At 69.4% G+C, this 115343-nt stretch carries 88 protein-coding genes and 3 pseudogenes (2 of these 91 running past the window's edge); 35 read left to right on the top strand and 56 right to left on the bottom strand.

Going from position 1 to position 115343, the window contains the following annotated elements; translation table 11 throughout:
* Nucleotides 1-2587, top strand: partial view of an isoleucine--tRNA ligase gene (gene ileS, locus CDN99_RS15050; protein ID WP_088385679.1) — the 3' portion only. It extends 275 nt beyond the left edge of the window; the window shows 2587 of its 2862 coding nt (coding positions 276-2862); its start codon lies beyond the left edge, outside the window; the stop codon is at nt 2585-2587.
* On the opposite strand, the gene CDN99_RS15045 is transcribed toward ileS, so the two are convergent.
* Both CDN99_RS15045 and CDN99_RS15040 read right to left on the bottom strand, forming a co-directional pair.
* Complete coding sequence (locus tag CDN99_RS15045) at nt 2488-3840, bottom strand: trypsin-like serine peptidase (protein ID WP_141100795.1); 1353 nt, start codon at nt 3838-3840, stop codon at nt 2488-2490. The genes ileS and CDN99_RS15045 overlap by 100 nt on opposite strands.
* 283 nt (nt 3841-4123) lie before the next feature.
* Nucleotides 4124-4930: a hydroxypyruvate isomerase family protein gene (locus CDN99_RS15040; RefSeq protein ID WP_088385677.1), complete on the bottom strand. Its 807-nt coding sequence runs from the start codon at nt 4928-4930 to the stop codon at nt 4124-4126.
* A gap of 138 nt (nt 4931-5068) precedes the next feature.
* Between CDN99_RS15040 and CDN99_RS15035 the strand changes: the two are divergent.
* Nucleotides 5069-5350 (top strand): annotated as a pseudogene (locus tag CDN99_RS15035) (zinc finger domain-containing protein); the annotation flags it as partial.
* Between the two features lie 21 nt (nt 5351-5371).
* On the opposite strand, the gene CDN99_RS15030 reads toward CDN99_RS15035, so the two are convergent.
* From CDN99_RS15030 to CDN99_RS15005, 6 genes and pseudogenes are all read right to left on the bottom strand, one after another.
* A complete protein-coding gene (locus CDN99_RS15030) occupies nt 5372-6145 on the bottom strand; it encodes a hypothetical protein (protein WP_141100794.1) in 774 nt (257 codons plus the stop codon).
* A gap of 59 nt (nt 6146-6204) precedes the next feature.
* A pseudogene (locus CDN99_RS15025) lies at nt 6205-6687 on the bottom strand (TIM barrel protein); the annotation flags it as partial.
* 145 nt (nt 6688-6832) lie between these two features.
* Nucleotides 6833-7069: a YbdD/YjiX family protein gene (locus tag CDN99_RS15020; protein WP_088385673.1), complete on the bottom strand. Its 237-nt coding sequence runs from the start codon at nt 7067-7069 to the stop codon at nt 6833-6835.
* Nucleotides 7062-9140, bottom strand: a complete 2079-nt coding sequence (locus tag CDN99_RS15015) for a carbon starvation CstA family protein (protein ID WP_088385672.1) — start codon at nt 9138-9140, stop codon at nt 7062-7064. Before CDN99_RS15015 ends, CDN99_RS15020 begins: the two co-directional genes overlap by 8 nt.
* Before the next feature lie 155 nt (nt 9141-9295).
* Nucleotides 9296-9955: a response regulator gene (locus tag CDN99_RS15010; RefSeq protein WP_088385671.1), complete on the bottom strand. Its 660-nt coding sequence runs from the start codon at nt 9953-9955 to the stop codon at nt 9296-9298.
* Nucleotides 9952-11370, bottom strand: coding sequence for a cache domain-containing protein (locus CDN99_RS15005; RefSeq protein WP_088385670.1), 1419 nt, complete (start codon nt 11368-11370; stop codon nt 9952-9954). Before CDN99_RS15005 ends, CDN99_RS15010 begins: the two co-directional genes overlap by 4 nt.
* A gap of 115 nt (nt 11371-11485) precedes the next feature.
* Here CDN99_RS15005 and lspA point away from each other — a divergent pair, with 115 nt between their 5' ends.
* Nucleotides 11486-11983: a signal peptidase II gene (gene lspA / locus CDN99_RS15000; protein WP_088385669.1), complete on the top strand. Its 498-nt coding sequence runs from the start codon at nt 11486-11488 to the stop codon at nt 11981-11983.
* Nucleotides 11984-12189: 206 nt separating this feature from the next.
* Nucleotides 12190-13929, top strand: a complete 1740-nt coding sequence (locus tag CDN99_RS14995; RefSeq protein WP_088385668.1) for a hybrid sensor histidine kinase/response regulator — start codon at nt 12190-12192, stop codon at nt 13927-13929.
* Here the strand turns inward: CDN99_RS14995 and CDN99_RS14990 are convergent.
* Nucleotides 13909-14892 carry a quinone oxidoreductase family protein gene (locus CDN99_RS14990; protein WP_088385667.1) on the bottom strand — a complete coding sequence of 328 codons (984 nt, stop codon included), beginning with the start codon at nt 14890-14892 and terminating at the stop codon, nt 13909-13911. The two genes, CDN99_RS14995 and CDN99_RS14990, sit on opposite strands and share 21 nt — an antisense overlap.
* 109 nt (nt 14893-15001) lie before the next feature.
* Between CDN99_RS14990 and CDN99_RS14985 the strand changes: the two genes are divergently transcribed.
* Nucleotides 15002-15910, top strand: a complete 909-nt coding sequence (locus tag CDN99_RS14985) for a DMT family transporter (protein ID WP_088385666.1) — start codon at nt 15002-15004, stop codon at nt 15908-15910.
* A gap of 78 nt (nt 15911-15988) precedes the next feature.
* On the opposite strand, the gene CDN99_RS14980 is transcribed toward CDN99_RS14985, so the two are convergent.
* The 3 genes from CDN99_RS14980 to CDN99_RS14970 form a co-directional block, all read right to left on the bottom strand.
* A complete protein-coding gene (locus CDN99_RS14980; RefSeq protein ID WP_088385665.1) occupies nt 15989-16237 on the bottom strand; it encodes a hypothetical protein in 249 nt (82 codons plus the stop codon).
* 187 nt (nt 16238-16424) lie between these two features.
* Nucleotides 16425-17213: an SDR family NAD(P)-dependent oxidoreductase gene (locus CDN99_RS14975; protein ID WP_088385664.1), complete on the bottom strand. Its 789-nt coding sequence runs from the start codon at nt 17211-17213 to the stop codon at nt 16425-16427.
* A gap of 46 nt (nt 17214-17259) precedes the next feature.
* Nucleotides 17260-18192, bottom strand: coding sequence for a DMT family transporter (locus CDN99_RS14970; RefSeq protein WP_193531722.1), 933 nt, complete (start codon nt 18190-18192; stop codon nt 17260-17262).
* A gap of 397 nt (nt 18193-18589) precedes the next feature.
* Between CDN99_RS14970 and CDN99_RS14965 the strand changes: the two genes are divergently transcribed.
* Both CDN99_RS14965 and CDN99_RS14960 read left to right on the top strand, forming a co-directional pair.
* Nucleotides 18590-19615, top strand: a complete 1026-nt coding sequence (locus tag CDN99_RS14965) for a GGDEF domain-containing protein (RefSeq protein ID WP_088385662.1) — start codon at nt 18590-18592, stop codon at nt 19613-19615.
* A gap of 81 nt (nt 19616-19696) precedes the next feature.
* Nucleotides 19697-21250 carry a sensor histidine kinase gene (locus tag CDN99_RS14960; protein WP_141100793.1) on the top strand — a complete coding sequence of 518 codons (1554 nt, stop codon included), beginning with the start codon at nt 19697-19699 and terminating at the stop codon, nt 21248-21250.
* Between the two features lie 73 nt (nt 21251-21323).
* On the opposite strand, the gene CDN99_RS14955 is transcribed toward CDN99_RS14960, so the two are convergent.
* From CDN99_RS14955 to CDN99_RS14935, 5 genes are all read right to left on the bottom strand, one after another.
* Nucleotides 21324-21551 (bottom strand): hypothetical protein, encoded by a 228-nt coding sequence (locus CDN99_RS14955; RefSeq protein ID WP_088385660.1) that lies wholly within the window; start codon nt 21549-21551, stop codon nt 21324-21326.
* Between the two features lie 458 nt (nt 21552-22009).
* A complete protein-coding gene (locus tag CDN99_RS14950) occupies nt 22010-23692 on the bottom strand; it encodes an MFS transporter (protein ID WP_202820278.1) in 1683 nt (560 codons plus the stop codon).
* A gap of 185 nt (nt 23693-23877) precedes the next feature.
* The gene (locus tag CDN99_RS14945) at nt 23878-24525 is read right to left on the bottom strand and encodes a 2-hydroxychromene-2-carboxylate isomerase (RefSeq protein ID WP_088385658.1); all 648 of its coding nucleotides are present in this window, start codon (nt 24523-24525) and stop codon (nt 23878-23880) included.
* The gene (locus tag CDN99_RS14940; RefSeq protein ID WP_088385657.1) at nt 24522-24803 is read right to left on the bottom strand and encodes a DUF1289 domain-containing protein; all 282 of its coding nucleotides are present in this window, start codon (nt 24801-24803) and stop codon (nt 24522-24524) included. The genes CDN99_RS14945 and CDN99_RS14940 overlap by 4 nt, the downstream gene beginning before the upstream one ends.
* Before the next feature lie 107 nt (nt 24804-24910).
* Nucleotides 24911-25471, bottom strand: coding sequence for a YbaK/EbsC family protein (locus CDN99_RS14935; RefSeq protein ID WP_088385656.1), 561 nt, complete (start codon nt 25469-25471; stop codon nt 24911-24913).
* 110 nt (nt 25472-25581) lie between these two features.
* On the opposite strand from CDN99_RS14935, the gene CDN99_RS14930 reads away from it, so the two are divergent.
* On the top strand, nt 25582-26055 hold the full coding sequence (locus CDN99_RS14930) for a thioesterase family protein (RefSeq protein WP_202820277.1): 474 nt from the start codon (nt 25582-25584) through the stop codon (nt 26053-26055).
* Between the two features lie 4 nt (nt 26056-26059).
* Here the strand turns inward: CDN99_RS14930 and CDN99_RS14925 are convergent, their stop codons facing one another.
* The 4 genes and pseudogenes from CDN99_RS14925 to CDN99_RS29300 form a co-directional block, all read right to left on the bottom strand.
* The gene (locus CDN99_RS14925; protein WP_088385654.1) at nt 26060-26791 is read right to left on the bottom strand and encodes a helix-turn-helix transcriptional regulator; all 732 of its coding nucleotides are present in this window, start codon (nt 26789-26791) and stop codon (nt 26060-26062) included.
* Nucleotides 26788-28044, bottom strand: a complete 1257-nt coding sequence (locus CDN99_RS14920; protein ID WP_088385653.1) for an MFS transporter — start codon at nt 28042-28044, stop codon at nt 26788-26790. Before CDN99_RS14920 ends, CDN99_RS14925 begins: the two co-directional genes overlap by 4 nt.
* Entirely contained in the window at nt 28041-28490 is a 450-nt protein-coding gene (locus tag CDN99_RS29305; RefSeq protein WP_238139551.1) for a questin oxidase family protein, read from the bottom strand. Before CDN99_RS29305 ends, CDN99_RS14920 begins: the two co-directional genes overlap by 4 nt.
* A gap of 474 nt (nt 28491-28964) precedes the next feature.
* Nucleotides 28965-29363 (bottom strand): annotated as a pseudogene (locus CDN99_RS29300) (VOC family protein); the annotation flags it as partial.
* Nucleotides 29364-29524: 161 nt separating this feature from the next.
* Between CDN99_RS29300 and CDN99_RS14910 the strand changes: the two are divergent.
* Nucleotides 29525-30001: a protein-tyrosine phosphatase family protein gene (locus tag CDN99_RS14910; RefSeq protein WP_088385651.1), complete on the top strand. Its 477-nt coding sequence runs from the start codon at nt 29525-29527 to the stop codon at nt 29999-30001.
* A gap of 26 nt (nt 30002-30027) precedes the next feature.
* Here CDN99_RS14910 and CDN99_RS14905 read toward each other — a convergent pair whose 3' ends face one another.
* Entirely contained in the window at nt 30028-31188 is a 1161-nt protein-coding gene (locus CDN99_RS14905) for an AAA family ATPase (RefSeq protein WP_088385858.1), read from the bottom strand.
* A 37-nt stretch (nt 31189-31225) separates the two neighbouring features.
* On the opposite strand from CDN99_RS14905, the gene CDN99_RS14900 reads away from it, so the two are divergent.
* Nucleotides 31226-32002: an RluA family pseudouridine synthase gene (locus CDN99_RS14900; RefSeq protein WP_193531721.1), complete on the top strand. Its 777-nt coding sequence runs from the start codon at nt 31226-31228 to the stop codon at nt 32000-32002.
* A gap of 34 nt (nt 32003-32036) precedes the next feature.
* Nucleotides 32037-32834 (top strand): SDR family NAD(P)-dependent oxidoreductase, encoded by a 798-nt coding sequence (locus CDN99_RS14895; RefSeq protein ID WP_088385650.1) that lies wholly within the window; start codon nt 32037-32039, stop codon nt 32832-32834.
* A gap of 44 nt (nt 32835-32878) precedes the next feature.
* Here CDN99_RS14895 and CDN99_RS14890 read toward each other — a convergent pair whose 3' ends face one another.
* The 6 genes from CDN99_RS14890 to rpsP all read right to left on the bottom strand — a co-directional run bounded on the left by CDN99_RS14890 (nt 32879) and on the right by rpsP (nt 37097).
* Nucleotides 32879-33868 carry a CobD/CbiB family protein gene (locus CDN99_RS14890; RefSeq protein ID WP_088385649.1) on the bottom strand — a complete coding sequence of 330 codons (990 nt, stop codon included), beginning with the start codon at nt 33866-33868 and terminating at the stop codon, nt 32879-32881.
* A 57-nt stretch (nt 33869-33925) separates the two neighbouring features.
* A complete protein-coding gene (locus tag CDN99_RS14885; RefSeq protein WP_088385648.1) occupies nt 33926-34684 on the bottom strand; it encodes an NUDIX hydrolase in 759 nt (252 codons plus the stop codon).
* Nucleotides 34685-34827: 143 nt separating this feature from the next.
* Nucleotides 34828-35196, bottom strand: a complete 369-nt coding sequence (rplS, locus tag CDN99_RS14880; RefSeq protein ID WP_088385647.1) for a 50S ribosomal protein L19 — start codon at nt 35194-35196, stop codon at nt 34828-34830.
* Between the two features lie 224 nt (nt 35197-35420).
* Nucleotides 35421-36200: a tRNA (guanosine(37)-N1)-methyltransferase TrmD gene (gene trmD / locus CDN99_RS14875; RefSeq protein WP_088385646.1), complete on the bottom strand. Its 780-nt coding sequence runs from the start codon at nt 36198-36200 to the stop codon at nt 35421-35423.
* Between the two features lie 21 nt (nt 36201-36221).
* Nucleotides 36222-36815 carry a ribosome maturation factor RimM gene (gene rimM, locus CDN99_RS14870; protein WP_088385645.1) on the bottom strand — a complete coding sequence of 198 codons (594 nt, stop codon included), beginning with the start codon at nt 36813-36815 and terminating at the stop codon, nt 36222-36224.
* A gap of 12 nt (nt 36816-36827) precedes the next feature.
* Nucleotides 36828-37097: a 30S ribosomal protein S16 gene (gene rpsP / locus CDN99_RS14865; RefSeq protein WP_088385644.1), complete on the bottom strand. Its 270-nt coding sequence runs from the start codon at nt 37095-37097 to the stop codon at nt 36828-36830.
* A gap of 272 nt (nt 37098-37369) precedes the next feature.
* Between rpsP and CDN99_RS14860 the strand changes: the two genes are divergently transcribed.
* On the top strand, nt 37370-37999 hold the full coding sequence (locus tag CDN99_RS14860; RefSeq protein ID WP_088385643.1) for a GNAT family N-acetyltransferase: 630 nt from the start codon (nt 37370-37372) through the stop codon (nt 37997-37999).
* Nucleotides 37996-38478: a TM2 domain-containing protein gene (locus CDN99_RS14855; protein ID WP_088385642.1), complete on the top strand. Its 483-nt coding sequence runs from the start codon at nt 37996-37998 to the stop codon at nt 38476-38478. The genes CDN99_RS14860 and CDN99_RS14855 overlap by 4 nt, the downstream gene beginning before the upstream one ends.
* Before the next feature lie 108 nt (nt 38479-38586).
* Here the strand turns inward: CDN99_RS14855 and CDN99_RS14850 are convergent, their stop codons facing one another.
* The 8 genes from CDN99_RS14850 to murJ form a co-directional block, all read right to left on the bottom strand.
* Nucleotides 38587-39597, bottom strand: coding sequence for an inorganic phosphate transporter (locus CDN99_RS14850; protein ID WP_088385641.1), 1011 nt, complete (start codon nt 39595-39597; stop codon nt 38587-38589).
* Nucleotides 39598-39618: 21 nt separating this feature from the next.
* Nucleotides 39619-40266 carry a DUF47 domain-containing protein gene (locus tag CDN99_RS14845; protein WP_088385640.1) on the bottom strand — a complete coding sequence of 216 codons (648 nt, stop codon included), beginning with the start codon at nt 40264-40266 and terminating at the stop codon, nt 39619-39621.
* A gap of 254 nt (nt 40267-40520) precedes the next feature.
* Entirely contained in the window at nt 40521-41033 is a 513-nt protein-coding gene (gene folK, locus CDN99_RS14840; RefSeq protein WP_088385639.1) for a 2-amino-4-hydroxy-6-hydroxymethyldihydropteridine diphosphokinase, read from the bottom strand.
* Complete coding sequence (gene pcnB, locus CDN99_RS14835; protein WP_088385638.1) at nt 41030-42661, bottom strand: polynucleotide adenylyltransferase PcnB; 1632 nt, start codon at nt 42659-42661, stop codon at nt 41030-41032. Before pcnB ends, folK begins: the two co-directional genes overlap by 4 nt.
* Nucleotides 42654-43331 carry a histidinol-phosphatase gene (locus CDN99_RS14830; RefSeq protein WP_088385637.1) on the bottom strand — a complete coding sequence of 226 codons (678 nt, stop codon included), beginning with the start codon at nt 43329-43331 and terminating at the stop codon, nt 42654-42656. Before CDN99_RS14830 ends, pcnB begins: the two co-directional genes overlap by 8 nt.
* 34 nt (nt 43332-43365) lie before the next feature.
* Entirely contained in the window at nt 43366-44037 is a 672-nt protein-coding gene (locus CDN99_RS14825) for an HdaA/DnaA family protein (protein ID WP_088385636.1), read from the bottom strand.
* 176 nt (nt 44038-44213) lie between these two features.
* Nucleotides 44214-44999 (bottom strand): SirB1 family protein, encoded by a 786-nt coding sequence (locus CDN99_RS14820; protein ID WP_088385635.1) that lies wholly within the window; start codon nt 44997-44999, stop codon nt 44214-44216.
* 48 nt (nt 45000-45047) lie between these two features.
* Entirely contained in the window at nt 45048-46613 is a 1566-nt protein-coding gene (gene murJ / locus CDN99_RS14815; protein ID WP_088385634.1) for a murein biosynthesis integral membrane protein MurJ, read from the bottom strand.
* A 115-nt stretch (nt 46614-46728) separates the two neighbouring features.
* Between murJ and rpsT the strand changes: the two genes are divergently transcribed.
* Nucleotides 46729-47025 (top strand): 30S ribosomal protein S20, encoded by a 297-nt coding sequence (gene rpsT / locus CDN99_RS14810; RefSeq protein ID WP_088385633.1) that lies wholly within the window; start codon nt 46729-46731, stop codon nt 47023-47025.
* 218 nt (nt 47026-47243) lie between these two features.
* Here rpsT and CDN99_RS14805 read toward each other — a convergent pair whose 3' ends face one another.
* The 3 genes from CDN99_RS14805 to CDN99_RS14795 form a co-directional block, all read right to left on the bottom strand.
* On the bottom strand, nt 47244-48047 hold the full coding sequence (locus CDN99_RS14805) for an alpha/beta fold hydrolase (RefSeq protein WP_088385632.1): 804 nt from the start codon (nt 48045-48047) through the stop codon (nt 47244-47246).
* Nucleotides 48044-49096: a M14 family zinc carboxypeptidase gene (locus CDN99_RS14800; protein WP_088385631.1), complete on the bottom strand. Its 1053-nt coding sequence runs from the start codon at nt 49094-49096 to the stop codon at nt 48044-48046. The genes CDN99_RS14805 and CDN99_RS14800 overlap by 4 nt, the downstream gene beginning before the upstream one ends.
* Nucleotides 49097-49290: 194 nt before the next feature.
* Complete coding sequence (locus CDN99_RS14795; protein ID WP_088385630.1) at nt 49291-49626, bottom strand: DUF3579 domain-containing protein; 336 nt, start codon at nt 49624-49626, stop codon at nt 49291-49293.
* Nucleotides 49627-49956: 330 nt separating this feature from the next.
* Here CDN99_RS14795 and CDN99_RS14790 point away from each other — a divergent pair, with 330 nt between their 5' ends.
* Together CDN99_RS14790 and argF are read left to right on the top strand one after the other, a co-directional pair.
* Nucleotides 49957-51174, top strand: a complete 1218-nt coding sequence (locus tag CDN99_RS14790) for an aspartate aminotransferase family protein (RefSeq protein ID WP_088385629.1) — start codon at nt 49957-49959, stop codon at nt 51172-51174.
* Entirely contained in the window at nt 51171-52133 is a 963-nt protein-coding gene (gene argF, locus CDN99_RS14785) for an ornithine carbamoyltransferase (RefSeq protein ID WP_088385628.1), read from the top strand. Before CDN99_RS14790 ends, argF begins: the two co-directional genes overlap by 4 nt.
* A 65-nt stretch (nt 52134-52198) precedes the next feature.
* Here the strand turns inward: argF and CDN99_RS14780 are convergent, their stop codons facing one another.
* On the bottom strand, nt 52199-53116 hold the full coding sequence (locus CDN99_RS14780) for a substrate-binding periplasmic protein (protein WP_088385856.1): 918 nt from the start codon (nt 53114-53116) through the stop codon (nt 52199-52201).
* A 195-nt stretch (nt 53117-53311) separates the two neighbouring features.
* Between CDN99_RS14780 and CDN99_RS14775 the strand changes: the two genes are divergently transcribed.
* Nucleotides 53312-54070 (top strand): metallophosphoesterase family protein, encoded by a 759-nt coding sequence (locus CDN99_RS14775; protein WP_088385627.1) that lies wholly within the window; start codon nt 53312-53314, stop codon nt 54068-54070.
* A complete protein-coding gene (locus tag CDN99_RS14770) occupies nt 54067-55569 on the top strand; it encodes a serine/threonine protein kinase (RefSeq protein ID WP_088385626.1) in 1503 nt (500 codons plus the stop codon). Before CDN99_RS14775 ends, CDN99_RS14770 begins: the two co-directional genes overlap by 4 nt.
* 57 nt (nt 55570-55626) lie before the next feature.
* Here CDN99_RS14770 and CDN99_RS14765 read toward each other — a convergent pair whose 3' ends face one another.
* Together CDN99_RS14765 and pulA are read right to left on the bottom strand one after the other, a co-directional pair.
* Nucleotides 55627-56796: a tetratricopeptide repeat protein gene (locus CDN99_RS14765; protein ID WP_088385625.1), complete on the bottom strand. Its 1170-nt coding sequence runs from the start codon at nt 56794-56796 to the stop codon at nt 55627-55629.
* Between the two features lie 387 nt (nt 56797-57183).
* The gene (pulA, locus tag CDN99_RS14760) at nt 57184-60012 is read right to left on the bottom strand and encodes a pullulanase-type alpha-1,6-glucosidase (protein ID WP_088385624.1); all 2829 of its coding nucleotides are present in this window, start codon (nt 60010-60012) and stop codon (nt 57184-57186) included.
* Nucleotides 60013-60258: 246 nt separating this feature from the next.
* Here pulA and CDN99_RS14755 point away from each other — a divergent pair, with 246 nt between their 5' ends.
* The 4 genes from CDN99_RS14755 to CDN99_RS14745 all read left to right on the top strand — a co-directional run bounded on the left by CDN99_RS14755 (nt 60259) and on the right by CDN99_RS14745 (nt 65335).
* On the top strand, nt 60259-61953 hold the full coding sequence (locus CDN99_RS14755; RefSeq protein ID WP_141100792.1) for an alpha-amylase family glycosyl hydrolase: 1695 nt from the start codon (nt 60259-60261) through the stop codon (nt 61951-61953).
* Between the two features lie 140 nt (nt 61954-62093).
* On the top strand, nt 62094-63959 hold the full coding sequence (locus CDN99_RS14750) for a glycoside hydrolase family 13 protein (protein WP_088385622.1): 1866 nt from the start codon (nt 62094-62096) through the stop codon (nt 63957-63959).
* Nucleotides 63960-64337: 378 nt separating this feature from the next.
* Nucleotides 64338-64622 (top strand): hypothetical protein, encoded by a 285-nt coding sequence (locus CDN99_RS28245; protein ID WP_141100791.1) that lies wholly within the window; start codon nt 64338-64340, stop codon nt 64620-64622.
* A 77-nt stretch (nt 64623-64699) separates the two neighbouring features.
* A complete protein-coding gene (locus CDN99_RS14745) occupies nt 64700-65335 on the top strand; it encodes a hypothetical protein (RefSeq protein ID WP_141100790.1) in 636 nt (211 codons plus the stop codon).
* Nucleotides 65336-65341: 6 nt separating this feature from the next.
* Here the strand turns inward: CDN99_RS14745 and CDN99_RS14740 are convergent, their stop codons facing one another.
* The 3 genes from CDN99_RS14740 to CDN99_RS14730 all read right to left on the bottom strand — a co-directional run bounded on the left by CDN99_RS14740 (nt 65342) and on the right by CDN99_RS14730 (nt 69303).
* On the bottom strand, nt 65342-66658 hold the full coding sequence (locus CDN99_RS14740) for a hypothetical protein (protein ID WP_375134447.1): 1317 nt from the start codon (nt 66656-66658) through the stop codon (nt 65342-65344).
* Between the two features lie 94 nt (nt 66659-66752).
* Nucleotides 66753-68033, bottom strand: coding sequence for a PEP-CTERM sorting domain-containing protein (locus CDN99_RS14735; RefSeq protein WP_141100789.1), 1281 nt, complete (start codon nt 68031-68033; stop codon nt 66753-66755).
* A 145-nt stretch (nt 68034-68178) separates the two neighbouring features.
* The gene (locus CDN99_RS14730) at nt 68179-69303 is read right to left on the bottom strand and encodes a porin (RefSeq protein WP_158218848.1); all 1125 of its coding nucleotides are present in this window, start codon (nt 69301-69303) and stop codon (nt 68179-68181) included.
* A gap of 227 nt (nt 69304-69530) precedes the next feature.
* Here CDN99_RS14730 and CDN99_RS14725 point away from each other — a divergent pair, with 227 nt between their 5' ends.
* Together CDN99_RS14725 and CDN99_RS14720 are read left to right on the top strand one after the other, a co-directional pair.
* Entirely contained in the window at nt 69531-70451 is a 921-nt protein-coding gene (locus tag CDN99_RS14725) for a LysR family transcriptional regulator (RefSeq protein ID WP_088385617.1), read from the top strand.
* Nucleotides 70444-71466: a Bug family tripartite tricarboxylate transporter substrate binding protein gene (locus CDN99_RS14720; protein ID WP_193531720.1), complete on the top strand. Its 1023-nt coding sequence runs from the start codon at nt 70444-70446 to the stop codon at nt 71464-71466. The genes CDN99_RS14725 and CDN99_RS14720 overlap by 8 nt, the downstream gene beginning before the upstream one ends.
* A 56-nt stretch (nt 71467-71522) precedes the next feature.
* Here CDN99_RS14720 and CDN99_RS14715 read toward each other — a convergent pair whose 3' ends face one another.
* Nucleotides 71523-72743 (bottom strand): FAD-dependent oxidoreductase, encoded by a 1221-nt coding sequence (locus tag CDN99_RS14715; RefSeq protein WP_088385854.1) that lies wholly within the window; start codon nt 72741-72743, stop codon nt 71523-71525.
* Between the two features lie 74 nt (nt 72744-72817).
* Between CDN99_RS14715 and CDN99_RS14710 the strand changes: the two genes are divergently transcribed.
* Both CDN99_RS14710 and CDN99_RS14705 read left to right on the top strand, forming a co-directional pair.
* On the top strand, nt 72818-73294 hold the full coding sequence (locus tag CDN99_RS14710) for a MarR family winged helix-turn-helix transcriptional regulator (RefSeq protein ID WP_238139532.1): 477 nt from the start codon (nt 72818-72820) through the stop codon (nt 73292-73294).
* A 264-nt stretch (nt 73295-73558) separates the two neighbouring features.
* Complete coding sequence (locus CDN99_RS14705) at nt 73559-74056, top strand: hypothetical protein (RefSeq protein ID WP_088385616.1); 498 nt, start codon at nt 73559-73561, stop codon at nt 74054-74056.
* An 83-nt stretch (nt 74057-74139) separates the two neighbouring features.
* Here CDN99_RS14705 and CDN99_RS14700 read toward each other — a convergent pair whose 3' ends face one another.
* From CDN99_RS14700 to CDN99_RS14675, 6 genes are all read right to left on the bottom strand, one after another.
* Nucleotides 74140-74535 carry a VOC family protein gene (locus CDN99_RS14700; RefSeq protein ID WP_088385852.1) on the bottom strand — a complete coding sequence of 132 codons (396 nt, stop codon included), beginning with the start codon at nt 74533-74535 and terminating at the stop codon, nt 74140-74142.
* 61 nt (nt 74536-74596) lie between these two features.
* Nucleotides 74597-75799: a cation:proton antiporter gene (locus CDN99_RS14695; protein WP_088385851.1), complete on the bottom strand. Its 1203-nt coding sequence runs from the start codon at nt 75797-75799 to the stop codon at nt 74597-74599.
* Nucleotides 75800-75943: 144 nt separating this feature from the next.
* A complete protein-coding gene (gene malQ / locus CDN99_RS14690; RefSeq protein WP_088385615.1) occupies nt 75944-77467 on the bottom strand; it encodes a 4-alpha-glucanotransferase in 1524 nt (507 codons plus the stop codon).
* Between the two features lie 213 nt (nt 77468-77680).
* Nucleotides 77681-79798, bottom strand: coding sequence for a glycogen debranching protein GlgX (glgX, locus tag CDN99_RS14685; protein WP_088385614.1), 2118 nt, complete (start codon nt 79796-79798; stop codon nt 77681-77683).
* Nucleotides 79799-79857: 59 nt separating this feature from the next.
* Nucleotides 79858-81765, bottom strand: a complete 1908-nt coding sequence (glgB, locus tag CDN99_RS14680) for a 1,4-alpha-glucan branching protein GlgB (protein ID WP_088385613.1) — start codon at nt 81763-81765, stop codon at nt 79858-79860.
* Between the two features lie 57 nt (nt 81766-81822).
* Complete coding sequence (locus CDN99_RS14675) at nt 81823-84285, bottom strand: glycogen/starch/alpha-glucan phosphorylase (RefSeq protein ID WP_088385850.1); 2463 nt, start codon at nt 84283-84285, stop codon at nt 81823-81825.
* Between the two features lie 374 nt (nt 84286-84659).
* Between CDN99_RS14675 and CDN99_RS14670 the strand changes: the two genes are divergently transcribed.
* From CDN99_RS14670 to CDN99_RS14650, 5 genes are all read left to right on the top strand, one after another.
* Nucleotides 84660-85784: an ABC transporter ATP-binding protein gene (locus CDN99_RS14670; RefSeq protein WP_088385612.1), complete on the top strand. Its 1125-nt coding sequence runs from the start codon at nt 84660-84662 to the stop codon at nt 85782-85784.
* 8 nt (nt 85785-85792) lie between these two features.
* Nucleotides 85793-87073, top strand: a complete 1281-nt coding sequence (gene malE, locus CDN99_RS14665) for a maltose/maltodextrin ABC transporter substrate-binding protein MalE (protein WP_088385849.1) — start codon at nt 85793-85795, stop codon at nt 87071-87073.
* The gene (gene malF / locus CDN99_RS14660; protein ID WP_088385611.1) at nt 87070-88731 is read left to right on the top strand and encodes a maltose ABC transporter permease MalF; all 1662 of its coding nucleotides are present in this window, start codon (nt 87070-87072) and stop codon (nt 88729-88731) included. The genes malE and malF overlap by 4 nt, the downstream gene beginning before the upstream one ends.
* 13 nt (nt 88732-88744) lie before the next feature.
* Nucleotides 88745-89635, top strand: a complete 891-nt coding sequence (gene malG, locus CDN99_RS14655; protein WP_088385610.1) for a maltose ABC transporter permease MalG — start codon at nt 88745-88747, stop codon at nt 89633-89635.
* Nucleotides 89636-89810: 175 nt separating this feature from the next.
* Nucleotides 89811-91469, top strand: coding sequence for a hypothetical protein (locus CDN99_RS14650; RefSeq protein ID WP_141100788.1), 1659 nt, complete (start codon nt 89811-89813; stop codon nt 91467-91469).
* 146 nt (nt 91470-91615) lie between these two features.
* Here CDN99_RS14650 and CDN99_RS14645 read toward each other — a convergent pair whose 3' ends face one another.
* Both CDN99_RS14645 and glk read right to left on the bottom strand, forming a co-directional pair.
* On the bottom strand, nt 91616-94384 hold the full coding sequence (locus tag CDN99_RS14645; RefSeq protein WP_088385608.1) for a TonB-dependent receptor: 2769 nt from the start codon (nt 94382-94384) through the stop codon (nt 91616-91618).
* Nucleotides 94385-94726: 342 nt separating this feature from the next.
* On the bottom strand, nt 94727-95764 hold the full coding sequence (glk, locus tag CDN99_RS14640) for a glucokinase (protein WP_238139531.1): 1038 nt from the start codon (nt 95762-95764) through the stop codon (nt 94727-94729).
* A gap of 374 nt (nt 95765-96138) precedes the next feature.
* Between glk and CDN99_RS14635 the strand changes: the two genes are divergently transcribed.
* From CDN99_RS14635 to CDN99_RS14620, 4 genes are all read left to right on the top strand, one after another.
* The gene (locus CDN99_RS14635; RefSeq protein WP_088385607.1) at nt 96139-98037 is read left to right on the top strand and encodes a glucokinase; all 1899 of its coding nucleotides are present in this window, start codon (nt 96139-96141) and stop codon (nt 98035-98037) included.
* A gap of 218 nt (nt 98038-98255) precedes the next feature.
* A complete protein-coding gene (locus tag CDN99_RS14630) occupies nt 98256-100424 on the top strand; it encodes a type I secretion system permease/ATPase (RefSeq protein WP_088385606.1) in 2169 nt (722 codons plus the stop codon).
* A complete protein-coding gene (locus CDN99_RS14625; protein ID WP_202820276.1) occupies nt 100421-102007 on the top strand; it encodes an HlyD family type I secretion periplasmic adaptor subunit in 1587 nt (528 codons plus the stop codon). Before CDN99_RS14630 ends, CDN99_RS14625 begins: the two co-directional genes overlap by 4 nt.
* A 62-nt stretch (nt 102008-102069) precedes the next feature.
* On the top strand, nt 102070-113061 hold the full coding sequence (locus CDN99_RS14620) for a C80 family cysteine peptidase (RefSeq protein ID WP_088385605.1): 10992 nt from the start codon (nt 102070-102072) through the stop codon (nt 113059-113061).
* Between the two features lie 46 nt (nt 113062-113107).
* Here CDN99_RS14620 and CDN99_RS14615 read toward each other — a convergent pair whose 3' ends face one another.
* Nucleotides 113108-114220 (bottom strand): TIGR03364 family FAD-dependent oxidoreductase, encoded by a 1113-nt coding sequence (locus tag CDN99_RS14615; protein WP_088385604.1) that lies wholly within the window; start codon nt 114218-114220, stop codon nt 113108-113110.
* 37 nt (nt 114221-114257) lie between these two features.
* Nucleotides 114258-115343, bottom strand: the 3' portion of a protein-coding gene (locus CDN99_RS14610) for a putative 2-aminoethylphosphonate ABC transporter permease subunit (RefSeq protein ID WP_088385846.1). It continues 597 nt past the right edge of the window; the window shows 1086 of its 1683 coding nt (coding positions 598-1683); its start codon lies beyond the right edge, outside the window; it ends in the stop codon at nt 114258-114260.

Here is a 115343-nt window from a genome sequence, read left to right as displayed (position 1 = left end):
GGCGCGCCAGCTGGAAGGCTTCGACGCGGCCTACATCCCCGGCTGGGACTGCCACGGCCTGCCGATCGAGAACCAGATCGAGAAGACCTACGGCCGCGGCCTGCCGCGCGACGAAGTGCAGGCCAAGAGCCGCGCCTACGCCGCCGAGCAGATCGACCAGCAGCGCACCGACTTCAAGCGCCTGGGCGTGCTGGGCGACTGGGACCACCCGTACCGCACGATGGACTTCGAGAACGAGGCCGGCGAGATCCGCGTCCTCAAGCGTCTGTTCGAGCGCGGCTTCGTCTATCGCGGCCTGAAGCCCGTCTACTGGTGCTTCGACTGCGGCTCGTCGCTGGCCGAGTTCGAGATCGAGTACGCCGACAAGCACTCGCCCGCCGTCGACGTGGCCTTCCTGAGCGCCGAGCCGGCGAAGCTGGCCGCCGCCTTCGGCCTGGAGAAGCTCGACAAGGAAGCGTTCACCGTCATCTGGACGACCACCCCCTGGACCATCCCGGCCAACCAGGCGCTGAACCTGAACCCCGAACTGCCCTACGCGCTGGTCGATACCGAGCGCGGCTACTTCGTCGTCGCCCAGGCGCTGGTGGAGAAGTGCCTGGCGCGCTGGAACCTGTCGGGCACGACCGTGGCGGTCACGCCGGGCAAGTCGCTGGAGCTGCTGAAGTTCAAGCACCCGCTGGCGCACGTGCACCCGGGTTACGACCGCGAGAGCCCCGTCTACCTGGCCGACTACGCCACCGCCGACGACGGCACCGGCGTGGTCCACTCGGCGCCGGCCTACGGCGTGGACGACTTCAACTCGTGCATGGCGCACGGCCTGGCGTTCAAGGACATCCTCAACCCGGTGCAGGGCAACGGCGTCTACGAGGCCGAGCTGCCGCTGTTCGGCGGCCAGCACATCTGGAAGGCCAACCCGGTCATCGCCCAGGCGCTGCAGGACGCAGGCCGCCTGCTGGCCCACAGCAAGATCACCCACAGCTATCCGCACTGCTGGCGCCACAAGTCGCCGGTGATCTACCGCGCCGCGGCGCAGTGGTTCGTGCGCATGGACGAGGGCGACGGCGTCTTCACCGTCGACAAGGCTGACCGCACGCTGCGCCAGACGGCGCTGGCGGCGATCGAGCAGACCAGCTTCTACCCGGAGAACGGCCGCGCGCGCCTGCACGACATGATCGCCGGCCGGCCCGACTGGTGCATCTCGCGCCAGCGCAGCTGGGGCGTGCCGCTGCCGATCTTCCTGCACAAGGACAGCGGCCAGCCGCACCCGCGCACGCTCGAATTCATCGAGCGCGCCGCGCAGTTGGTGGAGGCCGGCGGCGTCGAGGCCTGGTCCAAGCTGGACCCGGTCGAGTGGCTGGGCGCCGAGGCCGAGCAGTACACCAAGGGCCAGGACATCCTGGATGTGTGGTTCGACTCCGGCTCCACCTTCGAGCATGTGCTCAAGGGCAGCCACGCCGGCGCCGCGCACGAGACCGGCCCCGAGGCCGACCTCTACCTCGAAGGCCACGACCAGCATCGCGGCTGGTTCCACAGCTCGCTGCTGATCTGCTGCGCGCTGCATGGCCGCGCGCCCTACCGCGGCCTGCTGACCCACGGCTTCACCGTGGACAGCAAGGGCCGCAAGATGAGCAAGTCGCTGGGCAACGGCGTCGATCCGCAGGAGACCAGCAAGAAGCTGGGCGCCGAGATCATCCGGCTGTGGGTGGCCGCGTCCGACTATTCCGGCGACATCGCCGGCGACGAGAAGATCCTCGCCCGCGTGGTGGACGGCTACCGCCGCATCCGCAACACGCTGCGCTTCCTGCTCGCCAACGTGTCCGACTTCGACGTCGCGGCCGACGCGGTGCCGCTGGACCAGTTGCTCGAAGCCGACCGCTACGCGCTGGCCCGCGCGGCGCAGTTCCAGGAGGAGATCCTGGCGCACTACCAGCGCTACGAGTTCCACCCGGTGGTCGCCAAGCTGCAGGTCTACTGCTCGGAGGACCTGGGCGCGTTCTATCTCGACGTGCTGAAGGACCGTCTGTACACGACGGCGCCGAAGTCACCGGCACGCCGCTCGGCGCAGACGGCGCTGTGGCACATCACGAACGCGATGCTGCGCTGGATGGCGCCGTTCCTGAGCTTCACCGCCGAGGAAGCCTGGAAGATCTTCGCGGGCAAGTCCGCGGGCGATTCGATCTTCACCGAGACCTACTGGACCTTCGGCGCGACGGAGTCCGCGCTGATCGACAAGTGGAATCGCATCCACGAGATCCGCGACGCCGTGAACAAGGCCATCGAGGAGGTGCGCACCACCGGCGCCATCGGCTCGTCGCTGCAGGCCGAGGTCACGCTGGGCGTGAATGCCGAGGACCTGGCGCTGCTGAGCAGCCTGGGCGACGATCTGAAGTTCGTGCTGATCACGTCCGCGGCGAACGCGGTGCTGGCCGATGCGCTGAGCATCACGGTGACGCCGTCGTCGCACCAGAAGTGCGAGCGCTGCTGGCACTACCGCGCGGACGTCGGCGCCAATCCGGCGCATCCGACGATCTGCGGCCGCTGCGTGAGCAACCTTTGCGGCGAGGGCGAGACGCGCTCGGTGGCCTGAGACGGCTCGCTCGAGGCCGACTTGTCGCTGAGGTGCAGCCGAATGTGGACCGGGAAACGGACCTGGTAAGGCGAGTCGAACTGGCCCTTGGCTTCAAGTTCGAATTCCCCCACCCAACGGCCGCGCGGGAGTTCGGGGTTGTCTTCTGAGCGAAACGAGACAACCAATGGGCCCAAGGTCATCCCGGTGCATGAGGAGGGGTAGCGCAGCTTTCGTTTGAGCGCGCACCCCATGTCCCGCTCGGCGAGCAACACCACCTCCGCGCGGGCACCGGTGTCACTGTCCTGGACACCAGCTCGCAGCAGGCTGACGCCACGCCGCCCCGACCATAGACCCGTTGGCGCCGAGCCGCCGCTGCCGGCCACCATCGAGAAGAACACGCGGCCCTCTCCGGCGTCGACTTCCACGTCCCGCGACACGAAGGGCGCCAGCGTCGACACCGTCAGCCGCTCCGACCAGGTCCGGACGACGGGCGCGCGCGCCCGGAGCCAGTCGACACGAGGCGACAGGCGAGCGCCCACGGAATCACCCTTGCTGTCCGTCTCGCGGCTGCCGCAACAGGTCGTGGCGACGATGACGGGATACCCACCGTGGGTTTGCCACCAGGCGGAGCCGCTGTCACCGGGCGACGTTTCCGCCCAGTTCTCCGCCGTGTCGTCCCGCAGAGCCCTCAGCGACCGCGGAGAAACCTCTGGAGGACCGGACCGTCCCCATTGGCGCCTGAAGCCGTTCGGCGCGTGGGCTCCGCCCGGCTCGGCCCCCGCGAGCACCCCGCCCGCCTTGCCGGTCCGGCCGTAACCAACGAAATCCACGGTCTGAGAGCCTTCGTTGTCGCCGTCATAGATCAGCGGTGGATCCAGCGCGACGCCGTCGCGTCCCACCGCAGGCACCAGCGTGGCGAGTTCGAGGACAGCGATGTCGGTGTCCTCGTCCAGGTCGCGGATCGTGTGGCCCCTGCGCGGTGGCAGGTAGTGGACGACACCCTGCCCACCTGCCCATTTCACCCCGTTCCAGCCGAAGAACTCGGCTTGGGTCGGCAACTCTACCGTCCCTTCGCTTCGCGGCACGCAATGTGCCGCCGTCAGCAGATAGGTTCGGTTATCCCGCTCGCCCAGCCAGGTGGCCGTGCACCTCTTGCCCGCGGCGCCGATGTGCGCATGGCCGACGGCGAGGAATCGGGTCGCTCGACTGACCTGCTTCAGCCGATCCTCCAGGGTCCGCGCTGGTCCCTGGTCGACAATCTCGCGCGACAACGGGTCTCGCGGGTCTGGCAGTCTTCCCTGGGCCCACAGTTCCTCCGCCTGCGCCGTCGTCGCCACGCGCTTCACGCGACGGGACGGAGGATCCGGGTCCTCCGGCGAGTGGGCCAGCGCTGGAGAGCCGGCACACGCGAAACCCAGCGCGAGACAGGTGGCGCCGGGAACAGCGCAACGTTCGAAAATGAGTCTGAGCATGGCAGTACGGCGCCGCGGTTGTGAGCGCACGGTGGGTGCGCGCAGACGCACCAACCATTCACTCGTTCCGCGAGCCGAGCGCTCAACCGGTCTCCATCCAGCCGAGGCCTCGGCTTGTGCCACCCGGTACCGCGCCGCGCAGCGGCCGATATTCGCAACCCACCCAACCGTCCCAGCCGGTCGCCGCGGCGATCTGGTCGATCGCCGCGAGCGAACCGCGCCAGTCCAGCGTGCCGATGTCCGGCTCATGTCGGTCCGGCGCGCCCGCGATCTGGAAATGGCCCACCTGGCCCGTCGGCAACCAGCGTCGCACCTGCTCGACCACGTCGCCCTCCACGCGCGCGCAGTGGTACAGGTCCATCTGGACCTTCAGGCTCGCGGACGCGACTCGCTCGACGATCGCATGCGCCTCGTCCTGCCGCTGCAGCAGGTAGCCGGGCATGTCATGCGGATTGATCGGCTCGATCATCAGCGTGATACCGGCCTGGGCGGCCTGCTCCGCCGCCCACCGCAGGCGGACTTCAAAACGTTCGACCGCGGCCGCCCTGTCCGCCCTCGCGTCCAGCAAGCCCGCGAGCACATGCACCCTCGGCGCACCGACCTCATGGGCATAGGCCAGCGCACGGGTGATGGACCCGCGGAACTCCGGCTCTCGGTCGGACAGCGAGGCCAGGCCGCGCTCCCCAGCGGCCCAGTCGCCGGGCGGCGCGTTGATCAGCACCACGTCCAGCCCGTTCGCCCCGGCCCGCGCGCGCAACTGGGCGGCGGGTACGTCGTAGGGGAACAGGCACTCGATGCCCCGGAAGCCGTCGCATGCGGCGGCCTCGAGACGGTCGAGGAACGGAAGCTCCGGGTAGAGGAAACCAAGATTGGCGGAAAAGCGCGGCATGTCGCAAGTGTCACCGCGCCGGCGGCTGGCCGGAAGCCTCCGACGCCCCGTGGGGCCCTTGAAGTTCCTCACAGATCAAACGGTTGACGAGCCTGTCGACCACTCCAGCGAGTACGTCCCGAGGTGCCCGCAGCGCGAGGCTCGTCGCTGCAGGCCGAGGTCACGCTGGGCGTGAATGCCCAGGACCTGGCGCTGCTGAGCAGCCTGGGCGACGACCTGAAGTTCGTGCTGATCACGTCGGCCGCTTCGGTCGTGGCGGCCGACGAGTTGAGCGTCACCGTGACGCCGTCGCGGCACCAGAAGTGCGAGCGCTGCTGGCACTACCGCGACGACGTGGGCGCCAATCCGGCGCATCCGGGCCTCTGCGGACGCTGCGACAGCAACCTGTTCGGCGACGGCGAGACCCGACGCGTGGCCTGACGCCCGCGCGTCCCGGCGGTTTCAGGGAGGCGGTCCCATGGACCGCGCTCCGCCTCTGGGTGCGTCGTTCCATGCGTCCAGGCCATCGGCCGGCGTCTCGCGAAGCAGCCGGTCGATGAGTTTGTCCGGATCGATGTAGCCCAACGCGACGGGCGCGGGCAGCCACGTGGCCGAGCGCGGCGCATCGCGCGCGAGTTCATCGACGTGACTCGGCCGCCATTGCGCCATCTGGCGAAACGCCAGCGTCCGCAGGCGCTCAAGTCGAGACCCGGGGTCGCCCGGCAGGGTGTCCAGCAACGGCTGCAGATGCCGGCCCATCACGGCGATCAACGCCCGGAAAAATCCGTCCGACCCCTCCGGGAAACCTGGCGGCCGTCGTTCATCGAAAACCCCCGGTCGAGTGCCGACGCGATAGCCGGCCCGCTGGTCGAGGCGAGCGGTCGTCACGAGCAGCACATATCGATCGTCAGGGCCTTTCGAGCACGCGAAGCACTTGTCCGATGCACCCGTGAAATCGGCGACGCACAGGCCCGCATCGCTCGGAAAGCCCGGCAGCTCGACGACCGCCTGGGCCAACGCCGCCATGAGCAGCCCTTGCGCCGGACGCGCGGGCCAGTTGCCGTTTCGCATCTCCTCCAACCAGGCCCTGGCTCGCGGACTCAGCGCCGGATCGTCAAGGCCGCGAAGAAAGACCCGGTTCGCGCGCGGATCGTGCACCGCCGTCGAGGATGCCGCATCCTCGTTCGAGAGAGGCCCCGTCGAAGCGAGACCGGCCGATGAATGACTGGGGAACATCGGACGCTCCTGGATTGCTTGAGAAGCGGCTGGGGGCGACGCGCTCAAGCGCCGATTCCTCAGATCCACGCGCCATCGGGTACCGCTCGCATCCATGCCAGGCCCCCGGAGGTACCACCCGGTTCGAGGCCTCGACGCGGCCGGTACTCGCAGCCCACCCACCCCTCCCATCCCGTCGCCGCCGCGATCTCGTCGATCGCGGAGAGCGCGCCTCGCCAGTCGAGCGCGCCTTCGTCCGGCTCGTGCCGGTGCGGCACGCCGGCGATCTGGAAGTGTCCGACGCGGCCCGTCGGCAGCCAGTGCCTGATCAGTGCGGCGGCATCGCCCTCGACGCGCTCGCAGTGGTACAGGTCCATCTGGACCTTCAGGTTCGTCGCGCCGATGCGCTCGACGATCGCATGCGCCTCGTCCTGCCGTTGCAGCAGGTAGCCCGGCATGTCATGCGGATTGATCGGCTCGATCAGCACGTCCACGCGTGCCGGAGCGGCACGCTCCGCGGCCCATCGCAGACGCTCCTCATAACGCGCGATCGCCGCGTCCCTGCCGCGAGACACCGCTTTCATCGCCAGTCGACGGATCTGGCGGTGGGCGGAGTGGCGACGTGACACCGCCGCGTGATGGCGCGAGGCGCGGAAACGACGGAGGCCCCGAAGGGCCTCGTCGCGCGGAGCGATGGCGGGTCGCGCGTCAGCAGCAGCGGCCGGTGCGCGAGTTGAAGCGCGCCTCCTGGCGCTCGCGGAAGAACGCCTCGTACGTCATCGGGTCCTGGTCCGGATGCGTGCGGGCCATGTGCGCTAGGTAGGCGCCGTAGTCGGCACCGACCAGTTGCTGCCGCACGCCGCGCGCCATGTAGCGGCCCGCCTGCAGCAGATCCGAGGCCGTCGAGAGCGCGGCCTCGGCCGCCGCGGCGGCCTGCTTAAGCATGGCCGCCCGCCGTGGCGCCTTCGGGCATGCGCTCGAACGGGGTCTCGTGCACGGTGGGCTTGCGCTCGGCGCGCGCCTTGAGCACGGCCTTGACGCTGTAGACCAGCACGCTGACGACGACGAACATGAACAGCGCGCACAACGCCGCGTCCAGGCGGTCGTTGAAGATCACGCGCTCCATCGCCTCCAGGCTCTTGGCCGGCGCCAGCACCTGGCCCGCCGCCAGCGAGTCGGCGTACTTCGAGGCATGCGCCAGGAAGCCCACCTTCGGGTCCGCGCTGAAGATCTTCTGCCAGCCGGCCGTCATCGTGCAGATCAGCAGCCAGGCCGCCGGCAGGATGGTCGTCCAGGCGTAGCGGTCCTTCTTCATCTTGAACAGCACCACCGTGCCCAGCAGCAGCGCCACCGCGGCCAGCATCTGGTTGGCGATGCCGAACAGCGGCCACAGCGTGTTGATGCCGCCCAGCGGATCGACCACGCCCTGGTACAGGAAGTAGCCCCACGCCGCCACGCACAGGCCGGTGGCGATCAGGTTGGCCGGCAGCGACTCGGTGCGCTTGAGCGCCGGCACGAAGGTGCCCAGCAGGTCCTGCAGCATGAAGCGGCCGGCGCGCGTGCCCGCGTCGACGGCGGTCAGGATGAAGAGCGCCTCGAACAGGATCGCGAAGTGATACCAGAAGGCCATCATCGCCTTGCCGCCGATCACCTGGTGCAGGATGTGGGCCATGCCCACCGCCAGCGTCGGCGCGCCGCCGGCGCGCGCGAGGATGGTGTTCTCGCCGACGTCCTTGGCGGTCTGCACCAGCATGTCCGGCGTGATCACGAAGCCCCAGGTCGACAGCGTCGCCGCGACCGCCTCGGGCGTCGAGCCCACCAGCGCGGCCGGGCTGTTCATCGCGAAGTAGACGCCCGGGTCGATGCACGACGCCGCCACCAGCGCCATCACCGCCACGAAGGACTCGGCCAGCATGCCGCCGTAGCCGATGAAGCGCGCGTTGACCTCGTTGTCCAGCATCTTGGGCGTGGTGCCCGAGCTGATCAGCGCGTGGAATCCCGACACCGCGCCGCAGGCGATCGTGATGAACAGGAACGGGAACAGGTTGCCCGACCAGACCGGGCCGTTGCCGGCGGCGAACTGGGTGAACGAGGGCATCTGCAGCGGCGGCGCGACGATCACGATGCCGATGGCCAGCGCGATGATGGTGCCGATCTTCAGGAAGGTCGACAGGTAATCGCGCGGCGCCAGCAGCAGCCACACCGGAATCGAGGCGGCGACGAAGCCGTAGCCGATCAGCATCCACGTCAGCGCCTTGCCGTCGTAGGTGAACAGCGGCGCCCAGGCCGGGCTCTCGTGCACCCACTGGCCGCCGACGATGGCCAGCATCAGCAGCACGAAGCCGATGATGGAGACCTCGCCGATGCGGCCCGGACGGATGAAGCGCAGGTAGACGCCCATGAACAGCGCGACCGGGATCGTCGCCGCCACGGTGAACGTGCCCCACGGCGATCCGGCCAGCGCCTTCACCACGATCAGCGCCAGCACCGCCAGGATGATGATCATGATCATGAAGGCGCCGAACAGCGCGATCACGCCGGGCACCGTGCCCATCTCCTGCTTGACGAGGTCGCCCAGCGAGCGGCCGTCGCGGCGCGTGGAAATGAACAGCACGATGAAGTCCTGCACCGCGCCGGCGAAGATCACGCCGGCCAGGATCCACAGCAGCCCCGGCAGATAGCCCATCTGCGCGGCCAGCACCGGGCCGACCAGCGGGCCGGCGCCGGCGATCGCGGCGAAGTGGTGCCCGTACAGCACGTACTTGTGCGTGGGCACGAAGTCCAGGCCGTCGTTGTGCTTCCAGGCGGGGGTCTGGCGGGTGGGGTCCAGGCCCAGCACCCGGGTCGCCAGGAACAGGCTGTAGTAGCGGTAGCCGATCAGGTAGACGCAGATCGCGGCCACCACGACCCACAACGCGCTCACCGCTTCGCCGCGCGCGAGCGCGACGGTGGCCAGGGCGAACGCCCCGAGGATGGCCACGCCCGCCCAGGCGAGGTGGCGACTCAAGTTCGACATCGATGTCTCCTTTTATGGGCGCACCGTCTCGTCGAGTCCTGGCGCGCGGCTTGTCTTGCGACCGGCAGTTTCCGTTTCCGCGCGCGATCGCACATCCGTCGGACCGACTAGGGGGCCGACGTGGGATCGCTTAAGTGGAAACCCGCGGTCAGCGGTCAGGCATCGTCACGATGCAGCCCGCGCGCATGCTCGACCGCATAGCGGATCAGCTCCGCCTGGCCTTCGAGCTCCAGCTTGCGCTTGATGTTCTGGCGGTGTGTCTCCACCGTCCTCACGGACAGGTCCAGCGCGCGGGCGATCTGCTTGCTCGACTCACCGCGGCCCAGGGCGGAGAGGATCTCGCTCTCGCGCGGCGAGAGGATCGGACGCGGCTGCTGGCTGCGGAACATGCGCTTGGACACACCCGGGCTCAGGAACGTGCCCCCCGCCGCGACCGCGTCGATGGCCGCGACGATCTCGCCCGCCGGCGCGTCCTTCAGCACGTAGCCGCGCGCGCCGGCCTGCAGCGCGCGCTGCACGTACTCCGGGTTGTCGTACATGCTGTACATCAGCACTCGCAGCTCGGGCACGCGCTCCAGCATGGCCTGCGCCAGCTGGATGCCGTTCTGGCCCTTCAGGCCGACGTCCAGCAGCACCACCTGCGGCTGCGTGGAGACCAGCATCACCATCGCCTCCTCGACGCCGCCGGCCTCGCCGACGACCAGGTAGCGCGCCTCGCCCTGCAGCCGCGAGCGCAGGCCCTCGCGCACCAGCGGGTGGTCGTCGACCAACAGGATGCGGATCGGCGCGGCGGCGGACGGGCTCTCGGGACTCATGGGGCGGGATTGTCTCGCGCCAGGCGACGGATCGCCGCCGCCGATACCGTCGCCTCGACTTGCGTGCCGTGGCCGGGGCTCGATTGCAGGTCCAGCGCGCCGCCGACCGAGGCCATGCGCTCGCGCATGTTGCGCAGGCCGATGCCGTGATGCGGGTCGCGTCGTTCGGCATCGTCGGCGTCGAAGCCGGCGCCGTCGTCGAGCACCCGCAGCAGCACGTCGCCGCCCTCCCCGCGCGCCTCGCCGCCGGACGGGTGGGGCAGGAACTCCAGCGACAGCTCGACGCGTGCCGCGCCGGCGTGTTTCACCACGTTCGTCAGCGCCTCCTGCGCGACGCGGAAGAGCACCGTGTTCAGCAGCTCGGGCAGCTCGCGCGGCGTGCCGACGACGCGCATCGCCACCGAGGCCGCGCCGGCCTCGTCGAACTCGCGCGCCAGGTGCTCCAGCGCCGCCGGCAGGCCCAGCGTGTCGAGCAGCGCCGGCCGCAGCCGGTGCGACAGCCCGCGCACCTCGGTCAGGCTGTCGTTGAGCCGGGCCAGCGCGCGCGGCAGCAACGCGGTGGAGCCGGCCTGCTGCGCCGATTCGATCAGCAGCTTGGTCGAGACCAGCGTCTGGCTCACGCCGTCGTGCAGCTCGCGCGACAGGTGGGCGCGCTCGTCCTCCTGGGAGCGCACGACCTGGTGCGCCAGCGCGCGCAACTTGGCCTCGGCCTGGCGGTGCTCGCTGAGGTTGAGCGCCAGCGCGCTGGCGCTGATCAGCGCGACGCCGAAGACCGCGATCGCCGCGATCCACCACATCGTCTGGGCGATGTTGGCCTGCGCCTCGCGGTCGAGCTGCTCCAGCGTGGCGCGGATGCCGTCCAGGTACAGCCCGGTGCCCAGCATCCAGTTCCAGCGCTCCATCGCGACGACGTAGCCGAGCTTGGGCGCCATGTCCCCGGTCGACGGCTTGCGCCACTGGTAGTCGACATAACCGCCGCCGGCCTTGGCCTGCCCGACCAGTTGCTGGATCGTGGGCCGCCCGAGCGGGTCGCGCAGGCCCCACAGGTCGCGCCCCACCAGCTCCGGCTGGCGCGAGTGCATCAGCACCCGGCCCTGCAGGTCGTAGACGAAGAAGTAGCCGTCCTCGCCGTAGTCCAGCGAGGACAGCAGCCGCAGCGCCTCGCGCTTGTCGCGGTCGACCTCGGCCGGGCTGCCTTGCGGCGCCCGGTCGTAGAGCGGCTGCAGCGTGCTGACGGCCAGCTCGACGTAATGGCGCAGCTCGTCGCGGCGCGCGTCCATGTAGGCGCGCTGCACGGCGGCGTGCTCGCGGGCGAGCAGCTCCCGCTCCTGCTGCCGCACCGCCACCGCGATCAGCAGCAGCGACGCGACCAGCGGCAGGATGGCCAGCAGGAGAATCTTCAGGCGCAGTCTCATCAGCGCCGCACTGTAGCCGCACGGCGGGGGACGCCGTCGGCGCTACAGTCCAGGGTTCCGCGCTCCCAGGGCGCGCCTTCCGGGTCCGCGCACCGCCGCGCCGTCTGCTGCATCCATGGCCACCAAGTCCTCCGCCCCGTCCCACAACCGCCTGATCCAATGGCTGGCGATCGCCTTGCTGGTGATCCTGGCCGACCAGTTCACCAAGGTCCTGATCCTGCATTCGTTCCAGTACGGGGACAGCCATTACGTCTTCCCGTTCTTCAACCTGGTGCGGGTCCACAACACGGGCGCGGCCTTCAGCTTCCTGGCCGGCGCGTCGGGCTGGCAGCGCTGGTTCTTCGTCGCGCTGGGCGCCGCGGCGACGGTCTTCATCGTGTGGCTGCTGCGCCGCCACGGCCACCAGAAGCAATTCGCGTGGGCGCTCAGCCTGATCCTGGGCGGAGCCGTCGGCAACGTCGTCGACCGGCTGCTGCACGGCTACGTGGTCGACTTCATCCAGCTGCACTGGGCCGGCTGGTATTACCCCTCCTTCAACATCGCCGACAGCGCCATCACCGTCGGCGCCGTCCTGCTGATCTGGGACGAGCTGCGCCGCGTCAAGCGCGGCTGAGCGTGCCCGGCGCGGCGCGTCCCGCGACACGCCGCGCCATGTCCAGGGCGCCCGACCACCCGGCGGCCCGGTGGCCGACGCGCCTCGCTTCGCCCGCCACGCCTGCGGGGCGGACGTGACGGAATAGGCATAGCCCACGATGGACAGGTCACGCCCGGCGGCGACAATCCGCTGCGACAGAACGTAACCACGCGGCGCGGCCCTCCATGCTCGACTTCTCCTGCCTGACCCACTACGACTGGCTCGATGTGCCCATGTGGGTCTACGACCAGGAGCGTCAGCGCAACCTCTGGGCCAACGCCGCCGCGCTGAGCTTCTGGCGCGCGGACAGCGCCGAGGAATTCCTCTCCCGCGACCTCAGCGACATGAGCCCCTCGGTGGCCGAGCGCCTGGCCGTCGCGGCCGCCGACCACACCCACGGCAAGCTGGTCCGCGAGCAGTGGACCGTCTACCCCAAGGGCCAGCCGACGACGGTGATGCTGGTCTCGCGCGGCATCCGTACCCCCGACAAGCGGCAGGTGATGCTGTTCGCGGCCGACTCGCTGGTCAGCGGCGTCGACAAGAGCCTGCTGCGCGGCGTCGAGGCGCTGCAGCACACCTCCGTGCGCATCGCCGTGTTCTCGCTGCGCGACGGCAGCACGCTGATGCGCAACCCGGCCGCGGCGATGTGCTTCAGCGGCCTGCGCAAGACCATCGGCGCGACAGACTTCAGCGCGATCTTCCCCGAGCCCGAACTGGCGCGCCGCATCATCGCGCAGGTGCGCGGCGGCCAGACCTTCGGCGCCGAGCTGGAGCTCAACACCGCCAACGGCCGCCGCTGGCACGCCATCGACGCGCGCCCGATGCGGGACCCCGTCAGCGGCGAGGTGGTCCTGCAGCTCAACGCCCGCGACATCGGCGACTTCAAGGCCACGCAGGCGCAGCTCGAAGCCGCGCGCGAGGCCGCCGAGGCCGCCAGCCAGGCCAAGAGCTCCTTCCTGGCCAACATGAGCCACGAGATCCGCACCCCGATGAACGGCGTGCTGGGCCTGACCGAGCTGGTGCTGCAGACCGAGCTCAACGAGCGCCAGCGCAAGTTCATCGAGCTGGCCCACAGCTCGGCCAAGGGCCTGATGGTGATCATCAACGACCTGCTGGACATCGCCAAGATCGAGGCCGGCCGCGTCATCATCGACCAGGCCCCCTTCAGCCTGCACGACTGCCTGCGCGAGGCCCTGCACCCGCTGCTGCTGCAGGCGCACGAGAAAGGCCTGCTGCTGCACGCGCGCGTGCAGCCCGGCGTGCCGCAGCACCTGCTGGGCGACGCGCTGCGCCTGCGCCAGATCCTGGTGAACCTGGTGGGCAACGCGCTGAAGTTCACCGAGAAGGGCGAGGTCCGCGTCGACCTGGAACGCGTCGACGAGGGCGGCGACGATGACGACGCTCCGCAAGGCGGCCCACTGCGCCTGCGCATCGCGGTGCACGACACCGGTATCGGCATGACGCGCGACCAGATCGCGCAGATCTTCAGCCCCTTCACGCAGGCCGACGGCAGCATCACGCGCCGCTACGGCGGCACCGGCCTGGGCCTGACCATCGTCAAGCGCCTGGTCGAGCTGATGGGCGGCGAGGTACGCGTGGAGAGCCAGCCCGGCTCGGGCTCCTGCTTCAGCTTCGAGGTCCGGCTGTCGCAGCCGGTCGTGCTGGACGAGGTGGTGCGGACCGAGACGGTCGACGTGGAGGTCGAGGAAACCACCGTGGGCGCCTTGGACGGCGGCGAGGACACCGTCCCCGCCGGCCTGGACGAGTTGCCGGAAGTGCCGCGCCGCGTGAGCCCGGCGCCCCATGCGATCAACGAGGCGGACCCGGCCAGCAACGATCCCCTGCTGGATGCCGAGACCGTGGCCGCCGACCTGGACGCCGCGCCGATCGCCTCATCCGGCGGCTCAAACCAGCAGCACGCCTGAGCCGGTGGTCGTGCGGGCCTCCATCTCGCGATGGGCCCGCTGGACCTCGTCGAACGGATAACGCTGCTCGACCTCGATCTTCACCGCCCCGCTCTCGACGATCTTGAACAGGTCCCCGGCGATCTCGCGCGTGGCCTCCTGCGACGTCAGGTGCACGAACAGCGACGGCCGCGTCAGGTAAAGCCCCTTGGCCGACAGCGCGCTCAGCGGCACCGGTGCCACCACGCCGGACGCGTTGCCGAAGCTGACCATCAGCCCGAACGGCCGCAGGCTCGCCAGCGAGCCCTCCCAGGTCGAGGCGCCGACCGAGTCGTACACCACCTTCACGCCCTGCCCGCCGGTGATCTCCTTGACGCGATCGGCGACGTTCTCGGTCGCGTAGTTGATCGCCACGTCCGCGCCGTGGTCGAGCGCCAGGCGGCACTTCGCGTCGCTGCCCGCCGTGCCGATCAGCCGCAGGCCGAGCGCCTTCGCCCACTGGCAGGCGATCAGGCCGACGCCGCCCGCCGCGGCGTGGAACAGCACGTGATCGCCGGGCTGCAGGCCGGCCTGCGGCAGCGTGCGGCGCAACAGGTACTGCACCGTCATGCCCTTGAGCATCATCGCGGCGCCCTGCTCGAAGCTGAGGAAGTCCGGCAGCGGCACGACGCAGCGCGCCGGCATCACGCGGGCGCTGGCATAGGCGCCGATCGGCTGGCTGGCATAGGCGGCGCGGTCGCCGACCTTCAGGTGCGCGACGCCGTCGCCCACCGCCTCGACGATGCCCGCGCCCTCCATGCCCAGGCCCGCCGGCATCGGCAGCGGATAGACGCCGCTGCGGTGATAGATGTCGATGTAGTTCAGGCCCACGGCGACGTGGCGGATGCGGATCTCGCCAGGGCCGGGATCGCCGACGTCCACCGCCTCGATCCGCATCGCCTCCGGGCCGCCGGGTTGCGAGATGCGCACAGCTCTGTCGCTCATCAGGGTTCTCCTCACGTGGGGGTGTCACCCGCGACATCCCCTGACGCCGCGAATCCCGCTATCGTGCCAGCCTCCCGTCCGACGCGCATCGCCGCGCGCGCATCGCCCCATGACGCTGTCCCCACGCCTGGCCCTGATGCTGACGCTGCCCCCGCTGCTGTGGGCCGGCAACGCGGTGGTGGGTCGCTCGGTGAGCGCGCTGGTGCCGCCGCTGTTGCTCAACGCGATGCGCTGGACGCTGGCCTTCGCGTTGCTGGTGCCACTGGCGCGCGCGTTGCTGCAAGACCTGACCCCGCTGCGGAGCCGTTGGGGCTACTTCGCGCTGACCGGGCTGCTGGGCATGGGCTGCTACAACGCGCTGCAGTACCAGGCGCTGCACAGCTCCACCGCGCTCAACGTGACGCTGATCGCCGCCAGCCTGCCGGTGTGGATGCTGGCCATCGGCGCCCTGCTCTATCGCGTCTGGCCGACGCGCCGGCAACTGCTGGGCGCGCTGCTGTCGCTGGGCGGCGTGGCGCTGGTGATCTCGCGCGGCCACCTGGAGCGGCTGGCGCAGGTGCAGTTCGTCCAGGGCGACCTGCTGATGCTGCTCGCGGTGCTGAGCTGGGCCTTCTATAGCTGGCTGCTGGCGCGCCCGCCGGCCCACATGCAGGGCGGCCAGCGCCCGGACTGGGACTGGGCCGCGCTGCTGATGGCGCAGATGCTGTTCGGGCTGACGTTCGGATGGGCTTCGGCGGGGCTGGAGCAGCTCGCCGGCGTGCCGCCGGTGCGGTGGGGTTGGCCGCTGGGTCTGGCACTGGTCTACGTGGCGGTGGGACCGTCGCTGATCGCCTACCGCTGCTGGGGATTGGGCGTCGCGCGGGCGGGCCCGACGCTGGCCGCCTTCTTCGGCAACCTCACGCCGGTCTTCGCGGCGCTGATGTCCGCGGCGCTGCTCGGCGAATGGCCGACGTGGTTCCACGGCGCCGCCTTCCTGCTGATCGCGGCGGGCATCCTGGTGTCGTCGGGAAGACGCTGAACGTCGCCCCGGTATCGCCACCGCCATCGCGGTACCACGGCGATGTCACCACCGTCGCGCCGCCGCGGCCATCGCCGGTCAGACCAGCGGCAGCCATACCCCGTTGAGGACGATGCCACGCGGCGCCGCGGTCGTGACGGCCTGGTCGGGGATCTCGCGGGACGGCACGTCGATCACCGGCTCGTCGTCGATCGACCGATCGGGACGGGCAGGACGGACCGGGCGCGCGACACGCTGAACGCGCTCGACGCGTTCAATGCGCTCGAAGCGTTCGATGCGTTCGATGCAATCGACCTGCTCGACGATCTCGATCCGGGCCGGGCCCATGGCGGCAATCCTTCGCGGGTGGCGTTGTGGGGACAGCAACCATTCTTCGCCTCGTCGACGATGAGTTCGATAGTGATTCAGACCATCCGAATGGCATCGACCCACCTATGAGAGTGGGTCGATGACAAGACTTTGCTATCCGCCCCTGCCCGCGAGCCTCCCGGCCCGGGCACCCGCGCGCGTGAGCTCAGAAGGTCCCGGGATAGGACCCGCCGTCCAGCAGGATGTTTTGCCCGGTCAGGTAGCCGGCGTGGGCACTGCACATCATGGCGCAGATGGCGCCGAACTCGGCCGCGCTGCCGAAGCGCTGCGCCGGGATGGCGGTCATGCGCTTGGCGCGCACCTGATCGACCGCCTGGCCGGACTTCTGCGCGCCGGCCGCCATGGTTTTCTGCAGGCGTTCGGTGTCGAAGGCGCCGGGCAGCAGGTTGTTGATCGTCACGTTGCGACCGGCGATCTGCGCCTGGCGGGCGATGCCCGCGACGAAGCCGGTCAGGCCCGAGCGCGCGCCGTTGGACAGTCCCAGCACGTCGATGGGCGCCTTCACCGCGCCCGAGGTGATGTTGACGATGCGGCCGAAGCCGCGCCGCGCCATCGCGTCGACGGTGGCCTTGATCAACGCGATGGGCGTGAGCATGTTGGCGTCGATGGCGGCGAGCCACTGCTCGCGCTCCCAGTCGCGGAAGTCGCCGGGCGGCGGACCGCCGGCGTTGTTGACGAGGATGTCCACCTGCGGCGCGGCGGCCAGCGCCGCGGCGCGGCCGGCCTCGGTCGTGATGTCGCCGGCCACGGCGACCACCTGCGCGCGCGGGTTCAGCGCCCGCAACCGCGCGGCCTGCGCCTGCAGCGCCTCCTCGCCGCGCGCGGTGATGACCACGTTGACGCCCTCGCCCACCAGCGCCTCGGCGCAGCCGGCGCCCAGGCCCTTGGAGGCCGCGCATACCAGGGCCCAGCGGCCCTCCAGTCCCAGATCCATGTCGATCTCCTTCGATGTCTTGTCGCCTGCCCGCCGAGCGCCGCGCTCAGCGCCGCTGCCGGGCCAGCAGCCACACGCCGCCCAGCACCAGCACCGTCCCGCCGATCACCCACGGCGAGAGCGGCTCGTCCAGGATCAGCACACCCATCAGTATCGTGGACATGGGGCCGACCATGCCGGTCTGCGCCGCCACGCCGGCGCCCATGCGCTCGATCGCCATCATGACCATCAGCACCGGCGCGAAGGTGCACGCCGTCGCGTTCAGCACCGACAGCCACCATACCGCCGGCGCCAGGTCCATCAGCCCGGAGACCGGCCGCGTCAGCAGGAACTGCGCGATGCACAGGCCGCAAGCCACCGTGGTCGCCAGCCCCGTCAGGCGCATCGCGCCAAGGCGCTTCACCCATTCGCCGCTGTAGACCAGGTACAGCGCATAAGCCACCGCGCTGCCGAAGACGAGCGCGCCGCCCAGCCAGACGTTGGCGCCCTGCACGCTGAGCTCGTGGCCGAAGACCAGCAGCACCCCGGCGTAGCTGACGCCCAGCGCGAGCGCCTGGCGCCCCGTGACGCGGCGGCCGAACATCGCCCACGACAGCAGCAGCACGATGGTCGGGTTGAGGTACAGGATCAGCCGCTCGAAGCTCGCGCTGACGTAGGCCAGGCCGGCGAAGTCGAGAAAGCTGGCCAGGTAGTAGCCGCTGAAGCCCAGCCCCAGCACGGCCAGCCGCTCGCGGCCCGACAGCGGCGGCTTGCCGCGCCCGGCCCACCACGCCAGCGCCAGGAACAGCGGCAGCGCCAGCAGCATGCGCAGCATCAGCAGCGTGATCGCGTCGACGCCGTGTCGGTAGGCCAGCTTGACGATGATCGCCTTGCCGGAGAACCCGATCGCGCCGCCCACCGCCAGCAGCAGCCCGCTCAGCGGCACGCGGCCGGCCACGTCGGGGGAGGGCGCCCGGGACGCCGGGGAGGAACTGCTCATGGCAGCCGATTCTAGGAATCCAGGCCGGCCACGCATTCGCGAAGGGGCAATGCTGGATTGCCTGCCGCACGCCGCGCTTCGCACCGTGCGGCCGCTGATCCGCTCGCCGATCCACCCACCCATCCGCTCGCCGACCGGTTGGCCGGATGAGGCCCCGCACCGCCGTTGACGCTGTCCCCGCCCTGTCCCTTGCCCTGTCCCTTCCCGCGTGAATAGTCGACGCGGGCGGCCTCGACATGCGCGCCACCACGCGAAAGCACGCGGTCGGCCCTCAAGACCCGACCCCGGCCGCCGATGACAGGTCGCCCGGCCGCGAAGGCGGGCAAGGGATAGGAAACGACAAGGAGCCGGGCGCCGACGGGCGCGACAGGTTCCGGACCTGTGAGGGACCCTGCCGATGAGGTACACCGAAAGCATCGCCGCCAGCGCCCAAGCGCTGCGCACCGCCCTGCCCCTGATGTCCAGACAGCGCGCCGCGCTGCATCCGGTCACGTATGCCGTCTGGTACGAGCACGTGACGGCGATGAACGGCGCGCTCAGCCGCGAGTTGATGACCTTGACCCAGGACGGCCGCACGCTGGACGAGCCGCAGACCTGGGCGCTCTACCGCAAGCACATCGCCGAGCTCGACGAGCAGATGGCCGTCACGCTGGCGCAGGACGTCGGCGACGTGCTGCGCGGCGTGTCCGACTGCACCGACCAGGCCGGCAACCAGGTGCAGCAGTACGCGCGCGCGCTGCAGGGCTGGGAGCGCTCGCTGCGCGAGGCCGCGCCGGGCCAGCACGTGCAGGTGCTGGCCGCCGCGCTGCAGGGCACGGTGGACATGCGCAATGCCGTCGGCAGCCTGATGACGCGGCTGGAGCTGAGCCGCCAGGAAGTCGCCTCCCTGCGCCAGGAGGTGCACCGCGCCCGCAGCGAGGCGCTGCTGGACCCGCTCACCGGCCTGAGCAACCGACGCGGCTTCGACCAGGCGCTGGCCGCCTGCCTGCAGAGCCCCGACGCCGGCACGCCGCTGGCGCCCTGCCTGCTGATCGGCGACATCGACGACTTCACCGGGCTGCAGCGGCAGCTCACCGAAACCCGGCTCAACGACGCGCTGCAGCAGGTCGCCAACACGGTGCGCAGCATCGCGCAAAGCCACCATGTCGCCGCCCGCATCGAGGAGAACGAATTCGCGCTGCTGATCCCCGGCGCCGGGCTTCACGAGGCCTACACGCTGGCCGAGCAGCTCCGGCACGGCGTGGCGCAACTGCAGGCCGACGCCGAGCGGCGCATGAGCCTGTCCGTGGGCGTGACCCAGTTGGGCCAGGGCGAGACCGCGCGCGACTTCATCGCCCGCGCCGATCAGGCACTGAAGGCGTCACGGGCGCAAGGGCGCAATCGGGTCACGGTGCTGGCGTCGGACGAGCATTTCTCGGCATGAACGGCGTGAGCGGCGCGGCGACGCCGCCCGCATAATCTGCCGCACTCCGAGCCTTGGACAGGAACAGTGATCGTGGCCCTGATGAAGACTTCATTGCGCAACGCCGTGATCCTTGCGTTGCTGGTGGGCCTGGCACTGCCCACGGCCGGCGTGCTGCTGTACGAGCAACAGCTCAGCCGCCGCGTGGTGATGGACGATCTGCGCCGCGACCTGTCGCGTGTGGCGGAGGTGCTGGCGCTGTCGCTGGCCGAGCCGATCTGGCAGGTGTCCCCCGATCTGGCCGAGCCGATGGTCAAGGCGCAGGTGGACGATCCGCGCTTCGTGTCCGTCGTGGTGACCGAGAACTCGGCGCAGCAGGCCTTCGTCGAGTTCCACCGCGGCAGCGCCGACGACGCGATGACGCTCACCGAGACGCGCCCCGTGATGCGCGACGGCCGCGAGATCGCCAAGCTCACCATCGTCATGAGCGCCGAGCCGCTGATGGCGCGCAAGCGCGCCGACCTGTGGAGCGCGCTCTGGCGCAGCCTGCTGACGCTGACGGTGTCGATGGGGCTGATCCTGGTGGTGATGCAGCGCCGCGTGCTGCGGCCGATGGCCAAGCTGTCGGAGGCGGCGGACGAGCTGGCCTCCGGCCATCTGGACAAGCCGCTGGAGCTCGGCGGGGAGGATGAGATCGCCCGCGTTGGCAAGGCGATGGAGCGGATGCGGCAGGCGCTGCTGAAGGCCTTCGAGGACCTGCGCGGCCATGCCACCACGCTGGAGGAGCAGGTGGCGCAGCGCACCGTGCAGTTGACCGAGGCCAATGCCGAGCTGACGCAGGCGATGGCCAACCTGAAGACCGCGCAGCGCGAGCTGGTCGAATCGGAAAAGCTCGCCTCGCTGGGCCGGTTGGTGGCGGGCGTCGCGCATGAGCTGAACACGCCGCTGGGCAACGCGCTGACGGTGGTGTCGGCGCTGGAGGACCGCTGGGGCAAGCTCGACCGCATGCTCACGGACAACACGCCGATGCGGCGCAGCCAGCTCGAGGACCTCGTCAAGGACACGCGCCGCGGGCAGGACATCCTGCATCGCAACGTGCAGAAGGCCGCCGACCTGGTGAAGGACTTCAAGCAGGTCGCCATCGACCAGACCAGCGACACGCGACGCGACTTCGATCTGGCGCAGGTCGTCGAGGACGTGCTGGTGATGGTCGAGCCCAGCTTCAAGCACACGCCGTTCCGCGTGATCACCGACCTGAACCCCGACCTGCGCATGAGCAGCTATCCGGGCGCGCTCGGGCAGGTATTGACCAACTTGCTGATGAACGCGCTGGTGCATGCGTTCGAGGGCCGCGAGGGCGGGCAGGTCCAGGTCAGTTGCCAGCGCCTGGATGCATCACAGGTGGAACTCACCGTCGAAGACGACGGGCGTGGCATGGATGCGTCCGTGGTGCGGCGGATCTTCGATCCGTTCTTCACGACCAAGCTCGGCAAGGGCGGCTCCGGTCTGGGCATGCACATCGTCCACAACATCGTGACCAATGTGCTGGGAGGCCAGATCGAGGTCGTGTCGCAGCCTGGGGAAGGCACGCGGATGGTGATGCGGTTGCCGGTCGACGCGCCGCTGCGCGGCTCCGGCGAGGACCGGGCCGCTTGATCCTCGCGCGCGGACCCGCGCGGGAGCGGATCCGGGTCGAGACGCCGATCGTTGATCGCTGGTGGCTGGTCGCTTACTGCGAGGCGCCGGAAGCCGCGGCCGACGCGGACGCCGCATCCATGGGGATCGCCGCCGAGGCAGCCGTCAACGCCGCCGTCGCAGCCTCGCTCGCGGCCTGCTCGGTGTGGCCGCCGGTCACGTCGTGCTTCTCCCCCGTCAGATCAATGTTGCCGCCACTGCGCATCAGCACGAACAGCGCCAGCGCGGCGAAGACGATGAATCCAAGGACAAGTTTCCACATGGCGTTGCTGACTCCGGTTGCTCGATTGATCTGATGTCGTCGACTGCGGTGCATTGCATTGCAGTGCAATGGCGATTCTTCGCGGGGTTGCTGACAGCAGCCTGAGAGCAGGAGCCCGTCTTGCGAGAACCCGCGTTCGGTCGGACCGCGCGCGGATCAGACGACCCGCGCTCGGTGGGATCAATCGCGGATCGGGCGACCCGCGTTCGGTCAGACCGAGCACGGATCGGGCCGAGCCGGGGCCGCCGCCGCCGCGCTCGCCAGGGCGACCAACTCGGGCCGCTCTCCTCCGGATCGCTACCCTCAGACAGACGGCGCCCAGTCAGTGGTTGATGCACGCTGCGCGTGCGCTCGGCGTCGGCGACGGACCCGGCTCGGCCCGATCCTTGCGGTACTCATGCGCGCGGCAACGAAAAAGGCGGCCGAAGCCGCCTTTTGGGTTGCGTCGCGTCGCGCGCTCAGTCGCGGGCGTAGATGTCCACGTCCTTGGTCTCGCGGACGAACAGCAGGCCGATCACCAGGGTGATCGCGGCAATGCCGATCGGGTACCAGAGACCGTGATAGATGTTGCCGTTCTGCGCGACCATCGCGAAGCTGATCGACGGCAGCAGACCGCCAAACCAGCCGTTGCCGATGTGATACGGCAGGCTCATCGACGTGTAGCGGATGCGCGTCGGGAAGAGCTCCACCAGCATCGCGGCGATCGGCCCGTAGACCATCGTCACGTACAGCACCAGCACGGCCAGGATCGCGATCACCAGCGGCGTGTTGACCTTCGCCGGATCCGCCTTGGGCGGATAGCCCGCCGCCTTCATCGCGTCGGCCAGATCCTTCTTGAACGCGGCGATCTTCTTCGCGCTGTCCTCGTCGAACTTGTGGCCGCCAGCGGTCAGCGTGGCGGTCGGCGCGGTGATGACCTTGTCGCCCACCTTCACGATGCCCGTGCCGGCGGCGCCGTTCACGGTCTCGTAGTTGGCGGCCGCCTGGGCCAGCGCGCGCTTGGCGATGTCGCAAGGCGTGGTGAAGTCCACGTCGCGCGCCACCGGGCTGCCCTGGAAGGAGCACTGCGCCGGGTCCGTCTCCAGCGTGATCTGGGCCGTCGCCTGAGCACGCGCCAGATCAGGGTTCGCGGCGCTGGTCAGCGCCTTGAACAGCGGGAAATAGGTCAGGCACGCCAGCAGCAGGCCGGCCATGATGATCGGCTTGCGGCCGATCTTGTCGGACAGCGTGCCGAACACGACGAAGAACGGCGTGCCGATCAGCAGGGCCACCGCGACCATGATGTTGGCCGCCGCGGGGTCGACCTTCAGCACGCTCTGCAGGAAGAACAGCGAGTAGAACTGGCCCGTGTACCAGACCACGCCCTGGCCGGCCACCAGGCCGAACAGCGCCAGCAGCACGACCTTCAGGTTCTTCCACTGGCCGAAGGATTCGGACAGCGGCGCCTTGGAGGTCTTGCCTTCCGACTTCATCTTCTGGAAGGCGGGCGATTCGTTCATCGACAGTCGGATCCAGACGCTGATGGCCAGCAGCAGGATCGACACGAGGAACGGAATGCGCCAGCCCCAGGCGGCGAAGGTCGTCTCGCCCAGCGCGGTGCGGGTGCCCAGGATCACGATCAACGACAGGAACAGGCCCAGCGTCGCCGTGGTCTGGATCCACGAGGTGTACGCGCCACGCTTGCCGTGCGGCGCATGCTCGGCGACATAGGTCGCGGCACCGCCGTACTCACCGCCCAGCGCCAGGCCTTGCAGCAGGCGCAGACCGACCAGGATCACGGCCGCGGCCGGTCCGATCGTGTCGTACGTCGGCAGCACGCCGACGATGAAGGTCGACAAGCCCATGATCAGGATCGTCACCAGGAAGGTGTACTTCCGGCCGATCATGTCGCCCAGGCGGCCGAACACCAGCGCGCCGAACGGACGCACGATGAAGCCCGCCGCGAAGGCCATCAGCGACGCGATGAACTGCGCCGTCGGGTCCAGGCCGGTGAAAAACTGCTTGCCGATGATCGCGGCCAGCGAGCCGTACAGATAGAAGTCGTACCACTCGAACACCGTTCCCAGCGACGAGGCGAAGATGACCTTCTTCTCCTCGGCCGTCATCGGCGTATTGGTGGTCACTGCGCTTGCAGTTGCCATGGGTTTGTCTCCTCGGGTTCCCCAGAATCATCGACCGATGACTCTTGTGCGGGACTATCGGAGTGCCCTCTGACCCGTTTCTGACGACTTGCTTGCCGAAGACTGACAAACTCCGGCGCAACCCTCGCGTTTGATTTCTCGATGCGGAATTTCAGGGACTGTGCGGCGCAGCAGAGGGTATGTCCCTATCGAGTGGATCGGGTGACACCCGTCGGGAGCTGGGCGGCGTCGGTCCATCCCGGACCGTCGAACCACGCCTCGCCGTCGAGGTAGGCGGTGAGCATGTCCATCGCGTCCAGGCCCCAGAAGAGCTTGTCGTCGACGGCCATCGTCGGCACGCCGAAGACGCCGCGCGCGATCGCGGCATCGGTGGCCTCGCGCAGGGCGTTCTTGACCGCGTCCGACGCGGGATCGCGCGTGGGCGCGAGGTCCGCCGTCAACGCCCGCAGGCGCGCCGGATCGGCGCCGTCCTCGCCACCGCGCCAGACATGGCGCAGCACCCGCTCGACCGCATGGCGGTTGGGCGTCTGGCCGGCTTCGGCGGTGGCCCACAGCAGGCGCAGCAGGCCCAAGGGATTGAACGGATGGGCCGCCGGCAGGTCCAGCGGAATGCCCAGCCGATGCCCCAGCCACAGCACCTGGCGGTAGGTCCAGTCACGCTTGCCGGGGATCTCCGCAGGCCCCTTGTGGTCGAGCGACTTCAGCATCGCGCCGAACAGGATCGGCACGTATCGCACCGCCACGCTGCGCCCGGCCAGCGCCTCGGGCAGCCGCTCGAAGGCCAGCGCGGCGTAGGGCGAGATCGGGTCGAAGTAGAAGTCGATCGTGGTCATGGTCGCGGCTCCGTCTCCAGGGCGCCGTGGGCGCGCAGCAGCGCGCGACGCTCCGGCAGCAAGGCGAGGATGCGGATGCGCTCGGCGTCGTCGGCCTTGCTCCAGCTGGCGATCTCCGGGATCGTGCGGGCACAGCCGCGGCACAGTGCCGTCGGCTCATGCATCTTGCAGATGTTGATGCAGGGCGACGCGACACGGCCTTCCGGCGTGCGCCGCACGTCGCCCGCGACGGGCGGCGGCGCGGTCGACGTCGCGGCCGATGCCAGGGGCGATGTCATGGGCGATGTCATGGTGGACGGCGGGGTCGATGGCGCGCTTGATGGCACGGTCGAAGACGAGGGCGAAGACACCGGGAAGGCCACGGGCGATGCGCGGGGTGTTTCGGTCACGACTGCATCACCTCGATCACCGGCGCGCCGGTCAGCGCCACGAGCTGCTGCGGCGACATCAGGAACACCCCGTTCGGATGCCCCGCCGCGGCCCAGATCGCGTCGAAGCGGAACAGCTCGCGGTCGATGAACAGCCGCGGCGCCTCGCCGCCGCCTTCCGCCGCATGATCCGGCGCGAAACCCAGCGGCGACACGCCGCCGATCGAGAACCCGGTGCGCGCCTTCACGTAGTCGGCGTCGGCGCGACCCAGCTTGCCGGTGTGGACCTCCAGCTTGCGCTCGTCGACGCGCTTGTCGCCGGAGGCGATCACCAGCACCGCGGCGTCGTCGGCCTTGCGGCGGAACACGACGCTCTTGGCGATCTGGCCCAGCGCCACGCCCAGCGCGTCGGCCGCCTCCTGCGAGCTGCGCGCGGAGACCTCCAGCCAGCGCGGCTCATGCGCGTGGCCGCGCTCACGCAGCGCGGCGCAGACGCGAAGGAAGCCGTCGGGGCGGACCGTCGCGGCGCCATCGGTCGCCGCGGTCTCGGATGTCGGGGAGGAAGTCGTCTCGCTCATGGCGCGCATTGTGCCGAAGCGCCGTGGGCCGCGCGCTGTCGCCTGCGCGTCAGGGCGTCTCAGGGCGGCTGCTGAGCCGCCCGCGCCGGCCTTGCGTTATGGTCGTCCGCATGACCGATGTGCAAAGCCCCTTCGAGCCCGAATTCACCAGCAAGCTCTGCGAGATCTTCGAGCAACTGATCAGCTTCAATCAGCTCCTGGGCCTGAAGGTCGACGCGCTGGCCCACGAGTCGGCACGCGCCCACGTGCGCATGCGGCCGGAGCTGATCGGCCACTACGCCCACAACCGGCTGCACGGCGGCGTGATCAGCGCGGCGCTCGATGCGATGGGCGGCCTGGCGGTGATGACCGCGATCGGCGCGCGCCACATGGACGAGCCGCCGGCGCAGCGCCTGCTGCGCTTCGGCAAGCTCGGCACCATCGATCTGCGGGTGGACTACCTACGGCCGGCGATCGGCGCGCTGTTCCGCTGCGAGGCGGAAGTGCTGCGGCTCGGCAGCCGGGTCGCCAACACGCGGATGGCCTTCACCGACGAGCAGGGCCGGCTGCTCGCCACCGGCGCGGCGGCCTACATCGTGTCCTGACGCCTCAATCCGCGGCGGCGCCTTCGTCCTTCACCGACCGGATCCGGTAGGCGCAGCGCCGCGCGCCGGCGAGCAGGTGCTCGGTGCGCTCGACGGCAAGACCCGGCCCCAGGCAGCGCTGGAAGAGCGCCAGCTCGGAACGGCAGAAGCCCTGGCAGCTTTGCGCCGCGGCACAGATCGGGCAGTGATCCTCGATCAGCAGCCAGTCCCGGCCGGCACGCTCGGCGCGCGCCATGTAGCCCTCCTCGGCGCGCAGCCGGGCCAGCTCGCGGACCGCGTCGCCGGTCGTGCGGCAGCGCGACAGCGCGGCGCGGTAGCGTTGCTCGCTGTCCCGCTCGCGCGCGCCGATCAGTTGATCGAGGCCCGCCTCGCCGAAGACCGCCCTCGCCTGCTGGATCAGTTGCACGGTGAGGTCGGCATGACGATCCGGAAATCGCCCATGACCGGCGGCCGTCAGCGCCCACAACTTGCGCGGGCGACCGACGCGCGGCGCGTCGGTGCCGCGGGCCGCGTCCCCACGCCCCGCCGGCCGTCCGTCGGCTCGGTCATCGGCGCGATCGGCGAGCGGATCGCGGTCCTCGTCCTCAGCTTCCACCAATCCCTGCTCCGCCAGGCGCGCGAGCAGCTTGTGCGCGCCCATCGGCGTGATGGCCATCGCGGCGGCCAGCGCGGCGGCCGGTTGCGGGCCGCGGCTCTTGAGCTCGAACAGCAGGCGATCCTCGTTGCCCAGACTCATGAATGGCGCCTCGCGAAGCGGATGAACCCAATGGCGGCGAGCAGGCAGGTGGTGCCGCCCAGCAGCATGATCCAGCGCGCCGACAGCATGCCCAGCGCCCCGCCGACCAGCGCGATCAAGGTGTTGGACAGGCAGAAGACCGTCGTCAGCAGCCCCATCACGCGCCCTTGCCCGTGCGCCGCGAAGCGCTCGGACATCCAGGCCGGCATCAACGCGTTGTAGAACGACAGCGGCACGCCCAGCAACGGGATCAACGCCAACCCGGCCCAGGACGGTGCCAGGCTCAGCGCCAGCAGCCCGATCGCGGCGACGACGGCGAAGCGCGCGGCGCGATGCAGCGGCGTCGGGCCCGAGCCGATGCGCGCCGCGACGACGCTGGCCGCCGTCATCGCCGCGCACTGCACCGCCGTCACCAGCGCGATGCCGCGGCTGTCCAGCCCTGCCTGCTGCAGCATCCACAGCGGCGCGAACTCGTACAGCGCGTTCACCCCCATCGTGTAGGCCAGTTGCAGCAGCGCCAGATGCCGCAGCACCGGATCCTGGACGATCAGCCCCAGCGATTGCTGGCCGCGCATCGCCGTCAGCATGCTGCCGGTCGGTGGCACCGTCGGCCGGTCGTCCGGCAGGCCGAAGGCCAGCAGCGCGAAACACGGCACCAGCACCGCCGCCGCGACCAGGAAAGGCACCGCCTCGCCCCAAGGCAGCGTCAGGCCGCCCAGCAGCGGCCCGACCAGCCAGCCGATGTACAGGCTCGCGTTGAGCCACGCGAAGCTGCGCGTGCGCTCCAGCTGCGGGTGCCAGTCGGCCAGCAGCGCCCGCACGACGGCGACGTTGCCTTCGGTCAGCCCGGTCGCGAAACGCGACAGCACGAACAGCGGATAGTCGCGCGAAGCCAGCGCGAAGGCGCTCAACCCGTAGCCGACCAACGTCGCCGTCATCGTGATGACGAGCACCCGGCGCCGGCCGTAGCGGTCCGACATCGGCCCGATCACCAGGCTGCCCATCAGGATGCCCGCCGGATTGACCGCCAGCGCCAGCCCCATCAGCAGCTCGGGCCGCAGGCCGGCGAAATGGGTGAAGCCGTCGACCGGCCCGCCGACGAAGATCGGCGCCAGGATGGGATACGGCAGCGCGACGCCGGCGGTGCTCATCAGCGCGAGCGCGCAGACGGCCCAGAGCACCAGGTGGGGATGACGCAGCGGCGCGCTCGGCGGCGGGACGGGAGAAGAAGACGCGGACAGCACGGCGCTCATTGTGCGGCTCCGGCACGGCGCAGGCACAAGGCATAGCCGGGCCAGCGGCGGTGGCGCCACTCCTCGCGCGCGGCGTCGGCGAGCTTGACGCGGTGGTCGTTGAGCGTCTCGTGCAGCGACGGCAGCTCGCGCGTCCAGTCGTCCTCGGACGCATCGCCGGCATGCACCAGCGCCCAGGCCGGCGCGGGTCGGCCCATGGCCACGTAGGCGCCCAGCCACGCACGCCAGACGTTGCGCAAGACCTGCCCCTCGTCGACCGCCAGCGCGCGCGACGCCGCCGCCTCCAGCAGCACCCGCATCGCATGGGTGCCGGTGACCAGATGCAGCGCGGTGAAGTCATGGGTGGCCAGGTAGACCGCCAGCGAGGCCTCGGCCAGGCCGTCGAGCGTGAGCCGCGGCCGCTCGACCTGCGCCGCGAAGCCCGGCAGCGCCGCCGCCTTGAGCATGCGCGCGGTGATCAGCGTGCCCGGCATCGGCGCCATCGCCAGGCCCGCGTCGGCGCGCACCGCGTCGATCGCGCCGCGCAGGTCGACGCCGCCCGGTCCCGACGGGGACGGCGCGCCGAGCGGGCGCTCCATGCCGACCGTCGTCCGCAGCGCGGCATCGATCTCGGCCTGATGGCCCGACTGCAGCGCGTAGGCCAGCCGGATCGCGACGTGGAACGCCTGGCTCTCGGGCGAATCGAACACGCCGCGCAGCGCGTCGTCGATCGCGGGCGGCGGCGCATCGCCGTCGGTCGCCGGGCGCGACAGCGGCGCCCAGTGGTCGAGGTGGCGCCGCATCGCCTCGCGCGGCGCGCCCAGTCGGGCCAGCGCACCGAGCGCCATCGGCAGATGATTGAACAGCGGCATCGCGTCGGTGCCGTACATCGGCCCGAACTTCACCGACTCGTCCAGCGCCTCGTGCAACCCGACCGGCCAGGGCGGTCCCTTCAGCTCGAGCGCGTTGCCGTCGGGATCGAAGAGGTACAGCGACGGCCCGTTGCCCTGCGCGCCGTAACGCGAGCCGTAGGCATCGACGGTGACGCCGCGCGCGGTCAACCAGCGCCGCAAGGCCGGCTCGTCGAGCGACTCCACGCGCAGGCAGAAGTGATCGACGTTGCGGCCCTCCTTGCCGGGCCCCGCGCCGCCGGCGCTGCCCAGCTTGCCGTCCAGCGGCACCAGGTCGATCAACTGGGCGCCGGCCCGCAACTGCACCAGGCCGATGGCGTCCTGGCGCCGCTCCAGCGTGCAGCCGAGCACGTCCAGGTAGAAATGCAACGAGGCCTGCAGATCCCGCACACGCAGCACGAGGTGGTCGAGTCCCTGGATCTTGATCATGGCGAGCTCCTTCCGCTTGCTTGTCTGTGTTGTCCGTCCGTCATTCCGTCGGCATCCGATGCGCTCGTCTGCCCGTGGCGCCATGATCGCGCTTCGGCCTCAATTAATAAACATTTTGTTTATTAACAATGCCTGCGTGAGGGAGACCCGACAATCGCGCCATGGCTTTCCGATCCCTCGCCCTTCCCGACACGGTGTCCGGCCGGCTGTGGTTGCAGTCGATGCCCGGCCGCCGCGAGCCCTGGCCGTTCTTCCTCGACGAAGCCCGGCTGCAGCAGTTGAACCTGGTGGTCTGCCTCAATCCGCTGGACGAGGTGGAGGCGCTGTCGCCGACGTATCACAAGGCGATCGCGCAGGGCCGGCTGCCGTTCCGATGGATGCACGTGCCGATGCGGGACTACGGGCTGGCCGCCGACGCGGCGGCCTTCCGGCAAGGCGTGGAGCAGATCGCGCAGGGGCTGCGCATGGGCGACCGCACGCTGCTGCACTGCGCCGCCGGCATGGGCCGCACCGGCACCATGGCGGCCTGCGTGCTGAAGGCGTTGGGCGTGTCCGCCGAGGACGCCGTCGAGGCCGTGCGCGCGGCGGGCTCGAATCCCCAGTCCGCGCTGCAATCGGGCTGGATCCACCAGTTCTGAGGCCGCGGGCTCCGAGCCCGGTCGCGTCAACGCGACGGCCAGTGCCAGGGCGGCGTGTCCTCCAGCATCAGGTCGCGCAGGCGCGTCTCGCCGAGGTCCTTCTCCAGCTGCCAGCCGCGGCATTCGTCCTGCTCCTCCAGCGTCGAGATCAAGCGCCGGGCGTGCGAAACGACGATCAACTGGCTGTGCCGGCTCGCCGTGGCGATCAGGCGGCCGAGCGCCGGCAACAGGTCCGGATGCAGGCTGTTCTCGGGCTCGTTGAGCGCGAGCAGCTCCGGCGGACGCGGGCTCAGCAACGCGGCCAGCAACATGAGGTAGCGCAGCGTGCCGTCGCTGAGCTCGGCGGCGTCGAGCGCCCGCAGCAGCCCCGGCTGCCGCATGGACAGGCGGAAGCCCCCGGCATCGCGCCCGATCGTCACCGCGGCGCCCGGGAAGGCATCCTGCAGGCAGCGGTCCAGCGTGTCGCCATCGCCGATCTCGACGATGGTCTGCCAGGCCGCCGCCAGATCCGCGCCGTCGCCGGCCAGCACCGGCGTGAAAGTGCCCACGCGCGCGCGCCGCGCCGGGGCTTCCAGATCGGTGCGCAGGCTGTCGTAGAAACGCCAGCCGCGCAGCCGCTCGCGCATCGTGATCATCTCGGGCGCCAGCGCCGGATCGGCGTACTGGGCGAGCATGCTGTCGAAGCTCGCCAGCGGCGCGTCGACCAGCGCCCACTCGCGCCCGTCGCGCACCTGCAGCGCGCCGTTGCGCCGCTCGACCAGGGCCGACGCCGGCCGATACACCGGCCCCGCCCACAGCGCCTCCCGCTTGATCTGCGGGTCCCGCGCGAACATCGAGCCGCCCATCTGCGGCAACCCCAGCTCCAGCGAGTAGCCGAAGTCGTCGCCGGCGATGCCCAGCTTGAGGTTGATCGGCTCCTTGCGGACGGTGGAGGTGACGGGCACCTCGCCGGCGCGCATCGCGCGGGTGATCTCCTCGGGGCCCGCCCAGAGCGTCGAATCCAGGCCGCCCTCCAGCGCCAGCGCCGGCAGCACGCGGTTCTGCGCGGCGTCCGCCAGCAGCCGCAGCGCGCGATAAAGGCTGGATTTGCCGCTGCCGTTGGGGCCGGTGATCAGCGTCAGGCGATCGAGCGGCAACCGCAACTGGCGCAGCGATCGATAGTTGGCGACGGCAAGTGTGCGCAGCATGGCGGCGGATGATACGAGCGCCGCGACAATGCGCCGCATGTCCGACGCCGTGTCCCGGTCCGCTCCCCCATCGTCTCCGCCGCCTCCGTCCGGCGTCGCGGCGTCCGTCCCGCCTGCCGCGCTTGACCCGGCGCAGCCTGCCGCGCCGACCGCGCGGCTGCCCGCGGCGTCCCCGCTGCCGATCGACGTGCGGCATGTCGACGCGGGCCGGATCGTCGTCGATAAACCTGCCGGGCTGCTGGCCGTGCCCGGCCGCGGGGAGGACAAGCAGGACTGCGCCTGGACCCGCCTGCTGGCTCGTTGTCCCGACGCGCTGATCGTGCACCGGCTCGACCAGGCGACGTCGGGCCTGATCGTCTTCGCCCGTGGCGAGGCAATGCAGCGCGCGCTCAGCGCAGCCTTCGCCGCGCGCCTCGTGGACAAGCGCTACGAGGCGGTCGTGCACGGCCTGATCGACCGCGACGCCTTCGAGATCGACCTGCCGCTGATCGCCGACTGGCCCGACCGCCCGCGTCAGAAGGTCGACCCCGAGCACGGCAAGCCCAGCCTGACCCGCGTGCGCGTGCTGCGCCGCGACCCGGCCGCCGGCACGACGCGCATCGAGCTGGAGCCCGTCACCGGCCGCACCCACCAGTTGCGTGTGCACCTGCTGGCCATCGGTCATCCCATCCTGGGCGACGCGTTGTATGCGCCGCCCGACGTCGTCGCGCGGGCGCCCCGATTGCTGCTGCACGCGCGCGACCTGCGCCTGCCGGCGCTGCCAGGCCTGCCGGACCTGCCGGCGCTGGCGCTACATTCGCCGCCCGGGTTCTGACCCGCGCGATCTCCCGAGATTCAAGGAGCCTGCCATGACCTCGTCCGAAGCGACCTCTCCCTCGCACCCCCGGTCCCTGACCATCGTCACCGGCAGTTCGCGCGGCCTGGGCGAGGCGTTGGCGCGCCAGTCGCTCGAAGCCGGCCATCTGGTCGTGGGCATCGCCCGCGGGCGCAGCGACGCGCTGGAGCGTTTCGCCCACGAGCGCGACCTGCCGCTGCAGCAGTGGCAGGCCGACCTGGCCAACCCGCTGCCGATCTCACGGCACCTGGCCGACTGGCTGCGCACGCAGCCGCGCGAATGGGCCACCGCCACGCTGATCAACAACGCCGGGGTCGTGACCGCGCCGGGGCCGATCGACGGCGAGTCGCTGGAGACGCTGTCCGCGGCGCTGCGCGTCGGGCTGGAAGCCACCCTGCTGCTGGCCGCCGCGTTCCTGGACGCCACGCGCGACTGGCCGGCGGACCGCAAGGTGCTGAACATCTCCTCCGGCCTGGGCCGCCGCGCGATGGCCGGCAGCGCCGTCTACTGCGCCGCCAAGGCCGGCATGGACAACCTGAGCCGTGCGATGGCGCTGGACGAGGAGCACAAGGCCGGCAAGGGCGAACCCGCGGCACGCGTGGTGTCCCTGGCGCCCGGCATCATCGACACCGACATGCAGGTCCAGTTGCGCGGCGCAGATGCCTCCAGGTTCCCGGACCGCGATCGCTTCGCCGCGTTCAAGGCCGAGGGGCTGCTCGCCACCGCCGAGGACACCGCGGCGCGGGTGCTGAAGTTCCTGGCCAGAAACGACTTCGGCCAGCAGGTGCTGGCCGATGTGCGGGACGCCTGAGCGTCAGGGAAGCGCGAGGGCGTTGGCCGCTTGAGTGCCGGGTCTCAGCCGACCAGGTTGGCCAGCGTCAGCAGCGCCAGCAGCATCATCCACAGCACCACCGAGCGCCAGACCAGGCCGACGACGCTCTGCAGATGGCCCAGTTGCGGCGGCGCGCCGGCGGTCGAGCCCTCGGCGCGCGTGGCGTCCATGTCGCCGCCCGAATCGAAGGTCTTGCTGCGGTCCGGCGTGACGCCCGGCGCGGCGCTGCCGCCCAGTTGCACGCCCACGGCGCCGGCAGCGGCGGCCAGGATGATGCCTTCGTTGCTGTGCGCCCAGAGCGCGGCGTCGCGACGCCAGGAGCTGACCGCCTCCTCGAAATTGCCGACGATGGCGAAGCCGGTGGCCGTCAGCCGCGCGGGGATGTAGTCGATCCAGCCGAAGCACTGGCGCGACAGCACCATCAGGCGCTCGTTGGTCGGTGCATCCAGCGTGCGGCTCTTGAAGGCCCAGTAGCGGCCGGCGAATTCGGCCATGCGGTACAGCACCGCGCCGGCCGGGCCCAGGCCGACCGTGGACAGCAGCACGAACCAGAAGAACACGCCGAAGACATGTCGATGCGCCGCCAGCAGCGAGTGCTCCAGCACATGGCGCAGCAACTCGGTGCGGGGCAGCTCGCTGGCGTCCAGGTGGCGCCATTCGGCGAGCAGGCGGCGGGCCTCCAGCTCGTCGCCACGCTCCAGCGCGTCACGGATGTCGGTGAAGTAATGGCTGAACTGGCGGAAACCCAGCGTCAGGTACAGCACCAGCACGTCCAGCACCAACGACAACAGCAGGCTGTACGGCCGCACCAGCGCATAGATCGCGCCGACCAGCAGCGCCGGACCGACGACGGTGATCGTCCACACGACGGCCGCGTGATGCGACCGTCCCGCGTCGAAGTTGCGCCCGGTCCAGCGCACCCAGGCGATCATGCCTTGATGGACCGGATTCCCGTGCGGCAGAGGCTTGAGCTGCTCGCACACCAGCGCCAGCAAGACCGCGAAGAAGTTCATGGGCCGGGATGATAGCGGCCCGCAACCCCCTCGGAAGCGGGATCGGCCCGCCCGAGCTCACGCCCGCAGGAATCGGTAGAGGTTGCGCAACATCGCCGCGGTCGCGCCCCAGATGAAAAACTCCTTCGGGGTGGCGGCCGTCAGCGCCACGTCGGGGTCGGCGCTGGACACCGCAAGACCTGGCCCCGTCCACGGCATCGACAGGAATTGCCGACGGCCGAAGCCGCCGGCGATCTCGTACTCGAAGTCGTGGCGGTGGTGATGGGCGGGGTTCATCAGGAACTCCAGCGGTACCTCGAAGGCCTCCGCCACCTCGAAACTGTCCAGCCGCAGGTCGAAACCCGGCCGCACCAGCGCGACCACCGGCGTGACCTCGTAGGCGGTCACGGTGCGGTAGACCGGCAACTGGCCGATCAGGTCGACGAAGGCGCCGTGCAGGCCGATTTCTTCCTCGGCCTCGCGCAGCGCGGTGCGTTCGGGGGAGCCGTCCTCAGGCTCGGCGCGTCCACCGGGAAAGCTGATCTGGCCGGCGTGATCACGCAGGTGCGCGGTGCGCTGGGTCAGCAGCACTTGCAGGCCTTCGGCGCGCTGCACCAGCGGGATCAGCACGGCGGCCTGCGTCGCCTCGCGACCGGGGAAGACACCCCCGTCGCCGGGGATCTCTGGCTCCAGCGAGGCCGGGGGATGCAGGAACCGGTCGCGCAACCAGGCGGCGGTCAGGCGCTCGCGTGGGACGGCGGGCAGATGGGCATCGGTGCCGGAGACGGGAACGACGCGGGGATCCTTGATGGCGGGGCGGCTGGGGGGCGTCGACATGGCGGCTTGTCCGGAGGACCGGACGGGCGGTGAAGCCGCGGACCCGGGCGGGTCGACGGCGAAGCGTCGATTGGACGCCAGAAACGACAAAGCCGCTCCAGGCGGGGCCTTGGAGCGGCTTTGAGCGTGGCTTGCGCCGAGGATCAGGCGGCCGACTTGATGGCCAGCTTTTCCTTGATGCGCGCCGACTTGCCCGAACGCTGACGCAAGTAGTACAGCTTGGCGCGGCGGACATCGCCGCGACGCTTGACTTCGATCGAGGCGATCAGCGGGCTGTACAGCTGGAACGTGCGCTCAACGCCTTCGCCGCTGGAGATCTTGCGGACGATGAAGTTGGAGTTCAGGCCGCGGTTGCGGCGGGCGATCACGACGCCTTCGTAGGCCTGCACGCGCTTGCGGGTACCTTCGACGACGTTCACGTTGACGATCACGGTATCGCCGGGGGCGAACGCGGGAATGGTCTTGTTCAGGCGAGCAATTTCTTCTTGCTCGAGGGTCTGGATCAGATTCACGGAAATCTCCTGGTGATCGTATCGGCGCGAATCGGGATGATTCCAAGACGGACCGCTGAGAAGCGACCGCCCGAGGGGGGATTCAACCAACGGTGCCTGAGCGATCGCGCATTGCTGCGTGCCTGCTCTCACCGCCCTTGCCCCGCCATGCCCGGTAGAGGATCGGAAAAACCAAAGATTATAGACGCGAGTGGTCGATCGTCAAACCCGGCACGTCTCGGCCGTCAGGATCCGGCCGGTTTTCCGGTGAGCGCAGCCAGGAACGCCTCGTCCTTCTTGCCGAGCTTGCCGTCGCGGCGTGCCGCCTCGATCAGCTCCGGGCGACGCCGCAGGGTGATCGCCAGCGACTGCTCGCGGCGCCAGCGCGCGATCTCGGCATGATGGCCGGAGAGCAGCACCGGCGGCACCGGGAGGTCGCCCTCGGCGGTCGTCAGCACCTCGGGGCGGCTGAAGTGCGGGCAGTCGAGCAGGCCGTCGGAGAAGCTGTCCTGCTGATGGGAGGCGGCGTCGTTCAGCACGCCCTCCTGCAGCCGCGCGACGGCGTCCAGCATCGCCAGCGCGGGCAACTCGCCGCCGGACAGCACGAAGTCGCCGAGGCTGATCTCCATCGTCACGTGACGGTCCAGCACGCGCTGGTCGATGCCTTCATAGCGGCCGCACAGCAGCACGGCGCCCTCGCCCCGCGCCAGCTCGCGGACCAGCGCCTGGTCGAGCTTGCGCCCGGTCGGGCTGAAATGAATGATGGCGGGCGCGCCCGGATGGGTCTGCGCCCGGTCGGCCTTGACCGACGTCAGCGCACGCTCCAGCGGCGCGGCCAGCATCACCATGCCGGGACCGCCGCCGAAGGGACGGTCGTCGACGCGGCGGTAGTTGTCCTCGGCGAAGTCGCGCAGTTGCCAGAGACGGACGTCGACCTGGCGGCTCTCGTAGGCGCGACGTGTCACGCCGACCCGCAGGAAGGGGTCGAAGAGCTCGGGGAAAAGGGTGAGGACGTCGAAGCGCATGGGCAATGAGGCCCAGCGGCTTCAATAGTCGGTGTCCCAGTCGACGGGGATGACCCGCGCGACCTTGTCGACGTCGCCGACGAAGGCGTTCACGAACGGGATCAGGATTTCCTCGTCCGGCTTCACCGGCGCGGTCCTGCCGGCGGGCAGGATGCGCAGCACGCAATGCGGGCCGGTGTCGAGCAGGTCGATGACCTCGCCCAGCACGGTGCCGTCCTTGTTGACGACGGACATGCCGATCAGGTCGATCCAGTAATGCTCGTCGGCGTCGGGCTCGGGGAAGGTGCTGCGCGACACGAAGATCCGCGCGCCCTTCAGCGCCTCGGCGCCGTTGCGGTCGGACACGCCCTCCGCCTGCGCGACGATGCCGTCGGCATGGTCCCGCACGGAAAGAATCTTGAGCACGGGCGGCACGACATGCGGCTTGCCCGGCAGGGCCTTCTCGCTGGGCTGGAGGAACCAGCGGCGAGAGGCGAAGAGCGCCTGGGCATCGGGCGAATGGGACAGGATCTTCATCCAGCCCTTGATGCCCCAGGCGTCCAGCACGCGCCCGACTTCGATGGCGTCATCCGGCCAGGCCGGGGTGTCGACGGTGAGGTCGGGCGCTTGCGTCATCGGCTCAGTCGATCAAGCGGCGGCGGCCGGAGCGGCCACGGTCTTCTTGGACTGGTCGACCAGACGGGTGACCGTCGGCGACAGCTGGGCACCGACGCCAACCCAGTAGGCGATGCGGTCGTGCGAGACGCGCAGGCTTTCGGCATTGCCGGAAGCGACCGGGTTGTAGAAACCGACGCGCTCGATGAAGCGACCGTCGCGACGGTTGCGGCTGTCGGTCACGACCAGGTTGTAGAACGGACGCTTCTTGGAGCCGCCGCGGGAGAGTCGAATCACGACCATGATCTATCCTTCAGTGTTTTCTAGCGTTCCACCGCACCAGGGAGACACACAGGGCGAGCAGATCAGAAGAGGCGGCCGGTCGAGGGACGCGTGTGTCGCGCAACTTGTCCCCATCCATTGCCTCGTACTGGCGCCGTAGATACGCCCCCGGTCCACACATCGCCCCGAGGCCCTCCGATCAGGAAGTCCCGAAGCCTGGTGACCACACCCAGGGGCCAGCGCCAAAACCGGGCATTATAAACTCGCGCCTGACGCTTTGTCTTCCTCCCCCAATGACGACAACCACCAGCAGTTCCCTCCCCCTTCTGATTCGCCCCAGCCTGGAGGGTGACATCGCCGCCATCCAGCAGATTTACGAACACGCGGTGCTGCACGGCACCGGCACTTTCGAGACCGACGTGCCCGACCGCGCCGAGATGACGCGCCGCCGCACCGAGGTGCTGAGCCGCAGCCTGCCCTACCTCGTCGCCGAGCGCGACGGGCAGGTCCTGGGTTACGCCTACGCCAACTACTTCCGCCCGCGGCTCGCCTACCGCTACTTCGTCGAGGACTCGATCTACCTCTCGCCGCAGGCGCAGGGCCAGGGTGTCGGCCGCCTGCTGCTGGCCGAGCTGATCGCGCGCTGCGAGGCCGCCGGCGCGCGCCAGATGGTCGCGGTGATCGGCGACTCGCAGAACCTGGGGTCGATCGGCGTGCACCGCTCGCTGGGCTTCGAGCAGAGCGGCCTCATGAAGGCGGCCGGCTGGAAATTCGGCAAATGGCTGGACGTGGTGCTGATGCAGCGCCAGCTCGGCCAGGGCGACACCACCTCGCCCAGCGGCGCCACCGCCGCGGCGCCCGCTCCCGTCACGGCGCCCGTGACGACGCCCCCCGAGACTCCGACCCCCACCCCCGCCGCATGAGCACCGCCGCCTCCAGCACCGATCGCACCGCAGGCGCGAGCGACGTCAAATCCAAGACCGTCGCCACGTGGCTGAGCTTCGCGCTCGGCAGCCTGGGGGCGCACCGCTTCTACCTGCACGGGCTGGGCGACCGCCTGGGCTGGCTGCATCCGCTGCCGACGCTGCTCGGGCTCTACGGCATCCATCGCATGGACACGCTGGGGCAGGACGACGTCGCCGCCTGGTTCCTGATCCCGCTGCTGGGGCTGATGGTGGCGCAGAGCATGCTCGCCGGCATCGTCTACGGCCTGACGCCCGACGAGCGCTGGGCCGAGCGCTTCAACCCGGGCCAGCCGGCGCGCAAGACCGGCTGGGCGCCCATCCTCGGCGTGATCGCCTGCCTGATGGTGGGCGGCGCGTGCCTGATGGCGACGATCGCGTTCTCCGCGCAGCGCTACTTCGAGTCCCAGGTCGAGGCGGCGCGCGAGATCAGCCAGTAGCGCCCGCCTCTCCCACACGACGCGCGTGAAAAAGCCCGGCATGCCGGGCTTTTCCTTGTCCTTCGCCGAGCGCGTCGGGCGCGCTGCCGGGGTTCGCCGGAACAGCCGTCAGAACAGCGTGAAGCTCAGCCAGTAGAACAGGCCGGCGATGAACGCGGACGCCGGGATCGTGAAGATCCAGGCCCAGACGATGTTGCCGGCCACGCCCCAGCGCACCGAGGAGGCGCGCTGCGTCGAGCCCACGCCGACGATGGCGCCGGTGATGGTGTGCGTCGTCGACACCGGCACGCCCAGCGCGGTCGCCAGGAACAGCGTGATCGCGCCGCCCGTCTCCGCGCAGAAGCCGCCGACGGGCTTCAGCTTGGTGATCTTCTGCCCCATGGTGCGGACGATCCGCCAGCCGCCGAACATCGTGCCCAGGCCGATGGCCAGGTAGCAGACGCCGATGACCCAGGTCGGCGGCGAATGGTCGGTGCCCGAGGCGTAACCCGACGCGATCAGCAGCATCCAGATCAGGCCGATGGTCTTCTGCGCGTCATTGCCGCCGTGGCCCAGGCTGTACAGGCCGGCCGACACCAGCTGCAACCGCCGGAACCAGTTGTCCACGCGCAGCGGCGAACTGCGCCGGAACAGCCACGCCACCGCCACCATCAGCAGCGAGCCGAGCAAGAACCCCAGCAGCGGCGACACGAAGATGAACAGCACCGTCTTGCCGATGCCGCTCATGATCAGGCCCTTGGTGCCCGCCTTCGCGATCGCGGCGCCGACCAGGCCGCCGATCAGCGCATGCGACGAGCTCGACGGAATGCCGTAGAACCAGGTGATCACGTTCCACGCGATCGCGCCGATCAGCGCGCCGAAGATCACGTGATGGTCCACCACGCCGGCGTCGATCGATCCCTTGCCGATCGTCGCCGCCACCTTCAATTCGAAGAAGGCGACCGCCAGGACATTGAAGAAGGCCGCGAACAGCACGGCCTGTTGCGGCTTGAGCACGCCGGTGGAGACCACCGTCGCGATCGAATTGGCCGCGTCGTGAAAGCCGTTCATGAAGTCGAACAGCACCGCCAGCACCACCAGCATGGCCACGACCCAGAAGGCCACCTGCATCGTTCCCATGAGCTTCGCTCCGGTCCGTGATCAGGAGTTCTCGAGGACGATGCCCTCGATCAGATTGGCCACGTCCTCGCAGCGGTCGGAGATCGACTCCAGTTGCTCGTAGATCGCCTTGAGCTTGATCAGCTCGCGCACGTCCTCCTGCTCGCGGAACAGCTTGGACATGGCGGCGCGCATCACGCGGTCGGCGTCGGATTCGAGCTTGTCGATCTCCTCGCAAGCCTTGACGGCGGCCTCGGCGGTCTGCGGCTCGCTCAGCTTGGGCAGCAGCGACACGGCGTGGCGCACGCGCTCGCAGCACTTGGCGGACAGGTCGCCCAGGCGCAGCACTTCCTCGGGGATGGAGCGCACGTCGTAGAGCTGCATGGTCTCGGTCGAGTCCTGCAGCAGGTCCAGGATGTCGTCCATCGCGTTGATCAGGCCGTGGATCTGCTCGCGATCGATCGGCGTGATGAAGGTGCGATGCAGCAGGCGGTTGACCTCCGCGGTGATGCGGTCGGCGTGGTGCTCCGCCTTGTTGACCTCGGCGGCGTACTTCTCGCGCAGCGTCAGGTCGTTGTAGTTCTGGATCATGAGCATGAAGGCGCGCGCGCCTTCGACGATCTGCGTGCCGTGCTCATTGAACAGCTCGAAGAAATTGCCCTCGCGGGGCAGCAGCTTGCCGAAAAACATGGGGAGGCTCCTTGACGCGCCGAGCGTGGAACCTCACTGGGGCGCCGCCGGGTGCGTGCGCGACCGCCCCTGCTCACGCCGGTGCGATACGCGTCGTTTCATCATGAAATGTTCATCACCGCGTCATGCGGCAAACCCGCGAGTGTAGCGGGCCGGCGGCGCCGCGCCGGCGTTCGGCGACGGAAGATGCGAAGGAACACCCCGGTGAGCGGGGGTCGCCAGGCCGCGACGAGGGCGCGCCCGAAGGGGCTGGATCAGGCGGACGAGCCGATGGGCCACCAGCGCAGCGGCTCGTCGTCGCGCCGCAGCGCCTGGTCCGCCGTGGCGGGCAGATGGGGCGCCAGCGGGCCGAGGCCGGGCGCGGCCAACGCGGGATCCAGCTCCAGCAACGGCCTCAGCACGAAGGCGCGCTGGTGCAGGCGAGGATGCGGCACGGTCAGGAGGTCGAGGTCGACGGTCTGGTCGCCGTACAGCAGCAGATCGAGGTCGAGCGTGCGCGGCGCATGCCGGTACGGCCGCTCGCGACCGTGGCGCTGCTCGATGGCCTGCAGCGCCGCGAGCAAGGTCAGCGGCGGCAGGTCCGTCGCCACGCGAGCGACGGCATTCAGGTAGTCGGGGCCCTCGCAGCCGACCGGCGCGCTGCGCCAGGCCCCGGAGACGGCCTCCAATCGCAGGCCCTTGACGTCGGCGAGGTCGGCGAGCGCCGCCTCCAGCGTGTGCCGCAGGTCGCCAAGATTGGCGCCCAGGCCGACGTACGCCGTGATCATTCGCCCGAGCCGGCCGGCCCGGCATCCGCGCCGCCGGCGGCCTTCGGCTTGCGACGACGGCGGCGCTTTTTGGCCGGGTTGGCGCCGGCGCCCTCGCCGTCCGCGTCGGCCCCCTCGGCGGCGTCGCCCACGTCGAGGTCCAGCGGCACCGCGGCGGCCGATTCACCGCTCACCGCCGCGCCGACGGCGCCCCGCGGCACCGAGTGCACGCGGCCGCCGCCCGGCTTGGGCCGGCTGCGCGCGCCGCCCTGGCGCTGCGTCTCGCGCGCCTGATCCAGCAACGCGCGGCGCTCGTCCTCATCGCCGAGCGCGAAGTCTTCCCACCAGTCGGCCAGCGCCGGGTCGATCTCGCCCGCCTCGGCGCGCAGCGCCAGGAAGTCGAAGCCGGCGCGGTAGCGCGGCTGCTCGATCAGGCGATGCGGACCGCTGCCGGTGCGGCGCTCGAAGCGCGGCTGCATCATCCAGATCTCGCGCATGTCGGCGGCCAGCTTGCCGCGACCGGAGATGTCGCCCACGCGCGCGTCGAAGACCAGGTCGATCGCCTGCTGCAACGCCGGCACCGGGCCTTCGCCGCCATCGATCAGGCGCTTCCAGCGCTGCTGGACGTCGCCCCACAGCATGCAGGCCAGCATGAAGCTGGGCGCCACCGAGCGGCCTTCGGCCACGCGCTTGTCGGTGTCCTCCAGCGCCAGGCGGACGAACTTGCCGTGCACGTTGTCCGGCAGCGCGCCGTCCTTGTCCAGCACCGCGTCCAGGATGGGGAACAGGCCGCGCGCCAGGCCCTGCTTGCGCAGTTCCTCCAGGCTGGCCAGCGAGTGGCCGGTCTGCAGCAGCTTGATCATCTCGTCGAAGATGCGCGACAGCGGCACGTTGGCCAGCAGCGGCGCCATCGCCTGGATGGGGGCGCGGGTCTTGGGCTCGATCGTGAAGCCGAGCTTGGCGGCGAAACGCACCGCGCGCAGGATGCGGACCGGATCCTCGCGATACCGCGACTCCGGGTCGCCGATCATCCGCAGCACCTTCTTGCGGGCGTCGGCCAGGCCGCCGTGGTAGTCCACCACGATCTGGCGCACCGGGTCGTAATACAGCGCGTTGACGGTGAAGTCGCGGCGCGCCGCGTCCTCGATCTGCGGGCCCCAGACGTTGTCCCGCAGCACGCGGCCGCTGGCGTCGACGACGTGGGACTTGCCCTCCAGCGCGCCCTTGGATGTCTTCTCGTTGCCCTGCACCTGCTCGGCGTCGTCCTGCGTCAGCAGCGCGCGGAAGGTGGAGACCTCGATCACCTCGTGCTCGCGGCCGCGGCCGTAGACCACGTGGACGATGCGGAAGCGGCGGCCGATGATGAAGGCGCGGCGGAACTGGTTCTTGACCTGCTCCGGCGTGGCGTCGGTGGCGACGTCGAAGTCCTTGGGGCGGCGCCCCAGCAGCAGGTCGCGCACCGCGCCGCCGACGATGTAGGCCTCGAAGCCGGCATCCGTCAGGCCCTTGACGACCTTGACGCCGCGCTCGTCGAGCAGCTCCGGATCGATGCGGTGCTCTTCCGCGCCGACCTCGACGCGCTTGCCCAGCGGCGTGACGATGGCCGCTTCCGGCTTGCCCAACAGCTTGTTGATCAGTTTTTTAATCATTCGATTCGAACAGCTTCAATATTGGCCAGCCGCGCTCGCGCGCCACGGTTTCCAGCGCCGCGCTGGGGTTGGTGGCCACCGGGTGGCTGACCTGCTCCAGCAGCGGCAGGTCGTTCATCGAGTCGCTGTAGAAATGCACGCGCTCGAAGTCCTCCCAGCGCCGCCCCTGCGACGCCAGCCATTCCCGCACCCGCACGATCTTGCCGGCCTGGAACGAGGGCACGCCCTGAACCCGGCCGGTGAAGGCGCCGGCCGCGTCGCGCTCCAGTTGCACGGCGATCAGGTGATCGATGCCGAAGGCCTTGGCGATCGGCGCGGTCACGAATTCGTTGGTCGCGGTCACCACCACCACCAGGTCGCCGGCATCGAGGTGGCGCTGCACCAGTGCGCGCGCATTGTCGCGCAACATCGGGGCCACGATCCTGGCCATGAAGTCGACGCGGGCCGCCTCGGCCTCGGCCGCCGGCCGGGCGCGCCAGACGGAGGTCGCGAACTCGACGTACTCGTCCAGGTCGAGCTCCCCGCGCTGGTACTGCGCGTAGAAGTCGTCGTTGCGGGCCGCCCAGACGGCGCCGTCGGCCCAGCCGATCTCCACCATGTAGGCGCCGAAGGCATGGTCCGAATCCTGCGGGATCAGCGTGCCGTCAAGGTCGAACAGGGTCAGGTCCACGGGGTAAGTCCTTGAAAAACTTGAAACTTCGGGCTCAGAGTGCCGCCTGGTCGGCCAGCATCTGGCGCAGCAGCGGCACGGTGACGGCGCGTTTGCTGGCCATCGCGAATTCGTCCAGCCCGTCCAGCAGCGTCATCAGGTGCTTGAGGTCGCGGGCGTAGCGGGTCAGCAGGTAGTCCATCACGTCGTCGCTCAAGGCGATGCCGCGGCGGTCGGCCTCGCGGCGCAGCACGGCCCGGACCTCGGCCTCGGACAGCGGCTGCAGCGCGAAGGTCGGCCCCCAGCCGAGGCGGGTGCGCAGGTCCTCGCGCAACGCCAGGTCGATCGGCGGCGCGGTGCCGGCGGACACGACCGCCAGCCCCAGCGTGGCCGCCTCGACGAACAGCGCGAAGGCCGCGTGCTGCTGGCCCGGGTCGAAGCGCTGGCAGTCGTCCAGCAGCAGCAGGCTCGGATGGGTGGGCAGTTCCCAGGGGAGCGGGGTGTCGGCGTCATACCAGCCGACCTGCGCCCCGGCGGCCTGCCAGTGCTGGGCGAGCGCGCGCAGCACATGCGTCTTGCCGCTGCCGGGCGGGCCCCACAGGAACACCGGTGGCGAGCCCGCGCCCAGCCCCAGCACGTGGGTCAGGGCGGCGATGTTGGCGCCGGTCAGCAGCGTGTCAAAGGTGTAGTCGGGCTCCGGGCCCAGCGACAACGGGATTTGCTTCAAACCACTCAAACCTTGGATGGAGGGGAGCCGCGCCGGCGGTCGGCGCCGGGGCCCTGCCCTCGGGGATGCGGGTCCGGGCGTGGCGCCGGACTTGCGGCCGCGATTCTAAGCGGCGGCGTGTGACGTCCCGCCCGCATCGCGGCCCCGACGATCTCGGCGCCGCGCCCGCGCGCCGCTCAGTGCAGCGTGGTCGGACCGTGCCCGCCGCCCTCCCCGCTGCGGATCTGCTGCAGGCACTGCTCCAGCTCCGTGCGCTCCAGCCGGTCCTCCGGCAGCAGCACCACGAGCTTGCGTTGTACCGCCAGGAGGCGCGGCAGGTCCTGTTGCTCCATGTGGATCTGCTTCAGGTTGCGCAGCATGCGCGCCAGGATCTGCCGCGGCGACGCGGCGCCCAGGAAGTTGTCCATCGGCATCGGCTCGCCCGGCGCCAGGCCGGCGCGGTCGCGCCAGGGGCTCAGGAACTCGTCGAGTTCGCCCCGCCCCAGCGAGCGCCCGCTGAACGGATCCAGCACCACCTCGCCCTGCGGCAGCCGCAGCTTCATCAGGAAGTGGCCCGGGAAGTTGACACCCTTCACCCGCAGGCCGAGGTGGGAGGCCAGCTCGATGAAGATGATCGCCAGCGTGATCGGGATGCCGCGCCGCGTCGCCAACACCTGGTGGATGTAGCTGTTGCCGACGGCGTAGTAGTCGTTGACGTTGCCCGCGAAGCCGAGCTCGCCATGGAAGTACTGGTTGAGCATGCGCAGCCGATGGCTGGGCGGCGCGTCGGCGGGCAGGCGCTGGCGCAGCCGCTCGCCCAGGCGGTCCAGTTCGGCCATGACCTGCTGCACGTCCAGCCGGGGCACGTCGTCCAGCGCGATCGCGGTGGCGGCCTCGGCCAGGTTGAGCGTTTCGTCGTCGGCGACCAACGTCCCGAAATAGTCCAGCGCCGACGGCACCGTCCACTGCATGGGTGAACTCATGCGCCGGAGTCTACGCCCGCGCCGCGCGGCCGCGGAACCCGGCCGGGCTCATCCGCGGCGCGCGAACTGGCGCAGGTTCAGGCCCGTGCCCAGCAGCACCGCGAAGTACACCAGCGCCGAGCCGCCCAGGCTCATCGCCATCCAGCCGGCGCGGCGCAGCTCGTGATGCCCGCCGACCCAGTCGAAGTGCCGGGCCAGCCACCATTGCAGCGCGCCCATCGCCGCGCAGGCCACGACGACGCGCAGGAAGAACAGCAGCCACCCCGGTGCCGGCGTGTAGCTGCCCAGCCGGCGCAGCCCCATCAGCAGCAGCGCCGCGTTGATCGCCGCGCCCAGGCCGATCGACAGCGACAGCCCGGCCACGCCGATCTGCAGCCAGAACACGAAGACGGCGTTCAGCACCTGCGTCAGCACCAGCACCAGCACGGCGATGCGCACCGGCGTGCGGGTGTCCTGGCGGGCATAGAAGCCGGGCGCCAGCACCTTGATGCCGACCAGCCCCATCAGCCCGACGCCGTACCCCATCACCGCGCGCGCGGTGTGAGCGACGTCCGCCGAGTGGAACGCGCCGCGCTGGTAGAGCACCGCCACCAGCGGCTCGGCGAAGACCAGCAGCGCCACCGCGCAGGGCAGCGCCAGCAGCAGCGCCATTCGCAGGCCCCAGTCGAGCAGGGCGGAATACTCGGCCGCCTCGCCGCGCGCCTGGCTGGCCGCCAGCTGCGGCGTCAGCACGACACCGAGCGCGACGCCCAGCAGCGCGGTCGGAAACTCCATCAGCCGGTCCGCGTAGGTCAACCAGGACGCGGCGCCCTCGCCCACCGAGATCGCGATCTGCGTGTTGATCAGCAGCGACAGCTGCGCCACGCCCACGCCCAGCACCGCCGGCCCCATCTGGCGCAGCACGCGGTGGACGCCCTCGTTCGACGCGGCCCGGCGCAGGCCGGCGAAGCTCAGCGCGAAACGCGGCATCAGCCCCAGGCGCAGCAGCGCGGGCACCTGCAAAGCCAGTTGCAGCACGCCGCCGACCATCACCCCGATGGCCAGCGCGTAGATCGGCCGATAGCCCCACTCGCCCAGCACCGGCGCCAGGCCGTAGCCTGCGGCGATCGACGACAGATTCAACAGCACCGGCGTGACGGCGGGCACGATGAAGCGCTTCCAGGTGTTGAGCACGCCCGCGGCCAGCGCCACCAACGACATGCAGCCGATGTACGGGAACATCCAGCGCGTCATGACGACGGCGGCGTCGTGGGCCTGGTCCGGCAGCCCTGCGCCCAGCGCCCACACCAGCAGCGGCGCGCCAACGACGCCGATCGCGCAGGTCGCCAGCAGGGCCCACAGCAGTACGGTGGCGACGGCGTCGATCAGGGAGCGGGTAGCCTCGTCCCCGTCCTTGGCGCGCGCGCCGGCCAGCGCCGGCACGAACGCCTGCGAGAACGCGCCCTCGGCGAACAGCCGTCGCAACATGTTGGGGATGCGGAAGGCGACCTGGAACGCATCGGTCATCGCGTTGGCGCCGAACAGGCCGGCCACCATCTGCTCGCGGACCAGTCCCGTGACGCGGGACAACAGCGTGAACACCGAAACGACGGAAGCGGTACGCAGCAGGTTCATTCAGAAATCGGGAAACGGGCGACCGCGCATTATGGGTTCGCCGGCGCTCAGCCTTGGATTTTCGATTTGCGCCTGCTATACTCGCCGTCTTTGCACCAACTGGACCAATAAGACAATGGCAAGCTCTTCCAAAGCCAAGAAGAAAACCGTGCGTCTGGCCTCGGGCCGCAAGCGCGCACGTCAAGACGTCAAGCTGAACGCCGCCAACACGGCGCTGCGTTCCAAGTTCCGCACGGTCATCAAGAACGTGCAAAAGGCGATCGTCACGGGTGACAAGGCCAAGGCCGCCGACCTGTTCAAGACCGCCCAGCCCGTCATCGACTCGGTCGCCGACAAGGGCATCTTCCACAAGAACAAGGCAGCTCGTCACAAGAGCCGCCTGTCCGCCAAGATCAAGGCGCTGGCCGCCTGATAGCGAATCCAGCTCTGGTGCAGGAAAAGCCCGCCCTCGGCGGGCTTTTTCTTTGCGGCTTCGATTGGCGCTCCGCGTTGTTGCCAATCCTCGCCACGGCTGCGGTTTACGCCTGGCGGCGCATCCCCAATCGAAACCGCAAACACCCGGTGAAACGGCGATGCCTTCCGGGGCTGGCGGCCCTTTGACGCGGATCCTGAGGCGGCATCGAGGCCAGTTCAGAGCGGCATCGGCGAGCTCTGCCCCACCACTTCCCGCACGTGCAGCCAGTCGGCCACGTTGCGCGCGACCCAATCCCCATCGTCCAGCGGCAGGTCGTGCCCCGCGTGCGCGTGCAGCCGCAGCGGCGCGCCCCAGGCCCGGCTGATCGCCTGCGAGCAGCGCCAGTCCACCAGCGCATCCCCCTGGCTGCACAGCAGCAGCATCGGCGGCTCGGGCCGGGCCAGGCTGGCGCGGTATCGCGCCGCCGCCAGCAACTGGCGCAGCGCGTTGCGCCGGCGCACCGGATGCCGGCGCTGGATAGACACCCAATCCTCCAGCACCTGGTCCGGCTGCTTCTGCAGCCGCGTCGTCATCGACAGCACCCGCGCCTCGCGCTGGCGCAGGCTGAGCCGGAACAGGCTCAGCATCACCAGCGGCCAGTAATTCGACGGCCGCAAGCGACGGAAGAACGCGCTGAACGGCCGCAGGCTGGTGTTGATCAACACCACGGCTTGCAACTCGCCGGGGTAACGGCTCGCCCAGTCGCTCGCCACCATCGCGCCCAACGACATCGCCAGCACCTGGTACGGCGGCGGAACGCCGCGACGACGCAGTTCGCCGCGGCAGTCCTCCATCATGTCGGTGACATGCGTCGGGCTGCTCTGGCGGTGCTTGTCGCCGTTGCCCGGCAGGTCGAGCAACTCCAGCCGGGCCTCGGGCTGCTGGACGCGCAGCGCGCGCAGCAGCCGCACGGGGAAGTCCCCCCAATGGGCACTTTCGCGGGTCAGCCCCCGCAGCAACACCCAGGTCTGCTCGTTCATCGGACACTCCTCCGATACCAACGGATCAAGGCCTGCTCCCCGTGGTCCAGTCTTGTCTCCGGTCCCGGCAACCACCGGAACGCGCTCTGCGTCGCGCGAGTCATGAAATCCATCCAGGCCATGTGCCGGCGCAGCACGCGTTGTTGTCGATGTTCGATCAATGGATTGAACATGCCGTGCCGGGAGAGTAGCTGGCGCGGGTTTTTCTTCACCCACAGCCATGACCCCATTTCGAGCGTCATGGGCAGAAAGATCCCCCGATCGAGGGTGAGCGACTCGTCGTAGAGGTGGTCCCAGAGGTCGCCGTGGGTCAGGTAATGCCGGCTCTGCGGCTCCATGATGTAAGGGTGTGGCGAGAGCCCCTGGTCGAGCACCTCGCACAGCGCATGCACTTCGGCCAGGTGACGCATCGGGCGCCGGCTGCGGGCGTAAGGGAACCAGATGCGGTCATGCAGCCCGAAGCCGGAGTGGCAGTCGATCGTCAGCGAGACGGGCCGCCCGAGCAACTCCTCGCGGACCAGGCGACACAACGCCTCGCTCTCGGGTTGCATCGGCGCGCCGGCGGCGCCGCGGTACCACGGCAGGCGCGACGTCAACCGCTGGCCGCCGACCATGAACGGCACCGGATGCTCGGCGTCCTGCGGCGCGTTGCGCATCAGGTCGACCCCCTGCGGGTTCGCGCGCGAGCCGGTCAGCACACCGCCCGGATTGACCACCGGCAGGAAGACCAGCCGCAATGACTCCAGCTGCTGATGCAGGCTGAGGTCCCAGCGCAGGCGCCGCACCAGGCTGCCAAGGTAGGCCAGCACCACCTGCGCGCCGATGCGCTCCAGCCCATGCACGCCGCCGATGAACCCGAGCGCGGGCACCGAGGGGTCGGGGTTGCCCATCGTCACCGCGATCACGGGGAGTTCGCCGCCGGCCACAGGCACCCGCGCCAGCTCGCGCGCATGCAGCATCGAGCCGCCCTGATCGACCAGGCGCCTGAGTTCCTGCAGTTCCGGCAGGACGGGCGCGGTGGAGGCCGCGGCGGCGGAGAAAACGGCCATGTCTCCGGCCTTGTCGGGATGTCGAAGCGAACCGGCAAGGGTAGGCGCGCGGGCGCGCGCTGGCGATGGCCCGTTCGGGCCGCTGCGGCGTCGCGCCCTCACCAGCCCGTCAAGAAGCCCAGCGGCCAGGGCGAGGCATCAAGGACCGGGGACCAACGGATCAGGGAACGGGGGAGCGGAAAGGTCGAGCGGCGTCAGGCCTTGCCCGACTCGCCGCTGCCGGGCAGCAGGCAGGCGTCGACGACCTGCAGCTTGTTGTCACGGGCGAAGTTCATGACGAACTCCCAGGCCATCGGTTCGACGGACTTCAGCGCCTCGTTGACGATCACGCACTTGACGCCGTTGACGACACGGGGGACGCAGTAGGGGGAGTAGCCCAGGTAGGCGTCGCGACCGCTGCGCGTGCCACCGGGACGAAAGCAGGACATCGCGCCAGCCAGCCGCTCGGCCCAGTCGCTCGGGCGAAAGGTGCGTCCATCGGTGGTGATTCCCTGGATGAACACTTCTCGCGGCTTGGGCTGCTCAGTCATTGGCTACTCGGTCTCTCGCGTCCCGGCAAGCGGCGGTCGCAGAACGGTTCCAACACAGGACGCCGTATGGGGAGACAACCGCAGCAGGCAAAACCGCTATTGTGCCCTGGATGTGTTGCGCCGCAGCACACGGGGGCTTCTCCTCGCCCGTTGGTCAGCAGGCCTGGCCTCGCTGTCCAGGAGGAATCTCCTCGCGCGACAGGGTCGACCCGTAGAATCGGCCGCTCACGGCGACCCGGCGCCGGCCTCGCGGCCCGCCCTCGCCGCCCGGAGTTTCCCGCCGCGGCCGATGCCGCATATCCCCACCTCCTCCCTTGTTCTGGAGACTTGATGAACGCCCCGGACTCCTCGTTCGCCGCCCCCACCGAACCCCATGTGATGCAAACCTATGGCCGCCTGCCGATCGCGTTGTCGCACGGCGAAGGCGCCTGGGTGTGGGACACGGCCGGCCGACGATACCTGGACGCGCTCTCCGGGATCGCCGTCAACACGCTGGGGCACAACCACCCCCGGCTGGTGGCGGCGCTGCGGGACCAGGTGGGCAAGCTGATCCACACCAGCAACTACTACCACGTCCCGCTGCAGGAGGCGCTGGCCGCCAAGCTCTGCGAGCTGTCGGGCCTGACCAACGCGTTCTTCTGCAACTCCGGCCTGGAAGCCAACGAGGCGGCGCTGAAGATCGCGCGCAAGTTCGGCCATGACCGCGGCAACGACAACCCGGCGGTGATCGTGTTCGAGAAGGCCTTCCACGGCCGCTCGATCGCGACGCTGTCGGCCACCGGCAACCCCAAGGTGCAGGCCGGTTTCGGTCCGCTGGTGCCGGGCTTCGTGCGCGTGCCGCTGAACGACCTGCCCGCGATCGAGCAGGCGATCCAGGCGAACCCCAACACCACCGCGATCTTCCTGGAGACCATCCAGGGCGAGGGCGGCATCAACCCCGCGCGGCTGGAATTCCTGCAGGGCCTGCGCCGCCTGTGCGACCAGCACGACCTGCTGTTGATGCTGGACGAAGTGCAGTGCGGCATCGGCCGCACCGGCAAGTGGTTCGCGCACCAGTGGGCCGGCATCGTGCCGGACGTGATGCCGCTGGCCAAGGGCCTGGGCTCGGGCGTGCCGATCGGCGCGGTGGTCTGCGGCCCGCGCGCGGCCAAGGTGATGGGCCCGGGCAACCACGGCACCACCTTCGGCGGCAATCCGCTGGCGATGCGCGCCGGCGTGGAGACGCTGGCGGTGATGGAGGCCGACGGCCTGCTGGCCAACGCCTCGCAGATCGGCGCGGCGCTGAAGACGGCGCTGGAGCAAGGCCTGGCGGGCGTGCCCGGCTTCTTGGAAGTGCGCGGCTTCGGCCTGATGATCGGCATCCAGCTGGACCGCCCCTGCGGCGCGCTGCTGGGCCAGGCGCTGGACGCCGGGCTGCTGATCAGCGTCACCGCCGACTCGGTGGTCCGCCTGCTGCCGGCGCTGATCCTGACGCGCGCCGAGGCCGACGAGATCGCCGCCCGCCTGGTGCCGCTGATCAAGGCGTTCCTGGCCACGCCCCAGCCATGAAGCCGGGGGACAGCCTGATGCGTCACTACCTGCAGTTCAAGGACCTGCGCGCCGAGGAATACGGCCACCTGTTCGACCGCGCCTCGATCATCAAGCGGCGCTTCAAGAACTACGAGCGCTACCAGCCGCTGGCGGACCGCACGCTGGCGATGATCTTCGAGAAGGCCAGCACCCGCACGCGGGTCAGCTTCGAGGCGGGCATGTACCAGATGGGCGGCTCGGTGGTCCACCTGACCACCGGCGACAGCCAGCTGGGCCGCGCCGAGCCGATCGAGGACAGCGCCCGGGTGATCAGCCGCATGGTCGACATCGTCATGATCCGGACCTTCGAGCAGACCAAGATCGAGCGCTTCGCGGCGCACTCGAGGGTGCCGGTGATCAACGGCCTGACCAACGAGTACCACCCGTGCCAGATCCTGGCGGACCTGTTCACGTTCATCGAGCAGCGCGGCATGGACCGACGCGGCGCGATCGACATGGACTGCCTGAAGGGACGCGTGGTGGCCTGGGTCGGGGACGGCAACAACATGGCCAACACCTGGCTGCAGGCGGCGGAGATCCTGGGCTTCACCGTGCACGTCAGCACGCCCAGCGGCTATGAGGTCGACCCGGCCGTGGCCGGCATCAAGGACACCGGCTGCTACAAGGTCTTCAAGGACCCGAAGGAAGCCTGCCGCGGCGCCGACCTGGTCACGACCGACGTCTGGACCAGCATGGGCTACGAGGCCGAGAACGAGGCGCGCCGCGCCGCGTTCGCGGACTGGTGCGTCGACGCCGGCATGATGGCGATGGCCAAGCCGGACGCGCTGTTCATGCACTGCCTGCCCGCGCACCGCGGCGAGGAAGTCGCCGCCGACGTCATCGACGGACCGCAGTCGGTGGTCTGGGACGAGGCCGAGAACCGCATGCACGTGCAAAAGGCGCTGATGGAGTACCTGCTGCTGGGCCGGATCGGCTGAGGCCCGGCCCCGATCTCCAGCGACAAGGCCCGCCTCGCGCGGGCCTTGTTTCATCCGGCCTCGCCCTACTTCGGCATCACCAGCGGCTTCAGTCCTTCCTCGAAGGATCCCGCCGGGTAATGCCGCTGCACCGACTTCCAGACCGCGCCCGACTTCGCGCTGCGCTCGAGCGCATCCAGCAGCACCTCGCGATCCTTGGCGGGCAGATGGCGCGACAGGTAGACGCCGCTCTCGCTCCAGCCCAGCTCGGCGATCGATTCGAAGCGCAGTCGCTCCACCAGGCCCCGGGTCTTCGAGTCCTGCAGCAGCGTGCCGGTGAAGATCGACGGCGCCATCAGCGTCACGTCGGCCAGGCTGCGGTCCAGCGCGCGGGCGACCGAGGCGGCGTCCGCCTCCATCATCAGGCGCTTCTGCGCGCGCAGCTTGTGGATCAACTGCTGGTAGCCCTCGCCGTAGTCGAAGCCCCGGACCAGCGCCACGCGCAGCTCGCGGCGCTCGGCCAGGTCCGCCAGGCTTTCGATGGGCGCGCGATCCGAGGCCAGCGAGATCAACATCGGCCGCACCCGCATCATCGGCACGAACTCGCCGCGCAGGTCCCGCGTCGCCGTGCGCGTGGCCGGCACCAGCAGGTCGGCAGTGCCGCCGCTGAACATCGCCTCCAGACGCGCGCGAGGCACGACGACGATCTCGAATTCACAGCCGGTCTCCGACGTGATCTTGCGCAGCACGTCCGGGTAGACGCCGGCCACCTCGCCGCCGGACGCCACGACGCTCATGCCGATCGGCGACACCGGCACCCGCAGCGGCCGGGAGCAGTCCGCCCGCGCAAGGCCCGCGCCCAGCGCCAGGCCGACCGCCAGCAGCAGGCCGACGCGCCGACGCGCGCGCTCCGGCGCCGCATGCGCGCCTGCCCGACCGCCGTCTGCCCGCAGACGGTGCCCGGCGCGTTGCCCGCCGGGCGGATCGATTTCCGCTGACTTCATCGTCATGTCGCTCCCATGCAGGACTGCCGACCGCCACCACGCGTCGCGCGGCATCTGCCTGACGTCCCGTTCGCCACCCAGATTAGCAAAGGCCCAAGACGATTCGCAGCGCGTAAGCCCTGTCTCCACCCATTCGAAGGGAGGGATGTCCCCGCTCAGCGGCGCGTCAGCCGCGCGTGGCATCCTTGCCGTCTGATGAAAACCGCATTGATCTCCGACCTCCACGCCAACCGCCAGGCCTTCGCCACCGTGCTGGACCACGCCCGGCGACAGGGCGCGGGGCACTTCGCGCTCCTGGGGGATTACGTCGGCTACGGCAGCGATCCGGGCTGGGTCGTCGACCAGGTGCGCGCGCTGCGCGCGGAGGGCGCCACCGTGGTGGCCGGCAACCACGACCTGGGCGTGTCGCAAGGGCCGCGCGCCGGCATGAACGAGGACGCGCGCGCCGCCATCGAGTGGACGCGCTCGCGCCTGAGCGAGGACCAGTTGCGTTTCCTCGCGTCGCTGCCGATGTCGGAGGAGGACGAGGACTGCCTGTACGTGCACGCCAACGCCTTCGACCCGTCCGGCTTCGCCTACGTGCAGGGCCGGCTGGAGGCGATGCGCAGCCTGCACGCGACCGAATGCCGCTACACCTTCTGCGGCCACATGCACGAGCCGATGCTCTATCACCTGTCGGGCACCGGCAAGGCGGGCGACTTCAAGCCGCAGCCGGGCATGCCCATCCCGCTGCTGCCCAACCGCCAGTGGCTGGTGATCCCGGGCGCCTGCGGCCAGCCGCGCGACGGCAACCCGGCCGCCGCCTACGCGATCTTCGACCACGACAGCGAGGAGCTCACCTTCCAGCGCGTCCCCTACGACGTCGAGGCCGCCGCCGCCGCGCTGCGCGCCGCGCCCGGCCTGCCGCCCGCGCTGGCGGAGCGCCTGGCCACCCGACTGGTCGCCGGCCGATGAGCGACACGCCGACGCCCGCGCCGACGCCCGTCCCCACGCCACTGCAGCCGGGCCAGGTGCTGGACGGCTTCGTGCTGGAGGCCCGCCTGCACCAGGGCGGCATGGCCAACCTCTGGCAGGTGCGGCGCGAGGCGCCGCTGCCCGGCGAAGACTTCCCGCTGATCATGAAGGTGCCACGCATCAAGGGCGGCGAGGATCCGGCCAGCATCGTCGGCTTCGAGGTCGAGCAGATGATCATGCCGGCGCTCAAGGGTCCGCACGTGCCGCGTTTCGTCGCGCGCGGGGACTGGCGCCGGCAAGCCTACATCGTCATGGAGCGCATCGAGGGCGACAGCCTTCGCCCGCGCCTGGACCAGGCGCCGCTGCCGCTGGTGGAGGTGGTGGAGATCGGCATCCACGTCGCGCACGCGCTGACCGACCTGCATCGCCAGCACCTGGTCCACCTCGACATCAAGCCCAGCAACATCCTGCTGCGGCCGGACGGCACGGTGGTGCTGGTGGACTTCGGCCTGTCGCGCCACGACTTCCTACCGGACCTGCTGGAGGAGGAGTTCTCGCTGCCCATGGGCACCGGGCCCTACATGTCGCCGGAGCAGGTGCAGTTCGTCCGCAACGATCCGCGCAGCGACCTCTTCGCGCTGGGCGTGATGCTGTATCACCTGTCCACCGGCGAGCGGCCCTTCGGCCAGCCGAGCTCGGTGCGGCAACTGCGCCGCCGGCTCTACATCGACCCGATCCCGCCGCGCGCGATCCGGCCCGAGCTGCCGCCCTGGTTCCAGGAAATCGTGCTGCACTGCCTGGAGGTGCACGCCGAGCGCCGCTACCAGAGCGCCACGCAGCTCGCGCTGGACCTGCAGCGGCCCGACGCCGTGCCGCTCACGGCGCGCGCCCACAAGCTGCAGCGCAGCGGCCTGATCCGGCGCTTCAAGCGCTGGTTCCTGGCGATGGGCGAGGAGCCGCAGGCCCCGGCCTCGGTCGGCGCGCAGGTGGCGCGCAGCCCGGTCATCATGGCGGCCGTCGACGTGCAGGGCGCCACGCCGGTGCTGCTGGAGGAACTGCGCGAAGTGGTGCGGCGCCTGATGCAGACCGAGCCCGGCGCGCGGCTGGCCTGCGTCAGCGTCATGAAGACGGCGCGCATCGGCATGGACGAGCTCACCGACGCGCAGGGCCGCAGCCATCACGTACAGCAACTGATCGCGCTGAAGAACTGGGCCCATCCGATGACGCGCGAGCTGGCGCTGGAGGACGGCCGGCTGACCTTCCACGTGCTGGAGGCGCCGGACGCGGCCGATGCGCTGATCGAGTTCGCCGCCAAGACCGGCGTCGACCACGTCGTGATGGGCGCGCGCGCCAGCTCGGCGCTGCGGCGTTACCTGGGCAGCGTGTCGGCGCAGGTGGTGACGCAATGCGCCTGCACCGTCACCGTGGTGCGCGAGCCGGCGTTGCCCGACGACTCGCCGGGCAGCGGCTCGCTGATCAGCCCGTCCGCGACCAACTGACCCCGCCCACCGGGCGGATCCAGCGGACCGGCGCCACGGCCGACGGGGCCTGCCGCCTCACTGCACCACGGTCTTCGCGCGCAGCATCTTCGCCCGCAACGTGTCGAGCTTGGCGGTGTAGAGCTGGCGCTGCTTCGCCGTGGTGCTGAACTCCTCCGCCTTGGTCAGCTCGGTCCGCACGTCGTCCCACCGGCCCAGGCCCAGGTTGGCCATCGCCATCCAGAAATGGAACTCGTGGTAGTAGGCCGAGCGGTCGATCTCCTTGGCGAAGAGCTCGCGGGCCTTCGCGTAGTCACCGGCCTTCATCGCCAGGATGCCCATGTCGTAGAACTTGAACGGCGGGTAGGGCTGGATCTGCGCCAGCTTCTCCTCCCACTGCCTGGCCTCGGCGACGTTGCCGGAGAACCGCAGCGCCTGCGCCAGGTTGGACATCGCCTGCTGGTTGGCCGGCTCGTGCTGCAGCACGGCGCGGAAGGCGCGCTCGGCCAGGGCGGTGTCGCCATGGCGGCGGTAAATCACGCCCAGCGTGTTGAGCGAGGCGAGCAACCGCGGCTCGTGCAGCCATGCGGCGCGCGCCCACCAGTAGGCGCGGTCGAGCTGGGCCTGGCTCATCAACTCGGCGGCGCGGTTGTTCATGTACATCGCGACGATGGTGCGCTCCTCCAGCGGGATCGCGCGCTGGGTGCTGATCTTCGCGCCGGGCAGGAAGTCCACGACCAGCGACGCCCCCTCGTCGCCCAGCACGCGGTAATCGGTCTGGCGCCGGCCGAGCGCGATGTTGACGTGCCCTGACACGACCTGCAGGTCGCCGACGCGGCTCCACTGCTCCTCGTCGTAGATCTGCCGGAAGGTCACCGGCAGGCCCAGTTCGCGCGCGAAGACCGCCGTCATCATCGCCAGCGACAGGCAGTTGCCGGCCTTGGCATCGAAGGCCTGGGCGGCGGTGCGCGTCTCCTCGGCGTCGTATTCGAGTTGCAGCTCGCCATGCGTGTAGAGCGCGTCCAGCAGCTGATTGCGAGCGTCGCGGATGTCGGTGATGCCGCTGTTGCGCGGCACGCGCGTGCGGATGAACTCCCGCATCTGCGGCGTGATGGCCATCACCTGATCGGGATCGATCACGTCGCGCACCGGCTGGAAGCGATCGTCATGGATCAGCGCGGCCTGCTCGGCGGGCGTGGCCTGGTAGACCGTCGCGCAGCCGGTCAATGCCGCGACGGCGCCCAGCACCAGCGAGGCCGCCCAGGCCCGCGGCGAACGCCGCGCCGCGCCCGACGCCGCCTTGCTCGCCCCCCCGTCGCCGCCCCCTGCCTCATCCGGCGCTCGGCACCGCGATCGAAGCGGAGCCGCCTGCGGCGACCGGTCCACGGGGTGCGTCCTGGACGACGCGGCAGAGGCAACGACGGAAGCATCCATGTTCATCTCCAGTGCGACCTCGACGGGGGCGCTGAACGGGATGCTAGCCCTGCCCGCCACGCCGCGCACAACCGCGCGACGGACGGGGGCTTGCACGGCGCGAACGCCGTCACGGCGAGGACGACCCCGGCCTCCGACGAAGGCCGCGGCGCCCAGCCGGGCCGCCGTCGAAGGACGCCGGGCCGCGCGCCCCGCCCGGTCTCAGCGCTCGACGACGAACACCGCGACGCCGCGCGCCGGCACCTCGAAGCGTCCGGCGGCGCCGTCCGCGGATGCGCCCTCCCGGACGCGCTGGTCGGCCGCCGACTCGGCGCGTTGCACCGGATGCAGGCGCCAGGCGTGGCCGGCCTCCTCGGGCAGTGTCAGACGGGCCGGCGCGTCGCCGGCGTTGATCAGGTACAGGACGCGCTCGAAGCCGGCGTCCGCGCGGCCGGCGCCGTCCAGCCGTCCGGCGATCAGCCCCGGTTGCTGCGTCGGACCGGTGTTGTAGAAGCGCAGCCGGCGGCTCACCTCACCCGCGTCGGCAAGCCGCAGCAGCGGCGTGCTGGCGCGGATGCGCAGCAGGTCGAGGAACACCCGGCGCGTCCAGTCGATCTGCGCCGGGCCGGGCTTGATGCCCGCGTCGGCCAGCAGCGGGCGCAGCAGCGCGTAGTCGCCGCCGTTGTCGCGCCTGGGCGGCAGGCCGGCGCCGAAGCCGTTGTCCCGGCCGCTCCAGTCGAGCCGGTTGAACCAGTCCCCCGAGTCGTAGCTGTTGCGATCCATCGACTTGGAGCGCAGCAGCTCGCCGCCCGCATGGAAGTAGGCCACGCCCTGGCTCAGCGCATTGATGCCCAGCGCCACCGCCTGCGCGCGGGCGCGCTCCTCGGCGCTGGTCGAGCGCGGCAGCTTCAGCACGAGCGCGTCGAACAGCGTCTGGTTGTCGTGGTTCTCGACGTAGTTCACCACCTCCGCCGGCATCGATGCGTAGCCGGCGGGCTGGTCGCCGTAGCGCATGCGCTCGCCGGTGAGGCGCCGGCCGTCGGCGGTCTCCAGCTCGAAGCCGCGCAGCGTCCCGGCCAGGCCCAGCTTCAGCAGATCGCCCTGCCGCAGCCACTCGGCGCGCCGCGCCGCGTCGCCGGGCGGCGCGGGGATCAGGAACCCGGGGTGCCGCATCGAGGTCGCGGCATCGTCGCCCGCCGCGCCGCCGCGCACCGCGTCGCGGCCGCGGTCGCTGAAGGTGCCGATGGCCGTGCCGTTCAGCGACAGCTGCGAGGCCTGCACGAAGCGCCTGCCGTCTGCCACCTCGCCGAAGTTCCAGCCCTCGCCGATCAGTTGCACGTCGCGGCCCAACTCGCGCTTCAGGCGCGTCTGCAACGTCTCCATCACCGCGCGCGGCTGATGGCCCATCAGGTCGAAGCGGAAGGAGACGATCTTGTACTCGCGCGCCCACAGCACCACCGAGTCGACCAGCAGCTTGCCCATCATCCGGTGCTCGGTGGCGGTGTTGTCGCAGCAGGTCGAGCGCTCGACGCGGCCCAGCGCGTCCAGCCGCTGGTAGTAGCCGGGCACGATGCGGTCCAGCACCGAATGCGGGTGCTGGCCCGAGGCGGTGGTGTGGTTGTAGACCACGTCCATGCCCACGCGCAGCCCGGCGGCGTGCAGGGCCATCACCATGGCGCGCAGCTCGCGCACCCGCACGTCGCCGTTGACGGCATCGGTCGCGAAGCTGCCTTCCGGCGCGCTGTAGTGATAAGGGTCGTAGCCCCAGTTGAAGCAGTCCTTGTCGGCGACAGCCGTCACCGCGGCCTGCTGCGCCTCGCTGTCGGGCGGGGCGTCCGGCACCTTGGGTACGACGCAGCCGCGCTCGGGCACGGTGGCGAGGTCGAAGATCGGCAGCAGGTGCACGTCGGTCAGCCCCGCCTCGCTCAGCGCGCGCAGATGCCGCATGCCCTGCGATCCCGCCTGCGTGAACGCCACGTACTTGCCTCGCATCGGCGCCGGCACGGTGCGGTCCTGCAGCGAGAAGTCGCGCACGTGCAGCTCGTAGACGACCATGTCGGTCGGCGTCTTCACCCGGTCGGGGATGCGGCTGCGGGTCCAGCCGCGCGGCTGCAGGCGCGGGTCGGCCAGGTCGGCGACGTAGCTGCGCGCCGAGTCGGCCGACAGGCTCACCGAATAGGGGTCCGTGACCAGGTTGCGCACGCGGCCCAGGCCGGGCACGAAGACGTCGACGAGGTAGCGGTAGTACTCGCCATGACGCACCTCCGGCGTGGCGGTGGACCAGATGCCGGTGCGGTCGTCCCGGGCGAGCGGCACGCGCGACCGGGCCGCCTTCGTCGGGCCGCCGTAGACGCAGAGCGCCACCCGATCGGCCGTCGGCGCCCACAGCTTGAAGGCCGCGCCCTGCCGCGTCACGGACACGCCGAGCGCCTGCTCCTTCTCCGCGTCCCCGTAAAGCTCATCGAGCGCGCGAGCCGTCTGCATCGAGCTCCAGCGCAGCACGCGGCCGTCGGCATCCTCGACGGTCAGCAGCGACTGGCCACGATGCAGCGTCCGCAGCGTGTTCCGGTCGACGGCACCGTCGGACGAGGGGGTCGCCGTGGTCGACGCGGGCAACGCCAGATCCGCGCCTTCGCCGAGATAGGCGCCCTGCGCGACCAGCCCGGCCGTGAGCGGCTCGCTCGTCGGCATCAGCGCGACGCTGCGATCCGCGCCGCCGAGACGCCCGTCCACGATCCGCAACCCGCCCTGCGCCGAGTGATGCCATCGCACCACCTGCCCCGCCGCCAGCGTCAGCCCCGGCCAACGCAGCCGGCGGGCATCGAGCCACACGGGCTGTGGTGCCGCGTCGGGTTTCGCGAGGCTCGGGGACAGGGACGACAACGGCGTCGCCAGATCGGCTTGGCAGGCAGCCAGCGTGTCGTCCCGTGGCGCGCGGTCCGCGGCCCGCGCCGCCGTGATCGGCAGTCCCGCCCACATCACGACGCCTCCTGCGAGCGTCAGCGCCGCCAGGCGCGGCAAGGTGCGGAACGAAGGCGGTCGCGATCCCATCGGGTCTCCATCGGGCATGTTGTTCTTCGGCCCGGCTGGGCCTTCAACGATAGTAGCAAAACTACATCCACGAACGATCAGGACTTCCCTTCATTCCCCAATCCTTCTATGCTGCGCCGCGCCTGTCGGTTCATCGAAGTCAGGGACTCAGCCGATTCGTGCAGTCCGCGCGACGCCTTCAACGACGATCGAGCGACGACTCATTCCGTACTTTTGCTACAAACAACAAGACATGGAGACCGCCGCATGAAGCGCGCCCCGACCACCGCCCCGATGGCGACCGTGCTGTCCTCGCTCGGCCTGATCGCCGCCCTGCTGCCGGCGCTGGCCGCGCCGCCGGCGCCGGTCGACCTGTCGCCGGTGAAGGAGGTCCGCGGCAGGAGCGCCCTGCCCGAGGGCTGGCAGCACGGCGCGTTCATCGAGGTCTTCGTGCGCGGCTACCAGGACAGCGACGGTGACGGCGTGGGCGACCTGCGCGGCCTGATCGGCCGGCTGGACTACCTGAGGGACCTGGGCATCAAGGGCATCTGGCTGATGCCGATCACCGCCAGCGCCGATCACGACCATGGTTACGCCACCACCGACTACCGCGCGATCGATCCGCGATACGGCACGCTGGCCGACTTCGACGCGCTGATCCGCGAGGCCCACCGGCGCGGCATCGGCGTGGTGATGGACTACGTGCTCAACCACAGCGCGCGGGAACATGCGTTGTTCCAGTCCGCCGCGGCCGATCCCGGGAGCCCGTGGCGCGACTGGTTCGTGTGGTCCACGGCCTCGCTGGGGGAGCTCAAGGACTGGGACATCTGGGGTCACCAGCCCTGGTACCTGCCCGGCGAGGAAGCGCGCGTCGGCGACGCCGCCAGCGCCCCGCCCAAACCCGACGCGCCGGCCGGCACGCCGCGTTACTTCGCGGTCTTCGGCCCGCACATGCCTGACTTCAACATGCGCAATCCGGCGGTGGTGAAGTACCACGCGGACAGCCTGCGCTTCTGGCTCAACCGCGGGCTGGACGGCTTCCGGCTCGACGCCGTGCCGCACCTGATCGAGAACAGCGCCCAGGACTGGAACGACCAGCCCGAGAGCCGCGCGCTGACCGGCTGGTTCACGCGTCAGATCAAGCGGTATCCGCATCGTTTCGTGGTCTGCGAGGCCACCGCCGAGCCGCGCGTCTACACGCGGGACGACATCTGCGGCAGCGCCTTCGCCTTCGGGCTGGAGCGCGCCGTGATCGACGCGGCCAAGGGCGGCGACGGCGCGCCCGAGGCGGTGGCCAAGGTCGCGGACTTCTTCACCCAGGCGCCGCTGACCATGGCGACGATGCTCAGCAACCACGACATCTTCGCGGGCCTGCGCGCGTGGGACCAGTTCGGCGGCGACGAGGCGCGCTACAAGCTGGCTGCCGCCACCTACCTGCTGCTGCCGGGCACGCCCTTCATCTATTACGGCGAGGAGATCGGTCAGGCCGGCGTCGCCGGCCTGCCGGGCGACGAGCCGCTGCGCGCGCCGATGAGCTGGACGGACGATGCGCGCGGCTTCACGCCGGGCCAGCCGTTCCGGCCGGTGTCGCCGAACGCCTCGACGCACAACGCGCGGGCGCAGGCGGCCGACCCGGGCTCGCTGCTGAACTTCTACAAGGCGATGCTGGCGCTGCGCAACGGCCAGCCGGCGATCGCTCGCGGCAGCTACGAAGCCCCGCTGGCGCAGGGCCGGGTGCTGAGCTTCCAGCGCGCCTACCGGGGCCAGCGCGTGCTCATCGTCATCAACTACGGTCAGGAAGCCGCGCTGGTCACATTGCCCACGGTGCCCGCGAAGTCGACACTCGAAGCGCTGTACCCCGCGCGGTCCGGCGATGCACCGCATTCGTCCCCCGCCGGCGCCCGCGGTCCGGTCACGCTGAGCACCGAGCCACTGTCGGTGCAGGTTTTCCGCGTACGCTGAGCGAGGTCATGATGCGCGCTGTCATCGATCCCTCCACCCTCGCCCGCCATGCGCTGCGCGTGTCCCGCGCCGCCCTCGCCCGCCACGCCTTGCGCCGCGCTCGCGCCGCCCTTGTTCCTCTTGCCCTGAGTTGCCTTGCCATGACCCAGAACCCGGCCGCCGTCGCCGCGACGTCCGTCGCTTCCGTCCAGGCTCCCGCCCCGGTGGTGCTCGATCACGTCGAGCCGCCGGACTGGTGGGTGGGCATGGCCCGTCCCGAGCTGCAGCTGATGCTGCACGGCGCCGGCATCGGCGCGCTGCAGGCCGAGATCGCACCCATGCCCGGCGTGACGCTGACCGGCGCGCGGCGCGGCGACAGCCCCAACTACCTGTTCCTCGACTTGCGCATCGACGCCGGCGCGCGGCCCGGCACGCTGACGCTGCGACTGAAGCGCGACGGGCAGGTCGTCCTGGAGCACCCCTACCCGTTGCAGGCCCGCGCGGCCGGCTCGGCGCAGCGCGAGAGCTTCGGCCCCAAGGACGCGATCTACCTGGTGGTGCCAGACCGCTTCGCCAACGGCGACCCGCGCAACGACCAGGTGGCGGGCATGGCGGAAGGCGTGCGCCGCGACGATCCGGGCGGCCGCCATGGCGGCGATCTGGCCGGCCTGACCGCGCACCTGGACTACATCGCGGCCATGGGCTTCACGATGCTGTGGCCGACGCCGCTGTCGGAGAACAACAGCCCGAAGTGGAGCTACCACGGTTACGGCGCGACCGACTTCTACAAGACCGATCCGCGCTTCGGCAGCAATGCCGATTACGTCGCCCTGAGCCTGGAAGCCAGGCGCCGCGGCATCGGCCTGATCCAGGACATCGTGCTGAACCACATCGGCGTGCATCACTGGTGGATGGCGGACCTGCCGACAACGGACTGGATCAACGTCTGGCCGCAGTACACCGAGACGCATCACGCGCGCATGACGCTGCAGGACCCCTATGCGGCGCCCAGCGACCGCAAGCGCTTCAGCGACGGCTGGTTCAGCCCCGGCATGCCCGACCTCAACCAGCGCCAGCCGCTGGTGGCCACCTACCTGACGCAGATGAGCCTGTGGTGGATCGAGCGCGCCGGCCTCGCGGGCGTGCGGACCGACACCTACAGCTACTCCGACAAGGACTTCCTGGCGGCCTGGTCCCGGCGCCTCAAGGACGAGTACCCCCGGCTCAACATCGTCGGCGAGGAATGGAGCCCGCATCCGGCGGTGGTGTCGTACTGGCAGGCGGGCAAGGTCAATCACGACGGCTACGTCTCATCGCTGCCCAGCCTGATGGACTTCCCGCTGCAGGAGGCGCTGCTGGCCGGCCTGAACCAGGCGGACAGCCACGACGGCGGCTTCACCCGCATCTACGAGGCGTTGGCGCACGACTTCGTCTACCCGGACGCCGGCAACCTGGTGCTCTTCGAGGGCAACCACGACACGCCGCGCCTCTATAGCGCGCTGCACGAGGACGTCGACCTGACCCGCATGGCGTGGGCGTACCTGTCGTTCGTGCGCCGCATCCCGCAGTTCTTCTACGGGACCGAGATCCTCATGACCAGTCCGCGGCACCGCGACGACGGCGTGGTGCGGGCAGACTTCCCCGGCGGCTGGCCGGGCGACACGGTGAACGCCTTCACCGGCGCGGGCCTGAGCGAACGCCAGCGCGACGCGCAGGCGTTCCTGAAGCGGCTGCTGAACTGGCGCAAGTCGGAGCCGCTGGTGCATGGCGGCGCGCTGATGCAGTACGCGCCGATGGCCAACAGCTATGTGCTGTTCCGCTACGACGCCGCGAAGGGCCTGCGGGGGCGCCGGCTGATGCTGGTGCTGCACAAGGGTCGCGAACCGCAGGAACTGGCGCTCGACCGTTTCCCCGAGATGCTGCGCGGCGGCGAGACCGCCACCGACGTGATCACCGGCGAACGCCGCACGCTGGGCCGGACCTTGACCTTGCCGGCAAAGTCGGTGACGGTGTTGTCGATCGAGTGATGCGGGGCGCGTCCGCGCACTGGCCTGCGGACAACGATTGATCTGAGCGAGGCGCCGGGAGGTGCCTCGCGTCGTTATGGCTGGCCAATCTGTTCCAACCCGACTGGCCGCAGTGTTCCGCCCGGACTATTTTCCTGGCTCGTCTAGCCTGATCGTTTTCCCTTGGTTTCTATGGCGCCTTCCAGCATTGCTGATTAGCCTCCTAGCAATTCCAAGGCATGTCAGACCGCAACCCATATGCAAATAAACCAAGCGCCATCAATTTCAGAAAATTAACCCTAATGGAAGGCATTTTCGAATCCGATCAAACTAGCTTCGTAGATCGCACCGCGCCAATCTCTCACAACAAGGGATTCAGAAAACTGCCTGGAGCAAATCATGATTCGTGAATTGACGAAAGAGGAAATCGCCATGGTATCGGGCGGCGACGCGGCCATTACGAGGAAGCCTGGTTACAACAGCTGGGGCGAATCGATTCCTGGAGCTGAGCAACACTTCAAGAGCGTGTTCGCGGAAGCCACCTATCGCTCCTGGGCGAACCAGATGCTCAATCGATGCGGCGGGGCCGTGCCATTGATGGTGTTCAATGGTCTCTCAGCGGGTGCCATGCATCTGGTCGCTGATTCTGCCGGCCGAATCGTCAACCGGTTCTATGGAGGGTAACCAACCGGCTGGGCGCTAGAAGGCGGAGCTGTCATCTGCGGTTCCGCCCAATCCATTCCCACTGGATCCCCGTGTTCATGCTGAATCGCCTGCTCACATCCCTGGCATTACTGCCGTCGATTTGTTTCGGCGCCACTATTTCCCACCGAACCGCTGACAATCATCTGTGGATCGAGAATGGCTCTCTTTCGATCATGGATATCGAACGTATTGAGAAGGTACTTCACGCCAATACCTCGATCGAAACGATCCACCTGCGGGACCTGCGCGGCGGCAACCCATTGCACGCGAGATTCGTTCTGCGTGGCGCATTCGCATTCCGACAGGTCGAAGTCCACGGCGCGTGCGCCGCCGCTTGCGCATATCTGGCGCTCACGGCTCGCGCGCCAGTGCTTCATGGCGACGCCACCATCACGCTCGGTCCCGGCGCCCTTGTCTTCAGCCAATGGTTGCTGGAGCCCTCATGGCAGGACACGCAGGACTGGATCGCCGACCGGCTGCCCACCGTGCCGACGGCCTTCATCAAGGCCGTCCTCAGCTCGCATGGGGCCCATGAAAGGCAACTGGTCATGCACCCCGCACGCGGCCGCACGGGCCTCATCGCGGTCCGCTACTGCGACCCGGCGCCGGACAAATGCCGGCTGCTCCAATACATCCAACCCGGCGCCTCGCGCCTGGTGGTCGCGCCGGGTGAGGGATCGGATCGGGACTGATGCCCGTCACGGCCGCTCGCGCGCCGGCACCCGCGTGTCCAGCGGCTTGGGCTGATACGCCGGCTCGAAGCGGCATGTCGACCCCAGCGTCGCCCTGGCCTTCTCACAGCCCGCCGCGATGCCTTCCGGCGTCGGCTTGCGGCCTTGCGTGGTCCATGCCGACAGCGCCTCCAGCAGCGCCGCGTAGGTCGGGTCGCTGAGGTAGCTGTGGTCCTTGTCCCCGGTGAAGGTCTGCACCAGCGCGTCGCCGCGCCCCGCCGCGGCCATCGTGCGGCCGAAACTGTCCTGCAGCTCCACCATCGCGGTGGGATCGTGGATCGCGTGCACCGTCAGCACCGGCACCGGAATCCGGCCTGTCAGGTCCGCGTCGGCGGACAGCGTGGCCACCGCCTTCGGATCGGCCGCGTAGCGCAGCACGCCGGCATTGAGCGCGGCGTCGTCCGAGGACCCGGCATACACCGCGCCGATGTTGCCGAACGGGCTGACCCCGCCGGTGCGCTTCTGCGCGATGTCCTGGAAGTGCCACGTCGCCCAGTTCAGATGCGGCAGGATGCTGCGCTCCTGGATGTGCACCACGTCGACGATCGTCTTCACCTTGCGGGCCTGCTCCGGCGTGCGTTCCGCCGCCGGCTTGTTCAGGCCCAGGCAGTCGTCGACGCGCCGGGCCAGCTCGTGCTGCGTCAGCTTCGAATCCGGCGGAAGGCCGATGTTCAGCGGGTACTGCGGCTCGGTCGGCAGCGGATGGTTGTGGCACAGGTACTGGTAGACGACGCGCAGGTCGAGCCGGAAGTCGTAGCTGCGCGTGCCGCCGCCCAGCACCCCGGAGGTCAGCAGCACCGCGTCATAGGGCTTGCCGCGGGTGAAGAGCTCCGCGCCCTTGGCCGCCACGCTCGCGCCCCAGGACTGGCCGTGCAGGTAGACGTGCTTGGGCTTGGCGACCTTGTCGATGAAGATCTGGCGCAGTCGGTCGGTGTCCTCGGCCGCGGCGGTGACCGCGACACCGCCCTGCCGGTAGCTCGATGCCGCCCAGGCATATCCCAGCCTGGGCATGATGGACCAGCGCTCCAGGTCCTCCGCGACACGCTTGGCCGTCGGCGCGCCGAGGAACGGCCCACCGTGCGCGTGCACCACCAGGTCGCCGTTCCACTGCCTGGGCATGGCGATCAGGTAGAGCGAGCCCGCGCTGTCGCGGCCGGCCAGGCACTTGGTGCCGTCACCGACCCCGCTGGGGCACGCCGTCTCGGTCGGTCCGGTCTCGACCGCGCCCGCCGCGGCGTCGGCGGTCGGTGTCTTGGCCATCAGCGGCGTCGCCGCCAGCAGCATCCATGCGGCCAACGCGGCCAGCGATCCGCGCGCGCGCGCGCCGTTGTTGCCCTTGCCGTAGCTCGTCATCCTGATCTTCCTCCGAAGTTTCCCGTCAGGCCGCCGCGAAACGCGCGCCCTGCACTGCGTTGCCAACCTTGCGCCGGCGCCGCAGCGCCAGCAATCCAATCCCCAGCCCGGCCAGCGCGAACGACCCCGGCTCCGGCACCGCCGCGAAACCCAGTTGATCGCTGGCGACACGCTGCAGCAGCAACGCGTCGCGCGCGCTGATGCCCAGATCGCGCGCGGCGATCTCGTTCAGCCCGAGGCTGGCCGGATCCAGCCCCGTGATCGTGCCGAACAGCGTCAACGCGCTCAGGTAGGAGCCGTACTTGCTCGCATGCGTGCCGTCGTCGAACCACAGGTCCAGCAGGCCGTCGGTCGCCGCGGTCGACGCGTACATGTCGGGCGTCGCGACGCCTTCCGAGATCGCGCGCATGAAGGCCTCGCCCACCGGCGCCACGCCCTTGATGCCGCCCGAGCCGTCGGCCCCCGCCAGCGCCGCCGCGTTCGCGTAGGCCTGCTTCAGGTCCGCGGTCATGGCCTGCAGGCTGGTGTAGAACGACTGCGCCGGCTGACCGGTCGGCGTGACGGCGCCGGTGTTGTCGTCGGTGACCGTGGTGCTGGGCGCGTTGACCAGGTTGGGCCGTGCCCAGGTCTGGTACAGGTACACGTCCGCCGCCGCGTTGGCGTTGCTGTTGGCCGCGATGTTGCGCAGCGTGCCGCAAGTCCCCGTCGACGCGCCGGTGATCGCCGCGCAGGCCGCGTTGCTGCCGCCGATCAGGTCGCGCTCGCGGTAGCTCAGCGCGTTGCCCTGATGGATCCAGTTCTCGATCAGGTTGGTGTAGGTGCTGAAGTAGGCCGGGTTGGACGCCAGCCCCGGCTGCTTGGTCAGCGGCTCGTCGCTCTGCTCCTGCAGCACCACCTTGTCCCACGCCTGCGAGCCGATGTTGCCGCGCAGATCCCAGCCCGCCGTGTTGGTGTTGAGGAAATGGCCGCGCAGCGAGGCCGCGTTGCGCGCGGACATGGACACGTCGTAGTCCAGGCCCGCCTCGACGGTGAACTGCTTGAAGATGCCGGCCACGCCGCCCCACGGATGGGGCTCGAAGCTGTTGGCGCCGCTCGGGTTGGCGGCGTACATGCCGGCCGTCAGGTCATGGATGTTGGCGGCGTTGTAGCTCATCACCGGATCGACGCGGCCAAAGGTGTAGCTGTTGCCGACGAACAGGATCTTGGTCGCCTCGGCGCGCGCCGCCAGCGGCGCCAGCGCGGCAACGGCCAGCGCGGTGGCGGCGAGCAGGCGCGCGCGGCGGGACAAGGGCGGGAGGGTGGACACGGACGAGGTCCGACGGGGGGTGAATGACTCGGAGATCGACATGATCAGGGTCCTTCGTTGCTGGATCATTGAGCCGAGGCGCGCAAGGCGCGCTTCGAGGGAGGCCGTCGGGAGCGCGCGCCCGGGCGCGCCCTCCCCGGACGGATCAGAAGCTGTGACGCACGCCGGTCTCGACGCCTCCGCTGTTGCCGCCGGGCACCGTCGCCGCCAGGCCGACGTTGAAGCGCATCGCCGGGCCCTTGTTGTCGATGCGGGCGATGTTGCCGTACAGCGCCGTGCGCTTGGAGAGGTCGTACACGTAGCCCAGCGCGATGTGGGTGGCATCGCTGGCGATGTTCTTCGCCTTCAGCCAGGTGTAGGCGAAACGCAGCTCTCCCGGGCCGAGCTGGTACTGGGTGCCCAGCATCGTCGCCGTCGTGCTGGTGATGCCCACCTCGTTGCGGCCCCACAGCGCCATCAGCTTGGCGGGGCCCCACTGGTAGGTCGCGCCGACATTGCTCTGCGTGTAGTTGCCGGTGGCGTAGCGCGTGCGGGAGATCGCCGCCGAGGTGTTGAACACCTCGTTGCGCCAGCCCACCCGCACGCCCTGCAGGTCGCCGTCCTTGCGCGTCGGGCCGGGGCCCTGCTCGCCCAGCGCCACCATCACGTGGCCGTAGAAGCCGTTGATGCCCGACGGCGTGAAGTAGCCGATCGAGTTGGACGCCCGCACGTTGGTGCGCGCCGTCGTGCCGTTGGCGGGCACCGGATAGAACATCAGCCCGGAGCTGCCCACGCCGTTGGTCCCGAACGGATGCATGGACGTCGTCAGGTTGCCGAAGGACGGCACGTAGTCGCGGCCCAGCCGCAACTCGCCCCAATCGCCCGAGACCTGTACCGTGGCGCGACGGCCCCAGGTGAGGCCGCCGCTGACCGAGTCCTTGTTGTTGGTGCTGGTGGCGCCGCTGGTACCGTCATCGACCGACACGGCGGACTCCAGCCAGAAGCCCACCTTGAGGCCGCCGCCCAGGTCCTCGGTGCCGCGCACGCCGAAGCGGCTGGAGGTGTTGCCGTCGCTGTTGACGAAGTAGCGGGTGTCGGTGCCGCTGGCCTTGAGCGCCTGCACGCCGATGTCGAGCAGGCCGAAGACCTGCACGCCGCTGCCGCTTTCCTTGCCTTGCGCCAGCGCGGCCGGCGCGAGCGCGATGGCCGATGTGGCCAGCGCCGCCAGCGCGGTGCCACGCGCGATGGGATGGACCTTCAGGGCGGACCTGGGGATGTTTTTCGTGTTCAAACGTTGTCTCCGTCTGGTTGTTGTTGGATCGTCTCGGGATCGTTCCCGGATCGTTCTTCGGTATCCGGGCCGGACCTTAGTGACCCGCCTCCATAGCGTCAAATACACTAATCCGTAGAGTCCGAGACGTTTTTGGTATGGAAGGACGCCAACCGCCGTCGCGGAACGCGGGGGGGGGCGGCGTCATGGCCCTACCGCCGGACCGATGGACAGGAGACAACGCAGGCATGGATCTACGACATCTGCGCTATTTCGTGACGGTCGCGGAGACCGGCCACATGACGCGCGCCGCCGCGCTGCTCGGCATGCAGCAGCCGCCGCTGAGCCAGCAGATCAAGACGCTGGAGCAGGAGCTCGGCTTCTCGCTGCTGCATCGCCATCCGAAGGGCGTGAGCCTGACCGACGGCGGGCGGCAGTTCCTGGTCGAGGCCAAGCGGCTGCTGGGCGACTTCAACGAGATGCGCGACCGCATGGCGCGGCTGGCGGGTGGGCAGCATGGGCTGCTGTCGGTGGGCTTCACCAGTTCCGCCGCCGCGCATGCGTTCACGCCCGCGGTGTTGCGCGCCTGCCGCGGCGAGCACCCCGGCATCGCGCTGGCGATGAGCGAGAACAACGCCGCCGGCCTGATCGACGCGATCGTGCGGTCGCGCCTGCATTGCGGCTTCCTGCGCGTGCCGGTGGCGCAGCCCGAGGAACTGAGCTTCGAGACGCTGCTCAGCGAGCCGGCGCTGCTGGCGCTGCCGCTCGACCACCGACTGGCCGGGGTGCCGCGCGCGTCGACGACGCCGGTGCCGCTGAACGAGCTCGAGGACGAATCGTTGATCCTTGTGCGCCGCCCCGGCGCGCCCGGCCTCTACGCCAACCTGCTGGCGCTGTGCGAGCGCGAGGGCGTCAAGCCGCGCAGCTTCGTCGAGGTGGACCGGATGATGATGAACCTCAACCTGGTCGCGGCCGGCGCCGGCATCTCGGTGGTGCCGGCGTCGATGCGCGGCGTGCATGCCCATTCCATCGTGTTCCGCCCACTGCCCAAGCACGCGCGGCTGGAAGCGCCGCTGACGCTGGCCTACCGCACGCACGATCAGGAAGGACCGACGGCGACCTTCCTCGCCCTCGCCCGCCGCATCGCCGGAGAACATCGCGATGCGTAGGCGCGCGCTGCTGATGCGGGGTGCCTCGGTGGCGCTGGGGCTGGGCCCGGCCCTCGGGGACCGCCTGCCCGCGCGGACGCTGCCCTCGCCATCGCCATCGCAGCCGCCGTCGCATTCGGAACCCTGGCCCGCCCGTCCGATGCATCTGATCGTCGCCTACCCGCCGGGCGGCGTCAGCGACGACACCGCCCGCGCGCTGGGGCAGGCGATCGGCATTCGGCTGAAGGTGCCGGTGATCGTCGAGAACCGAGCCGGCGCCGGCGGGCTGACCGCGCTGGAGTCGCTCGCGCGCGCCGCGCCGGATGGGCACACGCTGGCCTACTGCGCGATCAGCCCGCTGGTCTTCACGCCGGCATCCTCGGCGCCGATGGGCCGCCACGATTTCGATCCGCACCGCGATGTCGTCCCCGTCGTCAGCGTGATGGACACGCCGGTGCTGGTGCTCGCGCATCCCTCGTTCAAGCCGGCGACCTTCGCCGCGATGCTGGCCGCCGCGCGCGCCGCGCCGGGCCGCCTGCGCTGGGCGACCTCGGGCCACGCGACGGTGGGCCACATGGTGCTGGCGCAGATCCGCGCCGCGGCCGGCGTGGACATCATTCACGTGCCCTACAAGGGCGGCGGGCAGCAGCTGACGGACGCGCTCGGCGGCCACTTCGAGCTGCTGTCGTCGAACGTCGCCGCGCAGCAGTTGCAGTTCGTCAAGCAGGGGCGGCTGAAGGCCCTGGCGATCGGCTCGCCGATGCGCCTGCCGGTGCTGCCCGATGTGCCGACGCTGGCCGAGCTCGGCTTCCCCGACGCCAACCTGGTGTCGACCTTCGGCCTGTTCGCGCCGCGCGGCGTGCCGGAGGACCGGCTGCGGCTGATCAACGCGGTGGTCAACGAGACGCTGCGACAGCCTGACTTCCAGCATCGGATCCTGGACGTCAGCAACCTGCCGACCGGCGGCTCCCAGGCGGCATTCGCGGCGCGGATCGCCAAGGAGCGCGAGCGGGCGTTGCGGGTGCCCGCGGACTGATCGTCGAGCGTCGTCGCTCCGGGCACGCCGGACATGGGCGGCCCTCGGGCCGCGGCTCAAGCCGGCGGATGCGCCGCCGTCACCTCGTGGTGATGCGCCACCGACAGCGCCTGCCCGACATGCGACAGGTGCAGCGCCGCGCCCATCGCCGAGCCTTCCGCCGCGGGCAGCACGCGCTCGAACATCTCGGCCTCGAAGCGCTCGACGGCGGTGTCCCAGGCGGCCCCCTGGCCCAGTTGCCCGGCCAGTTCCACCGCGTCGCGCATGGCGGCGTTGACGCCCTCGCCACCGAAGGGCGACATCAGGTGCGCGGCGTCGCCGATCAAAGTCAGGCCGCGGCGAGGCGCCCAGCGATGGCCGACCGGCAGCGCGTGGATCGGCCGGATGGCGAAGCGATCGTCCGACGCCCGCAGCAGATCGCGCAGCGGCGCCGCGAAATCCTGGAACTCCTCCAGCAGCGCGGCGCGTGTCGACGCAGGATCGGCCGGATCGAAACGACGGGCCGCCCAGTCCGCCGGGACGCGGAACACCGCATACCCGCGCAGATGCGCGTGACCGTTGCGCTGCACGATGAGGCTCTTGCCCGGCGCCTCGATCCAGAGCTTGCCGCGGCCCACCAGCGCGGACTGCTCGGGGTGGGCGCGATCGGCGTCGTCGATCGAGAACTCGACGAAGGTCAGCCCGCTGTGCTGCGGCCGGTACGGCGACAGCCACGGCCGCACGCGCGACCAGGCGCCATCGGCGCCGACGACCAGATCGAAGTCCTCCGAGGCGCCTCCGACGCTGTCGGTCCCGACGTCATCGACACCATCGGGGTGATCGTTGCCATCGGCGCTCCCGGCCGTGAGGCGCCAACGACCATCCGGCAGCGGCGCCAACGCCTGCAGCGCCGCGTTCCAGCGCACCATGCCCGTGGGCAGCGAGTCCAGCAGCAACGCGCGCAGCGCGGTCCGGTCGACCTCGGGGCGGCCGGCGTCGGACTCGTCCTGCTCGTCGATCAGCAGATCGCCCTGCGGGCTCATCACGCGGGTCCCCTGGTCCTCGGGCCGCGCCACCGCGTCGAACGCCGCGCGCAGGCCGCAACGCTCCAGCGCCAGCAGCCCACCGTCGTCATGCAGGTCCAGCGTGCCGCCCTGCGGCCGGTCGAGCGGATGCGCGTCGCGCTCGAAGACCACGGCATGCACGCCCCGCAGATACAGCAGCCGCGCCAGCGTCAGGCCGGCGGGACCGCCGCCGACGATGGCGATGCGCGGCGAGACGGGGGAGAGATCGGGCATGATGGCCACCTTCAATTGCATAGGATCCTCTATAACAACATAGGATCCTATCTAATGTCAACAATGACCCTTCCATGGGAATCACGCTCATGAGCCAGTTCTCTCCCGACGTGCTGTCGGCGCCGATGCGCCTGATGGGCTTCATTCATCGCGCGTTCACGCGCGCCGCCGACGTGCCGCTGCGGGAGCTGGGCTTCGCGATGGGGCAACTGCCGGTGCTGGTCACGCTGAAGAAGCACCCCGAGGGACTCTCCCAGGCGGCGCTGGCGCGCATGGCCTCGGTCGAGCAGCCCAGCATGGCGCAATTGCTCAACCGCATGGAGCGCGACGGGCTGGTGGAGCGCGTGCCGGATCCCGCGGACGGGCGCAGCCGCCTGATTTCGCTGACGGCGCTGGCATCGCGCCGCATGCCCAAGGGCAAGGCGGTGATGGACGACATCTGCGTCCGGGCGCTGGCGGACTTCAGCGCCGAGGAGATCGAGCAGCTCACGCGGCTGCTCGCCCGCGTGCGGGCGAATCTGGGGGAGCCGGATCCGGACGACATGGGCTGAGCAAGACGCCAGCGTGCGGCGCTCAATTGGTCGACGGCGCCCCGGAAACGGGGGGTCGACGCATGCGCGAGAGGGGTCGGCGGCGTCCCGATGAGGTTCGCCACCGGCGCGGCGCGGCGGTTGCTGACAAGGCATGGCAGCTACACCGGGTCCACCCCCAACTTCTCCATTGAAGTACTGGATGCATGTACAGTATCCTTCCTCCTCCAAACAGCCACCGCACACGGCGGCGCCCACGGAGGCGACGTCGAGGAAGGAACCGTCATGCGCCGCTACGAAGTCATCCTTGAACGGGTCATGGTCCCGTACCACCAGCGCGACCTCGCGCGGACCATCGCCATGCAGGTCCTGGACGCCCGCCTGGGCGGACCGCAGGGCGTGGTCGACGCCTACCAGGCGTGCGTGGCCATCACCGGGGCCGACGCCCGCTGGGCGGTGCCGGACACCGCCAGCCGCGCCGACTGCGCCGCCGTCAAGCGCTGGCGCCGCGCGACCGAGGCGGCGCTGGACGCGATCGAGCACGGCTTCGCGCATGTGTTCGTCGGCATGGAACGCGAGGACATCGAGCTCGCCCGCGCCGACGAGCACCTGAGCATCCTCCCCCACGCCAACGACCTGCCCATGCCCGCCCGGATGCTGTCCGAGGCGCGCGTCGGCTTGCCGTGGACGGCCACCGCCGCGGTGGTCGTCAGCGCGGCGGCACAGGCGGCGATGGTGACGCAGGCGCCGATGGTGTCCCACGCGGCGGCGTTCGCCCGCTGACAGGTCCGGACCACCCGCCGGCCTCGATCAGGCTCGACCGCGGTCCGGCGCGCCAAAGACCCAGAAACCCGGACCCTCGGTCTTCAGCCGGCCGGCTCGGAGATCTCGATCAGATTCAAGTCCGGGTCCCGCAGGTAGACCGAGCGGATCTTGCCGGTGGCGCCGGTGCGCAGCACGGGCCCCTCGATGACGGGCACCTGCAGGGCCTGAAGCCGTTCGATCACCCGGTCCAGCGGCACCGAAGCGATGAAACACAGGTCCAGCGCGCCGGGCACCGGCGTGTGGGCCTTGGGCTCGAACTCCCGGCCCTTCACATGCAGATTGATCTTCTGGTTGCCGAACTTGAACGCCTGCCGCGTGACCGGCGGCGTGCCGCCGACGAAGCTTTCCAGCTGCATGCCGAGCACCTCGGTGTAGAAGCGGATGCAGTCGGCCTCATGGGCGGTGGTCAGGACCAGGTGGTCGAGGTGATCGATCAAGGCATGCTCCCAGGATGCCGCCAGCGACACGCGACGGCTCGCCGGAATTCTGCGCCGCCGTTCAGCTGGCGCGCAGCACCAGGTCCTTGATCCGTGCGAGCCGCGGCGCCACCGCCGGCACCGTCAGCATCGTCGAGCCCACCGCCATCAGCAGCAACGCGGTGAAGGTCTCGCTGGTGATGATCTGTTTGTCGAGCAGCACATTGGCGAAGATGATCATGATCAGCGCCTTGGTCTGCAGCAGCCAGCCGATGATGCCCGCCTCCCCCGGCTGCCAGCGCAGGATGCGGCCGGCCACATGCACGCCCACCAGCTTGCCGGTCACGGACGCCACCAGCAGCAGCGCCGCGGCGGCGAAGACCGCCCCGCCCTCCAGCCCCCATTGCGTGCGCAACCCGGTGCTGAGAAAGAAGACCGGCATCACCACCAGCAGCACGTTGTGACGCAGGCCGTCCAGCGCCTTCTGGTCGAACCATTCCGCATCCATCACCACGCCGGCCAGGAAGGCGCCGACCATGTAATGCAGCCCGCACCAGTCCGCGCCGAACGCACAGACCGCCAGCCAGATCAGCCCCACGTACCAGCGGTCGCGTGCCGGGATCGCGCGCATCAGGCGACGCAGCAGCACCGTCGCCGCCGCGAACGCCACCAGGAACAGTCCCTGCTTGCCCACCCGGGACCAGTCCATCAGGATCACCGCCAGCACGCCCCAGATCATGATGTCGTCAACGCTGGCGTAGCGCAGGATGCGCTGTCCGATGGGTTGACGCAGGATCTCCAGCTTCTCCATCAGCAGGATCAGGATGGGCAGCGCGGTCACCGCGCAGGCCATGCCTACGCCGACGACGAACTGCCACGCATGCGCCCTGGCGCCCATCCACTGCGATCCCATGCCCAGCAGCAGCACCGCCGCGACCGCCCCGAAGACCATCGGCACGCCGAGCGCCAGGCCGGCCGTGATGCCGCTCTCGACGCGGTGCGCCCAGGCTTTCTTCAGGTCCAGCTCGATCCCCGCGATCCACACGAAGACCATCACCGCCCACCACGCCACGCCGCCCAGCGCCTGCACCACCGGCGGGCTGAAGACGAACTGGTAATAGTCCGGGAAGGCCCGCCCGAGCACGCCCGGCCCGAGCAGGATGCCCGTGATGATCTGCACCACGACCAGCGGCGCGAAGTAATCCGTGCCGCCCAACCGCCACACCAGATAAGGGACGGTGAAGATGATCGCCATCGCGATCAGGAAGATCTCGGTCGTGCTCATGTGCGGGTCCTCCTGCGTTGCCGCGCCACCGGCGGCATCGCGCCCCGGCAGCATATGACAACGTTGTCCAATCGGAACTCGAGGGTCGGGTTTATCCCCACCCTCGCCGCCCTCAGCGATTCATGAAAGCGGTTTCAGCACATTTCAATCCGGCAGTCGAGCGATCGCAATAGGGGCTCTCCCGCTGGTCGCGGCGATCAGCCCGAGCACGCGGCCGGGTTCCGAGCCGACCCTGTCCCAGGTGAAGCGCCAGCCCCAGTTGCCGCCGAGCACGCCGGGAATGTTCATCCGGTGCGCGCTGTCCAGGCCCAGCACGTCCTGCATCGGATAGACCGCGATATTGGCCACCGAGTTGGCGCAGGCGCGGATCATGGCCCAGTGGATGTCCTGGTCGCCGCAAGCCAGGTAGGCGCCCACATAGGCGCGCTCATGGGCGCTGGCGTGGTTCCACCAGCCGCGCACGGTGTCGTTGTCGTGCGTGCCGGTGTAGGCCACCGCGGCGCGCGGCCAGTTGTGCGGCAGGAACTCATGGTCGCCGTCGCCGCCGAAGCCGAACTGCAGGATCTTCATGCCCGGGTAGTTCAGCGCGTTGCGCAGTTCGTGCACGTCGGGCGTGATGAAACCCAGGTCCTCCGCGACGATCGGCAACTCGCCGAGCGACTTCGCGATCGCGTCGAACAGTGCCTTGCCGGGACCGGTCTTCCATTGGCCGCTCGTCGCGTCGGGGCTGTCGCCGGAGATCTCGTAGTAAGCCGCGAAGCCGCGGAAATGATCGATGCGGAACACGTCCGCCGAGGTCAACGCGCGTTGCACGCGCGCGCTCCACCACGCGAAGTCCTCATGGGCCATCCTGTCCCAGCGGTACAGCGGATTGCCCCAGCGCTGGCCCGTGGCCGACAGCGCGTCGGGCGGCACGCCGGCCACGACCGTGGTCTGGAACTGGTCGTCCAGCTCGTACAGGTCGGGGCGGGCCCAGCAATCGGCGCTGTCGTGCGCGACGAAGATCGGCAGGTCGCCCATGATGTGGACGCCGCGCTCGTTGGCATACGCCTTGAGGGCGCCGCACTGGACGTCGAAGCACCATTGCACGAACCGCCAGAAGGCGATCTCGTCGGCGTACTGTTCGCGCGCGGTGGCCAGCGCCCGAGGCTCGCGGGCGGCCAGATCGCGGGGCCACTCCCACCAGGGCTGGCCGTTGCGCGGCGAGCGGATCGCCATGAACAGCGCGTAGTCCGGCAGCCAGTGCTGCTGCTGCGCGCACCAGTCCTCGTGCTCCTGACGCTCGGCCGGCCTCGCCTTCGCGAAGAAACCGGCCGCGGCGGCGCGCAACTGCTGCTCGCGCCAGGGCAGCACGCGGCCGAAGTCCACCTGGCTGGCATCGAAGGCCTCGACCGGCAGCGTCGGCTGCGCCAACCAGCCCTTCTCCACCAGCGGCTCCAGCGCCACCATCCACTGGCTCCCCGCGAAGGCCGACACGCCTTGATAGGGGCTCTCGCCGGGGCCGATCGGCGTGCTCGGCAGCCACTGCCACAAGGACTGGCCGGCCGACTGCAGCCAGTCCACGAAGTGATAGGCCTCGGGCCCGAAGTCGCCGACGCCATGCGGCCCGGGCAACGAAGTGATGTGCAGCAGCACGCCGGACTGGCGCTTGTTGAGATCGATCGTCATGGTGTGTGCGAGGTGATCAATGGAGAGCTAATCGAGGCAATGTCGGTACGGTGTCGATGTCGGTGTCGATAGGGGTCAGTCGGGCTGTATGAATCGATCCTTGCGAATGCCGAGGCCCGATGACCTGGGTGATTCGGTCTGCGGGATCCGGGGGGCGGCCGGCCGATTTTGGGACTGATGAGGACGGCCGCCCCCCGGATCCCGCGGACGTGCTCAGCCTGCTGCACGGCATAGGAGCAAGCCACGCGCTGGCGCGATGAGCGAGTCGCCCGAGAGGGGGCCGGGGACGGACTCCCCCGCGCTATCCATCAGCAGATGCCACCCCGTTCCCCGGGGGGGCAACAAGAACCGAGCCGGCTGCGCATCCGGATTGACCATCAGCAGCAGGTCATGCCGATCCGCGCGTCCGTTGTCGCAGATCAGCGCCGCGAGGGCGTGTTGGCCGCTGTCGTACCAATCGTGTTGCTGCATCTCGTGTCCATCCGGATGGAACCATCGAAGCACGACCTGCGCCTCGCAGCCCGCGCCCACGAACCAATGGGGGTGATGCAACAGCCCGTGCTCACGCCGCAAGCGGAGCAACTCGGCGGTGTAGCTGATCAGCGCGTCATCGGCACTCGCCCAGTCGAGCCAGCCGATCTCGTTGTCCTGGCAATACGCGTTGTTGTTGCCGCCCTGCCCGTTCCCGAACTCGTCGCCGGCATAGAGCATCGGCGTGCCCTGCGCCAGCAGCAGCGTGGCGAGCATCGCGCGGCGCACCCGCTCGCGGGTGGCGCGGATGACGGGATCGTCGGTCGTGCCCTCGACGCCGAAATTGCCGCAGAGCTCGCCATCGCGGCCGTCGCGGTTGTCCTCGCCGTTGGCTTCGTTGTGCTTGCGGCTGTGGGACACGAGGTCGGCCAACGTGTAGCCGTCGTGCACCGCGAGGAAGTTGATCGACGCCAACGGAGAGCGCTGCCCGTGATGGAACACGTCGCTGGACGCGGTGAAGCGACGCGCGAACTCACCGCGACCGATGGGGGTGTTGTCGGGCCCGTGACCGAGCCAGAAGCCGCGCGCGGCGTCGCGGAACTTGTCGTTCCACTCCAGGAAGCGCCCCGGGAAGCGTCCCAGTTGATACCCGTCGGGACCGGCGTCCCACGGCTCGGCGATCAGATGGACCTGCGCCAGCAGCGGGTCCTGCCGCAGCGCCGTGTAGAACGATGACAGCGGATCGTGGCCCGCGTCGGTGCGCCCCAGCACCGGCGCCAGATCGAAGCGGAAGCCGTCCACGCCCATCTCGCCGACCCAGAAGCGCAGCGAATCCAGCACCAGCTGTGTCACGCGCGGATGCTGCACGTTGACGGTGTTGCCGCAGGCGGTGAGGTTTTCGAGCTGGGACGGATCGTCCGGCTTCAAGCGGTAGTAGCTTTTCTGATCGAGGCCCCGCAGCGACAGCGTCGGGCCGAACTCATTGCCCTCGGGCGTGTGGTTGTAGACGACGTCCAGCACGACCTCCAGTCCGGCCTCGTGCAGCGCATGCACCATCGCGCGGAACTCCGACGTCACCGCCGACGGATCGTGGCGCACCGCGCCCGATGCCAGCCGCGGATCCGGCGCGAAGAAACCCAGCGTGTTGTAGCCCCAGTAGTTGCGCAGGCCGGTGCCGAACAGGTGCGGCTCATCGACCGCGTATTGCACCGGCAGCAAGGACAGCGTCGTCACGCCCAGGCGCTTGAAATGCGCCAGCGCGGCAGGATGCGCCAGCGCGGCATAGCTGCCGCGCAGCGCCTCCGGGATCTCCGGATGCCGCATCGAGAAGCCCTTCACATGCACCTCGTACAGCACCACGTCGCGCGGCGCGTGCCGCGGCGCATTGGCGCGCGGATCGGCGCCGGGCAGCGCGGCGATCGGCGGTGCGACGCGCGCCTTCAGCGCGGTGGCGCCGTTGTCCCGCTCGTCCAGCGCGAACGGCCCGTCGGGATGCCCGAGCGGATAACCGTGATCCTCGGGCAGGCAGCGGAACTCCCCGACGATCTCGCGGGCGTAGGGATCCAGCAGCAGCTTGTGCGGGTTGAAGCGATGGCCCTCGCGCGGCGCATGCGGGCCGTGCGCGCGCAAGCCGTAGATCAGCCCCGCCGCCGCGCCGGGCAGGAAGCCGGTCCACAGCCCGTCGACGGGACCTTGCAGCGCCAGGCGCCGCAGCTCCTGGGTGCCGGTGGTGTCGTAGACGCAGACCTCGACACGCTCGGCATGCGCCGAAAAGACGGCGAAGTTGACACCGCCGTCGCGAACGGTCGCGCCCAGCGGCGCGTGGCGACCGGGTTCAAGTGAGGAAGGCAAGGCGCTCATGCGGAACGTCGGATGGAGGCGGATGAATGGGGATGAAGGTGGAATCGTGCGGCCGGCCTTCAGACCGGCACCAGGAAGATCGTCGCCAGCGGCGGCAGCGTCAGCATCAGATGCGGATCCTCGGCCGTCGCCGACAGCGGGTGCAGCGGATCGTGCGCGCCGCTGCCGACACCACTGCCGCCATAGACGGCCGCATCGGTATTGAGCACCTCGCGCCACTCGCCGCCATGCGGCATGCGCAGCCGGTAGCCCCGGCGCGGCACCGGCGTGAAATTGCTGACCACCACGATGCCGCCACCGTCTCCGTCGCGCCGGATCCAGGCGAAGACCGAATGCGCGCGGTCATCCTCGACCAGCCACTCGAAACCCTCGCGCTCGCCATCCCTGCGATGCAGCGCGGGCCGCTCGCGGTACAGGTGATTCAGATCGGCGACCAGGCGCCGAACGCCCGCATGGCGCGGGTCGTCCAGCAACTCCCATGGCAGTGCGCGTTCGAAATCCCACTCCCCGCGCTGCGCGAACTCCTGCCCCATGAACAGCAGCTTCTTGCCGGGGTGCCCCCACATGAAGCCGTAATACGCGCGCAGGTTGGCGAAGCGCTGCCAGTCGGACGGATCGCCGTCCTCGCCCGGCATCTTGCCCAGCAGCGAGCCCTTGCCGTGCACCACCTCGTCATGGGACAGCGGCAGCTGGAAGTTCTCGCTGAACGCGTAGACGAGGCCGAAGCTCATCTTCTCGTGGTGCCACTGGCGATGGATGGGCCACTCGCGCAGGTAACGCAGCGTGTCGTTCATCCATCCCATGTTCCATTTGTAGTGGAAGCCCAGGCCGCCGAGGTACGTCGGCGCCGAGACCCCGGGGAACGCGGTGGATTCCTCGGCGATGGTGATGAAACCGGGCACCTCGCGTCCCAGCACTTCATTCATGTGGCGCAGCAGCGCGATCGCCTCGAGGTTCTCGCGCCCGCCATGGACGTTGGGCAGCCACTCGCCGTCCGGCCGCGAATAGTCGCGGTACAGCATCGACGCGACCGCGTCGACGCGCAGGCCGTCGACGCCGTGCCGCTCCGCCCAGAACAGCGCGGCCCCGACCAGGAACTGCCGCACCTGCGGCTTGCCGAAGTCGTAGATCAGCGTGTGCCAGTCGCGATGCCAGCCCTCGCGCGGGTCGGCGTGCTCGTAGAGCGGCGTGCCGTCGAATCGGGCCAGCCCGTGCGGATCCTCGGGGAAATGCGCCGGCACGAAATCCAGCAGCACGCCCAGCCCCTGCGCATGGCAGGCCTGGACGAAACGACGCAGCCCCTCGGGCGCGCCCAGCCGCGCCGTCGGCGCATGCAGGCCCAGCGTCTGGTAGCCCCAGGAGCCGTCGTAGGGGTACTCGGTGGCCGGCATCAGCTCCACGTGCGTGAAGCCCAGGCCGGCGGCATACGGCGGCAGCTCGCGCGCCAGCAGGTCCCAGTCGGGATGGGCATCCCCCTCGCATCGCCATGACATCGCGTGCAACTCGTACACGCTGATCGGCGCGTCCCGGCGATTGGCCTGCGCGCGGCCCGCGGGCAACGGCAGCGGATCGGGCAGACGGTCGACGATGCTGGCGTTGTCCGGGCGCAATTGCCCCCTGAACGCGTAGGGATCGGCCTTCAGCGGCAGCGGCGCGCCGTCGGGACCGTTGAGCTGGTACTTGTAGAACTGGCCGTGCCCGGCGCCGGGAACGAAGACTTCCCAGATGCCCGAGGCATGCTCGTCACGCCGCCGCATCGGATGCGCCGCGCCGTCCCAGCCATTGAAATCACCGACCACGCTGACCCGCGACGCCGACGGCGCCCAGACGGCGAACCTCACCCCGTCCTGGCGACCGACGCGCGTCGGATGCGCGCCCAGCCACAACCACGGACGCGGGTGCTCCCCGCGCGCCAGCAGCGCCAGGTCGGCATCGGGCAGGAGCCGGGTCGCGTCGGCGGCGGTCATGGCGTGGGGCGTTGGCGGCGGGCGCTGGAGGTGGGAGGTGCGTGCGGCGTGACGCGTTCAGCCCAGGCTCTTCACCGACCAGACGCGGTCGATGTACTCCTGGATGGTACGGTCCGACGAGAACATGCCCATGCCCGCGATGTTCAAGGCCACGCGCTCGGCCCAGGCCGTGCGGTCGCGAAACAGCGCGTCGACGCGCTCCTGCGCCTTCACGTAGTCGGCGAAGTCGGCCATCAGCAGATAGACGTCCTGGTTCAGCAGCCTGTCGACCAGCGCGCGGTAGCGCCCGCTGTCGCCCTGCGAGAAGTCACCGCGGGCGATCGCCTCCATGACCGCGTGCAACTGGGCGTTCTGCTCGACGAAGTGGCGCGGCTCGTAGCCGACGCGCTTGAGCGCGTCGACCTGCTCGGTCCGCAGGCCGAAGGTGAACATGTTGTCCTCCCCGAAGGCCTGTGCCATCTCGATGTTGGCGCCGTCCCAGGTGCCGATGGTCAGCGCGCCGTTGAGCGCGAACTTCATGTTGCCGGTGCCCGAGGCCTCGGTGCCGGCGGTGGAGATCTGCTCCGACAGGTCGGCGGCCGGGATGATGGTCTCGGCCAACGACACGCCGTAGTTGGGCAGGAAGACCAGCTTGAGCCTGTCGCCCACGCGCGGGTCGCTGTTGATCACGCGGCCCACGTCATGGGTCAGCTGGATGATCGCCTTGGCCATCGCATAGGCCGATGCCGCCTTGCCCGCGATCACCACGGTGCGCGGCACCCAGTCCGCCCGCGGATCCGCGACGATCGCCTGGTAGCGGGCGACGACGTGCAGGACGTTGAGCAACTGGCGCTTGTACTCGTGGATGCGCTTGATCTGCACGTCGAAGAGGCTGTCCACCGCCACCGTCATGCCGAGGTCGCGGCGGATGCGGTCGGCCAGGCGCTGCTTGTTCTCGCGCTTGACGGCCAGCAGTTGCTCGCCCAGCCGGACGTCCGCGGCCAGCGGCTTGAGCTTGGCCAGTTCTTCGAGGTCGTGGCGCCAGCCGGTGCCGATGCGCCCGTCCAGCAGCGTCGACAGGCCGGGGTTGGCCTGCTGCAGCCAGCGCCGAGGCGTCACACCGTTGGTGACGTTGTGGAAGCGGTCCGGGAAGAGGCGCGCGTAGTCCGCGAAGATGGTCTTCACCATCAGGTCCGAATGCAGCGCCGCCACGCCGTTGACACGGTGCGACGCGACGATGCTGAGCGCGGCCATGCGCACGCGGCGCTCGCCGCCGCCGAAGTGGCCGTGCTGGCCGCCTTCGTCGATCAGCGACACGCGGCGCAGCAGGTCGGCGTCGTCGGGGAACTGCCGCTTCACCTGCGCCAGGAAACGATGGTTGATCTCGTAGACGATCTCCAGGTGACGCGGCAGCAGCGCCTCGAACAGCCGCACCGGCCAGGTTTCGAGCGCCTCCGGCATCAGCGTGTGGTTGGTGTAGCTGACCGCCTGGCGCGTGATCGTCCAGGCCTGGTCCCAGCTCAGGCCGTGCTCGTCGAGCAGCAGGCGCATCAGCTCGGCCGGCGCCAGCGCCGGGTGCGTGTCGTTCAGGTGGATCGCGTTGGCGCGGCCCAGTTGCTCCAGCGAGCCGAACTCGCGCAGGTGGCGCGCGATCAGGTCCTGCAGCGACGCGCTGACCAGGAAGGCTTCCTGCTTCAGGCGCAGGACACGGCCGGACTCGGTGCTGTCGTCGGGGTACAGCACCCAGTTGAGCGCGTCGGCGGCCACGCGGTGCGCGGCGGCGGCCTGGTGATCGCCGCGGCAGAAGGCGGCGAAGTCGATCGGCGCCTCGGCCTGCGCGTGCCACTGGCGCAGCGTGGAGACACGCTCGCTGTGGTGCGCCGGGACGATGAAGTCATAGGCCTGCGCGACCAGCGCCTCGGCCGGCACCCAGCGACGCGCGCCGCTGGCCTCCACCTCCACCCGGCCGCCGAAACCCACCGGATAACGCAGCTCCGGCCGCATCACTTCCCAGGGATTGCCCAGCGCCATCCAGTCGTCCGGCGCCTCGACCTGCCGGCCGCCCTGAACGCCTTGGGCGAACATGCCGTACTGGTAGCGCAAGCCGTAGCCGAAGGACGGCAACTTCAATTCCGCGAACGAGTCCAGGAAACACGCGGCCAGCCGGCCCAGCCCGCCGTTGCCGAGCGCGGCGTCGTTCTCACGCTCGAGCACGTCGGGCAAGGCCTGCCCCTCGGCGGAGAACGCGGCGCGCAGCGCGTCGTCCAGCTTCAGCGCCGCCAGCGCGTTGCCCAGCGCGCGCCCCATCAAGAACTCCATCGACAGGTAATGCACGCGGCGGACCTCGGCCTTCAAGCCGCGGCTCGCGTCGGCGGCCTGCGTGTCGGCCCAGCGCTGGCCGAGCAGCTCGCGGCAGGCGTTGGCGGCGGCGCGCATCAGCGCCCGCGGCCCCGCCGCGGTGCCGGCGACGTGCAGCTCGCGCCGCAGCGCCTGCTGGAACGCCACCGTCAGGTCGGCGGAGGAAGGCGCGGCAGTCGTCATGGCATCACCGGTCGAGGTGGCAGACAGGGCACGGTTGGCGACGGTCATAGGGTTTCAGCGAGAGAGCCGGACGGAAGCCGCCCTCTACATTCCAGGATGGTCTCGGACGGCCCGAAGTATCCATCAAGCCGCTTCAGTTCTTGTAGTTTGACTACATCGGGTTATCCCGAGTTCAACTGCAAGTCATTGATTTTATGCATTTCACTCGCACGAACGAGGGTGTGACCGCGTTGTGAATCGATGGATCGGCATGTATATTCTCTACAAACAACGCCCACCATCGATGCGCTCCGCGCCGACGTGACCGGGCGTTCGATCGACACCAACGAGCGAGACAAGCGGCACCGGCTCCCGGCGACCGCGGAGGTATCCAAGTGGCGGACGTGAAGTTGCAAGCCGTGGCCAAGGCCTATGGCGAGACCAAGATCCTGCATGGCATCGACCTGGAGATTCGCGACGGCGAATTCATGGTCTTCGTCGGGCCGTCGGGCTGCGGCAAGTCGACGCTGCTGCGCACCATCGCCGGCCTGGAGGACATCACCGGCGGCGAGCTGCGCATCGGTGGCCGGCTGGTCAACGACGTGCCGCCCGCGGAGCGCGGCATCGCGATGGTGTTCCAGAGCTACGCGCTCTACCCCCACATGAATCTGTACGACAACATGGCGTTCGGGTTGAAGCTGGCCAAGGTGCCCAAGGACGAGATCGAGCGCGCCGTGCGTTACGCCGCCCGCATCCTGCACATCGAGCACCTGCTGGAGCGCAAGCCCAAGGACCTGTCCGGCGGCCAGCGCCAGCGCGTGGCGATCGGCCGCGCGATCGTGCGCAAGCCCGAGGTGTTCCTGTTCGACGAGCCGCTGTCCAACCTGGACGCCGCGCTGCGCGTGCGCATGCGCTATGAGTTCGCCAAGTTGCACGAGGACCTCAAGACCACCATGGTCTACGTCACCCACGACCAGGTCGAGGCGATGACGCTGGCGGACCGCATCGTGGTGCTGAGCGCCGGCAGGATCGAGCAGGTCGGCACGCCGATGGAGCTCTACGAGCATCCGGACAACCTGTTCGTCGCCGGCTTCATCGGCAGCCCCAAGATGAATTTCATCGAGGCGGAGATCGTCTCCGCCGCCGCCGACCACGCGATCGTGCGCCTGAGCGACGGGGCGGCGATCCGCGCGCTGGTCGACGCCTCGCGCGCCCGGGCCGGCGACAAGGTGACGCTGGGCGTGCGGCCGGAACACTTCGCCGTCGGCGGCGACGCCAACCTGATCGCCAGCACGGTGACCTTCGTCGAATCGCTGGGCGGCGCCACGCATGCCTACTGCGCCTACCCCGGCGTCGAGGACGCGCTGACCTGCGAATTCGACGGCAGGACCCGGGTCCGCTCCGGCGACACGCTGCAACTGCATCTGCCTCCCGACCTCTGCTATCTGTTCGACGCACAGGGCCAGGCCTTCCGGCGGGTCGGCGCGATGACCGGAGCGGCGGCCGGAGCGGCGGCATGAGCGGCGGCATGAGCGCGTCGTCCAAGGCCGGGCCCGCGGCAGGGGCCGGGTCGATCGCGCGTTCAGCACCGTCGGCAAGATCGGTGCTGTCGGCACGGTCGGCGCGCTCCGCGTTCTCGGCGCTGACGGCCCTCGCGCTGCTGGCGGGCAGCGGCGTCGCCGCGGCGCAGACCGCGCCCAAGCTGCTGGTCTGGATCAATGGCGACAAGGCCTACAACGGCCTGCAGAAGGTCGGTGACGCGTTCGAGCAAGTCTCCGGCGTGAAGGTCGTGGTCGAGCATCCGGTCGACGCGCCCGAGAAGTTCACGCAGGCGGCCGGCGCCGGCAAGGGGCCGGACATCTTCTGCTGGCCGCACGACCGCGCCGGCGAATGGGCCAAGGCCGGGCTGCTGACGCCGATCCAGCCGCGCAAGGCGCTGTACGACGAGCTCGAGCCGACCACCTGGCAGGCCTTCCGCTACCAGGGGCGCTACTGGGGCTACCCGATCGCGATCGAGACCACCGGGCTGATCTACAACAGGGCGCTGGTGCCCAAGCCGCCGGCGACCTGGGACGAGGTCATCGCGATCGACCAGGACCTGCGCAAGCAGGGCAAGCACGCGATCCTGTGGGACTACAACAAGAGCTTCTTCACCTGGCCGATGTTCGCCGGCGCCGGCGGCTCGATCTTCGGGCGTGACGCGCAGGGCGATTTCGACGCGCGCCAGGTCGCGGTCAACAACGACGGCGCGCTGCAGGCCGGCCAGATGCTCGCGCGCCTGATCAAGGAAGGCGTGATGCCGCGCGGCGCGCGCTACTCCGAAATGGAATCGTCCTTCGCCCGCGGCGAGATCGGCATGATGGTCTCCGGCCCCTGGGCCTGGGACAACGCGCGCAAGGCCAAGGTCGATTTCGGCGTGGCGCGCATTCCGGCGGTGGTGGCGGGCAAGCCGTCCAAGCCCTTCGTCGGCGTGCTCGGCTGCATGATCGCGGCGCCGTCCAAGCAGAAGGACATCGCCCGCGAGTTCATCGAGCAGCACCTGATGCGGCCCGCGTCGCTGAAGGTGCTGGACGCCGACGTGCCCATCGGCGTGCCGGCCAACAAGGCCTTCTACCAGGAGCTGTCGGTGAACCCGCTGATCCGCGCCAGCATGGAGAACGCCCGCGCCGGCGAGCCGATTCCCAACATCCCCGAGGTGGGTCGCTTCTGGACCGCGATGGACGCGGCGCTGGAGGCCATCACCAACGGCCTGCAAAGCCCCAAGGACGCGCTGGACGGCGCCGCCGGACGCATGCTGCTGAAGCAATGAACGCCACCACCGCATCGACGTCGGCGCTCGCCGCCTCCCTGCCCGGCTCGCCGCTGGCGCAGGCCTACGGCCGGCAACCCGCGGGCGCGCTGGAGAAGCTCGCCCGCCTGCTCCACTGGCCCGCCGTCGCGCTGATCGCGCTGGCGGCGCTGTACCTGGTCTTCACGCTGTACACCGCCGGGCAGACCTGGTGGGCCCTGGGCGCCCTGGGGCTGTTCGGCGCCGGTTTCGCGATCTACCTGACCGAGGCCGGGCTCGCCTACCGCTACCTATTCCCGGGCGTGGCCGGCATGCTGCTGTTCATCGCCTTCCCGCTGGCCTACACGACGCAGATCGGCTTCACCAACTATTCGTCCGCCCACCTGCTGAGCCAGGAGCGGGTGCGCGAGTACCTGCTGGAGCAGCACGACGCGGTCCTCGACGAGGTGCGGGACTACGGTGTCTACGCGGACGGCAAGGAATTCCGCCTGGTGCTGCGCGACCCGGCGACGGGCGCGGTGCAGTTCCTGTCGCCGGCCCTGGCACTGCGGCAGTCCGACCAGCCGCTGACCGTCGAGATGCAGTCGCCCGCGGACAGCCGCGTGCAACCGTCCAGCGCAACCGACTCGCCCTGGGGCGCGGCGCTGACGCTCAAGGACCTGATCGCGCACCGCGCGGCCCTGGCCCAGTTGCGATTGCAGTTGCCCGGCCAACGGGACCCCGGCCAATTGCTGCATTACCTGGGCCTGCGCGAGTTCGGTCCGATCCGCCCCCACTTCGAGGAACTGCCCGACGGCGCGCTCAAGCGCAACGCCGACGGCGCCCTTTTCCGCCCCGACGCCAGCACCGGCTACTACGAGGGTGAAGGCGCCGCGGCCGGCACGCACCTGGCGCCCGGCTACAAGGTCATGGTCGGCTGGCAGAACTACGCACGCATGGTGCTGGACGCGGAATTCCGCGGGCCCTTCCTGTCGATCTTCAGCTGGACAGTGGTGTTCTCGCTGCTGACGGTGGTCTTCTCGACCGCGATCGGCATGATGCTGGCGGTGCTGCTGAACTGGGAGGACCTGCGTTTCCGCACCACCTACCGCACGCTGCTGTTCCTGCCCTACGCGGTGCCGGGTTTCATCTCGATCCTGGTCTTCAAGGGCCTGTTCAACCAGAACTTCGGCGAGATCAACGCCATCCTGGACGCGCTCTTCGGCGTCAAGCCGGCGTGGTTCGCGGACCCGCTGCTGGCCAAGACGATGCTGCTGATCGTCAACGTCTGGCTGGGTTATCCGTACGTGATGATCCTGTGCGCCGGGCTGCTCAAGGCGATCCCGTCGGATCTGTACGAAGCCTCGGCGATCGCGGGCGCCGGGCCGCTGACCAACTTTTTCAGGATCACCGCGCCGCTGATCATCAAGCCGCTGGCGCCGCTGCTGGTGTCGGCCTTCGCGTTCAACTTCAACAACTTCGTGCTGATCGCGTTGTTGACGGACGGACGGCCGGATTACCTGTCGACCAAGATCCCGGCGGGGCAGACCGACATCCTGGTGAGCTACACCTACCGCATCGCCTTCCGCGACTCGGGCACGGACTTCGGTCTCGCGGCCGCGATCTCGACGCTGATCTTCATCCTGGTGGCGGCGATGTCGTTGCTCAACCTGCGCCTGATGCGCAAGGCCAACTCTTAAGGACGCACCCGCCATGGCCATCGTTCGAGGCAAGCAGGCGCGCTGGCGCGTCTTCGCGGCGCACGCGCTGCTGTGGGTCTTCCTGGCGCTGACGCTGTTCCCGCTGCTGGCGGTGGTGTCGATCTCGCTGCGGCCGGGCAACTTCGCCACGGGCAGTCTGCTGCCGACGGAGATCAGCCTGGAGCACTGGAAGCTGGCACTGGGCATTCCGTACCAGGCGGCGGACGGCTCGCTGGTGCAGCCGCCGTTCCCGGTGCTGACATGGCTATGGAACTCGATCAAGGTGGCGACGATCTCGGCCTTCGCGATCGTGGCGATCTCGACGACGGCGGCCTACGGCTTCGCGCGGCTGCGCTTCCGCTTCAAGGGCGGGATCCTGAACAGCATGCTGCTGCTGCAGATGTTCCCGCCGGTGCTGGCGCTGGTGGCGATCTACGCGATCTTCGAGACCATCGGCACCTTCGTGCCGTGGCTGGGCATCGAGACGCACGCCGGGCTGGTGGTGGCCTACCTGGGCGGCGTGGCGACGCACATCTGGACCATCAAGGGCTACTTCGAGACCATCCCCGTGGAGATCGAGGAGAACGCCAAGGTCGACGGCGCGACGCACTGGCAGGCGTTCCGGCTGGTGCTGCTGCCGATGGCGGTGCCGATCCTGATGGTGGTGTTCGTGCTGGCGTTCATCGGCGTGATCATCGAGTACCCGGTCGCCTCGGTGCTGCTGCGCGAGGAGAGCAACCTGACGCTGGCGGTGGGCTCCAAGTACTTCCTGCATGACCAGCGCTTCCTGTGGGGCGACTTCGCCGCCGCGGCCGTGCTGTCGGGGCTGCCGATCACGGCGGTGTTCCTGCTCGCGCAGCGGTGGATCGTGTCGGGGTTGACGGCGGGCGGGGTGAAGGGGTGAAGGGGTGAAGGGGTGAAGGGGTGAAGGGGTGAGAGGGCGGCAAGGGGACGCCGCTGATCACGATGGGCGGCGGTCCGGAAACGTGCTCCTTGGCGCGTGGAATTGATTGCCGCCGCGCAATGAACCGCCGATGGGGTTCGATTAACTAGGCAGCAGTTCGAACCATGCACTTCCCATGTCTTTCACCACTTCGCTGGGCCGCCTGTTCACCTCGGCCAACAAGTTCACGACGACTTCCTCGCAATCTGTCATCGAACAACACATCTCGGTCATTCGCGAGCGTACGCAGGCGCTCAGGGCCGAACTCCAGAAGTGGCCCTTGCCGCCTGGGCTTTCACCCAACAGGCTACCGGACCTTCAGGAGCGCCACGACAGGCTCGAGCGCCACCTGGCTTCACTCGCGAAGGAACCGATCAGTCCGGGGAGTGCCAGCAGGCTGATGGCCCTGGACCAAGAGTCGAAGGCGCTTGCGGAGGCCGTCGGCCTGATGCCGCAGACCGCCGCGGCCGATCTTTTCGGAGAAGGCGAGACCGCGGAGGATGCACGCTGGTTCGATCGCGAGCGCCTCAGTCAGGACAAGCTGCGCTCGATCGAGGCACGCCATCTGCCATCCGGCAAACGGCTATTCCGGAACCAGATCAGGGCAGTCGATGAACTGGCTGCGGCAATCGAAACCGCGACAGGGAAAGGCGGAGAGCATCGGACGAATCTCGACCCGAAGCTCCTGGAGCAGAACGCACGTGCCGGCGAGGTGCTGGCCGCGGCCATCGCCGGGCATGCCCAGGTAACGACGGACGTGGCGGCGATCAACCAGCGACTGACCGCGCTGAGCCGCCGCGACGACGCCCGTTTCTTCGCGGCGGAAGTGCGCGAGATCCAGGCCCATGTCGACAAGAGCCTTCGACTGGGACAGAGCTCACGGGGGGGCTGGCATCAGGCGGGGGTCTCGATCAACGGCGCGAAGACATGGCTGGACCGGCTCGAATCCGATCTCAAGCAGATCGACGCCATGCCCGGAGGCTGGCGGGCGCTCGCGACGGATCGTCGCGACCTGCCGTCGAAGGCACGTGCCGCCATCGATCAACGCGCGTTCCGAGCCGCGCGTCTCATGACTGCCGAGCGCTGCGACCCGCGCGATGCCATCGCCATGTCGCGCCGTGCGGAACAAGCCATCGCCGCCGGCTGCCCCGAGACCTCTGCGCTGATGAACGAGCGAGTACGCCGGGAACTGCTGAAGCAGCATCCGCAGAGCATCGTCGACGCATTGACGCGCATGCTCCGCATGGAAGGCACGGCTGACCGTGACGATGCCATCGCCGTTCTGAAAATCATGACGCGGCTACCGAGTGCGATGGCGACCCAACTGGCAGAGGCTGGCGTCACCATTCTTCCCTCGCCGGGAGGGCCGGCCAACGCCGCGCCGGACTGCTTCCTTACCGACCTAGGCGACCACGCCGCAGGGTTCTTCTCGCAAACCGATCGGACGATCCTGGTAAAGACGACCCATGCGCCGGCAAACGCTCATGCGGTCGTCGCGGACGTGACAACCCCCCTTCACGAAGCAGCCCATGCCTACGAGTTCATCTCGGGCAGGTACACGCATCGCGATGCGGACTTCGTCGCAGCTCGCGACAAGGACCTCGCCCAAGGCCATGTCGTCGAAGGCCGCGACGACTATTTCCGTGAGCCCGACGAGCATCTTCACTCCAACCCCGTCAAGGAAGCCTTCGTCCAGAGCCTGGCGATGTACCTGATCGGCGACCGCCGATGGCCGGCAATGCACGCGCATTGGCATGAAAAGTTCAGTGCGAAGAGTCCCGCCTCCGGCCGCTGAGGACGAGGCGAGCTCGGCACCGGATGGTGAGGCCGGGATGACGGCGCCGCGAAGCGCGTCCCACAAATAGTCGACCCCGCCCGGCTCATGCCGGACGGGGTCGGTCCCATCGCGAGGCGCCTCGCGTATCCGTTCGGTTCAGGCGATCAGAACTTGTAGGTCGCACCGACCAGGAAGGTGCGGCCCCACTTGATGTACTCCAGCGGGCGGTCCTTCGTGCCGGCGTAGGTGCGATAGGCCTCGTTGGTCAGGTTGTTGACCTGCGCCAGCAGGCCCAGACCCTTCAGCGGACCTTCCGAGAAGTTGTAGCCGATCTGGGCGTCGACGATGCTCTCGCCGACGACGTAGCGCAGCGTGCGGGCACCGTTGAAGTTGCCGATCTCGCCGATGAAGTCGGACCGCTTGCGCTGGCTGACGCGGACTTCGAAGCCGTCGTTCTCGTAGTACGCGGTCAGGTTGTAGACCCGCTTGGACAGACCCGGCAGCGAGATGAAGCCGTCGCCCACGCTGCTCGCGCTTTCCGGATCCTTCACCTTGATGTTGCTGTCGTTGAAGCTGGCGCTGGCCACGATGCCGAAGCCGTTCAGCGACTTGCTGATCAGGTTGAACGGCAGCGACGCCGTCAGCTCCACGCCCTTGAGCTTGCCGCCCTGGCCGTTGTACGGCGCGGTGTAGGTGCCGACCAGCAACGCATTGGGTTGGCCCGGCTGGGGCACGTACCCGGAGACGAAACGCGAGAAGTCGTAGCGGTCATTGCCCTGCGTGTAGATGTAGCTGCGCAGGTCCTTGTAGTAGCCGGCCACCGACACGTAGGCCTTGGAGCCGAAGTACTTCTCGTACGACAGATCCAGCGCGTTGGCGCGCCACGGATCCAGCTCGGAGTTGCCGCCGCTGGCGCCCGGCTTGCCGGTGGTGCTGTCGACGCCGAAGTCCATCGACGAGCGCAGCTGATCCACCTTCGCGCGGGCCATCTGCTTGGCCACCGCGAAACGCAGCGTCTGGTCGTCGGACAGCGACCACGCCAGGTTCAGCGCCGGCAGGTAGTCGGTGTACTTCTTGCCGCCATTGAGCGGCTTGACCTGCGATCCCGCCGGCGCCGTGCCGTCGAAGTAGTTGGCCTGCGAGGACTGGTCGGTGTGCACCACCTGCACGCCGACGTTGCCGCGCACCGGGATGCCGAAGGTCGTCGATTCGATGTTGCCCTTGAAGAACAGCGTCGTGACCTTCTCCTTCACGTCCCAGGCCTTGGAGATCAGGTAGCTCTCCGTGTCCGTCGGGTTGAAGGTCATGTAGCGGCCGACCGCGCCCGGCACGTTCCACGCCGGGATCATGCCCAGACCCGCGAAGCTCAGATCGACCGGGCGGTACTGCAGGTCGGAGCCGATGGCGGTGTTGCCTTGCGCGCCGACGTTGATCGCGCCTTCCGGCTGACGCTTCTTCTTCGAGCGGTCGGCGTAGTTCAGGCCGACGTCGAAGTCCGAGAACCAGTTCGACACCGCGGCCGGCGCCGGCATGTTGCCCACCAGCTTGAAGCCGGTCAGCTCGTCCTTGACGCTGGGCACCTTGCCGTAGCCGGACCCGTAGATGGTGTTCTGCAGGAACAGCTTGGTCGGGTCCGAATAGGTCAGGCCCGGCACGATCTGCGAGAAGTTGCCGCTGCTGAACGCCAGCTTGACGTTGTCCAGCGGCACGACGCCGCCGTTGGCGAGCAACTGCGTGTTGTTCTCGAGGTTCAACTCGTTGCGGGTGGCGCGCGAGTAGTTCACGTCGGCCATCAGCGACAGGCCGTTGTCGAACTTCAGCTTGTTGTTCCAACCGGCCGCGACGATCTTGTCGTCACGCTTGTTGTACATGCCGCGGACCAGCGGATAGGCGTTCAGGAACGTACCGCCGGTCTGGGTGTTGCTGCTGTTCGTCGTGACGTTGGACCAGTTGAGCGGCGCGTTGTTGCCGTTCCAGGTCATGCTCATCTCGAACTGGTTGGCCGTGTCTTCCTGCTTGGCCTTGGTCCAGAAACCGTCGACGACGCTGGTCCAGTTCTTGGTCGGGCGGAACTCGACGGTCGCCATCAGCGCGTCGCGTTCGTTCTTGCCGGTGCGGCGCAGCGCCTTGATGCCGCCGGAGTTGTAGGTGCCGGGGACCAGCCCCGTGCGGGCCGACGTGTCCCACGGTTCGTACAGGCCGACCTGGTCTTCCTGCACCGGGGTCTCCTGGTGCGCGTAGCCGATCGCGACACCGATGGTGCGGTCCGCGAATTGGTCGATGTAGCTGGCGCTCACGCGGTTGCCGGTGGCGCTCGAGTCGGCGGCGGAGCCCAGCGAGTTGCGCTGGCCGCGCGCGTTCAGCGTGACGACGCGGTTGCTGAAGTTCAGCGGACGGACCGTCAGCATGTCGATCGTGCCCGACAGCCCCTGGCCGACCAGGCCGGCATCCGGCGTCTTGTAGATGGTCACGCCGCTGAGCAGCTCGGACGGGTACTGATCGAACTCGACGCTGCGGTTGTCGCCGGTGCTCACCAGTTCGCGGCCGTTCAGCAGCGTGGTGGCGAAGTCGGGCGACAGGCCGCGAACCGAGATGACCTGCGCGCGGCCGGCCACGCGCTGGGCGGACAGGCCCGGCAGGCGGGCGATGGATTCGGCGATCGAGACGTCCGGCAGCTTGCCGATGTCTTCGGCCGAGATCGCCTCGACGATGGAGTCGGCGTTCTTCTTGACCGAGATGGCGGCCTCGATGCCACGGCGGATGCCGGTGACGGTGACGGTGTCCAGCGTCTTGTCGGCGGCGGCCTGCTTGTCGGCCTCGGACTGGGCTTGCTGCGCGTGGGCGGCGCCGGCCATCAGGGCCAGGGTCACCAGGCAACCGGCGGCGACCGGTTGCACACGGAACAGCTCGCGCGTGGCGTGCGTTGTCTTCATTTGTTTGTCTCCTGTCGCTCTTGAAAGCTCTCGAACGCGCGGATCGGCGCTCGTCTACGGCCCTGCCCTGCGGGGGAACTGCAACCTGAAGGTTCGCGCTGCAGGGACCACGGAACCCAACGTTCGAAATGAATTCTGTACTAAAACTAGATGCCGAACCAAGTCCTCGCAAACCCTGGCGCCTGCAAATTCAGCAGCCTTTTGCGATAAAACCACGAACAGACTTCGGGTTTCTACGGAAAAACGCTGCCAATTCAATCAAATTAGGGCGTGAAAATGCAGAACGGCGACCACCAGGGCCGCCGTTCGCGCAAGGAATATGTAGCTGGACTACAGCTTGATTCAACGCACCGATTGCTGCAGCGCGAAGGCCGCGCCGCTCAGCGCCGTGAGCGTGTCCGTGATCAGCACACAAGGCACGGTGGCCAGATAGCCAGAGAAGCGCCCCTTGGCCTCGAAGCGCTCGCGGAAGGGGGACGAGAAAAAGCGCTCGCCCAACCGCGGCACGATGCCGCCACCGATGTAGAGGCCGCTTCTGGCGCCCAGCGTCAGCACGACGCTGCCGGCGAAGCTGCCGAGGAAGGCGCAGAACTGGGTCATCGTGCGATCGCAAAGCGCATCACCCGCCAAGGCGCGCTCGACGATCTGCTCGGCGCTGAGCCGTGGCGAGGACGGCTGCCCCGCGACGGTGGCCACCGCCGCATGCAGCGTTGGCAGGCCGATGCCGGACAGGAAACGCTCGGCCGAGACATGCGGGAACTCGCGGCGGGCCGCGGCCAGCAGCTCGCTTTCATAGTCATTGGTCGGGGCCAGCGTCATGTGCCCACCCTCGCCTGGCAGCGCCACCCAGCCGCCGGAGGTCTCGATCACGCCGCCGACACCCAGGCCGGTGCCCGGCCCGATGACAGCCAGCATGCCCGTGGGCGAACCCAGCGCCGGTCCGGGCACCGCCGCCACCTGGTCGGACCGGAGCCCGGGCAGCGACAGTGCCAGCGCCTCGAAGTCGTTCAACAGCCGGAGCTCGTCCAACCCCAGATCCGCCTGCAACTGCCGCCGGGAAAACGTCCAGTGGCTGTTGGTCAGTTCGACGCGATCGCCTTCCAGCGCCGTCGCCAACGCCAGCGAGGCCCGGCGCGGCCGGGCGGTGATGCCCAATGCCGCCAGTTCCTTCAGATAAGCCTCGGCGGCCGCGCGCAGCGATTCGTACTGGGCCACCGGCAGCTTGCGCACGTGTTCCACCGGCCTCCCGGGCCCGTCGACCCAGGCGAATCGGGCATTGCTGCCGCCGATGTCCGCCACCAGCCACGGGTAGCCCGCGTCACCTTGCCCGCGTCCGGTCATCTCGGTCCGGTCCGCGGTCACACCCTGTTCTGCTTGCACTGTTCTTGTCCTGCGATGTCGCCTTCCGAGGCGGAATCCGCGCAAGGTAGCAAAACTACATCGTTCGCACAAGAGCAGTCACCCTTTGCGGTCGACATCCACGCGACGCTTCGGTGTTCGCGCGGCAGATTTGTCTTGCAAGCGGTTGTTTTATATGACGCGCCGGTGGCGATTCAAACGCCGTCGACCGTTCACCGACGCTGTAGTCTCACTACAGCATCGAGCAATCACAAGGGGCAATCGGCATGCCGTGGCTCGATAGGGCGAACCCTTTCGGCCGTCGCGAGGCGCGGAGCCATAATCGCCCATCCCTTGAGGCCGGTTGGTGGATGTACCACCGTCGTGCGCCCAAGATGGCCCCAACATCCTCGTTCATGCGTGATTTCGACAGCCCCCGGCTGATCGCCGACATCGGCGGCACCTTCGCCCGTTTCGCCCTGGAGACCTCGCCCGGCGAGTTCGAGCACATCGCCCTGCTCCGCTGCGCGGAACATGGGGATTTCCACGCCGCCGTCCGCGCCTACATGGACCGCCTGCCGCGCATCCGCATCGCCCACGCCGCCATCGCCATCGCCAACCCGGTGGAAGGCGACCAGGTGCGGATGACCAACTACCACTGGCAGTTCTCGATCGAGGAAGCGCGCCAGCGCCTCGGTTTGGACACGCTGGTGGTGGTCAACGACTTCACCGCCCTGGCGATGGCCCTGCCCCGCCTGCGCGGCAGCGAGATCCGCCAGATCGGCGGCGGCGAGGCGCGCCCCCACAGCGTCATCGGCCTGCTGGGCTCCGGCTCGGGCCTGGGCGTGTCGGGGCTGATCCCGGCCGGCGAAGGCTGGATCTCGCTCGGCTCGGAGGGCGGCCACACCAACTTCGCGCCGCGCGACGAGCGCGAGATCGCCTTGTTGCGCTTCGCCTGGGCCGAGTACGAGCACGTCTCCTTCGAACGCCTGCTGTCGGGCCCCGGCCTGGAGCTGATGTACCGCGCGATGGCGGACTACCTCCAGCGCCCGGCCGAGGCGCTGACCGCGCCCGAGATCACCGCCCGCGCGCTGGAGGCCGCCGACCCGGTGTCCGAGGAGACGCTGGAGCTGTTCTGCACGCTGCTGGGCACCGCCGCCGCCAACCTGGCGGTGACGCTGGGCGCGCTGGGCGGCATCTACATCGGCGGCGGCATCGTGCCGCGACTGGGCGAGTACTTCGACCGGTCGCGTTTCCGCGAGCGCTTCGAGGACAAGGGCCGCTTCTCGCAGTACGTCGCCGCCATTCCGACCTACGTGATCACGGCCGAGCACGCCACCTTCAAGGGCGCCTCGGCGATCCTGGAAGCGCAATTGCGCAGCCTGCAGAACGCCGGCGGCGCCTCGGCCATCGTCAGCCAGATCCGGCGCGCGCGCGACACGCTGTCGCCCGCCGAGCAGCGCGTCGCGGACCACGTGCTGGCGCATTCGCGCAAGGTGCTGAACGACCCGATCGCCGAGATCGCCAGGGCGGCCAGCGTGAGCCAGCCGACGGTGATCCGCTTCTGCCGCTCACTGGGCTGCGAAGGGCTGTCCGACTTCAAGCTGCGGCTGGCCTCGGGCCTGACCGGCACGGTGCCGGTCAGCCACACGCAGGTGACGCTGGACGACTCGATGGTGGAGCTCGGCGAGAAGGTGCTGGGTAACACCGCGTCCGCGATCCTGCAGGTGCGCAGCCAGCTCAACCGCGACATGATCGACCGCAGCATCGAGCTGCTGCTGAACGCGTCCCGCATCGAGTTCTTCGCCATCGGCCATTACGGCGTGGTGGCGCAGGACGCGCAGTTCAAGTTCCTGCGCCTGGGCGTGGCCTGCAACGCGTACACCGAGCCGCGCCTGCAGTTGCTGGCGGCGCAGACGCTCAAGCCGGGCGACGTGGCGGTGCTGATCAGCAGCAGCGGCAAGCTGCCCGAGCTGATCGCCGTGGCGGACACGGCCCGCGAGCGCGGCGCGCACGTGGTGGCCATCACCGCCAGCCAATCGCCGCTGGCGAAGAAGGCCGACGCCGCGCTGATCGTCGATCACGTCGAGGACGTCGCCACCCACATGCCGATGATCAGCCGCATCCTGCACCTGCTGGCGATCGACATGCTGGCCGTGGGCGTGGCGATGCGCCGCGATCCGGTCGGGCAGGCGCTGCGCGGCACCCAGCCCGAGCTGGACGAGAGCGACGACGCGCATCCCAGCGCGCGCCGCGCCGCGCCGGGCATCAGCCTGGCGTCGCCGCTGGCGAAGCTGACGGCGCACAGCCGCTGAGCCCATTCTCCGCGGCGGCGTTCGGACCGCCGGCCTTGCGGCGCCCCTGAGCTACACGCGCGGGGACGCACGGCGGCGGACCCCTACCGTTTCGAGTCACCGATCTGTCTTGGGCCTGCCATCGATCGCCACGACACGGCGACATGGCATCAGCCGGCACCGGCCGATGCCGGCGCGCGCACCGCCACTCACGCGTCACCACGGCCTCCGGTGACCCCATGACGCACGCTGCTTCGACGCCGCATCCCTTCGACGCACTCTGCCTGATCGCGGCGATGCACGAGACCGCCGCGGAGGCCCCGGTGCTGGCACATCGCCTGGGCCTCGGCCCGCACGATCCGATCGGTCCGGACGAGATCCTGCGCGCCGCCCGCCTGCTCGGCCTGAAGGCCCGCCGCCTGCGCAGCACGCCGGCGCGGCTGTCGCGCCTGCCACTGCCGGTCATCGCCTGGTTGCGCGCGGATGGCGCCGCATCGGACGCCGCGCCCCATCCGGTGGTGATCGCCCGCGCCAACGCGCAGACCGTGCTGATCGCCGATGCCGGCGTCGAGGAAGGCCGCCCTCGATCGCTGCCGCTGGAGGCGTTCATCGCGCGCTGGAATGGCGACGTGATGCTCGTCGCCAGCCAGGCCAGCACGATCGGCGCGGCGGCGCGTTTCGACTTCAGCTGGTTCATCCCGGCGCTGGTCAAGCACCGACGGCTGCTCGGCGAAGTGCTGCTGATCTCCTTCGTGCTGCAGGCCTTCGCGCTCGCGCATCCGCTGTTCTTCCAGGTCGTCATGGACAAGGTGCTGGTCCACCACGGCATGTCGACGCTGCACGTGATCGTCATCGGCCTGATCGTCGTGATGCTCTTCGAGAGCCTGCTCAGCGGGCTGCGCCACTACATCCTCAGCCACACCACCAGCCGCATCGACGTGGAGCTCGGCGCGCGGCTGTTCCGGCACCTCGTCGCGCTGCCGCTGACCTACTTCCAGGCACGCCGCGTCGGCGACTCGGTGGCTCGGGTGCGGGAGCTGGAGCACATCCGCGCCTTCCTGACCGGCCAGGCGCTGACGGTGGTGCTGGACCTGGTGTTCTCCGTCGTCTTCATCGCGGTGATGTTCGTCTACAGCGTGCCGCTGACGCTGATCGTGCTGTGCAGCCTGCCGCTCTACGCGGCGCTGAGCGTGGCGCTCGTGCCGGTGCTGCGGCGGCGCCTCGCCGAGAAGTTCGCGCGCGGCGCGGAGAACCAGGCGATGCTGGTCGAGTCCGTCACCGCGGTGCAGACCGTCAAGGCTGGCGCGCTGGAGCCCACCTTCTCGCGCCACTGGGACCGGCAGTTGGCGGCGTATGTCTCCGCCAGCTTCCGCACACAGAACCTGGCCGTCTGGGGCCACGAGGGCATCGGCCTGATCGGCAAGCTGACGCAGGCGGCGACGTTGTGGTGGGGCGCCCAGGAAGTCATGGCCGGCGCATTGACGGTGGGGCAGTTCGTCGCCTTCAACATGTTCGCGCAGCACGTCGCGCAACCGGTCATGCGGATGGCGACGCTGTGGACCGACTTCCAGCAGACGGGGCTGTCGATGGCGCGGCTCGGGGACATCCTGAACACGCGCACCGAGGCGCCGCCCGCGAGCGCCGCGCAGTTGCCCTCGCTGCGCGGCGCGATCCAGCTGCAGGACGTGTCGTTCCGCTACCGGCCGGAGGCGGCGCCGGTGCTGCGCGGCGTCGACCTGGACATCCGGCCCGGCGAGGTCATCGGTATCGTCGGCCGCTCCGGCAGCGGCAAGAGCACGCTGACGAAACTGGTGCAACGGTTGCACCTTCCTCAGGAAGGACGCGTACTGGTGGACGGCGTCGACGTCGGCCTGATCGACGCCGCGCAGCTGCGGCGACAGATCGGCGTGGTACTGCAGGACAACGTCCTGTTCAACCGGACGCTGCGCGAGAACATCGCGATCACCGATCCCGCCGCTCCGCTCGACGAGGTGGTCCGGGCCGCGCGACTGGCGGGCGCCCACGACTTCATCGGCGAGTTGCCGCAGGGTTATGACACCGTGGTCGCGGAACAGGGGTGCTCGTTGTCCGGCGGGCAACGGCAACGCGTGGCGATCGCGCGGGCGCTGTTCAGCGACCCTCGCATCCTCATCCTCGACGAGGCCACCAGCGCACTCGACTACGACAGCGAGGCGGTCCTGCATCGCAACATGACGCACATCTGCCGCGGTCGAACCGTGTTGATCATCGCGCACCGGCTCAGCGCGGTGCGCGGTGCCGATCGCATCGTGGTGATGGAGCGTGGCCGCATCGTCGAGCAGGGGTCGCATGCGGCGCTGCTGCGGCAGGAGAACGGGCTCTACCGTCACCTGTGGTCGCTGCAGGACGGGCCGGGGGCTCGCGCATGAAGCCCGACGAGACAGCCGACAAGGCGGCCGACAGGAATGCCGACACGACGGTCGACAGCGAGATCGACAGCGAGGTCGAAAGGAGGCCCGCCAGGAAGGTCGACGAGCAGGTCGAAGTGAGGAGTGCCCCGCGCCACGCCACCGGCCGCTGGAGACACTCGGTGACCGAGCGCCTGGCGGTGCCGGCGGAGTTGCTGCGCCGCTACCGGGCGATCTTCGTCGCCGCCTGGGCGGCGCGACGCGAGCTCGCCGGCCCGGCCCGGCTGGCCGACGAGTCCGCCTTCCTGCCCGCCGCGCTGGCGATTCAGGACACGCCGATGCATCCGTCGCCACGTCGCACCGCCGCCGTGCTGATCGCGTTGGCGGTGATCGCGCTCGCATGGACGGTCTTCGGGCGGGTGGACATCGTGGCCATCGCCCCGGGCCGGCTGATCGTCAGCGAACGCGTCAAACTCGTGCAGCCGCTGGAGCGGTCGGTCGTGCGCGCGATCCTGGTCCGTGATGGCGACCACGTCTCGCCAGGACAACTCCTGGTGGCGCTCGATCCGACCGGCGCGTCGGCCGACCTGGCGGGCCTCGACGAACAGCGGCTCGCCGTCGATGGCGAACGGATGCTGGCGCGCGCGTTGACCGACGCACTGGAGGGCGGTCGCCCGCCCGCGTTCGAGGCGCCCTCGTCGTGGCCCCCCCTGCGCCGCGACGCCACGGCGCGGCGATTGCAGGCGGAATGGCAGGACCTGCAGGCGCGGCTGGGCCGCATCGATGCCGAGGCCGCGCGCCGCCGCGCGGAGCGCGCGACGATCCAGGCCACGGCCCTGCGGCTGGGGACCGCGTTGCGGCTGTCTCAGCGCCGCGAGGACGACCTGCGCGCGCTGGCCGGCGCGGGGTTCGCCTCCACGCATGCCTGGGAGGACCGTCGCCGCGAGCGGCTGGACCTGGACGGCGAGCTCGGCACGCAGCACGCGCGTCTGCGCGAGGCGGAGGCCGCGCTCGACGAATCCCGCCGCGCCCGCGACGCCGCGCTGGCGGAGGCGCGCCGCCGTTGGCGCGAGGCACTGGCCCAAGCCGAACCGCGACTCGCGCAGTTGGAGGCCGAGCGGCGCAAGGCCACGCGACGCGAGCAATTGACGCGGCTGACCGCGCCGGTCGCCGGCACGGTGCAACAGCTCGCGGCGCACACGCCGGGCGGCATCGTCACCGAGGCTCAGACCCTGATGGTGATCGTGCCCGACGACGCACCGGTCACCGCCGAGGTGATGCTGGACAACAAGGACATCGGCTTCGTCCGCGTCGGCGACACCGCCGCGGTGAAGCTCGACACCTTCCCCTTCACGCGCCACGGCACGCTGCCAGCGACGGTGACGCGGATCAGCGCCGACGCCGTCGACGACGAGCAGCGCGGTCCGCTGTTCGCCGCCACCTTGACGTTGGCGGATCGTGCCATCGACATCGACGGCACCCGCGTGCCGCTGCGGCCCGGCATGGCGCTGAGCGCCGAGGTCCGCACCGGCAGCCGGCGGGTGATCGAATTCCTGCTGAGTCCGATCGAGCGGACGAGCAACGAGAGCCTGCGAGAGCGTTGATACGGGACTTCGGACGCGCGGGAACGCCGCACTGAGGCCGTGTCTCCATTCATCAGGCCATCATGCTCCCCAACTTCGCTGCCATTGAGAACATCGCCGGCCCATCCCAAAGCCCCGGCCCTGTCGGACCCACCACCTCCTCGGATGCAGAAGGGCTCGCGCCAGATCGCGCCACCCGCATCGCGACCAAGTTCCAGCAGCTCCTTGCCGGACTGGACCTGAAGATTCAGGGGGCGGAGCAGCAGCATGACGCCCTGGCGCCGTCCCTGCAGAGAATCGCGATCGGCCTCTTCGGCAATGCCGCGCAAGCGGGGTTGAAGACGGCCGTGACACAGTTCTTGACAGGCATGTTCCAGGGCTCGTTCACGTACTTGAACGATGCGTACCAGACGCTGCTCAGCGCCTTCGCGTCCTCCTCATCCGCCGCGGCTTCGCCAGCAGCCTTCGCGCAGCAGGCAATGATGACCCTCAAGGCGCAGGTCCTTGAAGCCATGGTGTTCAGCGTCGATGCCCGTCGCCGCGACCTGGCCGGCATCCTGGTGGACGAGTTCTTGGAAGCACTCAAGTCGCCGACCGACTCGACGACGCGCCTGTCGCGCCGATTGGCGCCGTGGCTCGACATCCCTGTCGCCAACGACTCCAGCTCCAGCTCCAGCTCCAGCTCCAGCTCCAGCTCCAGCTCCAGCTCCAGCTCCAGCTCCAGCTCCAGCTCCAGTTCCAGTTCCAGTTCCAGTTCCAGTCCAAGTCCAAGTCCAAGTCCAAGCCCCGAGTCCAACCTCGCCCTCGATTCCGATTCCGATTCCGATTCCGAATTCGATTCCGAATTCGATTCGTACACCGACACTGACGACACGGAGCGTCCATCCCACGGCAGGACGAGGGGCGAGGCTCCGGACGGAGATCCCCTCCAGCAGCCGGCGAACACGACGACCCAGGACGCCTGGGTTCTTCCCGTGTTCTCGAACCTCACATCCACACCCACGCCGGAGCAGCGCGCGACGGCCATCGCGGCCGTGCTGCAGGCCGGTATCGACGGCTGGGCGCTGACGCTGGCATTCCCCGACACGCAACGCCACTCGCTGCTGGAATCCATCCGGCAGGACGTCGCCGGCCGTTTCCTTCAGATGCCAGCAACGGCCATGACGGCCGCGACCACGCACATGCTGGACGGCATGCTTCAAGGCTCCGTGCTGGAGTTCAAGGACGCACTTCTGGCGCTGCTCGATGGACGATCCCCGCAAGGCCTTCGCGCGGCGAATGCGCTGGCCGACGCCTCGATCGATTTCCGGGCACTGCAAGCGGCGACCTGGTCGCGACTCGCCGGCGCCACGTCCGAGTACAAGGCGGTCACGTCTCAGGCGCTGGCGACGTTCTATATCTCGGCGATCGACGCGCCACCCGGAGAACACCTGCTGGTCGACTTCAACGTGCCGGGCTCGCTGCTCGCACTTCGCCAATCTCGCTCGAAGGAGGCGGCGGTGGGACTGTCGCTGGAACTGCATGGTTCATTGCGCCAATTGCATGACGCGGGCCTGATCGGCCCCGTCGAATGGAACTCCCCAACACCGGTGCCCGGCCCTGTCTGGGTGCCAGCCCAAGGCGCCTTTCGCTCCCGGGAAGACCTGCGCGAGCCTCATTGGTCGCACTGGCGATTCCACCCGGAGATCGGGTTCCTGCCCGAGGATTCAGCCCGGAGCTTCGCGCCTGCCGTCGTGGTCGATGACGTGCCACTGCCCGCGCTGGCTTCCCTCGCTCCGCAGGCACGACAGTATCTGGATCGGTCCACGGGAACGGTGCGACTGGCATGGACTGCTGGCGGGACACATGGCTTTGCGCGCCTGAATCTTCGACTACCGGCGCCAGGCGCGACGCCGGCCTCCGTCGCGAGCGATGGCACCCTCCTGTCAACGCGATTGCGCACCCTCGATACACTGCTCGTCACGTGGATCGGGCGCAGCGGCGAGTCCGCATTGAGCATGCTCCCGGCCAACCTCTCCCTCAGCGGGGACCAACTGCTCGCCGGGCCGCAGGTCATCGCTCGGCGCACGGCGGACAGATGGTCCTTCGTGCCTTCGGCCCCAACGACAACGACGGCCAAGACGGCACATGGCCGCTCGACAGTGATCGCCGCCCTGCTGGAGTCGGCGGATCGCCCGAAGGCTCCGTTGTCGGATGAGTCCTGGAAGACCGAGGTGATCGACGCCTTCGCCCAAAGGCCCCGTGACGACCTCCTGTCCATCGCCAACACGCGGTTGAGTCCGATCGCCAGGACCTTGCTCGCCGGGATCCTGGACGCCTCCGCGACCACGCTGCGTCGGGCCCATGGACACCTGCTCGACGCGGCCCGTCTAGCGGGCCAGGAGGCGTCCATGGCCGACCACGGAGCGGCCGAGGCCTTCCGCCTGCTGGTCGACGAAGCCGCGCAGTTCCTCAAGACATGGCCCGATGCCAACGCGATCGCCCGCAGCGTCGATGGTCGCGTGCTCGCGGATTTCTATGCGATGGCGCTGGAGTCCTCCGGCCCTGATCGCCCCTTCCAGTTGCGCGTCGCCGACCTTCGTCTCGCACTGGAGCGTCGCTCCACCGACCCGGACGCCACGCGTTACGCCGCGTTGATGCTCTCCATGCGCGACCAACTCGCTCTGATGGCATCCACCGGCGTGATCGGCCCCGTGCAATACGTCGCCCCAACGAAACCTTTCGACGAGTTCGGCGCCGGATGGAGAAAGGAGAACGACCGCTGGGTCACCTCGAAGCACCTCCTCGCCGAGCGATGGTCGGAATGGGTCTTCGACTCGGCGAAGGACGCGCTCACGCCTCTGACTCAGGAGGATCAGTTGCGCCGCTGGGACGACTATCTCGCCAGGCTCGACTCGCTGGCATTCCAGGACGATGCGGACATCACTGCCGCCGAACGTCTGTACGACTGGGCGGAACAGACGAGCGACGACCTTCGCGCACTGCAAGAGAAGCCTCGCCCGGATCGTGCCGACGGCATGTCGGATGATGCGTGGACCCGCCGATTGGTGGACGTGACAGACCTCCATTTGAGCATCCGCCGCTCCATCCGGAGCCCTCGGTTGAAGGTGTTGGCCGACGATCTCGTGGACATGGTCAGCGAGGAAGCCGGGGTCGCGAGCACCCGCGCGCATCAAGCCGCCTATGGTGGCGGCACGATGCCAACGGTCTTCGACGCGACACCACTGCCAACGCTTGGCCGGCTCATTTCCGGCCTGAAGGTCGAACTCGACCGGACCTCCGGCCTCTTGCAGTTACGGGCGGGGCCGGTCACGAAAACATGGCAAGTCCCCGCGCTGCCAAAGGCGGACGATATCGGCGCGCGTTGGCGGCAGGACGCGGCACTGCGCCAAATTGACGCGTTGGCCGTTCATCACTACGCCAAGGAGGGGCCACTCGCCTTGGCCGATCTGCCGCAGACGCTGCGCCTCGATGCTGGGGAACTGCGATCCGCCGACTCCGTCATCGCCCGTGTTCGCGCGGTCGCTCCAATGATTGGCGACGACCCTGCCCAGCCCATCGTGTTGTCGGACAGCGGGGACGAAGGAGACATCAGCCACATCGCCACGACCACGGCTTCGGACGCGTCGGTTTCCCCCACGCCCCATGCCAAGGATCGCAGGCAGAGTTCGGTGCGGACGAGATCGTCTGAGGCATCGAACTGGTCGGCCATGGAAGCACTGGTGACCGGCCGGCTGCAACTTCAGGCAAAGGGCAGTCCTCACCAGCCTTCCCATAAGGGCTTCCTCGATCTCGCGCCGCAAACGGTTGAGAACATCGGAACGGAAGAGGCCGACACGACGGCGAAAAAACGCACCGCCTACGGCAATATCTACCTCAATCGGCTGAATGACAGACATATGGGGCCCGTCGCATTCAAGGATTTACATAGGCTCTATCTCGCCGGCGCTGCATCGCTCTCGCGATCCGATGGCATCGCGGGTCTGCTGGGACGCGAGACGCGCACCGCACTGGCATCGGCAATGCCCAGGAGCGATAACGACTGGTCCCCGGCCGACACACTCTCGTTGGTCAGAAAGAAACTCGCCAACCAGAAGAACATGGCGACAGATGATTGGACGATAGATCGACTCGTCGCCGAGATATCCCTGGGCGCGATGCAATCCACTCGTCCGCACCTACCTTTTCATATCGACGTGGATATGGTGCAGCAATGGATCGATGCGCCGGATCCGGCACGTCAAGCGCTCGCCAAAAATTTCCTGCATCTCTATCCAGCCTTGGAGTCACTCTCGAAGCGAGGGCTGATCGGCCCTGTCATCGCCGTGTCCAGCCAACCCAAGGGCCGCCCCGGGTGGACCCCTGTCGGCCAAGTCTATCGATCCGGGCAGGCGATGAGCGACTTGCTTCGGCTTGCTTCTGGCCAACATTTCGCCGCGCTGACTCTGGCGGCAGAAGACGATGCAATGCCAGGAACCACTTCATTTCGTCGGAACGCGTTGACGCTCAACACAGATTCGACTGTCTTCGGCCAAGGCGTCATAGCGCAACTGAACGCGAAGAACGGTCAGATCAAGTTTCGGGCTCGCTTCAAGCACTCTATCAATGGGCGCCGCCAAGACTTGAAGGTGATCTTCACGCATCAACTGCGCCCCTGGCCAGGCGCTTCGATGCTGGATCTTGCCGGCCTCCTTGACGAGTGGAACCTGCGCTTGTTTGGCACCGGCGCCAACGAGTTCCAGTTGGAGAGCTATCCGCGCCGGCTGTTGTTCGACGCACAAGGTCTGCATGCCATCGGCGCAGGCGGCAGGTCGCAGTTGCGCCTTGTGCAACGCCTCCCCGATGGCAGCATGCACGAGGATGTGGAAGGGCTGCGCAAGATGCGGGCCCACCTGGCAGCCGTCCGGTCCAGCGCCCCATCGGACACGGCGGTAGCGCAGTGGCAGAACGCGCTCACGCCGCACCATGCGACGGACAATCGGTGGATTCAGGCACGCGCTTCCGTGCTGGACGCTCGCAACGATGGCCCGACCAGTGCCAAGCGGTCGCGTCCGGATCACCTGCGGCTGGTGGTCCAGATGGAAGACTCGCCCGCGGCCTTCGAGGCAGCGCTTCGCCAAGCGGTCAAGCATCGTGGCCAGGTCGCCTGGGTGCAGTTGGATCGCCAGAGCGGAAGCCGTGTGCTCGTCGGCACCGACCTGATCGCCGCGCCATCTCTCCACGGCAGCACCAAGCTGATCGTCATCGGTGAGGGCGCGACCAACTTGCAGCAGAACCGCACCCTCTCCGGCTACACCCCCCACGACCTCGCCGAGCGTCTGCGCATGTATACCCTTGGGGCGTGGCCTCACATTAAGTTCAACAAGGTAACGCTCCTGGCCTGCTCGCTTGAGCACCCGTTGGCTATCCAGAGCTTCTCAGTAGATTTTCTGAATGCGATCGCCCATAGAAAGCTCGCCAATCTGCATGAGACCGCCATCACGGCCTATAGCCGACGCGTCTTGTTTCCAGATGATGAGCCGACCTCGACCCGCCGTGCCACGCAATTGAATCCGGAGGATGCCCCGGTGCATCGCATCAAGGCATCCACCCATGTCACCACCGCCAAGGGTCGGACAAAGTCCGACTGGACGACAGTCGACAAATACAGCACCGCGGCCGGCGACCACAATCTGGGGTCGTCGGCCTCGAGCGATGGCGCGATCGCCAGTTGGCAAGACACGGCACTCGGCGGCCACCTGGCGGATGAGGATAAGCGGCTCGACGCAGCGATCGAAGGCCTGTTCGACGACTTTCACCCGTCGCTCGACGATGTGGCTCCGAGCGCCTTGAGGGACCTGTTCACCGATGCCGATGGCAAAGTCGATGAAGGACGCCTCCGTCGCGTTGCCGCCGATCCCATGCTCATTGCCCAGTTGCTGATCGACGTGGACCGCAAGCTGGACGGCATGAGCGCGCAGACACCAGAGGTCCTGCGTCCGCAGGACCTGCTGAGCGAATCGCGCGTGGGTCTGCCAGATCCTGACGGCCCTGGTCATGGTGGCGGGGAATCGGGTGGCCTGCTGGGCGAACTGCTCGCCGCGATGAGCCCTGATACGCGCTCTGACTTCGAATCGTGGCTGGCGCGTACCGGCCTCGATGCCGATGAACTGCGCGACGCCTCGCGGCCCGGCGGTCTGGGCGCGGACGCCACGCCCGAGGAACGGGCGCTGAAGGCCATCGCGCAGCGGCGCAAGGACGGTCTTGACCTCGACCTGGACGCCATCGCGCGGCTCACGCCTGACGCGGCCATCGACGCCCTGCGCCGGAACGGCCTCGTGACCTGGGACGCCGACGCCGAGCCGGTCCTCGACGCAGCGCGCTGGCAAACCAGGATCGCCACGGCCGACGATGCGGCGGCGCTGCGGTTGAGCGGTCGTGTCGTCGCGCTCGACGATTCGGTGTTCTCCGCATTGAGCCGACAGGCCGACGCGCTGGTCGCTGCGCCCGCCTCCTCGAAGCGGCCGTCAGCGTTGAAAGCCTTCTTCAAGCGCGCGGCCGCCGTCCGCGCCGGCATGACCCAGTTGCGCGCCGCGCTGAGCTCGTCGACCGCGGGCAACATCAACAACGGTCTGGGTGGCACCACGTCGGTGTTGGGTGCCTATCAACTCATGACCGACTGGCGCCGCATGGATGACGCCATGAAGGGCCTCGCCGTCACGCAGACCTCGAGCATCGCGGTGAACTTGGCGACCATGGCGCTGGGACGCCATCTGCACGCCGTCGGGAAGACACACGGCATCGCCGCCGTCGGCAAGATCGGACTCGCCCTGCAGGGCGGCGTGATCGACATTCCGATGCAGATCGTCACCGGCGCGATGCTGGCCTTGCAATGGGAGCAATTCCATCGCTCCGGCGCGAGCCAGGACAGCCACCAGTTCCGCTCGCTGGTGGCCAACACCACCCTGTCCGTCGCTTCCATCCTGGTGTCGCTGGGCATGTCGACGGTCCAGGTGGCCGCCTCGATCAAGGGCTCGGCGGCGATCGCCGGCATGCTGCTGGGCCAGACCTCCGCCTTCGTCTCCGCGGCGGCATTGCCGGTCGCGCTGCTCACGATGGTGGTGGCCGGCGGCGTCAACGCGGGGCTGTGGTTCGACGAGTACGGCCAACACTTCCGCGGCAGCATCGCGAGCAGGATCCACACGGGATTCGCCCGGTTCCTCGGCCTGGAGACCGAGTCCTCGCAACGCGCCGAGACCGAGAGCCTGGCCGTCGCCGCCGCGCGGCAGCGCGAGCAATCGCTGACGCTGCAGCGGAAAGAGGACCTCGACTACCTGTCCGATCTGCATGCCAAGCAAGGCTACGGGACCATCGCGCATGCTGGCCGCACGCACCGGGTCGCGCACGCCACCTTCAAGGCGCGCCGGCTGGATCCACCCTTCACCTATGTGTTGCAGGACCGGACCACGTCCGGCCCCACCGAGTTCCGCCAGGCGCGTCCCGAGCTGGCACGGCATGACGGCATGGCATGGGTGGAGTTCGGCACCGGGGGGCCGGGCGCGGCCGGCACGGCCCAGACGCGCGCCGACCGCCAGCTGTTCCGGCTCGAGGGGCAGACCGCGGCGCTGGTGCGGGGCGGCCAGGGCGACGACCTGTTCTACCTCGACCCCCACAGCCGGATCGATCAGATATCGGCATCAGGCGGCGACAACACACTCGTCATCGATGGCACAGGCACTGTCTTGCAAGGCTCGGCCTACGCGTCGCAACCGGATCGGTTCTCCATGCAGATCACGCCGACCGGCCCTGTGGCCTCAACCCGAAGGCTGTCGACCACGCAGATCCGGCGATGGATCGTCCGCGGTGCCGACCAGGCCAATCTGACCGGTGGCGATGCCGACGAAAGCTTCGATGTGCGGGCCGGTGCCGTTACGCTGCGCGGCGGCGGCGGGCGCAATACCTTTGTGCTGAGCCAGGGGACGCAGGTGTACAGCAGCTCGGACGACACGCTGGTCTGGTCCGGCGATGCCGACGCGACGATCACCTCTCGCTCGAACACCCAACCGCTGAGCCTGCGCGTCAATGGCGCGCTCGAACACCTGACGGCCTGGAAGATGGGCCGCGAGCTGCGGATATCCACCGCCGCGTCCACCGGCACGTTGCGTTTCGACAATTTCTTTCCCGACGGCACCTTGCCCTCGGACGACGACCTCGTCCGGTGGTCATCGCGGCCGCTGCGCATCGTCGACGACACCGGCGCGGTCATGACACTGACCCGGCCGCATCGGTTGCCGGCCACCCCCCTGCCGATGCCGTGGGTCGAGAAGACCTGGCACCTCGACGCGGCGACACCGGCTGCTCGCCGCCATCTGGTCAACGAACGCGCCAACACGCTGTACCACTTGGCGAGCGGCGCCGGACCGATCACCGCGCGCGCCCATGGCCCGGCGCCGATGCAGTTCTTCCTGGACATCCCGTACGACCGGCTGCGTTATCGGGTGCGGGGCGACGCGTTGATCCTGTCAGAGCAGCCGTCGAATCCCAGCCCCAACGCGACGCCGCTGCAGTTGACACTGGAGGCGGCATGGACCTCGCCACCGGTGCCGGGGCAATGGCCGATCTGGGCTCGCGCGGCTGAGTCCGCCGCGCCGTCGGCGGCACCCGTGCTGCTGCGGCTGCCCGAGGCTCGGGCAGCGGTCGAGGGACCGGTGAGCATCGTCATCCCCGACGCCACGACACAGGCTGCCGGCGCGGCCAAGGCAGCGGGTCCCACCGCCGTCAAGACACCGACGTCCGAAGGGAGCAGGCTCGCGTCCGCGCCAGACACGGTGAAGGCGCCCTCGTCGCCGCCAGCCTTCGACGCCACGGCCGGCGTCGTGATCTCCGGCCCCCGGGTCCACGCGCCGGACGAGGCCCACGCCGAGGTCGCGGCCGACACGGCGGGCGTCCACGTGATCGTCGCGCCCGCTCGGGCCCACGGCGTCACAAGCACCGTTGGCGTGCGCACGGCGGTACGCCTGCGCGGCGCCCCCACGAGCTACGTCATTCGGTCCCTGGGCCTGAGCCTGGAGTTGTCCATCGGGGACGACGCCAGCCGATCGGTGGTGCATCTGCTGGACTACTACCGGGATCCTTCGACCTTCCGCTTCGTCTGGACCGACGCCTCGCGGGCCGGCAGCTCCGAGGAGACGGTGCTTTCCCACGACGACCGGACGCGGCTGTCCGCGCGTTACGACCTCGCGCCGGACGCATGGTGGGTGAGGCTGGACCGGGCCGGCGTGACCGACGCCGCGACGGTGTCTGCGCTGCTGCGTCTTCAGGCGGATCTCGACCAGCTCGCCACGCGCGCGGCAGTCGTGCATGACGTCGGCACGGTGCGCCTGTACTTGCGCCTGCGTGGCCTGGACCCGAACGTCGCCTCGGCGTTGCAGACCACGCGCGTCGGCGAGGTCGCCCGCATCCGGACCCTGATCGAGGTGGCCGATGCGCCGCTCACCGCGCGCATCCTGGATGGCTACGCCGCGGCAGGCGCCAGCGTGCCAACGCTCGACATCACGCGTCACCGCCCCCTGCTACGCCACCTCGGCCAGCACGACCGAACGGCGGCCTACGTGAACGAAGTCCTGCGATCCGACCTCGACCGGCCTGCGCTGGATGCCTTCGAAACCTGGGTCACCGGGCAGCCGTCCCTGTCGATCGACGCGCCCGAGACCGTCGAGCACCTGCGCGACTTTGCGCGGCTCCTGCGGCGCAGCCCCTACGCCGCGTTGAAGGATCGATCCCTGCTCGGCGCCGTGCTCAGGCATGTGGGTTACCGACCCGTCGTCAGCGACACGCTCGCCGACCTCATGGTGTCGGCAGGCACGCTGGACCACGATTGGGCCGAAGGCCTGCTGCGCGAGGGCATCACCGATGGCGCCATGGCGCTCGCGCTGAAGCAGGCGGGCTTGACGCCGGACCAGATCAAGCTCGGCAACGCGGCCCGACGCCAATACGAAGGCACGGGGGACCGGACCGCGCTGATCGAGGTCAGCACCGGGGGACCGCTTGCTGGCTCGGCCCCCACGTCGATCATTCGCTACGTCGCCAGGGAACATCTTCGACTCGACCGCGAGGGTCACAACTTCGTGCGGCTAGGCGTCTCGCCTGCGTCCGGGGTGACCGGCGATCTCGTACCCGGAGAGGTCGTCGATGCCTATGACCGTTCAAGGCCTTCCTCGATCGATTCGGTGCCCCCTCCCGCCAAAGTTCCCTCCAGCGTGGTCCGGGAGCGAAGCTTCCTGGCTGGCCGCGTACGGGAAGATCAGATGAACCGTCAGGCCCGCGGACACACGGCGGACCGCAGCGGCGTCGCACTGCTGCATGAGCAGGGGCTGGTGGAGAAGACCGTCGAGACGGTGGCGCCTCGACCGGTCTGGTGGCGCCGCAGCACGCCGGCCAATCTGGTCGACGGCGCGTTGGCGGGCAACGAGGCGATGGCCTGGCGGCCCTTCATCGGGAAAAACGACAACGGCGAGCATCAGGCGCCCCAGCTGGCCGGCAAGGAGCCGGCGTTCATCCGCTTCGACTTCAGGCATGCGATCGCGCTGAGCAGGTTGACCCTGCACGTCGCGCCGGGCCTCCTGGACGCCTCACGGCAGGACCGGTCCGTCGGCACGTGGAAGGCGCAGGCGCTGGCCTCGGACGCTCGTTGGGTCGACGTGTCCGGCGACATGCGGATCGGCAACGGCCTGTACGACGAAAAGCTGACGCTCCACACCGCGGGCGTGCCCTACCGGAGCTATCGGCTGATCGGCACCGATGGCGCCTATCCGATCGACTCGTGGTTCACCGAGGTGAGCTTCGCCACCATGGATGCCGGCCGCGACGCCACACCGCTGCACCGTCCGGTAGCGGGCGCGCCTCTGCCGGCGTCACCCGCGATCGCCACGCCAGCCGTCGCGCCCAACCCGCAACGGACGGCCGCCCTGCTGGTGACGGCGATGGCGGGCCTGACGGACGAGACGTCACCCGCGCTCTCCAGCTCGGCACCGGTGGCGGCCTTGCAGAATGTCGGCAAGTCGCCCGTCCTGCTCGCCGCCCCCCTGACGACCTGACGCACTCGCCGCCTCCGTCGTCGACCGACGGCCGATGGCTGGCTGGTCACCACCCCGCCAGCACCTCCTCCGCCAGCCCGAACGCGGTGCTGGCCCCGGTGCCGCTGGTGACCATCACCAGCCGCGTGCGCTCGTCCGGCGCCTCGACCAGACACGGCGCCGACGCGCTGACCGGATAGATCCCGGTCCAGCGCTCGACCACCTCCAGCGCCGGCAGATCCAGCTGACGCCGCAACTCGTCCAGGATCAGCCGGTCCACCGCGTCGCTCGCGAACGGCGGCAGCACCGGCCCGTAATGATGCGAATCGCCGACGACCAGCGTGCCATCGGCGCTCTGCACCGCAATCAGGTGGATGCCATGCGCGATGGCGTCGTGCCGCTCCTGCGACAGGCGACGCAGCAGCGGCCGCGCCTCGGGCAGCGCGGCGTAACCGTCGTAGCGGACCAGGCTCAGATCCGCCATCAGCGCCGCGTTCAGGCGGAAGCCGGACGGCGGCCGCACCCGCAGCATCTGGAGCTGGCACAACGTCAGCGCATGCGGCTGCCAGCGGTCGGCGAAAAGACCGTGCAGCTCTGCCCCGCCGCAGACGACGACACGCGCCGCGTGGTACGTCGCCCGGGCCGTGCGCACGCGCGGCGTCTCGACCTCCAGCACCGCCTCGCCGAAGCGGAAAGCCACGCCGTGTTGCTCGGCCAACCAGGCCGCGATGCGCGGGATCGCCTCGCGCGATTCGACACGCAGCTCGTGTGGGCTGTACAGGCCGCCGCGCAGTCCCTGGGCGCGCAAGCCGGGCTGGCGGCGATGGGCCTGAGCGGCATCCAGGCGCTCGCAGCCGTCGCCCATCTCGGTGGCGAGGAAGGCCTCCAGCAGCGCCTCCGACTCCTCGCAGCGCGCGGCCAGCAGCAGGCCGGCATGCTCGATGCGCAGGCCGGCCCGCGGCGCCAGCTCGGCCCACAGGTCACGCGAGCGCCGGGCGCGGCGCCAGTGGGCGCCGCGCTGCTGGCCCGTCACCGTGACGAAGCCGAAGTTGCGGATCGACGCGCCGATGCAGGCCGCGTCGCGCTCGACGACGACCACGCGCCAGCCGCGTTTCGCGCCGGCCCATGCATGGGCCAGGCCGACGATGCCGGCGCCGACCACCAGGAGATCACAGTCCATGGGATGTCGAAGGGGAGATATCGAAGGGTTGAGGAAGCTATCGCGCGCGCCAGCGCTGGGTGCGCTGCACCAGCACATGGCCGATCAGGCCGATGGCGCCGCGTCCCAACGCCGCCGTCGCGAACAGCAGCGTCGCCATCGCTGCGGCCGGCGCGGTGTCGCCGGCGTCGTCCATGGCCAGCACCGCGATCGCGGCCAGGGTCGTGTCCGGCGAATACAGGAACACCACCGCCGACACCGTCGTCAGCGCGCTGACGAAGAAATAGCCGGCGACCTGCACCAGCGTCGGCACCGCGATCGGGAGATGCACGCGCCACAGGTGGCGCCAGAACGGCAGGCCGAGCGAATCGGCGACGCGCTCGTACTCGGGGTCGAGCTGGCGCAGCGCGCCGAGCTGCGTCAGGTGCGCGACCGAGTAGTAGTGCGCCACCGTGCACAGCACCAGCAGGCCGAGCCCGCCGTACCAGCCGCGCAGCGGATTCCACGGCGCGTTGAAGAACAGGATGTAGCCCAGGCCCAGCGCCAGGCCCGGCACCGCCATCGGCAGCGTCGCCAGCGCGTTGAGCACGCCGCGCGCGGCGCCGAAACCGCGCGGCTTGTCGACCAGCCAGGCCAGCAGGAAGCTCAGGCCGGTGCCCGCCAGCGCCGTCCACATCGCCATGCGCAGCGAGTTGCCGTAGCTGGCCCAGCCGCCGCCGTCGCTCATGTCGAACTGGTAGTGGGACAGCGTCGGCGCCAGCTGATATGGCCAGTACTGCGCGAACGACGCATAGACCGCGATGCCGAAGACACCGACCAGCGCCGCCGCGACGATGGCGCAGTACGCCAGCGCGGCAACGTCGCGCGCGGTGCGCGGCACCGGCACGTGCGGCACCGCGCGCAGGCTCAGCACGGCGCGCTGGCGGGCCCGCAGGCGTTGTTCCAGCACGAAGGCAGCGAGCGCCGGCAGCAACAGCAACAGCGCGACGACGGCGCCGCGGTCCAGGCGCTGCTGGCCGACGACTTCCTTGTAGATGTCGGTCGCCAGCATCGCCGTCTGGCCGCCCACCACCTTGGGCACGCCGAAGTCCGTCAGCACCAGCACGAAGACGACCACCAGCGAGATCAGCAGCCCGTAGCGGCT

It is taken from the genome of Roseateles aquatilis (assembly GCF_002205645.1).
In the GTDB taxonomy this organism is placed as follows: Bacteria; Pseudomonadota; Gammaproteobacteria; order Burkholderiales; family Burkholderiaceae_C; genus Roseateles; species Roseateles aquatilis.
This window is presented reverse-complemented; position numbering and strand designations above follow the sequence as displayed.

Excerpts from the sequence above, each read along its gene's own strand:
- CDN99_RS14995 (WP_088385668.1), top strand. The coding sequence starts at position 12,190 with ATGCTCGACTTCTCCTGCCTGACCCACTACGACTGGCTCGATGTGCCC.
- CDN99_RS14855 (WP_088385642.1), top strand. The coding sequence starts at position 37,996 with ATGAGCACCGCCGCCTCCAGCACCGATCGCACCGCAGGCGCGAGCGAC.
- CDN99_RS29305 (WP_238139551.1), bottom strand. The coding sequence starts at position 28,490 with ATGCTCAAGGCGGCGGCGCTGCCGGGCTTCGCGGCGCAGGTCGAGCGG.
- CDN99_RS14850 (WP_088385641.1), bottom strand. The coding sequence starts at position 39,597 with ATGGGAACGATGCAGGTGGCCTTCTGGGTCGTGGCCATGCTGGTGGTG.
- CDN99_RS14725 (WP_088385617.1), top strand. The coding sequence starts at position 69,531 with ATGGATCTACGACATCTGCGCTATTTCGTGACGGTCGCGGAGACCGGC.
- pulA (WP_088385624.1), bottom strand. The coding sequence starts at position 60,012 with ATGGGATCGCGACCGCCTTCGTTCCGCACCTTGCCGCGCCTGGCGGCG.
- rimM (WP_088385645.1), bottom strand. The coding sequence starts at position 36,815 with ATGACGCAAGCGCCCGACCTCACCGTCGACACCCCGGCCTGGCCGGAT.
- CDN99_RS14780 (WP_088385856.1), bottom strand. The coding sequence starts at position 53,116 with ATGAAGTCAGCGGAAATCGATCCGCCCGGCGGGCAACGCGCCGGGCAC.
- CDN99_RS15005 (WP_088385670.1), bottom strand. The coding sequence starts at position 11,370 with ATGAGACTGCGCCTGAAGATTCTCCTGCTGGCCATCCTGCCGCTGGTC.
- malG (WP_088385610.1), top strand. The coding sequence starts at position 88,745 with ATGGCCATCGTTCGAGGCAAGCAGGCGCGCTGGCGCGTCTTCGCGGCG.
- CDN99_RS14625 (WP_202820276.1), top strand. The coding sequence starts at position 100,421 with ATGAAGCCCGACGAGACAGCCGACAAGGCGGCCGACAGGAATGCCGAC.
- lspA (WP_088385669.1), top strand. The coding sequence starts at position 11,486 with ATGGCCACCAAGTCCTCCGCCCCGTCCCACAACCGCCTGATCCAATGG.
- CDN99_RS14985 (WP_088385666.1), top strand. The coding sequence starts at position 15,002 with ATGACGCTGTCCCCACGCCTGGCCCTGATGCTGACGCTGCCCCCGCTG.
- CDN99_RS28245 (WP_141100791.1), top strand. The coding sequence starts at position 64,338 with ATGATTCGTGAATTGACGAAAGAGGAAATCGCCATGGTATCGGGCGGC.
- CDN99_RS14955 (WP_088385660.1), bottom strand. The coding sequence starts at position 21,551 with ATGTGGAAACTTGTCCTTGGATTCATCGTCTTCGCCGCGCTGGCGCTG.
- glgB (WP_088385613.1), bottom strand. The coding sequence starts at position 81,765 with ATGACCGCCGCCGACGCGACCCGGCTCCTGCCCGATGCCGACCTGGCG.
- CDN99_RS14930 (WP_202820277.1), top strand. The coding sequence starts at position 25,582 with ATGACCGATGTGCAAAGCCCCTTCGAGCCCGAATTCACCAGCAAGCTC.
- CDN99_RS14895 (WP_088385650.1), top strand. The coding sequence starts at position 32,037 with ATGACCTCGTCCGAAGCGACCTCTCCCTCGCACCCCCGGTCCCTGACC.
- trmD (WP_088385646.1), bottom strand. The coding sequence starts at position 36,200 with ATGCGCTTCGACGTCCTCACCCTTTTCCCCGAGCTCTTCGACCCCTTC.
- CDN99_RS14620 (WP_088385605.1), top strand. The coding sequence starts at position 102,070 with ATGCTCCCCAACTTCGCTGCCATTGAGAACATCGCCGGCCCATCCCAA.
- CDN99_RS14695 (WP_088385851.1), bottom strand. The coding sequence starts at position 75,799 with ATGAGCACGACCGAGATCTTCCTGATCGCGATGGCGATCATCTTCACC.
- malF (WP_088385611.1), top strand. The coding sequence starts at position 87,070 with ATGAACGCCACCACCGCATCGACGTCGGCGCTCGCCGCCTCCCTGCCC.
- CDN99_RS14770 (WP_088385626.1), top strand. The coding sequence starts at position 54,067 with ATGAGCGACACGCCGACGCCCGCGCCGACGCCCGTCCCCACGCCACTG.
- malQ (WP_088385615.1), bottom strand. The coding sequence starts at position 77,467 with ATGACGATCGATCTCAACAAGCGCCAGTCCGGCGTGCTGCTGCACATC.
- CDN99_RS14775 (WP_088385627.1), top strand. The coding sequence starts at position 53,312 with ATGAAAACCGCATTGATCTCCGACCTCCACGCCAACCGCCAGGCCTTC.
- malE (WP_088385849.1), top strand. The coding sequence starts at position 85,793 with ATGAGCGCGTCGTCCAAGGCCGGGCCCGCGGCAGGGGCCGGGTCGATC.
- pcnB (WP_088385638.1), bottom strand. The coding sequence starts at position 42,661 with ATGATTAAAAAACTGATCAACAAGCTGTTGGGCAAGCCGGAAGCGGCC.
- CDN99_RS14890 (WP_088385649.1), bottom strand. The coding sequence starts at position 33,868 with ATGAACTTCTTCGCGGTCTTGCTGGCGCTGGTGTGCGAGCAGCTCAAG.
- CDN99_RS14950 (WP_202820278.1), bottom strand. The coding sequence starts at position 23,692 with ATGGCAACTGCAAGCGCAGTGACCACCAATACGCCGATGACGGCCGAG.
- rpsT (WP_088385633.1), top strand. The coding sequence starts at position 46,729 with ATGGCAAGCTCTTCCAAAGCCAAGAAGAAAACCGTGCGTCTGGCCTCG.
- rpsP (WP_088385644.1), bottom strand. The coding sequence starts at position 37,097 with ATGGTCGTGATTCGACTCTCCCGCGGCGGCTCCAAGAAGCGTCCGTTC.
- CDN99_RS14910 (WP_088385651.1), top strand. The coding sequence starts at position 29,525 with ATGGCTTTCCGATCCCTCGCCCTTCCCGACACGGTGTCCGGCCGGCTG.
- CDN99_RS14715 (WP_088385854.1), bottom strand. The coding sequence starts at position 72,743 with ATGCCCGATCTCTCCCCCGTCTCGCCGCGCATCGCCATCGTCGGCGGC.
- CDN99_RS14925 (WP_088385654.1), bottom strand. The coding sequence starts at position 26,791 with ATGAGTCTGGGCAACGAGGATCGCCTGCTGTTCGAGCTCAAGAGCCGC.
- CDN99_RS14805 (WP_088385632.1), bottom strand. The coding sequence starts at position 48,047 with ATGAACGAGCAGACCTGGGTGTTGCTGCGGGGGCTGACCCGCGAAAGT.
- CDN99_RS14745 (WP_141100790.1), top strand. The coding sequence starts at position 64,700 with ATGCTGAATCGCCTGCTCACATCCCTGGCATTACTGCCGTCGATTTGT.
- CDN99_RS14720 (WP_193531720.1), top strand. The coding sequence starts at position 70,444 with ATGCGTAGGCGCGCGCTGCTGATGCGGGGTGCCTCGGTGGCGCTGGGG.
- CDN99_RS14975 (WP_088385664.1), bottom strand. The coding sequence starts at position 17,213 with ATGGATCTGGGACTGGAGGGCCGCTGGGCCCTGGTATGCGCGGCCTCC.
- CDN99_RS15040 (WP_088385677.1), bottom strand. The coding sequence starts at position 4,930 with ATGCCGCGCTTTTCCGCCAATCTTGGTTTCCTCTACCCGGAGCTTCCG.
- CDN99_RS14900 (WP_193531721.1), top strand. The coding sequence starts at position 31,226 with ATGTCCGACGCCGTGTCCCGGTCCGCTCCCCCATCGTCTCCGCCGCCT.
- CDN99_RS14860 (WP_088385643.1), top strand. The coding sequence starts at position 37,370 with ATGACGACAACCACCAGCAGTTCCCTCCCCCTTCTGATTCGCCCCAGC.
- CDN99_RS14990 (WP_088385667.1), bottom strand. The coding sequence starts at position 14,892 with ATGAGCGACAGAGCTGTGCGCATCTCGCAACCCGGCGGCCCGGAGGCG.
- CDN99_RS14650 (WP_141100788.1), top strand. The coding sequence starts at position 89,811 with ATGTCTTTCACCACTTCGCTGGGCCGCCTGTTCACCTCGGCCAACAAG.
- CDN99_RS14710 (WP_238139532.1), top strand. The coding sequence starts at position 72,818 with ATGGGAATCACGCTCATGAGCCAGTTCTCTCCCGACGTGCTGTCGGCG.
- glgX (WP_088385614.1), bottom strand. The coding sequence starts at position 79,798 with ATGAGCGCCTTGCCTTCCTCACTTGAACCCGGTCGCCACGCGCCGCTG.
- CDN99_RS14705 (WP_088385616.1), top strand. The coding sequence starts at position 73,559 with ATGCGCCGCTACGAAGTCATCCTTGAACGGGTCATGGTCCCGTACCAC.
- CDN99_RS14635 (WP_088385607.1), top strand. The coding sequence starts at position 96,139 with ATGCGTGATTTCGACAGCCCCCGGCTGATCGCCGACATCGGCGGCACC.
- folK (WP_088385639.1), bottom strand. The coding sequence starts at position 41,033 with ATGATCACGGCGTACGTCGGCCTGGGCGCCAATCTTGGCGACCTGCGG.
- CDN99_RS14940 (WP_088385657.1), bottom strand. The coding sequence starts at position 24,803 with ATGACATCGCCCCTGGCATCGGCCGCGACGTCGACCGCGCCGCCGCCC.
- CDN99_RS14980 (WP_088385665.1), bottom strand. The coding sequence starts at position 16,237 with ATGGGCCCGGCCCGGATCGAGATCGTCGAGCAGGTCGATTGCATCGAA.
- CDN99_RS14750 (WP_088385622.1), top strand. The coding sequence starts at position 62,094 with ATGACCCAGAACCCGGCCGCCGTCGCCGCGACGTCCGTCGCTTCCGTC.
- CDN99_RS14965 (WP_088385662.1), top strand. The coding sequence starts at position 18,590 with ATGAGGTACACCGAAAGCATCGCCGCCAGCGCCCAAGCGCTGCGCACC.
- CDN99_RS14615 (WP_088385604.1), bottom strand. The coding sequence starts at position 114,220 with ATGGACTGTGATCTCCTGGTGGTCGGCGCCGGCATCGTCGGCCTGGCC.
- argF (WP_088385628.1), top strand. The coding sequence starts at position 51,171 with ATGAAGCCGGGGGACAGCCTGATGCGTCACTACCTGCAGTTCAAGGAC.
- CDN99_RS14820 (WP_088385635.1), bottom strand. The coding sequence starts at position 44,999 with ATGAGTTCACCCATGCAGTGGACGGTGCCGTCGGCGCTGGACTATTTC.
- CDN99_RS14740 (WP_375134447.1), bottom strand. The coding sequence starts at position 66,658 with ATGCTGCTGGCGGCGACGCCGCTGATGGCCAAGACACCGACCGCCGAC.
- CDN99_RS15030 (WP_141100794.1), bottom strand. The coding sequence starts at position 6,145 with ATGTTCCCCAGTCATTCATCGGCCGGTCTCGCTTCGACGGGGCCTCTC.
- CDN99_RS14795 (WP_088385630.1), bottom strand. The coding sequence starts at position 49,626 with ATGACTGAGCAGCCCAAGCCGCGAGAAGTGTTCATCCAGGGAATCACC.
- CDN99_RS14920 (WP_088385653.1), bottom strand. The coding sequence starts at position 28,044 with ATGAGCGCCGTGCTGTCCGCGTCTTCTTCTCCCGTCCCGCCGCCGAGC.
- CDN99_RS14960 (WP_141100793.1), top strand. The coding sequence starts at position 19,697 with ATGAAGACTTCATTGCGCAACGCCGTGATCCTTGCGTTGCTGGTGGGC.
- CDN99_RS14800 (WP_088385631.1), bottom strand. The coding sequence starts at position 49,096 with ATGGCCGTTTTCTCCGCCGCCGCGGCCTCCACCGCGCCCGTCCTGCCG.
- CDN99_RS14630 (WP_088385606.1), top strand. The coding sequence starts at position 98,256 with ATGACGCACGCTGCTTCGACGCCGCATCCCTTCGACGCACTCTGCCTG.
- CDN99_RS14790 (WP_088385629.1), top strand. The coding sequence starts at position 49,957 with ATGAACGCCCCGGACTCCTCGTTCGCCGCCCCCACCGAACCCCATGTG.
- CDN99_RS15015 (WP_088385672.1), bottom strand. The coding sequence starts at position 9,140 with ATGTCGAACTTGAGTCGCCACCTCGCCTGGGCGGGCGTGGCCATCCTC.
- CDN99_RS15010 (WP_088385671.1), bottom strand. The coding sequence starts at position 9,955 with ATGAGTCCCGAGAGCCCGTCCGCCGCCGCGCCGATCCGCATCCTGTTG.
- CDN99_RS14905 (WP_088385858.1), bottom strand. The coding sequence starts at position 31,188 with ATGCTGCGCACACTTGCCGTCGCCAACTATCGATCGCTGCGCCAGTTG.
- CDN99_RS14935 (WP_088385656.1), bottom strand. The coding sequence starts at position 25,471 with ATGAGCGAGACGACTTCCTCCCCGACATCCGAGACCGCGGCGACCGAT.
- murJ (WP_088385634.1), bottom strand. The coding sequence starts at position 46,613 with ATGAACCTGCTGCGTACCGCTTCCGTCGTTTCGGTGTTCACGCTGTTG.
- CDN99_RS14645 (WP_088385608.1), bottom strand. The coding sequence starts at position 94,384 with ATGAAGACAACGCACGCCACGCGCGAGCTGTTCCGTGTGCAACCGGTC.
- CDN99_RS14970 (WP_193531722.1), bottom strand. The coding sequence starts at position 18,192 with ATGAGCAGTTCCTCCCCGGCGTCCCGGGCGCCCTCCCCCGACGTGGCC.
- CDN99_RS14885 (WP_088385648.1), bottom strand. The coding sequence starts at position 34,684 with ATGTCGACGCCCCCCAGCCGCCCCGCCATCAAGGATCCCCGCGTCGTT.
- CDN99_RS14675 (WP_088385850.1), bottom strand. The coding sequence starts at position 84,285 with ATGACGACTGCCGCGCCTTCCTCCGCCGACCTGACGGTGGCGTTCCAG.
- CDN99_RS14845 (WP_088385640.1), bottom strand. The coding sequence starts at position 40,266 with ATGTTTTTCGGCAAGCTGCTGCCCCGCGAGGGCAATTTCTTCGAGCTG.
- CDN99_RS14755 (WP_141100792.1), top strand. The coding sequence starts at position 60,259 with ATGAAGCGCGCCCCGACCACCGCCCCGATGGCGACCGTGCTGTCCTCG.
- CDN99_RS14945 (WP_088385658.1), bottom strand. The coding sequence starts at position 24,525 with ATGACCACGATCGACTTCTACTTCGACCCGATCTCGCCCTACGCCGCG.
- CDN99_RS15020 (WP_088385673.1), bottom strand. The coding sequence starts at position 7,069 with ATGCTTAAGCAGGCCGCCGCGGCGGCCGAGGCCGCGCTCTCGACGGCC.